Raw genomic sequence first — 115343 nt, forward strand, 5'->3', positions numbered from 1 at the left:
AACACTTGGTGCAATGGGACTGCCGCTTGAAGGACTTGCCTTCATCGTTGGGATCGACCGTATACTTGACATGGTTCGTACAACTGTTAACGTATTTGGTAACTCACTTGCCGCCATTGTCATGTCTAAGTGGGAAAAAGTTTTTGATCAAGAGAAATCGAAGAAGTATATTGAGGAATTAAAACAACAAACAAAAGCAGCGTAAAAGGAGATCTTTTCAAATGACGAAGCTACAGGACAAGCAAGTTCGAATCGAACGAGACTTTCTAGGTGAAAAGGAAGTAGACACTCAAGCGTATTATGGAATTCAAACATTACGTGCAGTAGAGAACTTTCCAATTACTGGCTACCATGTTCATGAGGAACTCATCAAAGCATTAGGGATTGTCAAAAAGGCAGCCGCACTTGCAAATATGGATACACAACGACTATATTCTGGTCTTGGAGAAAAAATTGTTCAAGCCGCAGATGAGGTTATTGAAGGAAAATGGAACAATCAATTTATTGTCGATCCAATTCAAGGCGGGGCTGGCACTTCAATGAATATGAATGCCAATGAAGTCATTGCAAATAGAGCGCTTGAACTACTAGGAAAGGAAAAAGGCGCTTATACTGAGCTAAGTCCAAACACGCATGTGAACATGTCGCAGTCAACAAACGACGTTTTCCCAACAGCGATTCATATTTCAACATTGAATATGATTGAAAAACTACTTTATACGATGGAAAACATGCATCAAGTCATGACGGAAAAAGCGCAGGAATTCGATCATGTGATCAAAATGGGACGTACGCATCTTCAGGACGCTGTTCCAATCAGACTTGGTCAGGAGTTTAGTGCTTATGCAAAGGTTCTTGCTCGTGATATTAAACGTATCAAGCAGTCTAGACAGCATTTATATGAAGTCAATATGGGAGCAACAGCAGTCGGAACTGGATTGAATGCTGATCCTAAATATATTCGTCAGGTGGTAGGCTATCTATCTGACATTAGCGGATTACCGTTAGTTGGAGCTGAAGACTTAGTCGATGCCACGCAAAATACGGATGCTTATACAGAAGTATCTGCTGCACTTAAAGTATGTATGATGAATATGTCCAAAATGGCGAACGATATTCGTTTGATGGCTTCAGGGCCAAGAGCAGGTTTTGGTGAGCTTCACTTGCCGCCGAGACAGCCAGGTTCATCCATCATGCCAGGGAAAGTCAACCCAGTGATGCCTGAGGTCATGAACCAAGTGGCATTCCAAGTCATCGGAAATGATCATACGATCTGTCTTGCATCAGAGGCTGGTCAGCTTGAACTGAACGTTATGGAACCAGTTTTAATATTCAACTTACTACAATCTCTCAGCATGATGAAAAATGTGTTTGAGTCCTTCATGGACAACTGCTTGCGTGATCTAAAAGCAGATGAAACGAGATTAAAAGAATATGTAGAAAAAAGTGCTGGTGTCATGACAGCGGTGAATCCGCATATTGGTTATGAAGCTGCTGCACGAATTGCAAGAGAAGCGATTCTTACAGGCGCATCTGTACGTGAGCTTTGTCTGCAAAATGATGTGTTAACAGAAGAAGAGCTTGACGTCATCTTGAATCCTTTTGAAATGACCAAACCAGGTATTGCTGGCGCATCACTTTTAGAAAAGGATCGTTTAGAAGATTAAGCGGCATCATGAGAAGCGCACACCGACAAAGTTCCGGTGTGCGCTTTTTCATGGATGTTTGTTTTTCTCAAGCTCACATAGTATACTATCGTCAATTATTAGGGATGTGACTGCGTTTGAATCTACTGAAAAAATGGCTGAATACAGAGCCTTATTTAATTGTGATGCTCATTGTACTGACACCGATTGGCGGAGAGTTCAAATTTTATCCATTTGAGGACAGCTTTCGGGTCAGTTTTGGAACCGTTGTCTTTTTCTTTATCCTGCTTCAAATGAAAAAATTCCCGGCATGGGCAAGCGGTATTATTGCAGGGGTATCTGTTTTTGCGTTTCGCGTGCTTCTTGATACAGCCGTCACAGGTCATCTTCCGCTGGAAGAAGCGGTTTCATTAAGATTTCCTTCCCTTCTTTATTATGTCGTCTATGGCACGCTCTTTTATTTATTACAGGTCAGACGTTTCCGCGATCAGCCTTGGCTGATTGGTGCGACAGGCATCATCATGGAACTGTGTGCGAGCGTTGTTGAGATGATTGCACTTCGTGGCACCATTGATGAAATTTTAACGATGCGGACGCTGTTTCAACTTTTTGTTTTAGCGATTTTCAGAAGCTTTTTCGTGTTGGCTTGTTATACAATGATTCGATTATATGAAGAGCAGGCGAGAGAGCGTCAAATGAAAAAGGAAAAGGAACATCTGCTGATGCTTCTGTCTAACCTTTACACGGAATCTACATACTTTCATAAAACACTTGCACATGCTGAGCACATTACAGCGACATCCTATCAATTGTATCAATCCCTGCACCACGCAAAGGATACAGAATCATTGGATTTGAAAAAGCTCGGAAAAACAGCCCTGCAAATTGCAGGAGAGGTACATGAGATCAAAAAGGATAACCAGCGGATTTTTTCTGCATTATCAAAGCTGATTCATGAAGAAAATTTCCAGGCTTATGCAAGTCCTGCCCATATTGCTGGGCTTGTGATTCGTATCCATGAAAATTACGCAGAATCTCTTAAAAAAAACATTGTCTTTCATTATGATGAAGATGGGCAGCATCCCGCCTATCACGTGTATACCATTCTATCTTTGTTAAATAATATTGTTTCCAATGCTGTCGAAGCCATTCCAGTGGATGGAGAGGTGTCACTCTCTATTTCACAGAAAGAGAACCAGGTGATCTTTCAAATCAGTGACAACGGGCCTGGCATTAAAGAGCGTAATCATCATGTTATTTTTAAACCCGGTTTTACTTTAAAATACGACCAGGCTGGGAATCCATCAAGCGGTATCGGGCTTTCCTATGTGAAGGATACAGCGGAGAAGCTTGGCGGAAGTGTTGAGATGAAGAGTATCCCAAATAAACAAACGATTTTCACGTTAACGATACCAGTGGATCAAGTCAGTAGAAAAGAGGGGATTGGGAGATGAGATTTTTTATTGTTGATGATGATGAAGCCGTGCGTTCTTCACTGGCTCAGCTCATTGAAGATGAAGAGCTTGGCATTGTCGCAGGGGAAGCAGAGGATGGCGCAGAGTTAACGGCAAGCTACTTAAATGATTTGCACATTGATATCTTATGTATTGATCTATTGATGCCGGAAAGAGACGGTCTTGAAACGATTCGAGCCATTAAGGATGAGTTTCATGGGAAATACTTAATGCTGTCGCAGGTAGAAACAAAGGAATTAATCGGCCAGGCGTATACGCTTGGTGTTGAGTATTATGTGACAAAGCCAATCAATCGTGTAGAGGTCTTAAGTGTGCTCCATCTCATGATTGAACGTCTTCATTTAGAGCATTCAATTGAAAACATTCAGCACTCACTCAAATCCGTCATGCAGTTTCAGCAGCGCGGTCAGACGAAAACGAAGCAGCGGGGGAAAAGTCTTGCAGAGGCAGGTCAGTTCTTGCTGGCGGAGCTTGGGATTGTCGGTGAGAAGGGGTCTAAAGATTTATTAGATATGATTCTCTTCACAGATCAGTATGTAGCGCTGCATACCGATCATCACGATTCCTTTCCTTCTTTAAAGATCATTTTTACCGGAATCACGGAGGATAAATTAAATGAGCCGTACACATCAGCAGACATTGCAAGAGAAGCGAAGGCAGCGGAACAGCGGGTAAGACGTGCGATCAACCAATCTTTGAAACACATCGCATCACTTGGGTTAACTGATTTTTCTCATCCAACGTTTGAAAATTACGCATCTAAATTCTTTGATTTCACCATCGTGCGAAAGAAAATGAGTGAATTAACAAAAGAGACGAGCGGTAGAGAAGAACATACTCGTATCAATGTGAAGAAATTTGTGCAGGTGCTCTACTATGAAGCAAAACGTATTTTTATGGAAGATTAAAAAAAGACATGCTCCCTCATGAGGGAGACATGTCTTTTTTGGTGATGGATTGCAGATGCATCTGCAGCACGGAGCGTAAGAGCTCAGGCGGTAAACGATGAGGCTGCAAGATTCCATTCAATGCAAGCCCGTTGATGACCGCATAAAGCCGCTCAGTTTCGACTAAAAGATCGATATGATCAAGCAAAAGCCCATCCTCTTTTAATTTCATTAAACAATATTGGGTCATTTGGAGAAGCTCGTCATACATCTTTGCATTGAGCGGCTGTAAATCTGGTTCAGTCAGCGACTTGACTGTAAAAGCTTGCCACACCTCCATTTCAAATCTTCGTTCTTCATCAAGTGGAAGAACCTGCTCCAATAACGCGAGGACATTTTCTTCCGTTGAACCATTAAGCTGAAGTCCTGTCATACGCTCTTTGACTCTTTCCTGAATCAATGTCATAGAGAAAAGAAATAACTCTTGCTGTGTGGAAAAATAATGACGCATAGAGCCCGCTGAAATACCAGCTTCTACCGCTACTTTTCGTACAGAAGCGTTTTCCAATCCATCCTGTTTAATCACTCTCATGGCAGCTTGAGCGACTTTTTGTTTTTGTTTATGGTGATCGACGATTTTTGGCATACATTGATTTTAGCACAGCCATTGTTTTTTTAACACAGTTGTGTTATTTTTTATTTAATACAATTGTGTTAAAAAAGGATGTGGTGAAAATTGGTCGGGTTATTGATTGTGGCATGTGAAATTGGTTTTTGGCTGTTTATTCTGGTGGGTTTAACACTGCGTTATGTATTTAGACAGAAAAAGTGGGGCGCCTTCTTTCTGGTCTGTACGCCGATTTTGGATCTAATCCTTCTTGCGGCTACTTATATGGATTTAAGGCAAGGGGCTGTGGCGAGTGTCATCCACGGGCTTGCGGCTGTTTATATTGGGGTGAGTCTCGCCTTTGGACATCAAATGGTGAAATGGGCAGATGCTCGGTTTGCTTATCGATTTGCAGGAGGCCCTAAGCCGAAGGGAAGACCTAAGTACGGGAAGGAACGGTCAGTGTATGAAATGGTCAGCTGGACGCGGCATTTCGTCTCTTATGTCATCGGAGCTGGTCTGCTATTTGGTTTATCCTATCTCATACAAGCACCAGAACGAACGGAATCACTGATGCAGCTCGCCGGTGTGTGGGGGATGGTCTTAGCCATTGATTTCGTCATTAGCATTAGCTATGTGATCTGGCCGAAAAAGCATCCTCAAAATATAGCCAGCTAACAAAAAAGACAGGCGGATTTACTCCGCCTGTCTCAGCGTGTAGACAAACCCTCGCATTCGTTGTCAGTCCTGCGCGCTGGTGCTCACGAATGTCAAATTCGTTCCGCAAAAGTAGCTGTCCTTCCTAGACTGCAAAGGTTTTCTATCACGCTGAAAAGAAGACAAAGGGCTAAAATAAACATCATTTTAGCCCTTTGTCAACAATCTAAGACAGGCGGAATCACTCCGCCTGTCTTTTCTTATGATGAAAGCCCTTTGTAAATGGTGTCAATATTCCATTTCATCATCTTATAGTAGCTGTCTCCGTCTTCACCTTTCTTTCCAATAGAGTCAGTGAATACTTTTCCTTTAATCGGAACCCCGGTTTCCTCAGATAAGCTTTCAAGGATGCGTTGATCGACACTTGTTTCAAGAAAGAGCGCAGGAACTTGATGATCTTTGACAAAATGAATGATGCGCTTCATTTGTCCAGGTGTTCCTTCACTTTCTGTGTTGATCTCCCAAATGTAGCCTGCTTTCAGTCCATAGGCATCTGCAAAATACTTGAAGGCTCCCTCACTTGTCACAAGGAGCTTTTTGTCTTTTGGCAGCTGATCGAACTTGTCTTTTGCTTCATCGTGAAGCGCTTGAAGCTTTTTGATATAGGCTTCTGTATTTTTTTCGTAATCCTCTTGATGCTCAGGGTCTGCTTCAATAAGCGCATCCCGGGCATTTTGAGCATAAAGAATCCCATTTTCGACATTCAGCCAGGCGTGGGGGTCCTGCTGGCTTTCGAGTCCTTTTGAAGATAAATGCTTTACTTTGACGCCTTTACTTAATTCAGCTACAGGTGCATCATCCCCGTCCTTGCCACTCGATTCGAGCAGCTTTTGAAACCAGCCGTTCCCTGTCTCAAGGTTTAAGCCATTATATAGAACAAGGTCTGCATCCGTTGTATGCTGAACATCCTTTGGCAGTGGGTCGAATTCATGTGGGTCTGTACCAATGGGAACAATGCTGTGAATAGAGACGTGCTCTCCGCCTACTTCCTTCACAATGTCATAAAGAATGGAGTAGGTCGTGACGACTTTTAATGTGCCGTCATCTTTGCCGGAATTATTTTGTTTAGTAGAACAGCCTGCGATGACCACAAGGGCAATGAATACTGCGATCAAACGGATTGCAAATACCTTCTTCATATATGTCCTCCTTTTACATAGACGCTTCCTTTTTTAGCTGCGTTCGTTTTCGTTTAGATTTTAATGATCTCCATAGAATTCCTTGCTTTGGTGAAAAGATAAAGGCACTCCCGAATAAAATGGTCGCGACCAGCACGATAGAAGCGCCAGACGACAAGTTATACGTAAAACTAAGCCCAAGTCCCACGACGGCAGAAACTGCACCGAAAAAAGCAGATAAATAAATCATGATCCATAGCCGGTCTGTTAAGAGATAAGCAGTGGCTGCCGGCGTAATAAGCATGGCAACGACAAGAATAATCCCAACAGTTTGCAGTGACGCAACGGTCACAAGGGTCAACAAGGTCATGAGAAAATAATGGATCATTCGATTCGGTAAACCGTAAACCGAAGAAATGACCGGATCAAATGAACTAATGAGCAGTTCTTTGTAGAAAACGATAACAGCCAGCAGGATAAAAATGCCGATGCCAAGCGTAATCCACATATCAGATGACCGAACAGCTAGGACGTTTCCAAACAAGATATGATATAAATCACTGGAACTTTTCAAAAATGTGATTAAAATGATCCCGATTGAGAAAAAGGCGGTGAAGACAATGCCGATGGCAGAGTCATTTTTAATGCGGCTGTTTTGACTCACGTATCCGATCCCAATTGCTGTTAACACTCCAGTTAAAACGGCTCCGAAGAAAAAGTTAATTCCCAGCATATAAGAAATGGCGACACCTGGCAGCACTGCATGCGAAATGGCGTCTCCCATCAGGGCCATGCCCCGTAAAATGATAAAGCAGCCAATGACCCCGCAAATAATGCCTACCATGACGGATGTAAATAATGCTTTTTGTAAAAACGAATATTCAAAGAGTCCGGTTAAAAATTCCATTACACGTCTCCTCCTGCTGATTTTAAGAATGGTAGCTGCGTTTCATATGCCTCCAGCATGACCTCTGGGCGAAGGATGTCGTGTACAGGTCCAGCTTTGATGAGTTTTTTATTTAACAGAACGAGGTGGCTGAAGTAATCATCGGCTTTACTTAAATCATGATGGACAACCAAAATGGTTTTTCCTTCATCCCGTAATTCTTGCAAAATGCGAACCATCGTTTCTTCACTGGCCATATCAATCCCAACAAACGGTTCATCCAAACAGAAGAGCTGTGCGTTTTGCGCAAGTGCTCTTGCAAGGAAGACACGCTGCTGCTGACCGCCGGATAACTCACCAATCTGTCTTTTGGCAAAGTCCTGCATGCCGACCTTTTCTAAACAGTGGTACGCATATGCCCGGTCTTCTTTTTTCGGACGTTTCATCAGGCCAAGCTTCGGATATGTTCCAAGTAGCACGGTATCCAGCACATGAATAGGAAACGTCCAGTCTAGATCATTTCTCTGTGGTACATAGGCGATCTGTTTTCTGACTTGTTTAAAGGGCTGTTCAAAAAAGCGAATATCCCCTTGGTCTTTTTCAATTAAATCCAAACATGCCTTGAGTAAAGTCGATTTACCGGCACCATTTGGACCTATGATTCCTGTCATCGTTCCTTCCTGTATGGAAAGAGAGATGTTCTCTAATGCATCCTGCCCGTGATATGAGACATGAAGACGGTCGATTGTTAAAGCATTTGGCATCTCTTGCGGCCCCTTTCAATCATCATTGCTCTTCCTAAAGATATATGCATACATTAAATAATTTTGACTAAAGGATGAAATGATTCTCTAATGCTAATTTGTTTCCTTAGGGAAACTTTTATTTTATTCTAAGTGTATGTCCTTCTTTTGTAAAGAGAAAAGCTGCACTTATTTCGTCAGAGGTCAAACGATCGTTTTTATGTTATGCGGGGAGCGGGGGACATGAGCTTGGTTTATTGAAAATCCGTTGGCAGGATTGGGCATAAAAAAACCAAACATTTGCTTATAAATGATTGACAGCTGATCAGAACTCCTCATATAATAAAGATAATTCAATATATGAATATGTGCTCATATATAATATCCACAGCAGCTGATAGGTTTGATTGAATCAGGGAAGGCTACTTATATAGAAAAAGGTGAGAACATGAAAAAGATGAAGGATGAATACGTATTAAGCGGTCTTGATTGCGGCAACTGTGCACGTAAAATAGAAACAGGTGTCAGCAAAATGGATGGTGTTGAAGCTTGCTCTGTTAATTTTGCGACAGGCACATTGACTGTTACGCATGCAGATAAGCAAGAAACGATGTCAAGGCGCATTGAAAAAACCGTTCAATCCATTGAACCTCATGTGAGTGTATCACCGAAAGAAGAAGGACATCATCACGATCATGAGCATGGGACGAAAAATTTAAAAACGATTGTGCTGAAATTAATTGGCGGTGCAGTCATTGGAACAGCAGCTTTCTTTATACCTGAAGATGGTGTATTAAAGTTCATTATGTTCTTCGCAGCATATTTACTAGTCGGCGGTGATGTGGTTTTTAAAGCGCTGAAAAATATCGTGCGCGGCCAAGTATTTGATGAGAACTTCTTAATGACGATTGCAACGGTTGGTGCTTTTGTCATTCAGCAATATCCAGAAGCGCTTGCTGTCATGCTGTTTTACCAAATTGGAGAGCTCTTCCAAGGGGCGGCAGTGAACCGTTCAAGACGATCAATTAGTGAATTAATGAATATACGTCCAGAATACGCGAATCTAAAAGTAGGAAATGAAACGAAAAAAGTGAATCCGGAAGAAGTAAAAGCCGGTGACCGTATTGTTGTGAAGCCGGGTGAAAAAATTCCGCTGGATGGGCTCATTGTTGAAGGTTTCTCGCTCGTAGATACATCTGCATTAACAGGGGAGTCGGTGCCGCGGGATGTAGAAGCGGGAAAAGAAGTTCTTGCAGGATTTTTGAATCAAAACGGTATACTTGAAATTGAAGTGCAAAAAGAGCTAAGTGAATCGGCAGTGACAAAGATTTTAGATTTGGTTGAGAATGCGAGCAGCCGAAAAGCACAGACAGAAAATTTCATCACAAAGTTTGCAAAATATTATACACCGGCTGTCGTCTTGCTTGCCTTATTGCTTGCCTTTATGCCGCCGCTTCTCATTCCATCGGCACAATTGTCTGACTGGGTGTACCGGGCACTTGTCTTTCTCGTGATCTCTTGTCCTTGTGCTCTTGTTGTGTCCATTCCATTAGGATTTTTCGGGGGAATTGGGGCAGCTTCTAAACGAGGCATCCTTGTGAAAGGCAGTAATTATCTAGAAGCATTGAATTCTGTGAGATATGCTGTATTTGATAAGACGGGCACACTCACAAAAGGAAACTTTACGGTGACCAATATCGTCACAGCCAGTGACAAGTGGTCAGAAGAGGAGCTGCTTTCTTTTGCAGCACTGGCAGAAGCCCATTCCTCACACCCTATTGCAGAATCGATTAAAGCGGCATACAGCTCGCCGCTTGATGAAAGCCAGATTGAAGCATATGAGGATATCGCGGGACATGGAATTAAAGCGACCATCAGCGGTTCCCATATCTTAGCGGGAAATCATCGCTTGATGGAGCGAGAAGGCATTGCGTATGAAAAAGAAAAAAGAAGCGGAACCGTTGTGTACATGGCGATTAACGGTGAGTTTGCTGGATCGATCTTGATCGCAGATGAATTGAAGGACGATGCAATCGAAGCCGTCTCTGCTCTAAAAGCGTCTGGGATTCAAACTGTTATGCTCACTGGTGATGCTAAGCAAGTCGGAAATGCGGTCGCCAAGCAAATTGGCATCGACGAAGTACATGCAGAATTATTGCCGCAGGATAAAGTAACGAAAATAGAAGAAATTGATCAGAAAAAAGCGCCTCAAGAAAAGCTGTTATTTGTTGGGGACGGCATTAATGATACACCTGTATTAGCAAGAGCAGACATAGGAATTGCAATGGGCGGGCTTGGATCAGATGCAGCTGTCGAAGCGGCTGATATCGTCATCATGACGGACCAGCCATCAAAGGTAGCAGAAGCCATCGCTGTCGCGAAACGAACAAGAAGGATTGTATGGCAGAATATCGCATTTGCCCTTGGTGTCAAAGGCATTTTCCTATTACTCGGTGCATTCGGTATTGCGACCATGTGGGAAGCCGTCTTCTCGGATGTCGGTGTCACCGTACTCGCTGTTTTAAATGCCATGAGGGTCATGAAATAAAATTGTAAGGAAAATTTCATGAATACCATCTTTCATAATGGACCCCCTCTTGTTAAAATAGAAGAAGTTGGATAATGGCATTTTTCTAAGCTATTATCCTTTTTCTTTTTTAAGGAATGAAAAAGATAAGGTAGGTGCTTATGTGAGTAAGAAAAATAATCAATCTTCATCCATTAAATTTGCTGTTATTTTAACCATCATCGCAGCTCTTCTCATCGGTCTATTTGTTGTGATTGGGAACAAGAACAGCCAAGAAGCACAAACAGTTGACAGTAAGCCTTCGATTAAAGGACAGCCTGTCATAGGGGACAAAAACGCAGCGGTGCAAGTCGTTGAGTTTGGGGACTACAAATGTCCGTCATGTAAATCATTTGAAACAGACATTTTCCCAAAACTGAAAGCAGACTACATAGATAAAGGCGATGTATCCTTTTCATTTATTAATTTACCACTGCCTGTTCATGGAGATGGCGCAGTATTAGCAGCACTAGCTTCTGAAGAAGTGTGGAAAGAAGATCCAAAAAACTTCTGGGCATTCCATGAAGCTGTCTATCAAGCACAGCCAGATAGTGAAGCAGAATGGGTTACGCCTGCTAAGCTGACTGAACTAGCGAAAAAGACAACAAAAATTGATACGGACAAACTCAAAGATAACTTATCAAAGAAAACGTATCAGCCGCAGCTGAACACAGACGATCAGCTTGTGAACAAATATAAAGTGAATTCAACACCAACGATTTTGATTAACAATAAACAAGTTCAAAACTTTTATGACTATGATGAAATCAAAGAATTAATTGATCAAGAGCTCAAAGGGAAAAAATCATGAAGAATAAGCTCATTTACTTATACAGTGCTTGGATTGTCTCTATCGTTGCGACGATGAGCAGCCTGTATTTAAGTGAAATAAAGAAGTTTATCCCATGCGATATGTGCTGGTTTCAGCGCATTTTCATGTACCCGCTCGTGCTCTTACTTGGAATTGCTACGTTCCGGGGCGATGTCAAAGTGAAGTATTACGTACTGCCTTTGGCTGTGATCGGTGCTGGCTTTTCCATCTATCATTATATGGAACAAAAGATCCCGGGCTTTGCGTCGATTCGCCCTTGCTTAAGCGGCATTCCTTGTTCCGTTGATTATCTGAACTGGTTTGGTTTTATTACCATTCCACTATTGGCTCTCATTGCATTTATTCTTATCATCATCAGTATGCTGCTGTTAAATGCAAAAGAAGATTGAGAGATAGCCTGCTTTTAAGCGGGCTATTTTTTATTTTTGCAAAAAGATAAAATTTAAAGAAAATTTGTATTGCTTTTCGCTTATGTCAGATATACATTAAGGGAGTAGTGTTAGATGATCAGATCATGTAAGGAGATAAGCGGAAAATGGCATGGGAAGTCTTAAGTATCATTGGTATTATCGCATTCGCCATTAGTGGTGCGATAGTAGCAATGGAGGAAGAGTACGATATTCTTGGTGTGTACATTTTAGGGATTGTGACAGCATTTGGCGGTGGAGCGATTCGAAATCTATTAATCGGTCTTCCGGTGTCTGCTTTATGGTCACAGGGCAAAATGTTTACCATTGCTCTTGTATCCATTACGATTGTGTTTCTTTTTCCAAAGCTTTTGCTCAAGCACTGGAGCACATGGGGGAATTTCTCGGATGCGATTGGTTTAGCAGCGTTTGCGATTCAAGGTGCATTATTTGCTGTGCAAAGAGAGCTTCCGCTCAGTGCGGTCATTGTGGCAGCCATTTTGACTGGAAGCGGAGGCGGAATTGTGCGTGATTTATTGGCAGGGCGAAAGCCGCTTGTGCTAAAAGCGGAGATTTACGCAGTTTGGGCAGCACTTGGCGGCTTACTCGTAGGACTCGGTTTAGCACAAGGAGAGATTGCTTTGTATTTGCTGTTTCTCATCCTTGTCGTATGCAGGGTTTGTTCCTACCTATTCAAATGGCGGCTTCCCGCTAGGTCTTATTTTTTAAATAAAGGGTAAAACGAGAAAAGAGCGGTTTCGCTCTTTTTTTGTGTTTGATACGAGCTGGATGTCAGCAGGTAATGGAGTTTTCGTGTAAAATAAAAGCAGGGTCTTTTTGTTCATCATTAGAACAATACATGTGATGAAAATTTTGTCAGCTGGCTGAATATCTGGATTCAGCCTTTTTTTGCCTAGATGGATTGTTATGTGTTGGTTTCACATTTTGCGGAATACTAAAGAAGCACCTATGATCGGACGGATGAATCAACATGGAATGAACACATCTTTGCATGTAAGCAAAACTTGACGAAAAAATTGAAATAGGAGGGACACGTACTAGTGGAGATTTTTTTGGCAGTGCTCGTATTACTAGCACTCATCGCATCATCTAATATTATCAATCGTTTTGTCCCCTTTATTCCAGTCCCGTTAATTCAAGTGGGCTTAGGAATATTGGTGGCGGCTTTTCCTTCAGGTTTACATATTTCTTTAAATCCCGAACTATTCTTCGTTTTATTCATTGCGCCGCTGTTATTTAATGACGGGAAGCGTACCCCAAGGGACGAGCTGTGGAAATTAAGAGCGCCGATTCTTCTGTTAGCCCTAGGGTTAGTATTTGCGACAGTCATTGTAGCAGGATATACCATCCATTGGATGATCCCAAGCATTCCGCTTCCAGCCGCATTTGCGCTTGCAGCGATTTTATCACCGACAGATGTGGTAGCAGTCAGTGCTCTTTCCAGCCGTGTGAACATGCCAAAGGGTATCATGAGACTGCTGGAAGGCGAGGGATTGATGAACGATGCATCAGGACTTGTCGCCTTTAAATTTGCCATTGCTGCAACAGTGACTGGCGCTTTTTCGATTGCTGAGGCATCCTTTAGCTTTGTTCTGATTGCCGCAGGTGGTCTATTGACTGGATTTATTCTATCCTTTTTTATCATTCGTTTTCGCTATTTCCTCCGCCGTCTAGGAATGGACGATGTCACGATGCACATCATCCTGCAAATTCTTACACCATTTGTCATCTATTTAGCAGCGGAAGAAATCGGTGTGTCCGGTATTTTAGCGGTTGTTGCTGGCGGTGTGACACACGCTATTGAGCAGGATCGAATGGAAGCAAATTTAGCCAAACTGCAAATTGCTTCGTCAAACACATGGAATATTATTTTATTTATTTTAAACGGACTTGTTTTCGTTATCCTTGGATTGCAGATTCCTGATGTATCGACGGTCATTTTCCAGGATGAAGCCTTTAATAATATGCAGGTCATCAGTTACATCTTAATCATCACACTGTGTCTTATGATCCTGAGGTTCTTATGGGTATGGCTGTTCTGGGCAGGGAATTGGAGTGCAACGAAAAAGCAAAACGTGAAAAAACCGAAGCTTCGCGCCTCGATGCTCATGACATTCTCTGGTGTTCGTGGGGCTGTGACATTAGCCGGTGCCTTCTCCATCCCATTTACACTTGCGGACGGATCACCGTTTCCTGAACGGCATTTGATTATTTTCCTCGCAGCAGGCGTCATCTTATGTACACTCATTTTAGCTAGTGTGTTACTGCCTCTTTTATCTGAGAAAAAAGACAAGCAAATCGCCGTGGACTTGGATACAAAGATTCAGCATGCGAAACGGAAGCTGCTAAGAAGTGCCATTAAAACCTTAAGAGAAGGGATGAATGAAGACAACAGGGAAGTGTCTCTTGCACTCATCAATGATTACCGAATGAAGCTGCGTAATATCCAGCGTGAACCGTATCAATTCGGGATGAGAAAACAAGAGAGAAAGATCAGGCTGCACGGAATCAAAGCTGAGCAGATGAAGCTGCAACAGCTCATTGAGGAAGAGAAAATCGATAAAGAAGAAGCCTATGAGCTGCAAGAAAGATTTCATGAGCTCGAAATGCTGTATTCAAACTCCTTCAAAATCCGTTTTTCAAAAGTGAAGTTTCTGCGCTTGCTTCAATGGCTCCAATTATGGCGGCCGAATCAGCACGTTTCCAGCGGCATTTTAGAAAACGAGGGCTCGTACAAACAAATCCGTAAGAAAACGGCTGAGGCTGCTGTGGACTCGATCAAACAGCATATGACCGATGAAAATAAACAAACGTGTCATCAAGTGATTGGTTTTTACAACCAAGTCATTTATCGATGTGAACACGGTCCAAGCTTCTTTCAGCAAAAAGACCGTTCATTTGACCGGAAGAAAAAAGAGCTTAACTTCCAAGCTGTACAGACAATACGAAATGAAATTCAAACTCTGTATGAAGATGGTGAAATCAATCGTGATATTGCCCATCATTTAAGGGAGTATATCAATGACATGGAAGCTGTTCTCCTGACCAATACGTAATGTTGTCATCTTTTCCCCTATGTTTTATGATGAAGAAAGAGAACGAGCAGGGGGAGATCAAAGATGGCGTATTATGGAGCAATTGAAGCTGGCGGTACAAAGTTTTGTTGTGCAATAGGCAATGAGCATGGGGACATTCTCGAGGAAATGACGATTCCAACAGAGCACCCAGAAAAAACATTACAAAAGCTCATTCCGTTTTTCGAGCAGCATGACATTGAAGCATTAGGGGTCGGCTCCTTTGGACCAATCTGTGTTCAAAAAGACGATCCTTCTTACGGTTATATCATGAACACGCCGAAAGTAGAGTGGAAGCATTACCCGTTCATTCCAGAGCTAGAGAAGCAATTACGGGTCCCAGTATCCTTTACAACAGATGTTAATGCGGCAGCCTTAGGTGAATTAACAAAAGGAGCAGCCAAAGGGCTGAATAGCTGTATGTATATCACGGTCGGTACGGGTATCGGTGCCGGAGCTGTTGTGAAAAATGAGCTTCTTCACGGTCATTCGCACCCAGAGATGGGGCACATCCTTGTCAGGCAGCATGAATCAGACCCGTTTGAAGGAGTCTGCCCAGCGCATGGGACGTGTTTAGAAGGACTGGCAGCTGGCCCAGCGATTGAGAAAAGGTGGGGGAAATCTGCCAAAGAGCTCACGGAGGAAGAATCAGTTTGGGCACTTGAAGCTGATTATTTGGCGCAGGCGCTGATGCAGTACTCGCTCATTTTAAGCCCAGAGCGTATCATGATGGGCGGGGGCGTCATGAAGCAAAAACAGCTGTTTCCACTGATTCGAGAGAAGCTTGCTGCTTATCTCAATGATTATGTAGACCTGCCGCCGCTTGATACATACATTGTCTCTCCTGGACTTGAGGACAAGGCTGGCATGACAGGTGCTTTGCTGTTAGCCATCAAAGCGAAGAAAAATGCCTGATAATAGAGTTTTAATGGACAACGTGAGATAATGAAAAAGATGGAATCTATGAAAAAGGTGGTTGTTAAAATGGTCAAAAGCTTGAATGATACCGTAACACTGAATAACGGAGTGGAAATGCCTTGGTTTGGTTTAGGTGTATTCAAAGTGGAGGACGGCAATCAAGTGGTAGATGCCGTAAAAGCAGCCATACGAAACGGATACCGCAGTATTGATACAGCTGCCGTTTATAAAAATGAGACAGGCGTAGGCAAAGCGATTAAAGAATCTGGCGTGAAACGAGAAGACTTGTTCATTACGTCTAAAGTATGGAACACGGATCAAGGCTATGACAAAGCGCTGGCTGCGTTTGACGCAAGCTTGAATCGATTAGGTCTTGATTACTTAGACCTCTATTTGATTCATTGGCCTGGCCCAAATGCAGATACATTTAAAGACACATGGCGTGCGCTTGAGACGCTTTACAAGGATGGGAAAGTGAGAGCCATAGGCGTCAGCAACTTCTACATTCAGCATTTAGAAGAGCTGTTAAAAGATGCTGAGGTTGTTCCAGCCGTGAACCAAGTTGAATTTCATCCGAAACTGACACTTGTCGAACTGCGTCAATACGCAAAAGAAAAAGGCATTCAAATTGAAGCGTGGTCTCCGCTGATGCAAGGAAAGCTATTAGATCATGACGTATTGAAAGACATTGCTGCACGCTACAACAAATCTGTTGCGCAAGTCATCTTGCGCTGGGATCTGCAAAGCGGCGTCGTGACGATTCCTAAATCAATCAACGAAGAACGCATTAAACAAAATGCAGATATTTTTGATTTCGAACTATCCAAAGAAGACATGGAAAAAATCGATGCATTAAACAACAACGAGCGCGTCGGCTCGAATCCAGAGACGATGATAGTTGGGTTTGAATAAATGAAAAAATCCTCTTTCTCATATGAGAAAGGGGATTTTTTATGTACTGCTTCTTCGCACAGCCAAAAGCATAATAAAAGATAAGATCACAATACAAATCGTCCAGGACCAAGCAAGTTCCATTCGTCCTGAATCAATCGCCACATAGATAGCGGTTGGGAGTGTTTGAGTTTTTCCTGGGATGTTGCCGGCAAACATTAAGGTCGCTCCGAATTCTCCAAGGGCTCTTGCAAAGCTGAGGACGCTGCCAGACAGCAGGGAAGGCAGGGCAAGAGGTACCGTAATATAGGCAAAGACTTGGAATGAATGTGCACCATCTACTTTTGAAGCCCCTTCTATATCTGACTCAATCGTAGAAAAGCCAGCCTTTGCTGATTGATACATGAGCGGGAATGCCACAACTGTCGATGCAATGACCGCCGCCCACCATGTGAAAATGACCGGCTGATGGAAGATCCATTCAATCGCGCCCCCTATTACACTATGCTTTCCGAATACGACGAGCAATAAAAAGCCAACGACTGTTGGTGGGAGAACGAGTGGCATCATCAGGAACGTTTCCACAATCATTTTCCCCTTAAAAGTTGTTCGCGCCATCCAAAAGCCGACCGTTGTGCCAAAAACAGTGGCCAACAGCCCGCTGACGATGGCAACTTGAACGGACAGCCAAATGGGAGATAGAAATTCTTCAGTCAGCATAAGCATTATGACACTTGAAAGCCGTATTTCTTAAAAATCGATGTGGCTGTATCTGATTGAAGAAATTGAAAAAAGGTCTTGGCTTCCGTTAGATGTTCTGTCCCTTTTACAATCCCTACTGGATACATAATCGGGGAGTGCATGTCCGGATTTGCCTCAGCTGCAATCTTTACTTTTTTGGAAACAAGGGCGTCTGTTTTATACACAACACCTGCTTCTACATTTCCTGTTTCGACGTAGCTTAGGACTTGCCGCACATCCTTGCCGTAGACAGCATTCTTTTTCACTTGGTCCCATATGTTCAGTTGTGTGAAGATCTCTTTGCCATATGTACCAGCAGGAACCGATTCAGGTGTGCCAAGAGCAATCTTTCCTTTTACGTGCCGGACGTCTTGAAAGCTTTTAATAGAGGAAGAGCCATCTTTTGGCACAATAAGGACTAGCTCATTTTGTATGATGTCCTTGATATCATCTTGATCGATGTCTCCAGATTGAACAAGTTCATCGAAGGGCTCCTCAGCTGCTGAGAAAAAAAGATCCGCTTTTGCTCCTTGAGCGATTTGCTGCTTCAATGCGCCGGATGACCCGAAGTTATTCGTTAATGACACATTCGGATGTTGCTTGTGAAAGGAGGCTTCAATTTCCTTTAGTGCATCCTGAAGACTTGCCGCTGCTGAAATCACAAGCTCTGTTTTTTTATTCGAATTAGATGGCATCATCTCTGTTTGGCATCCACTCAGGAGCAAACATATGGAGATGAAGGCTAAGAATGTATACTTCATGTTCACACCTCTTATCATTCAATATCATGTGGTTCCCTTTATTATAAGCAAACTTATTTGAGCATTCATAGGCTTTCAGTAAAAAGAGAAAAGAAAAAGCCGCCAAATGGCGACTTTCAGCGTGAAGATAAAAGGGATCGTTTTATCCTGTTTACTTCTGATAAAAACGCAGCAAATTCCCATTGATCAACTTGTCTGATAAGGAGAGCTCTTTATTGGCTTTTTCTATATAAGGTTGACATACCTCATCCTGCTTCACGGGTTCTTTTGTTTTTTGATCATAGCAGGTGTTCTTTGTATAGAGATAATCATCTGTAATAAAGTTCCCGTTTCTCAGTACAGCGAAAGGAGTCCGTTCATTTGAAAATAAATCATTGCCGAATTGAATGGCATCCTTCGTTTCAATCCCAAGTAAGTGAAGAAGTGTCGGCTTTACGTCCATTTGACCAGCTGTTTCAGAGATGGTCTGCGGCGCTTGATCCGTGATACCAGGAATGTAAATCAAAAAGGGAACCCGCTGCAGTTTGACCGCATCAAACGGCGTAATTTCCTCTTTATTGAGCAGCTGTGCCATTGCCTCATGATGTGCCTCAGAGATGCCATAGTGGTCACCCATAAGGACAAACATCGTATTGTCATACAATCCTTCTTCTTTCATACGGTCAAAAAACATTTTAACCGCTTCATCTTGATAGCGGACGGTCGTCACATAGCGGTTTAAAATGGTACTGGACGAATCATATTCATCAATAAACTGATCCTTCGGGTCAATTTCAAATGGAAAATGATTGGTCAGTGTAATGAATGTGCTGTAATAAGGCTGCTTCAACTTTTTTAAATGATCAATGGATTGATCAAAGAAGTCGATATCTTTTAAGCCCCAGCCAGTTGAATTCCGTTCATTGACATGATATGAATCGACATCATAAAAACGATCAATTCCAAGCGATTCATACATCACATCACGATTCCAAAACGTTTTATTATTCGCATGAAATTGGACGGATTGATAGTTTTCCTTTTTCAACTGCTTGTATAACGTGTCATATTCGTTGTCACTCGCTGTGAAAAAGACAGCGCCGCTGCTAGAAGGGTAGAGGGAATTAGCGACAATAAACTCTGAATCCGACGTCTTCCCCTGCTCTGTCTGCTGATAAAATTCATCAAAATAAAAACTCTTTTTAGCCAGTTGATTTAAAAAGGGAGTGATGGATTGTCCATTCACCTTTTGATTCATGACAAATTGCTGCGTCGATTCAAGTGAAATGAACACAACGTTCTTGCCTTTAGCAAGTCCAAAATACTCTTCGTTTGGTGCGCTGTAATCAGCCTTTGTGTAGTTTGCTACAGTAGAAAGCGTATCTTCATCTGCAAAGGCCTTTTGTCCAATGCGTGCCGTTTGGGCAGCACCGTCATACAGATGAAATTGGAAAAGCCCGAGGTTTCTGACAATGACTTCACGATCATAAGAGCTTGTCAGAAATCGAGGGTGATCCATCATAGCTGAGCTGACATGAAACAATAAGAAGCTGCAGCAGACCGCATAATACGTTTTGATCGTCTTGAATGACGCTTTTGGGGCTAATGGTTTGCGCTTGAGCAGCCATGCCAGTACCACAAAATCAATGAGCATCAGCACAAAGAGCGGGTGGAATAATTCCGTCATACTGCTGCCCATATCTCCCATGTTCTTCGCTTGGAATAACACGGGAATGGTAATGAAATCAATATAAAAACCATAAAAGATCGTATTCGAGATGAGAATCGCCGTTAGAATAAAATTTGCGGTCAATAAAAAAAACTTTTGGTTGGTTTCATTTAAAAAAAGAGCAATCCCAAACAAAGGGAGCAAAAAGCTAAGTGGATTGATCAAAAGCAGCCATTCATGAAACAGATTGGCCGTTCGTATGTGAAATCCGAATTGATAAATGATGTATGTTTTCATCCACATGAAAAGGATGGAATACACTAAAAACCAGTGATTTTTGAAAAACGCTTTCATTTATGTATCTCCTCACCATTCTGTATTCAGCTGCAAGGCAAAAACACTTATCTTAAACCTACTAAAAAAATGAGGAATGATCAATTCATATCCTGTCTTTTTCGCAAAACTCTTTTTTTATTCTGTTAGAACTGGATTGGGATAGATATGCCGCAGATGACGGCGATGTAATAGCAGGTGACGACGGTGAGAGCAGCTAGTACGACTTGTTCTCCTGTGCTGCCTGTTTTGACATAGAAGGGGAGACGCACTTTAATGGAAGCTGGAAATAAAAATTTAATGCCGTTCACTGTTCCTGCATCAAGGATAAGGTGGCTCGCCATTCCAACGAGTAAACCGGTACTTAAGCTGTCATTTGGAATGTATGTTGTCGCGAGAAAATAAATGATCAGCAGAAATAATAAACTGTGTGTAAACGTGCGATGACCGAACACGCTGCTGATTAGTGTCGAGAGCAGCGGAAATTTTCTGCCGATTTTACTTTTTGTATGGCAAAGATCGGGGATCAGAGCACCTGCTGATCCAGCTGCAGCCATGATGACTGGGTCGAGTCCGTAGTAGTAGGCGACGGCCGCTGAGGCGGCGATTCCGCCCATAATGTGTGTTTTTCCTGTCATGATGCGTACTCCTGTTCTATCTTTTGTTCAAGTACTCACTATATCAAGGGTGAATTCATTCAGCAAGGCTTATTTCTAAAGAAAAAGAGGACAAAAGGGTTGGCTGATTGGAAAAACATTCTATAATAAGGGGGAAGTCATGTTGATACTAACGATAAGGATGCGATTCGGATGAGTAATGCAGACATTTTAAAAGAAATTGTTCTCGTACATTATGAAGTCAGCCGTAAATTAAACCGCAAGTTACTTGAGTTAGAAAAAGACATCACGCCACCGCAGATATATGCTCTTTCTATTTTGATACAAGGCAAAGTATCACATGCCGAAGAGCTGAAACAAAGACTCTCCTTAAACCCAGGTGCAGCCTCCATTGCACTCAATAAATTATGTGAGCAGGGCTATATTCAGAGAGAACGTGACAAAGACGACCCCACGCTAGTCCGGTTAGAAGCTACGGAAAAAGGGGTAGCGATTTATGAAAAGCATACACGTCTTTTCGGAAAGGTGATTCAGCATATGATGTCAGACTTCACAAAGGAAGACTTAAAGACCTTTTTGACGTATTTGCAAAAAATGAGACAGACCTTTCATGATGATTGAGCCTTTCCACCTTGTATAATGAGGCGCACTGTAGCACAAATTAAACAGGCAACCGCATTTTATGAAAAGGGAGGAAACAGCGATGTCATTTTTCCAAAAGGATAAAAAGGCGAAAAGCGAGCAAGACCACAAGCAGGTTGATCAGCTGTTAGAAGAAGCAAGCAAAGAGCTAGCAGGCGATCCGCTTCAGGAAGCTGTACAAAAGAAGAAAAACAACGATCAATAAGCAGGTAATAGGCAGAGAAATGATCCTCTGCCTTTTTTCTATGTTTTTCCCTTTGACAGATGTGAGAATGTTTGATAACCTTCGTGTAGTAAAAATGAATAGAAATCCTCACGCTATGTCTCAGTGAGGTAGAGGTTGCGCGGATGATGAGTCACTCATGGGAGAGATGGAATCGAAGATCATGAGAAAAAAGGCATCAGCGCCGAAGTGTAGAGAGAGCTCCAACTTTCTTTATGCTGGGTCTGCATTGAATAAATGCAGGACTGCCACGTCTTTGAAGCGTGGAGGGCTATCCGGAGATCAAGGTGTATGTTTTGAAAAGCATGGACTGTTGTTCAGGCTTTTTTTTATGTTCTGAGTATCTAAGATAAGGGTATGCTGTTAAGAAAGTGACCCATGATGAACATAAAGAATACAAGTCATTGCTTCACGAATATATCAATGAAGATACTGCCGGGTCTGGTCCGAAGTGAATATAACGGAGGTACGGAAATGGAACAGACAAAAAAATGGGGTTTTTGGTTATTGACGGCTTTTGTCGTCGGAAATATGGTAGGGTCAGGCATCTTTATGCTGCCAAGTACACTTGCCCAGCATGCCAGTCCTTTAGGTGTGACGATGGCATGGCTTGTTACAGGTGGCGGTGTGCTGATGATTGCACTTGTTTTTGGGCATTTGTCCATTCATAAGCCGCAGCTGACGGCTGGACCACAAAGTTATGCAAGAGCGCTTTTTAACGATCCGAAAAAAGGGAAAGCGGCCGGTTTTACAATGGTTTGGGGATATTGGGTGGCAAGCTGGATTAGTAATGTCGCAATTATTACGAGTCTTGCCGGTTATTTAACGACATTTTTCCCTATTCTCACCGTGAAGACGGAGATTTTCACCTTTGGAAAAGAAGCGATCACACTTGGTCAGCTGACAACGTTTATTGTATGTACCATTCTTCTTTGGGGCACACATACGATCTTAATTACAAGCTTAAGCGCTGCAAGTAAATTAAACTTTATTACGACCTTTTCAAAGGTACTTGGATTCGTCCTTTTTATTGTTGCGGGATTATTTGCATTCCAAACGGCATTATTTGAACATTATTACTTCCCAGTTGCAGCAGAAGGCGAAGGAGTGCTCGGACTTGGAGGCCAAATTCATCATGCGGCCATTTCCACACTATGGGCATTTATTGGCATCGAATCAGCTGTGATTTTATCAGGGAGAGCATCCTCGCAGCGCGATGTGAAACGTGCAACGATTACAGGTCTTTTAATCGCACTTTCCATCTACATGATTATTACATTGATTACAATGGGCGTCCTGCCGCATGATCAGTTGCAAGGCTCAGATAAACCATTCGTTGACGTGCTTCAGCTCATTATTGGACCGGCTGGCGGAATAGTCATGGCACTGCTTGCGATCATTTGTTTATTTGGCTCGATGCTTGGCTGGATCTTACTTGGTTCAGAAGTACCGTATCAAGCAGCAAAGGCTGGCGATTTCCCAGCAGTATTTGCAAAAACAAACAAAAAAGGCAGTCCTGTTTTTGCTTTGACAGTTACAAATATCATGTCACAACTGTTTATTTTCTCAGTGATGTCCCGTACGATTAATGAAGCTTTTACCTTTTTAACGACATCAGCGACACTTGCGTATCTCATTCCGTATATTGTGTCTTCGATCTATAGCTTTAAGGTCATCATGCAAGGTGACACGTATGATCTTCAAAAAGGGAAGCGAACAAGAGACGGAATCATTGCGCTTGTTGCGATGGGGTATTCCGCTTGGGTCATTATTTCAGGCACAGCTGATTTGAAAACATTTGGACTTGGCATCGGTCTGTTCTTAGTAGGTATTTTGCTTTATCCATTCATGTCAAAAGGATTCGCCAAAGGAACAGAATAATTTTAACGTTTCTCCAGAAATGGAGAAACGTTTTTTTATGATGCGGATGTTAATCGGTCCACAATAAACTCAAGCTGTCCTTCTAGTGACACTGGGTCATTAAAGAAGTACCCGACAGGATCGATTTCAAATACGTGTTTATTTTGTACAGCAGGCAGTGATGTCCAAATGCTGCTTTCATACACTTGGTCTCCTTTACTTTTTGAACCACTCCATGGACTAGTGAAAATATAGTCACCTGCGTATTCTGGCAGCTTTTCAAGGGAAATGTTTGCATAGCCGACACCGCTGTCGATAGCGTCTTTTTTAACTGCCTTTGGCGCACGTAATTTCAGCTCGTCATAAATAATTTCGCCTCCGCGCGCAAAGGTGTTTCCAAAGATATAAATACCTTTATCAAAAGGCGACACGATTGAAACGGTTTTGCTGCCGACCGCTTTTGTTACTTTAGGCTTTACCTCAGCTATTTTTGTATCCCATTTTGTGATCCATTCTGCTGCTTTTTTCGGTGTACCTGTCATTTTACCGAATTCTTTTAGCTGATCTTTAAAGGAATATTGATTGTATTTAATTGCAACGGTTGGAGCAATTTTTTTGTATTGATCAAATTTCTCGTCTTCTCCCCAAGCGATAATCATATCTGGCTTCAAAGCCGCTACCTTTTCGACAGAAGGGGTTGGTCCAAGGTTTTTGACACCATCCGTTTTTCCCTTATAGAAAGGGTTTTTAAAGATGGGTGCAGTTGCAGCAATTGGCGTCTTGCCAAGTGTCACGAGGTCTCCATAGTAGCTTTCCGCCAGAAGCACAATTCGTTTCGGATCTTTAGGGAGTTTGACCTCACCTTTGACATCCTGATAGGTGATTGTGTCATTCTGGTTGGCGCCAGATTTTTTATTTGAAGTGCTGCCGCAAGCAGCTGTAAAAAGCATAAGAACGGCTAAGAAAATCAAAAGAAATCCCGATCGTTTTTTCACAAAGATTCTCTCCTATTCACTTTCTTTTGATAATGATTCTCAATTTCAATTATATCGTAACATGATGGGATGAAAAATGCATCGGCTATTTTAGGACCTAAAGAAAAATGGTAAGTTTCTCCCGGTTTTTTGATGAAAATAAAGAAAATGTTCAGAACAATGATTTCAAAAAGAAAAGAAAATGATATACTAGACTTCGAGATTGATAATCATTATCACTAATGAGGAATAGATATGAACGGAAAGGAAGAGACTGGTTTTGGGCTCACAATCGAATAAACTGCTGCCAGCCAAGGACGATGCAATGGATATTGTCACGAAACCCTTTGGAACAGCAGCTGTTGTCATCATAGGAATTATCGCTTTAGCATTTGGTCTTTTTTTATCGGTATCATTAGGAGCAGCAAATATTCATCTTCACACGGTATGGGAAGCCATTTTTCAATTTGATCCACAACAAACTTCACATCAAATCATTCGGGAATTGAGGCTGCCGCGTACAGTTGGGGCTGCACTCGTCGGTGCCTTTTTAGCTGTATCTGGTGCCATCATGCAAGGGATGACAAGAAATGCGCTTGCGTCTCCTGAAATTATGGGTGTGACAAATGGCTCTGCATTTGCGATTGCGATAGCATTTGCATTTTTCCCAGGTCAATCTTCTTTCACATTAATTCTTTGGTCATTTGCTGGAGCCGCACTCGGTGCATCTATTGTGTTTGGTGTCGGTACTCTGTCTAAGGGAGGACTGACCCCAGTGAAGCTCGCACTAGCAGGTACGGCGGTTGGGGCACTTTTAAGCTCCATCTCTTCAGCAATTGCCATCCGGTTTGATGTCGCTCAGGACATGAGCTTTTGGTATGCGGGCGGCGTGGCAGGTGTGAATTGGAGCAACATTCAGGTCATTATTCCAGTCGCTATTGCAGGACTTTTGATTGCGATGATCCTTGCTCGCTCGATCACTGTACTGAGCTTAGGTGATGAATTGGCTAAAGGGCTCGGGCAGTATACGAAAACGGTCAAGGTGCTAGGAATATTGGTCGTAATTCTTTTAACCGGTGCTGCTGTGTCGGTGGCAGGCTCAATTGGTTTTATCGGGCTTGTCATTCCCCATGTCACTAGATTCTTGGTCGGAGTGGACTATCGATGGATTATCCCTTGCTCAGCTATTTTAGGTGCCATTTTGTTAATTTATGCAGACATTGCTGCAAGGCTGGTCAATGCTCCATTTGAAACGCCAGTCGGTGCCATTACTGCGATTATAGGCGTTCCTTTCTTCTTATATTTAGCTAGACGTGAAAGGAGCGGAATTTAAATGGAAATGGTGCAGCAGGCAAAGAAAAAGAAATATAAACGAACGATGCTGATGATCTTTTTAGCCATCGTCGCTGTATTTTTGATTAGTTTAAATACCGGAGAAATTCGTATTTCTCCGATAGATACATTGAAAACATTTTTTGGATTCGGAAGTGAAATGGATGAGCTTGTGCTGTTCGAATTCAGACTTCCAAGAATGATCATCGCTTTACTTGTTGGTGCTTCCATTGCTGTATCAGGAGCTATCTGGCAAGGTGTTTCTCAAAACGGCTTGGCTGATCCCGGTATTCTTGGTGTGAATGCGGGCGCAGGATTTGCCGTTGTGCTCTTTATCTTTGCATTCCAAGGCACGATGTCGAACTTAGGTAATTTGACGATTTTTGTACTGCCGCTTTTCGCATTTGCAGGTGCAGGCTTTGCTGCATTTCTCATCTATGTGTTAGCGTGGAAAAAAGGCATCACACCTGTTCGATTGATTTTAACGGGAATTGGCGTTAATGCTGCGTTTTCAGCAGCAATTGTGGTCATTCAATTAAAAATGAGCCCAAATGATTTTAACCAAGCCATCGTGTGGTTATCAGGAAGCATTTGGGGCTCAAGCTGGACGTATGTCCTGTCTGTTCTTCCATGGATGCTCATTTTCCTTGTGTTAGCGCTTGTGAGAGCACGCTACTTAAATATCATGAATTTAGGTGACCAGCTGTCCTATGGCTTAGGGATTTCGGTTCATAAAGAAAGAAGCTTTCTGATGCTGATTGCCGTTGCATTAGCAGGTGCAAGTGTCGCTGTTGCAGGTAGTATCTCGTTCCTAGGGTTAGCCGCACCGCACTTGGCGAGAAAGCTTGTTGGGCCAAAGCATCAAGGAATGATACCGGCCTCCGCGTTGATTGGCGCACTGTTATTATTACTGGCAGATACACTTGGCCGCGTCATACTTGCACCATCAGAGGTGCCAGTTGGCCTTGTCGTTTCTGCTTTAGGCGCACCTTACTTCATTTACTTATTGATGAAAACGAACTAATGAGGAAGGAGAAAAACATATGAAATCACTCGAAACAGAAAAGCTTTGTATCGGTTATCAGGACCGTTTGATTGTAGATGATTTAAATATCAGTATCCCAAAAGGCAAGGTGACAACACTGATCGGACCGAATGGATGCGGGAAATCAACAATTTTAAAAACAATGTCCCGAATCATGAAGTCCCATCAAGGCGCTGTTTACTTAAATGGCCAGGCTATTCATCAAACGCCTACAAAAGAAATTTCAAAACAAATGGCGATCTTACCGCAAACGCCCGAAGCACCAAGCGGACTGACGGTGTATGAGCTTGTGTCATATGGACGTTTCCCGCATCAAAATGGATTTGGTCGCTTATCAAATGAAGATAAACGAATCATCAGATGGGCACTTGAGGAAACGGGCATGATCGCTTTTCATGACCGGCCAATTGAAGCACTTTCCGGTGGACAGCGTCAGCGTGTATGGATTGCGATGGCACTTGCCCAGGAAACAGAACTGCTTCTTTTAGATGAGCCAACGACGTATTTGGATCTTGCACATCAGCTCGAGATTCTTCAGCTGTTAGAACGGTTAAACAGAGAGCAGGGACGAACTGTGTTGATGGTCATTCATGATTTGAATCATGCGGCACGTTTTTCTCATTACATGATTGCCCTCAATCAAGGAAAAGTCATCAAAGATGGGACGCCTCATGAGGTCATGACCAAAGAGGTGCTTGGTCAGGTATTCCACATTGATGCAGAAATTGTACTTGATCCTAGAACAAATAAGCCGATCTGTTTAACATATGACTTAATGAATCATGAAAGAAAGCTAGAAGCTGTGAATGGATAATAAAAGTAAAAGGAACTCGGTGGAATAGCCGAGTTTTTTTGCGTCTCTGAAACTTCCTAGTACTGCCATTTTCTCCAGTTGATATTTTTTCGCTTTTATGCAGAAAAGAGGTACTTTTTTACTTTAGACAATGGTAATATACGGTTAGAGATCATAGCTAGAAAGGAAAGAGATGCGTGGAAACAGCAAAAATATTGATTGCAGATGACGAAGAAGCAATTGTAAAAATGGTTGAACGCGTATTAAAAAAAGAAGGATTCAAGCATATTTATAAAGCCTACCATGCAGATGAAGCATTAGATGTTGTCAAAAACGAGGACATCCACCTCTTACTTCTAGATGTGATGATGCCCGGTAAGTCTGGCTTTGATGTTCTTCCTGAAATGAGAAAATATACGAAAGCACCCATTTTCTATTTAACTGCAAGAACGTCTGATGTAGATAAACTGACCGGCTTTGCGCAGGGGGCAGATGATTACATTACAAAGCCATTTAATCCGCTAGAGCTTGTGGCTAGAATTAAGGCTCACTTAAACCGAACATATATCTCCTTACAGGAAGAGCAAGAAGAGGCTCAAAACCAATATGAATATGCCCATTTCTCATATCATCCTCATTCAGCCGAACTGAAAGTGAGAGGAGAGATGACGGCATGCTCAGCTCAGCTTCTATCCTTGCTGAAGTACTTTTGTGATCATCCGAATGTGGTTCTTTCAAAAGATCAAATCTATGAGAAAGTATGGGGCGTCCCGTCGTATGGTGATAACAACACCGTCATGGTTCATATTCGAAAGCTGAGAGAAAAGATTGAATTAGATCCAAGTCAGCCTGAATATATTGTGACCATCCGTGGTATGGGATATAAATTTATTCCGCACCCTGTGAAGGTTCTTAATTAATTCATGAATTTACGAACAAAACTTTTCTTTCACTTTGTCGGACAGATGTTTATCGTCATTGCGATTCTGCTGATCGGGAATACGTTTACTGAGAATCTATATTATAAAAAATACTATGAGAATATGACCGAAACTGGTTTAACAAAGGCTGATGGGGACACACTCATGAGCTGGCTCTATTTTAACGAGGATGGCAAAATGGAAGCCGAAGATCAACTCAAGCAAGCAGTGAAAAAACGTGACGGCTGGCTGCAAGTGATTGATTCAAAAAAACATAACGTATATAGCTATCACCTTCCTAAAAATATTCCAACATCCTATCAAAAGGATGAAATGATCAAGATCTTTGAAAAAAGACAATTTAAAGATTACAAGATGTACTTCTGGCCAATTGAGATTGATCAAGAAAGCTTTATCGTGTTATATGGGTTCAAAACGAACAGCACAAAGGTAGCCAATTATCTTAAGCAGCATGAGAAAAATCTGGCTGCACTTTCTCAATATTCGCTTGAAACGATAGAGTTCTTGAAAAGAATGAATGGATCGGTACACCTGTTTAATGAAGAAGGAAAATACTTAAAAGGCATTCGAGCCAAAAACGATTTGAAACATAACGTAACAGATGTTGAATTGCTTAAGTACCAATCGAAGCCTTGGGAGTTTAGAAGTGACCTATCTTATATCAGAGTGAATAAAAGTCTATATTTGATCGTTTCGGTACCAAACAAAGTATATAGCCCAGACGAATTGTATGATAAAGAGACAGATGCTTTAAATCAATATAGAACCATCTTGATTGCAGGTCTTGCACTCACTATTATTATCGTCATGACATTATGGTACTCGTATCGCTATGGTCTGCCGATCTATCACATTATCCGCTGGCTGATTTTCTTATCTAGAAATAAATTGCAGGAACCAACAAATAGAAAAGGAATTCCAATCAGTAAAAATAAAAAAGGTCGTATTAAGCGGGAATACCGATTATTTGAGGATATCCTAAAAACAATGGATCAGCTCACGCTTACATTAAAAGAGAATGAAGCAAACCGAAGAAAAATTCAAACCACAAGGGAAGAATGGATTGCAGGATTGTCTCATGATTTGAAAACACCTCTTAGTACGATTTACGGCTATGGGCTCATGCTTGAATCTGATCAATATCAATGGTCCAAGGAAGAAGTCATGGAAATGGGACAGGTGATTCGTGAGAAATCAGAATACATGTCGACCTTGATTGAGGATTTAAACCTCACGTACCGATTGAAAAATGGGGCCTTGCCTATTAATCGAAAGCCGGTCGAGCTGGGTGAATTTTTAGCCTCTATTATGGACGAGTTTTCAAGAAGCTCCTTTTCTGAGGATTTTTCATCCTCTTTTGAAGATCAAACAAACGGTGTCATGTTTGAGATCGACAAAGCCTGGTTCAGACGAGTGATTGAGAACCTGCTGGCGAATGCAGTCAAGCATAACCAAAAAGGCACTCATATTACAGCTGTTTTATCTGAAACAAATGAAGAAGTTCGGATCGAAATGAAAGACAACGGATGCGGAATGGCACAAGAAACGGTAGATCACTTATTTAACCGCTACTACAGAGGGACAAATACAAATGACCCAACGAATGGAACAGGACTTGGGCTGGCAATAGCAAAAGAGCTTGTCTTGCTGCATGACGGTGATATTCAAGTGGAAAGCGAACTAGGTGCTGGAACAACTATTGCGATTATCCTAAAAAAATCACCTTCTGTAAAATAGGCAAAAAACGATTTTCCTTTCTTAAGGAGATCGTTTTTTCCTGTTTTAGGATTGAAATCAACTTTGTAAACGATTACAATTAAATTGTTAACGTGAACAAATTATTTTTCATACGATAAGAGGGATGGGGGAATTTGATGAGAGCCTTTTTAGATGAGCAGTTTTTACTAAACAGTCCAACGGCGGAAAAGCTATACCATGAGTTTGCAAAGGACCTTCCAATTATAGATTACCATTGTCATTTAAGTCCTAAAGACATCTATGAAAATAAAACCTTCCAAAATATCACCGAAGCATGGCTTTATGGAGATCATTACAAATGGCGTGCCATGAGAACAAATGGCATCCCTGAAACGCACATTACGGGGGATGCATCAGATCATGAGAAATTTTTGGCGTGGGCGAAGACCGTACCCATGACCATTGGAAATCCACTCTATCACTGGACTCATCTAGAGCTGAGACGATATTTTGAAGTCGAAGACCTATTAAACGAAAAAAACGCAGACATTATTTGGAAGAAAGTCAATGGAAAGCTGCAAGGAGAGGGATTTGGTGCGAGGGACTTCATTGTGAAATCAAACGTTGAAACCGTTGTGACAACAGATGATCCGGTCGATTCGCTTCACTATCATCAAAAACTGCGGGAAGAGGAATTCTCTGTACAAGTGCTCCCAGGGTTTCGACCTGATAAAGCACTCGATATAGCGAATGATCTGTTTGCAAAATATGTTCACGAGCTGGCAGAGGTTTCAGCTACTCCAATACAATCCTACCAAGACTTCTTAAAAGCACTCCGTGCAAGAATTGATTTCTTCCATGAACACGGCTGTTTGATCTCAGATCATGCTATAAATGAAATGACATATGAAGAAACGACAGAAGAAGAAGTGGAGACCATCTTTCATAAAAGAATGTCTGGTCATCCATTGACGGAAGAAGAGAAGATCAAGTTTAAAACAGAGACGTTCATTATGCTAGGTCAGGCATACTGTGAGCGTGGCTGGGCGATGCAGCTTCATATCAATGCGCTTAGAAACAACAATACGAAAATGTTTGAGCGGCTCGGACCAGATACGGGGTATGATGCGATGAATGATGAGGACATTGCAAAGCCGCTTTGCCGAATATTAGATCGTTTAGAACAAGAAGATGCTTTGCCAAACACCATTCTCTATTCCTTGAATCCTAGGGACAATGTGGTGATATCAACATTGGCTGGAAGCTTTCAAGACGGGAAGACACCGGGGAAGATGCAGCACGGCACAGCCTGGTGGTTTAATGATACGAAGCAAGGAATGACAGAGCAGATGATGGCTCTTTCCAGTATTGGACTGATCAGCCGTTTCATCGGGATGCTGACTGATTCACGAAGCTTTTTGTCGTATACAAGGCATGAATATTTCCGAAGACTGCTTTGTGATATCATCGGAGATTGGGTAGAAAAAGGAGAAGTCCCCTATGACCTTGAGCTGTTAGGGGGGATCGTGAAAGGAATCAGCTATGAAAATGCCAAGCAATATTTTCAATTTGACCGGGCAAAGCAGCTCCAGCATCAAAGTAAAATCACATGAGGAAAAAGGTAAGAAAATGAAAGCGGTTTTATGATAAGATGGAAAAAAATCATAAAAGGCGGAATAGCATGACAGTCACAATTAAAGACATAGCAAAATTGGCAAACGTTTCTCATACTACGGTATCAAGGGCTTTGAATAATAGTCCTTTTATTAAAGAGAAGACAAAACAAAAGATTTTGTCGATTGCAAAACAGCTGAATTATTCACCGAATGTCCATGCCAGAGGCCTTGTATCACAAAAATCGTTTACAATCGGTCTGTTTTTTACGAGTTTAACAGAAGGCACATCTTCAAGCTTCTTTGTAGATGCGTTAAAGGGCGTCAATAGCGTGATGACTGAGCATTATAATCTGTTTGTAAGGGGAATTGACGACTTTCACGATTACACAACCATTCATAAACAGCGCTACGATGGCATTTTGCTTATGAGTCAAAGCGAGCACGATGAAGCGTTTATCCATCATGTCAAGAAACAGGGCATTCCAATCATTGTGCTGAATCGCCGTGTAGAAAGTAATGAAGTGATGAATATATTAGCAGATGATAGTCAAGGAGCATATCAGGCAGCGCACTATTTCATTCAGCAAGGCCATCATCAAATCGCCATCATTGAAGGAAAAGAAGGCTTTAAATCGACTCAGGAGAGAAAAGCTGGCTTTCTCCAAGCGTTAATTGATCACCATATTCCTATGAAGAAAGAATATATGATCACAGGTGACTACCACATGAAAAGCGGCTATGAATCAATGGAATCCCTGCTGACCCTTGATCATCCGCCAACAGCGCTTTTTTGCTCTAACGATGACATGGCCATTGGTGCGATGAATGCTTTATATGCAAAAGGCAAGACATGTCCAGGTGATATCTCTATTATCGGTTTTGATGACATAGCATTCTCATCCTACACCACGCCTGCACTGACAACGGTAAAAAAGCCTATCGAAAAAATGTGTGCACTTGGAGCAGAAGCCATCCTATCCGTCATAAACGGTGAGGAACAGGAAGAAGATCATATGGAAAAAGTGTATGTCCACACAGAGCTGATGATCAGAGATTCAGTTAAAAAGGTGCAGTAATCAGCATCTTTTAAATAAAAATGTTCACGTGTGCATAAAGCGCAGAGAGGGGAATCTATTTGAAACGTTTATCAAAAACCATATGCCCGGTGCCTGAGTTTCCGGAAACCATTTTGCAGATCGGTGAAGGGAATTTTATGCGAGGATTTATTAATTGGCACATCCAGAAGCTGAACGACTGCACAGATTTTAAAGGAAGAGCTGTTGTTGTTCCTCCGCGAAAAGGATCCGTTGCGGCTTTAAATGAACAAGATGGCTTATATACTTTATGTATACAGGGCTATCATGACCAGCAAGAAATGAATGAGCGCATGATCATTCAATCGATCAGCAGAGGAATCAGTACGTATACGGATTACGATGGTTTTTTATACGTAGCTGAAAACCCCGATCTCCGCTTTGTCTTCTCAAACACGACAGAGGCAGGACTTATGCTCAGAAAGGAGGATCGCTTGGACGATCGACCGCAAGCCAGTTTTCCAGGAAAGCTGACGGCGTTCTTATATCACCGGTTTAAAGCATTTACTGGAGATGAACAAAAAGGGCTGATCATCCTTCCATGTGAACTGGTCGAACATAACGGTGACCGTTTGAAGGAATATGTGATAGACATGGCAGCTGAGTGGGACCTGCCGCCTGCGTTTATCACATGGATCAAGGAAGCCAACACGTTTTGTAATACGCTTGTGGATCGGATTGTTCCTGGGTTTTCTAAGGAAGCAGCTGAAATTGTCCAAAAGGAAGATGGGTATATCGACGAGTTGCTTGTCACGGCAGAATATTATCACCTCTTTGTTATTGAAGCACCTGCCTTCGTACAAAAAGAGCTTCCCTTTCAAAAAGCAGGGTTAAATGTCCTTTTTGTAGAAGATATTGCGCCTTATCGCATGAGCAAGGTACGAATTTTAAATGGTGCACATACAGCAATGGTGCCAATCGCTTACTCATGTGGTATAGAAACTGTAAAAGAAGCTGTGGATGACAAGCATGTTGGTCCGTTCATCCGGCGTATGCTGGAGGAGGAAGTACTGCCAGGGCTTGAGCTCTCTCAAGATGAGCTTCTTCTTTATACACAATCGGTTTGGGATCGTTTTTGCAATCCATTTGTGAAGCATCAATTGCTCGATATTGCGCTCAATGGTATATCCAAGTTCCGAACCCGAGTTCTTCCATCATTGCTTGATTATGTTGAGCAAAAGAAACAGCTGCCAATGAAACTCGTGTTTTCACTCAGCAGTCTCATTTATTTTTACAGAGCATATGCAGAAAGGATAAAGGATGATGAGACTGTAATGGCATTTATGAAGGAAGCCTGGGAAGGGGAGAACCAATCCAATGAAGCGATCGCAGCCAGGATTCTATCATGTGAGCCATTATGGGGGAAAAATTTAACGGATGTAGATGATTTGAGTCACGCTGTAGCTGATCAGCTTACCTTCATACAGGAGCAAGGGATGAGAGCGGCTGTTCAACGAATGCTGCATCATCAATATGAAAGTCAGGGGGAGAAGGCATGAAAGATTTTATTGTGATTCACCCTTCAGATAATGTCGGTATTGCTTTAAAAGTGCTTGAGCAAGGGGATGAGCTGCACCATCAAGGACACTCTGTTGTCTTAAAAGAGAACGTTCCCAAAGGTCATAAGTTTGCTTTGGCTGATATCAAGCAAAGAGAGAATATCATGAAATATGGCTACCCCATTGGGCATGCAACGACTGCCATTTCTGCTGGAGAATGGGTGCATACGCATAATATCAAAACCAATCTATCAGGAAAGCTCGATTACGAATACGAGCCTTCATTCACAGACAACCCCTATGAAAAAACGAATCTTACATTTAAAGGATATAAACGAAAAAATGGGGAAAGCGGGATTCGCAATGAGCTTTGGATTGTCCCAACCGTTGGATGCGTGAATGGCATTGCCGATCAAATCATCCAAATATTCACCGCTGAAATGGGCGGAAACATCCATCCGTTTGAAACAGCTCTCGTATTAAAGCACAATTATGGATGCTCCCAGCTTGGGGACGATCATGAAAATACAAAAACCATTTTACAAAATGCCGTGAAGCATCCTAACGCTGGAGGGGTGCTCGTCCTTGGACTTGGTTGTGAAAATAATGATATTGAAGATTTTCAGTCCACATTAGGTGAATATGACCGTGAGAGAGTGAAATTTTTAAGAAGCCAAGAAGTAGGAGATGAGATTGAGACGGGAGTCGCTTTACTCAAGGAAATTTATGATGCGGCGAAAGAAGATCACCGTGAAGAGATCCCGTTATCTGAGCTGAAAATCGGCTTGAAGTGCGGAGGATCAGATGGATTCTCCGGCATTACCGCAAATCCGCTTTTAGGAAGGCTGTCCGATTTTATTGTTGCTCAAGGCGGCACGACAGTGTTAACAGAAGTGCCCGAAATGTTTGGAGCTGAAACGATTTTAATGGAGAGAGCGGAATCAGAAGCGACTTTCGACAATATTGTGCAAATGATCAATGACTTTAAACAATACTTCATGGATCATCGACAGCCAGTATATGAAAATCCTTCCCCGGGAAATAAAGCTGGTGGAATTTCGACATTAGAGGATAAATCTCTCGGCTGTACACAAAAAGCAGGGACTTCTGAAATTCAAGATGTATTGAGATACGGGGAATTGCTGAAGCGAAAGGGCCTGAATTTATTAAGTGCGCCAGGTAATGATTTGGTTGCTTCATCCGCACTTGCTGCTTCCGGCTGTCAGTTGGTCCTTTTTACAACAGGCAGAGGGACACCATTTGGTACGTTTGTCCCTACAATGAAAGTCTCGACGAATACAGCCTTATATGAAACAAAAAAGCACTGGATTGACTTTAATGCGGGAGAACTGCTTGAAGATGTACCAGAAGATGTTGTATTAGAAAAATTCATTTCAACTGTCATTGATGTGGCGAGCGGAAAGCTATTAAATCATGAAAAAAACAATTTTAGAGAGCTGGCTATTTTCAAAACAGGTGTCACACTTTAAGGCGACTGGGGGATGAGAACGTGTTTAAAATGCGGGATTTGATGTATATCACAGCAGGAACGGTACTCACAGGAATCGGACTCACGCGTTTAGCAAGGCAAGAGAAGAAAGACAAAAAAGCAAACGGAATCGATCAAGTGTTAAAGCAGATAAAAGCGCCGCTGTTCCCTGATCGTGAATTTAATGTGGTTCATTATGGTGCAGATGGGAAAGGGATAGAGCTTTCAACAGATGCTATCCAGTCTGCGATTGATGATGCGCACCGTTTGAAAGGGGGACGTGTGCTGATTCCAGAAGGGACGTTTGTGACAGGTGCTCTAGAATTGAAGAGTCATGTAGAGCTGCATTTGCATGAGAAAGCCTATGTGGCATTCAGCCAAGATCCAAAGGATTATCTGCCGATTGTACTGACAAGATATGAAGGGATTGAGCTTTATAATTATTCACCTCTCATTTATGCACACCATGCAGAAAATATCGCCATCACAGGAGCTGGAACGCTTGATGGCAGAGGGGATGAACATCATTGGTGGCCTTGGAAGTATGGCACGAATGGCCAGCCGTCTCAGGACCGGGATCGGCAGCTGCTATTTGAAATGGCTGAAAAGAGGATACCAGTAGAAGAAAGAGTGTTTGGAGAAGGCCATTATTTAAGGTCAAGCTTTATCCAGCCCTATCAATGCCAGCAAGTTCTCATTGAAGGAGTGACAGTGAAGGATTCACCGATGTGGCAAATTCATCCTGTGCTAAGTGAAAATGTCATCGTCCGTGGAGTCCATATCATCGGGCATGGACCAAATACAGATGGTGTTAATCCGGAGTCTTGCCGGAATGTGCTCATTGAAGATTGTTATTTTGATAATGGAGACGATTGTATTGCCATCAAATCTGGCAGAAACGAGGACGGGCGGAGAATAGGGGTTTCATCTGAAAACATTGTCATTCGTAGAAATGAGATGCGTGATGGACACGGCGGCGTGACGATCGGGAGTGAAATCTCTGGCGGGGTCAGGTATGTATATGCAGAGAATAATGTAATGGATAGTCCGAACCTTGACCGGGCACTGCGTATTAAAACCAACTCTGTCAGAGGCGGTACCATTGAACATATTTACTTTAAAAACAACACAGTCAAAAGCTTAAAGCATGAAGTGGTCTGTATCGACATGATGTATGAGGAAGGGGATGCGGGTCCACATCGTCCTGTTGTGCGTCATATTGAAGTAGAAGGACTGAAAAGCAGCGGCGGACGATATGGTGTGAAAATAGCCGCCTACTCACATTCCCCCGTTACACACTTCAACATGAAAAATTGTGTCATAGATCATGTGACGTATCCACTTTCTTTGGAGCATGCAGTATCTCCTTCTTTTCAGAAAGTCGTCATCAATGGGGAACAAATCAATTGATAGATGAGTGAAAAACAGTCTTTTCGGAGGCTGTTTTTCTTTTAGTAAGAACGAAAAAGACGCTTTTAGAAATCACATATACAACCTATCTGCACTGTAGTATAATATTCCCGAAATTAGAAAAGAATTGACGGAAGAGATGACGTCAAGCAGTACATAAACCAGGGGGTTCATTCATGAAAAAGTTAACGGCCATTTGGCTATCGCTATTGCTTGTGATGGGTGTTTTAGCAGGATGTGCAGGTGCTGAGACAGATCATAAAGCAAAGAGTTCACAAAATAACGAAACAGCGGCTGCGGCATTTCCTGTCTCGATTAAAGATGCAGCTGGTAAAACAGTCGAAATCAAAGAGCAGCCTAAGCGTATTGTTTCATTAATTCCAAGTAATACAGAGGTTGCCTATGCGCTTGGTCTTGGCGATAAAATGGTTGGACGATCAGATTTTGACAATTATCCAAAGGAAGTTGAAAAGGTAGAGAAGATTGGCGGACTTGAATTCAATGTCGAGAAGGTCATTTCCTTAAAGCCTGATCTAGTATTAGCTCATGCATCGCAGATGGGATCAAAAGATGGATTTAAACAGCTTGAAGATGCAGGAATTCAAGTACTGACTGTAAATGATGCCACCTCCTTTAAGGATGTGTACAAATCGATCAATATGATCGGTGAAGCAACAGGTGTAAAAGAAGCATCAACAAAGCTTGTAGATGAGATGAAAACAAAATTGAATGACATCAAGAAACAAGCAGAGGCGATCTCCAAAGACGAACAAAAAACAGTCTTTGTCGAAGTATCAGGTGCGCCTGAAATCTATACAACAGGTACAAATACATTTATGGACGAAATGCTTTCTGTTATCCATGCGAAAAATGCTGCTGGCGATCAAACTGGCTGGGTGCAAATGACAGAAGAAGCGATTATCAAACGAAATCCTGATGTGATCGTCACAATTGATGGTTCCAGCTTAGCTGATCTGAAAAAGAGAGACGGCTGGAATGCGATCAAAGCAGTGAAGGAAAAACAAGTCTTTCAATTGAATACGGATCTCGCATCAAGACCGGGACCGCGATTGGTTGAAGGAGTCGAGGCTCTTGCGAAAAGCATCTATCCTGACACGTTCAAATAAATTCATCATCGCATACACACTAAGTGTTTTACTTCTTGTGGTGAGCATTGGAATGGGAATCTCCTTTGGAAGCTTAGGGATTCCCATTCCTTCTATTCTCCGTATATTTGTTCATGAACTATTCGGGGTGCAGATTGGCACAATAGATTCAATTGATCGCAATATTATGATGAATATCCGGCTGCCGAGAGTGATATTAGCGGCACTAGTCGGAGCAGCGCTGGCGTTATCAGGTGCAGCCTTTCAAGGTTTATTAAAAAATCCCCTTGCTGACCCATATACGCTGGGTGTATCTCAAGGGGCATCAGTTGGAGCCGTCGCCACAATATTTTTCAGCTTGCAGCTCCCTTTACTCGGCAGTTTCACACTGCCTTTTTTGAGTATGACAACAGCGCTTGTGACCCTATGTCTCGTCCTCTTTTTTGCGCGTCTTGTTCATCGGGGGATGAGCATCTCTTCTTTAATTTTAACAGGGGTGATTTTCAGCTCTTTTTTGGGTGCGCTTATATCATTGATGATTGCTTTAACAGGTGATGATCTAAAAGAGATTATTCATTGGCTTCTCGGCAGTGTGTCCATGAGGGGCTGGCGCTATATTGCGCTTTTCCTTCCTTTCTTTCTTGTCGGGACCTTTGCATTAATGCTGATGGGACGAGATTTGAATGTCATGACGTATGGCGAGGAGAAGGCAAAGCTATTAGGTGTTCATGTGAGAAGGAGCAAATATATAGTGCTGCTTGCTGGATCAATTCTTACAGGTAGTGCGGTAGCGGTGTCAGGGACGATCGGATTTGTGGGACTTGTGATTCCGCATTTTATTCGCCTCTTAGCCATCACAGACCACCGGCACCTCCTGCCTTTGTCTATGCTGAACGGCGCTTCCTTTCTCGTTTTAGCAGATGTGTTATCCCGTACGATCATTGAACCGACTGAATTACCGATTGGCATCATTACTGCGTTAATTGGTGCCCCTGTATTCGGCATCATCCTCATCCGTAAATATAGAGGAGGGACGCATCTATGATTCAAGTGAAGGAAATCAGAGGTGGATATGGAGAGAAAGAGGTCATACGTGGCATCAGCCTTGAGGTAAAGCAAGGAGAATTTCTCGGTATACTTGGTCCAAATGGGAGCGGTAAGTCGACCTTGCTTAAAATGATTTCTGGGATGCTGGCACCTGAGAGTGGCGAGGTACGCCTGAGCGGTCAACTGGTTCAATCCTACCGTCCAAAGGCGCTTGCGCAAAAAATGGCTGTTCTACCGCAGAAAACGGACCAAGCCTTCTCATTTACAGTGGAAGAAACGGTTCAATTCGGTCGTTACCCATATCAAAAAGGATGGCTGCAATCTGTTACGCGAGAAGATATGCAGGTCGTAAACAAAGTAATGGAACAAACGGATGTTGCACAATTTAAGGATCAATCCATTCATGAGTTGAGCGGGGGAGAACAGCAGCGTGTGTATTTGGCACAGGCATTAGCCCAGCAGCCTGAATATTTATTGCTGGATGAACCAACCAGTTTTCTTGATTTGGCCTATCAAAAAGACTTGCTTGATTTAATTAAAGAAGAGACCACTTCCTCTAGGCTGACGGTGATCGGCGTGTTTCATGATGTGAACATCGCTAGTTTATATTGTGACCGGCTGCTGCTGCTTGATGAAGGGAAGACTGAAATGATAGGACTGCCGCATCATGTCTTGACGCCTGAGCGAATCAACCGTGTGTATGAAACAGATGTAACTCCGCTCCAGCATCCACTAAGGGCAAACCCTCAGCTGATCATTGAGCCTGCGGGGGCTTCTATAGCATCAAATGCAAAGTTAGCGGATGGCTGGAAAACGTATGGCTCAGAAGGAATGACGTTTTCCCTCAAACAGCCGCTCCGCGTCCTTTCCTCACATCAGAAAAGGGGCGGCTTCTTTTGGAAAAGATCTCTCGGAACAGGAACTGAGATACTTCGTGACGAGCTGGATGATCGTGAAGGAATATTGTTTTACGACCAACCGAGTGGACCAAACCAATTTGCTGCTGAAGACACAGAAAACGACATGGTGCTTTACGGCATGCGTCATCAAGAAGAGCTGACCATTTGGCTTGTACTGAAAGAATCTTTATCAGACGGATCGTCTGTTCAGCTCATGGGGCAGCTTGTCCACATGATTCAACAGGAGACGAGCATGTCCATTCATCATCTTTGTATCGCTGCTGCGGGTATGCAGGAAACGGAAGATGATGAGCATTTACACGAAAGATTAAGGCAGAAAGTGCACCGTCTTCTTTATACACTGAATGCCATTCAAAAGTGAACCAAGGGGTTCGCTTTTTTTGTTTATATCACAGTGCTTTAGTTAAACAAATACATCCTTTCCACTTCAGGTTATACTAAAAGGACAAAGCAATAGACAAGGAGGGACACCGATGAAACTTTATACAAAAACAGGGGATCAAGGCCAAACAGGCTTGATCGGCGGGAGAGCCGATAAAGATGATGTAAGAGTCGAGGCGTACGGCACGTTAGATGAGGCGAATAGCTTCATTGGACTCGCACATGCAAATTTACGTCAGCATGGAGAATTGTTTCAAGACATTTTGCCAGAGCTGATTGTGATACAGCACGAGCTCTTTGACTGCGGCGGTGATTTGGCAGCAGTCAAACCACGGAAAGAAGGCAAATTAACTGATGCTTCTGTAGCAGTCCTTGAACAAAGAATGGATGTCTATGTAGAAGAAGCCACGCCTCTCACAAAGTTTATTTTGCCGGGCGGCCAGGAAGGCGCTGCTCTCTTACATGTGGCGCGGACAGTCGTCAGAAGAGCAGAGAGGCATATTGTGACGCTTGCGAAGCAGGAGGAGATTCCAGCGGTTACACTCACCTATGTGAACCGTCTATCCGACTATTTATTTGCAGCCGCACGAGTCGTGAATCATCGGCTCGGTGAAGCTGATGTTGAATATGAACGAAGCGCAGACGTGTTTCGGTCTAAATAAGGAAAAGCACTCTTCGAATGAGAAGAGTGCTTTTTTATTGGGTTCTATCGCTTAGTCTGAGTGAAGTTACGACTCTGGTCGCAATGAAAGATCAATCTGTGACACGTTTTGCCAGCTTTCTTTTTTGACTATAGTAAAAGCAAGGAGCAAGAAAGGAGGCATGAAGATGAAAATAACAAGTAAAACCATCATCGGTTCGATTTTAATGTTTGTCGGTCTATCCATCTTCTTCGGTGGTTCACTAGGAGGGCTGATCCCGATTCTGATTGGGGCGTGGCTCATCTATGTAGGTGTAAAGAAATATGAGAAAGGCAGTAAAACGTTCGGTGTCATTCTAGCGGTCATTGGTGTACTGCTCGTTGTGCAATCTTTGCCATTTATCCTTGGAATCGCATTGGCTGGGGGGCTTCTCTACTTCGGCTGGACGATGATCAATGGTGAACAGGCAAAAGAATCATCAACCAGATCATATATGGAGCCAAACACGGCACCGAAAATGGAAGAACCTATTCACACGTCATTTGATCAAGAATGGGAAGACTTTTTAAAGAAAAAATAAGAGGAGGAATATCAAATGGTATTCAGAAGAGTAAGAGATATGTTTGTTGCAACGGTCAATGAAGGCTTAGATAAATTGGAGAATCCGCGTGTCATGCTGAATCAGTACGTTCGTGATATGGAGGACGATATTGCCAAAGCGAAACATGCGATCATCAAACAGCAAACGATTCAACAAGGCTTCCTGCACAAAGCAGAAGAGACAGAAGCATTTGCTGATAAAAGAAAGAAGCAGGCTGAGCTGGCATTTCATGCAGGAGAAGAGGAACTTGCACGAAAAGCGCTCACAGAAATGAAGTATTTTGAAGAAAAGCATCAGGAATATCAGGAAGCTTATCAGCAATCTGTGAAACAATTGAAAGAGCTGAAAGAGCAATTGCAGCAGTTAGAAACGAAGCTGCGTGATATTAAAGATAAGAAGCAGGCACTGATTGCAAGAGCAAATGCTGCACAGGCAAAGCAGCATATGAACGAATCCATGAACAAAGTAGACAGTGAAAGTGCATATAAGGAATTTCTTCGAATGGAGAACCGTATCGAAGAAATGGAGACAAAAGCGGGCAGCTATGCACAATTTGCCGATCAAGGAGCATATGCTCATCTAGACTATGCGGATGAGGTTGAAAAAGAATGGCAGAAGCTCAAGCTGGAGAAGAAGCCTGAGCAGCAAGCAAACTAAGGAATCGATGTCAGATCGGAAGAAAAGCAGGATTTTTCTTCCGATATTTGATTTCTTTCTGTTTCGCTTTTCCTTATAATGAAAAGGTCAGAAGATAAAAGGATGGTACGAATGAAGCGGTTAATCGGTCTAATTTGTATACTTGTAGGTGTCTTTTTAATGATTGGGATGCTTTTCAAAAATGAAGATCTCTTTCATTTGAGTTTCTCCCGTGAAAAAGCAGTCACAACAGCTTCAGCGAAAAAAGATGAAATTGATCAATTAGATATCTCTCTTTCTGGGTTTCGCGTGAAGGTAAAGCCTGAAAATCGTTCCGATATTTCCGTGATTGTCGTTAATGGGAAAGGGAAAATGTATGCGGAGCAAACAGGCAGTACATTCAACGTCCGTGCTGAAAATAAAGGATTCTTATTTTTCTCCTCATTTGAAAAAGGAGAGCTCTTAGTCAAAATTCCAACAGATTATCATAAAAATGTGAAGATTACGGGTGGAAGCGGGGTCAGCGAGATGGATGGCGAAGGGAAGCTGTCTCTTCAAGATGTGACGCTCAAATCAACAAGCGGAAACCTCAAAGCTGAGAATTTCTCAGCAAAAAATGTAGAAATCAAAGCGACATCGGGCAGACTCTCCGTGTCTCACATCGATGCGAAAAATAGTGATATTGGGGCAACCTCTGGACGTGCCGATATTAAAGATGTCAAAGGGGAGCTGCAACTAGGCATGACAAGCGGTAGATTAACGGCAAGCTTTGATACCATTGCGTCACCTGTCTCCTTTCATATGACATCAGGCAGTGCAAAACTTAACCTGCCGGATGAAGGAGACTTTAACGTCCAAGTGAAAAAAACAAGTGGAAGTGTCGATCACTCCTATCACTTTGATCAAGCGGATAGTGAAGGACGAGGCTTTACAGGCACGCGGGGAAAAGGAACACACTTAGTCGATATTGAAATGACAAGTGGAAACTTAAAGCTGCGGTAATGAATGGAAGAAAGGAAGGAGGCGAGTCAACTGCGTTTTTCAAGGAATCAAATTTTAGGCATCATTGTCGTGATTTTTGGTATTAATCTATTTCTCAAAATTATTGGGATCGGAGCCGATTTGTTTTGGCCTGTGTTTTTTGCGCTGGCTGGCTATTGGCTGCACTCAAGATCCAAACGTTGGCTCGGTTCAGTTTCCTATATTTTTGCCGGCTTTCTCTTTTTAAAATTTCTGCTCAATATTACATTTAGTCTCACAGGATATTTATTTGCGGCCTTTTTGATATATGCCGGCTATCGTTTATTGAAAAACAAACCCGTTTTTGATGTCGATAAAAAGGAAGCATCGGACGATAGAAAGCCTTCACTGAAAGTCAATCTTGAAAAAGAGGGCGACCAAAAGAAAACAAAGAGCCAGACAAAGCCGCGCAAAGAGCATGACTTTTTTATCGGTGAAGTCAGGCTGATGAAAAAGCCGTTTCAATTAAGTGATTTGACGATTTCAGGGTTTATCGGGGATGTCAAAATCGACTTATCAAAGGCCATTATCGCAGAAGAAGAGAGCACGATCGTGATTAGCGGGCTCATCGGAGATGTGGATATTTACGTACCGCAGGATATTGAAGTATGTGTGAGTGCTTCAGCTGCAATTGGTGATATGAAAATTATCGATGAAAAAAGAAGCGGATTCGGCAGTAAAGTGTATGTGATGACCAACAATTACGATGAGAGCAAACGAAAAGTGAAAATCTCCATCTCTTTACTGATCGGAGATGTGGATGTGAGATACTTATGAGGAAACTCCATCTAGGTATCCAGTGGCAATCTATTCGTCTTGGAGTAGGGATCTCGCTTGGTGTTGTCATCATGACGATGCTGCCTATGTTTTTTTATTATCAGCTTGATCCGATGATTCTCCTCTCTACCCGCTGGTTCGGCATCCCGTTTTTTTGTATTTTACTGATCATTAGTATTGCCATTGGGGTTTCTGCATCGCATGTATTTGGCTATCAGCATAAGAAGCGTCTTGATCAGCTTGTAGAGTCGATTTTAAAGTTTGAAAATGGGAACTTTGCATACAGACTGCCATCTCTTGGCGACGATGAAATTGGCTTAGCGGCAGATCAATTAAATGAAATGGCGAAACGAGTTGAAGGACAAGTAGCCTCTTTGCAAAAGCTCTCGAATGAGCGGGCTGAATGGCAGGTGCAAATGAAGAAATCGGTCGTCTCAGAAGAACGTCAGCGTTTAGCACGAGAACTGCATGATGCGGTCAGCCAGCAGTTGTTTGCGATTTCGATGATGACCTCTGCGATTCTTGAAGGCATGAAGGAAAGGGATGAAAAGATTTTTAAGCAAATGCGCCTAGTCGAACGAATGGCTGGCGATGCACAAAATGAAATGCGTGCGCTTTTGCTTCATCTAAGACCGATCACCCTTGAAGGAAAAGACTTGAAAAAAGGCTTGATTGAACTCCTAAATGAATTTCAAGCAAAGCAGCCGATTGATATTGATTGGGAAATAGAAGATGATGTTCCGCTGTCTAAAGGAGTAGAGGATCACCTCTTCCGAATTGTACAGGAAGCCCTATCAAATGTGTTCAGGCATGCAAAGGCGACAAAGGTGACGGTACGTCTGCTCATTCGAAATCGGCAGGTGCAGCTGAAGATTATCGACAATGGGATCGGTTTTCAAACAGATCATGTGAAGACAGCTTCCTACGGACTTGAATCGATTCGTGAAAGAACAAGTGAAGTAGGCGGTGTCGCAGAGATTATGTCATTTGAGGGAAAAGGAACACAAATCGATGTGAAGGTCCCCATTTTTGATGAAGGAAAAGGAGAGAACGTTCGATGATTCGAGTACTTTTAATCGACGATCACGAAATGGTGAGAATGGGGCTTGCTGCCTTTTTAGAGGCGCAGGCTGATATTGAAGTCATTGGTGAAGCGTCAGATGGACAAAAAGGTGTAGAGCTTGCGGTTGAATTAAAGCCAGATGTGATTTTAATGGATCTTGTCATGGAAGGAATGGATGGCATCGAAGCAACGAAAAGAATTTGTCAGGAAATTGAAGATGCTCGAATTATTGTTCTGACGAGCTTTATTGACGATGATAAAGTCTATCCAGTGATTGAGGCAGGTGCTTTAAGCTATTTATTAAAAACATCCAAGGCAGGAGAAATTGCGGATGCCATTCGGTCTGCAAGTATCGGCGAACCAAGACTTGAATCAAAAGTGGCTGGAAAGGTGATGAATAAACTCCGTCATTCCTCAAATGGATCGATCCTTCATGATGCATTAACAGCAAGAGAAATGGAAATCTTGAAGCTGATTGCGGATGGAAAATCGAATAAGGTCATTGCCGAGGAACTATTTATTACAATTAAAACAGTGAAGACACACATTACCAACATTCTTTCCAAACTCGATGTAGAAGATCGAACACAAGCGGCTGTGTATGCGCATCGTCATAAGCTGATTCAATAAAATAAAAAAACAGCTTTCAAATGAAAGCTGCTAGAACATGCGTAAAATTAGCCCTTCTGTCCTGTGATCGGACGTTCGGATAGTTGATGGAGCTCAGGAACTGGAAAAGCCTCCTGCTCCTCGGCCGATTTGTCTTCTAGGGCTTTCTTCATCTCGGATAATAGCTGTACGCTCTCCTTTGCCACTGCTGCTTTTTTCTCCTGCAAACCAATGATCTGTGAAAGTCCGACGAATAAACCGCCTCCAATAAGAAGGAGCGCAGGGGTTTGTCCATAATAAATCACGATCAAAAATGTGCTCGAAAAGCTGTCGGCTTCAATGAAGAAATCTTCTTTTGATTGCATGAATACAACGACTAACAGGAGTATTCCTAGAATCAAAAATAGAATGCCGGCCGAAAGTAAAGCTCGTTTCATGATTGACACCCTTTTTTTCTTACCATTTTAACATACTCTATCAGGATTGTGTTGCGCCCTTAGTCCCGAAGTCACGGATTTTCACATTTGCTTTGTAACGAATATCTGATTCACTAAAAATCTCATCCCAATGTTTTGCTTCTTTTCGAAAGTCCTTTGGGAAGGCAATACTCGCCTTTTGATAGAACCCGCAAATATCTGCTTTAATCTCATGCTGTAATTCTCCGATGAAATCCTTTACGCTTTTCTCTAATCGACGCTTGACAGCGCCTTCGATTTCTCTGAGATACTTTTCATTAAAAGCGTTTTCGCGTTCATTCCAATCCTCAGACAATCGCCCATCAAGCTCCACTGACACATCAAATTGATATTTTCCACTGGCTGATTTATGCGTTTTGATACGGTGCTTGATTTTGAAAATCTCAAAAGAGTAGAGGCTGTGATCATATTCAAATTGTATGACTCCGCCTTCTCCGTCCCCTGTTAACAAATTATATGACTCCACTGCTGACGGAGAGATATTGGTGAGAAATCGTCTATTCTTAATAATAGAGGCACCGTCGATCATTAATTTTCCTTGATCGACGCTGACTTTCGGAAGAGCAAAGGATACATTGTTTTGCATGGCAGAAGAAATATCTCCTAATGAGACAGTCTTGAACATGGAAATGGTCGTTTTTCTGTTTTCTGAAAGATCGTATAAGGTCGAAGAGGCTGGCTGTCCGTCGTCATTGATTTTCAGCATGTCCCCAGGTTTCTCAGAGGTCATAAAGACGAGGCTGCCTCTCCGCGTTTCATTGTCTCGAATGAATTGATTAATGACGAGGTCGAAATTATTCTCATTGATGAGCTCCTCAGAAAATAAATACACCCTTAGCTGCTGGGCGAAAATGCGGTGGCTTTTCAGCGCCGTTGTGCGGAAAATTTGATGCATAGAATCCCCGCTTGTTTCAATGATTTTCGTAGGGTCTTTGACGCTTGCTTCCTGATCAATCTTTTGAGGAACGAGGACTTGCATAGACACCTTTAATTTATGTCCTTGGTCCCCTTTATCTACTGCAAACCCAATCGCCATGTTGAGCTCCTCAATATTTGTACTATCCCAGCAACCACTTAATAGAACCAGCATCAAAAGAGCAAAAGCTGCCTTCTTTTTCATGCTGTTTTCCGCCTCCTTTTGAAAAAAACGATTATAAATAAGAGAAACGGGAGAATGCCGAACAGCAGGAAAAAGAGGTTGTTCACATAGGTTAAATAATCTCGCACTGTATCGACATCCTTTGGGAAAATCGCTGCAAAGTAAATGACAATTCCCATTAGAGCGACGACTACCTTTTTAGGAAACTTGGTCAGTCTGGATACCCCGATTGCGGCAAAAAATGTATATCCGACAAAGCTTGTATACAGCTGAACCAGCCAAACGATAAGCAAAAATGATTCAATTCGTTCAATAAAAATCCCCTGAATATCAAACGATTGGAATAAGGCAATGGTCGGCCAAGTCAAAGCCGCCGTTTCTTTGACCGTCAGCGCACCTATCACAAGAATATAAGTGAAAATATAAATAATCGCAGGAATCAAAAAGCCGACTGTTCCATAAGCAAAAGTGTGTTTTTGCGTGTTCATATAAGCAGGCATAAACAGCATCATTTCAATGCCAACAAACGATATTGCTGATGCATTAAAGGAATTGAAGACAGGGGAGAACCCCTCTCCTAAAACGGGCCGGAGGTTATCTAACTTAAATTCTTGCAAGCTAAGTCCGTAAGCGACAAATAAGATGATGAGCGTCACAATCAAAATAAAAGGAAAAAGCCTGGCTAAATCACCAATCCCGCCAATCACAAGATAAAAACCAACTATAATAAAGCTGATCATTGTCACCGCTACAGGCGTGTTTTGAAGCAGAAAGAATTTCACCATTTCCGACATCGCTCGTACTTCATAGCTGGCGACGCCAAGAAAATAAATAATAATCAAGAGGTTGGCAAGAGCGCCAATCCATTTTCCAAGCCCCTCGTTCGTATAATCATAATAAGAGGAGAAGGGGACTTTTTTCATCATGAGGACATTTGCAAAAATAAACACAATGTAAATGACACTCACGAGTAAGAGTGCAATCCAGCCGTCAGGTGTAGCCGCAGCCTGAGCCATTGATCTTGGTAGAATCATCATACTTGCGCCTAGTGTTGTATTGGCAATAATGGCACTTGCCTGATAGCTGGTAATCGACTCTTTATGATTGACCATGTCGTTCTCCTTTCTGTTGATTTTTTAAAGGCAATCGAATAATGGAATTGTCTTCGTTTTTATAGCTGAACACAAAATCTGGTGAGAAATAAGGCGTGCCAAAACTTTTTTGCCGCGTGAGATGAGTAAGGAGTACAAGCATAAACAGCACAATCCCATATAAACCAAAGGTAGCCGCAGTAAACATGGACACAAAGCGGAGCACACGAAAGGACATGCCCATCCCATATTGAGGAACAGTAAAGGATGCAAGTGCAATGACACTAACGATAATCACCATGATTGAGCTGACAATATGTGCCTGAACGGCAGCCTGTCCAATGACAACCCCGCCAACAAGTCCGATCGTTTGACCGAGCGGGTTTGGCAGCCTTAAGCCAGCTTCCCGCAGCAGCTCAATGGTTATCTCCATGATGAGTGCCTCGACAATGGGTGAAAACGGGACATTTTCCCTTGTGCTCGAGATTGTAATAGCCAAAGTGGTTGGCAAAAGACCTTGATGGAACGACACAAGCGCAATATAAATGGCTGATAAAAATAACGTCAGAAAGATCGAGGTAAACCGCAGCAAACGAATAAGAGAGGCGGCGATCCATCTTTCATAATAATCATCGGGTGATTGCATAATCGTCGCAAGGGATGCAGGTACAATTAACACAAAAGGTGAATGATCGACAAAGATGGCGACCCGGCCATTATTTAAAGCAGACGCCACTTTATCCGGCCGTTCTGTGTTTTGAATTTGCGGGAAAGGAGAATACACATTGTCTTCAATCAGCTCCTCAAGAACACCAGAGTCTTGTATATCATCAATGGTGACTTGCTTGAGCCGTTTTTTGACTTCCTTTAAAACAGGCACTTGAACGATACCGTCGATGTACATGATGGTCACCTGAGTGTATTTCTGTAGACCAATCTTCATATCGACGGTTTTAAGATCGGGGTTTTTCAAGCGCTGTCTTACAAGCGCTAAATTCGTATTTAAATCTTCAATAAAGCCAATTTTTGGTCCTCTTACGACTGTTTCAGAGGTAGCATCCCCTAAACTGCGTTTCTTCGTTCCATGCGTTTCTAAAATATACGCATGCTGAAATCCATTAATGAGCACCACGCAATGCCCTTCAAAAATCGCATCGACCAATTGTTCAGAGGTCTTCACCGAACGTGTGGTCATCATCGATAAATTGGATTCCAGCTTCTCTTTTGTGAGAGACGTATGATCTTGGAGAAGCAGCTTTAAAAAGGTTTGAATCTCCATCTTTTCGTTCATTTCTTTTATGTATAAATAGTAAACGACTTGCCCGTGAGGCAGCGTTTTTTTCTCATGAACCAAATCGTCCATTTCCTTTAATTGCGGGAGAATGACGGAGAGATTATCGTATAAGTGCTCTTTCAATGGAGTCTGATTCAAAAGGATCACCCGCCTCAATAACTTTTTCTTAGCATTACCTGCTTGAAAAAACAATATTCTGTGTTACATTATTTTGTGGTAAAAGAAAGAATGAGGGTTTTGGAGGAAACAAGATGGCGCAAATTCGTTTAGCAGGAACAAAAGAGGAGATTGACCGTATTCTACAGTCGTTTGACAAGCATTATGAAGTGACATATACATCAAAGGATTACGGAAAAACGAACCCAAAATACAAATATTCGAAAGATGTCCGCGTTTATATTGAACTAAAATTAAAATAAAGATAAAATTTTAATTGAAAACGCTTAAAGGATTTTGGTTTTTTGTATAGAATAGAGTTGAGTGATGAGAAGCTATGGAGGGATACATAATGACGGAATTTAGAATCGAAAAAGATACAATGGGCGAAATCAAGGTGCCAAAGGACAAGTTCTGGGGTGCACAAACACAACGAAGCAAAGAAAATTTCAAAATCGGTTCTGAGAAAATGCCAAAGGAAGTTGTGAATGCGTTTGCAATTTTGAAACGTAGCACAGCGATTGCCAACGAACGTCTTGGCAACCTTGAAAGCGAAAAAGCAGAAGCAATTGCTGCTGTATGTGATGACATCATCAGTGGAAAGTATGACGAGCATTTCCCGCTTGTTGTATGGCAGACAGGCAGTGGAACGCAAAGTAACATGAATATGAACGAAGTTGTTGCAAATAGAGCAACTGCTTACTTGAAAGATAAAAATAGTGAGTTCAGCATTCATCCGAATGATGACGTCAACCGCAGCCAAAGCTCAAACGACACATTCCCAACTGCTATGCACGTGGCAGCTGTTTTAGCTGTGTACAAAAAATTATTGCCGGCGATTGATCAATTAAGAGCCACTCTTGATGAGAAAGCAAAAGCGTATCAAGAGATTGTTAAAATCGGCCGTACGCACTTACAAGACGCAACACCACTGACAGTAGGTCAAGAGATTAGCGGCTGGGTGTACATGCTGGATCGTTCAAAAGAAATGATCCTAGAATCAACTGAAAAAATGAGAGAGCTTGCGATTGGCGGAACAGCTGTTGGTACAGGGATTAACGCACATCCTGAGTTCGGACAATATGTCGCTGAGGAAATCAGCCAACTGACAGGTCAAACATTCAATTCTTCACCAAACAAATTCCATGCGCTGACAAGCCATGATGAAATTACGTATGCACACGGTGCCCTAAAAGCACTTGCAGCTGATTTAATGAAAATTGCCAATGATGTGAGATGGCTGGCAAGCGGTCCGCGCTGCGGAATTGGTGAATTGATCATTCCTGAAAATGAACCAGGAAGCTCCATTATGCCAGGTAAAGTCAACCCAACTCAAAGTGAAGCTTTAACAATGATTGCAGCACAAATCATGGGGAATGATGCAACAATCGGTTTTGCCGCCAGCCAAGGAAACTTTGAGCTGAACGTATTTAAGCCGGTCATCATTTATAACTTCTTACAATCAGTTGAATTACTTGCTGACGGCATGAACTCATTCCATGACAAGTGTGCAGTTGGAATCGAACCAAACCTAGAAACAATCGAGAAAAACTTGAACAATTCATTGATGCTTGTGACGGCACTCAACCCGCACATCGGATATGAAAATGCAGCGAAAATTGCAAAGCTTGCTCACAAAGAAGGTTTAACATTAAAAGAAGCAGCACTTCAATTAGAGCTCTTAACAGAAGAGCAGTTTGAAGAGTTTGTGAAACCAGAAGAAATGGTGACACCGAAAGCAAAATAAGAAACCAGGGGCAGCAGCCCCTGGTTTTTATATGGGAGAATAATTGTGAGAACGTTAAAGACAAGGTTTATTAGATGGTTGCGGACACGTGATGTAGAATTTTTTCAAGTAATGTCGCAGGGGACGGAGGAGTCAGCCTTTTTGTTATATATTGATCAAAGACGACCTGAAGGTGGGAATCATATTGATATATTGTTGATTTCTCATTTTGAGCTATCAGAAGAGTCGTATGAAGATGTTTTAAGTTTCAATGACGATATGCTTGGCTTTAAACCAACCTGTTCGTATTGTATGGTCACACTGTCGGTAGAGGAAGAATTTGAATTTGATTTTCCTTGTGACATGCTTGCTGTTCAAAGATATGTAGATGACTTGCTAAAAAGAGTCCAAGCTAACAAACTTCCTGAACTGACATATAAAGATTTTGATTTTTTATCACAACAATAAACCCAGGGACTGCCCTGGGTTCTACAAATGATCCTCTTTCAAAATACGCATAAGTGATTCAGAGTTGGTTTGGAGCGGTGCGTATAATTTTAATTGATACAGCATGCCTTTTACGATGACTTGTCTTGGTTTTTGTTTGTTTAATTCAATTTCTAAAATGCCAAGCGCTTCAAATAAATCTGGCTCGTCTTTCACTTCATAGTGTGCTTCAGCCTGCTCTCTTAATTCTTTTAAAAGGGATTCTGTCAGCGGGTCGAATGACCGTTCGTAAATAGGACCAAACCAATCGCTCGCTTGATCTACAGAGATGAGCGGGATATCATTTCGCTCCATCATACCGCCCATCAAATCATCGATACGGTGAATCATCGTTGCGGCTAGCTCCTCAGCCTCCAGCTGAAAATCATATAAAATCGCAAGCTCGAAATAAACGTGGCTCATGCCTTCAATCGTCAAACAAAGATCAGCCATATAAGGAATCGCTGCATCTCCATATACCTGCTTAATGTTATCAATGTGAAGCTGAATGGTGGCAAGTCTGATTTGTTTTGCGAGCAGCTGCGTTTCTTCATTCATTGGCAGTGCTCGATCGCTCAGCTGCATTTTAATAAAATCCTTTTGCTGCAAAATATTATCGTAGTAGACAGTGAGCTGCTTTCGGTAGGCTTCCTTTGGTGTGCCGCCCTCTGTTTGAACCTCGTGAATCCGGGTAAATACCTTATCATAATAGTAATGCAAGATTGAAATGAGCAGTGCTTCCTTTGATTTAAAATAAAGATAAAAAGCACCCTTTGACATGTGGCATTCATCCGCAATTTCCTGAACAGACGTTGTATTGTAGCCTTTGCTGGCAAACAATTTCATGCCGGCCTCAATGATCATTTTTTCTTTCTTTTTCAATATGAATGTCATCCTTTCTTACCGAGAGACAAATGTCTTAGGAAACGTGCGCAAAGAGATGTGACTTATCGGTCATAAACGACGAAAGTTTTCAAAAATTAATCAGATTGTAACTTGTTTTTTACAGTGTAATTCTTTATATTATAAAGTAAGGTGACCAACTGGTCAAAAAATGTGAAAGGATGATGTTCCATGAGAGAAATCGATGATATGATGAGACGCTTGCGAACAAAAGGAATACAAGTAGAAAAAGTCAAAATGCCGAAAGAGACAACCATTGAAAAGAAATGGATGTATCAAGCTGGCAAGAAAATCAAAGCCACATACCGTGATTTCAATGGGTATTCATTCATCTAAAAAAGACTGCGGTCAAAAACCTACAGTCTCTTCTTTGGAACCGTGATCGTATATCGTACACCTAGATCATCATTTTCAATTGATATAGACGCTTGATGCATGGAGAGAATTTTTTTGACAATGCTTAATCCAATACCGAATTCGCCCTTTTTTCCCTTACTAAAAGGTTCGTATAGGCTGGATAGCATATGTTCTTCAATGGGAGGACCGTCGTTACGAATGACAATGCGTATTTGATCCTCTTCCTGTTTCATTTGGATATCAATTTTACTTTTTGCGTAGCGGAGTTGATTTTCTAGTACATTCTCAAATAATTTGCTCCATTGTTCTGGATCGCCTTCAAGAGCAGCCTCATCATCTAAGTCCACGTTCCACTGCAATTCATTTTTCGACCAGCGTATTCGGTCGACCACTTCCAGCATCGTATTACTGAGTAGGAAGGAAGCATGTGCGGGGTGTTGTTTTGATAAATAATCAAGCTTTGTTAAGTACAGCAAATCCTTGATTTTCTTCTCAAGTTTTTCCGCTTCACCTTCAATGACTTCCACCGTTTGTTCAAGATCTCCCTTAGGAAAAATACCATCTTTAATCGACTGCGTATAGCCGCGGATGACCATGACAGGCGTCTTTAAGTCATGTGATATATTTTGCAAAAGAGTCCGTTCTGTTTCATCCTTTTGAATGAGCTTTTGTCTCATTTCTTCAATGGTATGACCAAGCTTCCCGATCTCATCTTGCCGGTCAACGATGACAGGGTCGTCCCAGTCCTCTTGCGCAATCCGCTTCACGTGCTTTTCAAACGCAACGATTGGACGGGATAAGTAGCGGGCAAGCCAAATCGATGGAATCCAGCTTAATAAAATAACGGTGCCCAGGATAAATATCAGCTGTTTAAACAGCGTAAAGGACAGGTCGTCTCGATAAGAGTCTGGTGCATAGGACAGAAGAATATATTGTGTATTGTCTGTTGATACTTTTTTGATGACAAAAAAGATGTGCTGGCCATTCACCTCTTCAGAATAGCGTTTCGTTGCACTTTTTTGTTTTTTCACAAAGGCTTGGATTTTCTCAATAAAGGCGTGCGGGAAAAACTGCGTCATTTGGTTTAATTCATCTGACGGAATCAGAATGTGCTGCACCGAGCGGTTTTCCGGTGTCGACTTTGGCGAGCCGTCTCGGTTCAACGGATATTCTGTGAGCACCTGCTGTTCATTTTCGATATTTTTATAAATTTCATTCGTGAAAAAGTTTCGTAATGTATTGGAAAATAGGATGATCAGGACAATCGAGATCGTGAGCAAAATACCAGAGATGACGACCCAAATTTGAAAAGCGAGCGGTTTGTTCTTCATCCTTTTAGCATCCTGTAGCCAAATCCATAGATGGTCTCGACCTTTAAGTCGGGCATTTTTTTGCGTAGCCGTCTGACAAGGTCATCGACCACACGATCTGTTCCGAAGTAATCGTGTCCCCAAATTTTGACGAGGATATCTTCACGAGAAAAAGCATGGCCCTGATGATGTGTAAATAAAAGCAGCAAGTCAAATTCCTTAGAAGTTAAGTTAATCAGCTGATCTCCTTCATACACCTCTCTTACATCCTCATGAATGACATAGGAGGAGACGGGTGTGACGCTTTTCTGCTGTGGAGTATCGCTATTTTTGTACACAAGCTCAAGCAGCTTTTGCACCCGAATGATCAGCTCGCGCGGAAGAAATGGCTTCGCAATATAATCACTGCTTCCCAGCTCTAAGCCGAGGACACGGTCGATATCTGCATCGCGTGCCGAAATGAAAATGACCGGTACGTCAGGTGATGCGGCTTTGATTTCTTTAATGAGTGTGTAGCCATCTGTATCAGGCAGCATGATATCTAAAATCCATAGATGCGGCGGCTTGTTCATTGCCCGGCGTGCCGCTTCTCCGGTTAAAAAAGAGGAGACATTCCAATTTTCACTTTCTAAATATTTGGTTAAAAGTTCGTTTAAGTTTTGTTCATCTTCCACTAAATAAATGGTGTACGACAAAGTCTTCCACATCCTCTCAACGTCATTATAACGGGATACAAAGGCGGCATGTCAACAATCACATGCTTTTTTCACAATTTCACATATTCTTCTCATCATTATCCCATAATGTTTGTTTATGATAAGCTCAAGGGAAAAAAGGGCATAGACAAAAGGTAGATCAATAGGTGCTTTTCACGAATGTGCGCACCTTGCTTTTTTTCTATCAATAAGTATTATATAATTTGACATATTGTCATGAAGTATCTTCAATGATATTACCATTAAGAGGACATGAGTCCTATCTAAACATATGAATCAAGCAAGTCATGAACACGATGTAAAGGAGTGCAAGCGATGGATTTCCGAAGAGAAGATGAAGAGAAGAAGATGAATCATCAAGAAGATGTGCATCAAGAGAATGAGAAACAAATAGACGAACCAGAAAAAGAAAAGGAACTCGTTTATCAACCTCATGAAAACGAAGCATCTGCCACTCAGGAGAGTGTGACAAACCATTCTCCTCAAATGGAGGATGACCGTGCGTCGAAAAAGGAGAAAAAGCGGAAAGCGGCATGGCTCAGTCCGATCCTTGGAGGGATTATTGGCGGAGGCCTTGTGCTTGGCATTACACCGCTTTTGCCGCAGTCACAGGACACAGCTGCAAACACACAAACGCAAACAGCTTCAAGTGAGCCGGCAGCTTCTGATAATTTCTCAACAAAACAAATCACCAATGCCACGAATGTCGCTGATATGGTAGAAGATTTAGAGCCAACCATTGTAGGAGTCTCAAACTATCAATCTACACAAAATTCGTTTGGCCTTAGCGGTGACTCAACAGAAGCTGAAGCTGGAACGGGTTCTGGTGTCGTCTTTAAAAAAGATGGCAAAAAAGCGTACATTATTACAAATAACCACGTAGTCGAGGGTGCCAATAAACTGAAGGTCACTCTTTATGATGGGAAAACAAAAGACGCAAAGCTGGTCGGCAATGATGTGATGACAGATTTAGCTGTTGTTGAAATCAATGCAGACGGCATTGATAAAGTGGCGAGCTTTGGTGATTCTTCTAAGCTCCGTGCTGGAGACAAAGTGATCGCAATTGGGAACCCGCTCGGTGCACAGTTCTCTGGTACTGTGACAGAAGGGATTATTAGTGGTCTTGATCGTACAGTTGAAGCGAACACATCATCTGGTACGGTGGAAATGAATGTACTGCAAACAGATGCAGCGATTAACCCCGGGAACAGCGGGGGACCGCTTATCAATACAGATGGTCAAGTCATTGGCATCAACAGTTTAAAAATTAGCGAAAGCGGTGTGGAATCACTTGGCTTTGCGATTCCAAGTAACGATGTCAAACCGATTGTAGATGAGCTGTTGAAAAATGGAAAGGTTGAACGTCCTTACCTTGGCGTACAAATGATTGACCTTGAGCAAGTGCCTGAAACGTATCAAGAAAATACGCTCGGCTTATTTGATAAACAAATCGGCAAAGGGATTTATGTAAAAGATGTATCAAAAGGATCACCTGCACAAAAAGCAGGCTTGAAATCTGGAGATGTCATCATCAAATTCAAAGGGAAAAACGTGGCAAACAGCTCTCAGCTGAAAGAAATTTTGTACAAAGAAACAAAAGTCGGCGATAAAACGACAATGACTGTCATTCGTGAAGGGAAAAATAAAAATCTAGACATTACCCTTGGACAGTCTGAAACCGAATAAATGAAAAAACAGGTGGACGTTAAAGGTCTACCTGTTTTTTTATGCTTATTTTTTTGAAGAGAGTGTACGTAATATGATCTTTTCCCACATGCTCCAAGGCAAGAGCTGCTTTGCTGTGAATGAAAGTCGCACCCCTTTCCCAATCGGATATCTCAACTTTTTCAGCCGTTTCTTCTCGGCTAATCGAATCACAAGCTCTGCGACTTCACGCGGGTCACCGTAGTTGGTTTTCTGGGCATTGATATAAACCATCATCTTTTGATAGATGCTTGTGTATTTCGATCCTTCCCCTGGCTGCAACATGTGCTCGTTCATAGACGTGTTCCAAATATTTGTTTGGAAAGAGCCTGGCTCGATCAAGGCTGCCTGTATACCGAACGAGGCCAGTTCAATGCGCAAGCTCTCTGTATAGCCCTCCAAAGCAAACTTGGAGGATACATATGGAGAAAGTGCGGGCATTCCCATTAATCCGCTGATGCTGCTCATATTGAATATCTTTGCACCATTTGTCATAAACGGAAGGACGGCTTGTGTCATTTCCATGACTCCGAAGACGTTTACATCAAATTGCTGGCGGTACGTGTCAACAGGAACCTCTTCAGCAAAACCCGCATAGGCTGTTCCCGCATTGTTGACAAGCAGGGTAATGGGGGCGTAAGCATGTAGCTTTTTCTGAAATGCTTGAATCGACTGCGTATCTGTCACATCTAATGCTTCAATATGTATCGCTTCGGATAAAGAGGCTTGCTTGATCTCTTCGGCAAGCTTTTTTGCATTGGCTTCCTGCCTGACCCCTGCAATCACTGTATAGCCTTGCTTGGCGAGACCTATCGTGATGAGCTTGCCAAAGCCGCTATTGGCACCAGTTACAATGGCTGTTCTTTTCATCATCTCGTTCTCCTTTTTGTTTCAATCTACCATAGTCCGCTGTTTTATTGAATAACGAAAAGCAGGATGGAGAAGAATAAAAAGCGATGATAAGAAATAGGAGGAAGCACATGATGTGTTGGAAGAAGGCGGGACAAATAGGAGTGCTGCTTTTTATGCTGTCTGGCTGCCAATCAATCGAACCGTTGCAGCAAACAAAGGAAGCAGAAGCAGAGAGTCTCTCAGCGGTTCAAATGAAGGAACTTCCATTTGAGCATCTCCACCTGCATGTTCAATACGGGCAGAAAAGCGAATTATACGAAGCCACCTATCGTCAGGCGAAAGGCAAAGAAGAAGCACTTATCCGTGATCATATGAACGGTGTCCGCTATGAAGGTGAAGAAGCATTACGCGAGATGAAGATGAAGCTAAATGATATGTCTATTCCTAGTGAGAAGATCAATGATGCGTATGTAAATGAGCTATTAGCCGCTTTTAATCTAGACGATGATTATCAGCGGATTCAGGTCGATATTAAGCTTGAAGATGGGGCCAAACGTACATTCCAAAAGAAGAAGTAAAACGAGACTTTCTCATTTTTTAATTGAAAATGATTTTCAAGATCACTTAAATCTGATACACTAAATTGAGATAAGTGATCTTTTCCGTCTATACATAGACGATATTTCATATAAAAAATTTGCATGAGAAAAGGAGCGTTTGAGCGGAATGAGTGCCATTTCTACTGAAGGTTTAAGCTTAGGCTACGGAGAAACAATGATCATAGATGAACTAAATGTATCAATCCCTAAGGGTGAAATCACAGTATTTATTGGCAGCAATGGATGCGGTAAATCCACGCTACTTCGCTCTTTGGCCCGTCTCATGAAGCCAATGGGTGGTTCTGTCCTGCTTGAAGGTCATTCCATTGCCAAATTACCAACAAAGGAAGTAGCGAAACAGCTCGCCATTCTTCCGCAAGGACCAGAAGCGCCAGAAGGATTAACCGTGCATCAATTAGTGAAACAAGGCAGATATCCTTATCAAAATTGGCTGAAGCAGTGGTCGAAGCAAGACGAGGAAGCGGTGAATCGCGCACTGAAGTCAACAAAGATGGAAGACCTCGCTGATCGAACAGTCGATTCATTATCAGGTGGACAAAGGCAGCGTGCATGGATTGCGATGACGTTAGCACAGGAGACGGATATTATCTTGTTAGATGAGCCGACGACGTATTTAGACATGACGCATCAAATTGAAATTCTAGACCTTCTGTTTGACTTAAATGAAAAAGAGCAACGCACGATTGTCATGGTTCTTCATGACCTGAATCTCGCATGCAGATATGCTCATCACCTTGTGGCGATTAAAGACAAGACGATTTATGCAGAAGGAAGACCAGAAACAGTCATTAATTGTGATCTTGTGAAAAATGTCTTTGATATGAACTGCCAAGTGACGACAGATCCTTTATTTGGAACACCATTATGCATTCCGCACGGTAGAGGACGCTGTATTGTACAGCAAGCGCAAGCGGAGACATTTCTTGCTGCAAGATAATCGTATGTCAAAAGCCTGACATCTGTTACGCACAGAGTCAGGCTTTTTTCTTAAAAAGGGAGCGGAAACTCAATGGGAAATGAATTAGATGAAAAGCTTGAGGGCTTGCTTGATAAATATACAGAGCTGCTGCTTGGTGAATCAACAGACGCACTGAAACAAGATGTGAAACAGTGGGTGATCTATTCTCATATTGCAAAAAGCATGCCGCCTCTAGCAAAGCACTTTAATGAAACGTATCCAGAGGCGAAGGAAGAAATCAAAGAAACAATTCAGCGGATCAAACAAATGAACGAAGCTCATCGAGCCAATCAAGACCGTTAAAAAACTGCCAGCACTACACTGGCAGTTTTTCTTTATGACATCTGTGATGGTCCGTATGGAGATTGATCTGTCAGTGTTTGCTGGAATTTCTGGTGTGCCTGCTGGAGCTTTTGCTGTTCAGCGGCTTCAACAGAATACCAGCCATATCGGAACATGACATCATATAAATGTCTTTGTGTTTTCTGAGTTTCTAGCGCAATTCGCTGAATATCCTGGTAAAGAGATTCATGACTGAATTCATTGAGCGCTGTGTTGTAACCGCTTGTCATATATTTTTCAGTCGACAAAAGGTCTGTGACAAAATCACGATCATTCATGTTTGTTGTCGTAGGAACCGGAGTTTGTGGATTCCCGATTTTTTGTTGGTTTTGCTGTTCCATGTTTTTTCCTCCTATTGCATAAAGCCAGTAGACTGGCCTTGCCCTGAGCTGCCTAAATGCTGAAGAATTTGTGTGTAATGCTGATGATGCATTTGGCCCACTTGATTTAATTCTTGTTTCAAAGTCTGGTCTTGGCAGTGCTCGGCCATAAAGTGAGCCTTTTTCATAGCGATCAAGTTCCAATTCAGCATATCCTCTAAGTACAAGGAATCTTTCACTGAAATGACTTGCGGGGGCATATTCATTTGCTGATTGTTCAAGATGTGTTCCTCCTTACGATTTTGTTTCCTTACTGATTCTTTTTATATTGCTGATTTTGACTGGTCTTTTTACCGCCTAGGTCTGCTTCCTGTGATGGACCTGCGTTTCCTTTTACACTTGCAGCACTTACGCCTGCTTTCGATGGGTTTTTCTTCAAACGAGACATGTGGACATCACCTCCATTCTTACAATGCCCTCTCATCTTTAATTCATACGCCGCAAAGTAAGGCACATCAGAATGTGTAAATTTTTGAAATCCGCTCTTGAACTGTTTCGGAAAATCTTTTAAGATAAAGAAAGAGGCATTGCTTTTTTTTGGACAAAAAATGAATGACTGTTCATTCAAAATGTTTAGGGGGATATTTATGGGCAAACATATTCGCAAGGCGGCTGTCATTGGTTCAGGTGTCATGGGCTCAGGCATTGCTGCGCATCTAGCCAATATCGGGATACCAGTAACATTGCTAGATATTGTGCCAAACGAACTGACAAAGGAAGAAACGGCGAAAAAGAGAACGCTTGATCACCCTAGTGTTCGGAATAGATTAAGTCAAGAAGCGATGAAAAAATTGTTAAAGCAAAAGCCAGCACCTCTTACATCAGCAAAAAACCTATCATACATCACACCGGGAAATCTCACAGATCACCTTTCCTTATTACATGATGCTGACTGGATCATTGAAGTCGTCACTGAAAAACTCAGCATCAAACAACACGTATTCTCTCTCATCGACGAACACCGCAAAGAAGGCAGCATCGTATCAAGTAACACATCCGGTATTTCGGTTGAAAAAATGGCAGAAGGCCGATCAGATGATTTTAAACGCCACTTTTTAGGCACACACTTTTTTAACCCAGCCCGTTATTTAAAGCTTTTAGAAATCATTCCTATTCAAGAAACAGATCCAGAAGTACTCCAATTTATGAAAACGTTTGGCGAGGATGTACTTGGTAAAGGCGTCGTTGAAGCGAAAGATACGCCGAACTTTATTGCCAATCGTATTGGTACTTATGGACTCCTTGTGACAGTGCGTGAAATGCTTGAAAACAAATACACCATTGGAGAGGTGGATTCGGTCACAGGACCCCTCATTGGAAGACCGAAAAGTGCGACCTTCCGTACACTTGATGTCGTAGGGCTCGACACGTTTTCCCATGTAGCTCGCAACGTATATGACCAAGTAGAAGGAAAGGAAAAAGATATTTTCCAGCTGCCTGAGTTTATTGAAACAATGCTTGAAAAAGGATGGATTGGCAGCAAGGCAGGGCAAGGATTTTATCAAAAAAATGGAAAGGCCATTTTAGAACTTGATCCTGTGACGCTCACGTATGGAGAACGAACGAAGCTTAAAGATCCAGGCATTGAGATGGCGAAGCAGCAAAAAGGGACGAAAGCGAAATTGAAAGCGCTTATTTATCAAGATGGCCGTGCAGGACAATTGCTTTGGAACATGACGGCACCTGTGCTCCTTTATTCAGCTCAGTTAAAAGGCGAAATTGCGGATGATATTCAGTCCGTCGATAACGCAATGAAATGGGGATTTGGCTGGCAGCACGGTCCATTTGAGCTGTGGGATGCAATCGGTGTGAAAAAAGCAGCCGAGCGCATGGAAGCAGAAGGTCACAGCATCCCGCAGTGGGTGCAAGACATGCTGTCAGAAGGACACGACACATTCTATCAAGTGAATGCTGATGGAGAGCGTGCGTTTTATCACAATGGGGCTTATGAACAGGAAAAAGGAAACGAAAAGAATATTTCTTTAGCGAAATTGAAAAAGAAGCAGGGCGTGATTTTTAAAAATTCTGGTGCGAGCTTAATTGATATCGGTGATGATGTCGCCTTGCTCGAATTTCACTCCAAAAGCAATGCCATTGGACTAGATGTCATTGACATGATCAATCGCGCTGTCGATGAGGTGGAACAGAATTATAGAGGGCTTGTCATCGGAAACCAAGGGAAGAACTTCTGTGTTGGTGCCAATCTTGCTCTGATTTTAATGGAAGCTCAGGACGATAATTTCTTTGAAATTGACTTTGTGATCCGCCGCTTCCAGCAGGCAATGATGAAGGTGAAATATAGCGATCGTCCAGTCGTTGCTGCACCGTTTGGCATGACACTCGGAGGCGGAACAGAGGTTTGTCTGCCGGCAGCAGCTATTCAAGCGTCCAGTGAAGCATACATGGGTCTTGTCGAGGCTGGAGTGGGGCTGATTCCAGGCGGCGGTGGAAACAAAGAATTATACCTTCGCCATCTGCAAGGATCAGCTAAGCCGACACAGACCGCTATACAAGATGCCACGCTGAAAACATTTGAAACGATAGCAATGGCTAAAGTATCTACTTCGGCTGAGGAAGCGCGGGATATGAACATGCTCCGCGTGAGTGACCGAATCAGTATGAACGGGGACCACCTGATCTATGATGCGAAACAACTCGTGCTCTCTCTTGATGAAGCGGGTTATCGTGCACCGCTCAAGCAGAAGGTGCCCGTCATGGGAGAAACAGGCTATGCAGCAATGATATTGGCTGCTGAAAATATGAGACTGTCTGGATACATTTCAGAGCATGACATGACCATTGTCAAAAAATTAGCTCATGTCATTTCCGGCGGGAAACTGCCATTTGGAACAGAGGTAGAGGAGCAATACTTATTAGAGCTTGAAAGGGAAGCCTTTTTAAGTCTTGTAGGAGAAGTGAAATCACAGGCACGCATGCAGCACATGCTCGTCAAAGGAAAACCTTTACGTAACTAAGGGGGAGTCAAAATGAGAGAAGCAGTCATTGTCGCTGGCGCGAGAACACCAGTAGGGAAGGCGAAAAAAGGATCGTTAAAACATGTTCGGCCTGATGATATGGGCGCATTGTGTGTAAAAGAAACACTAAAGCGTGCCGGTGATTACGACGGACAGATAGACGATTTGATCATTGGGTGTGCAACACCAGAAGCAGAGCAGGGGTTAAATGTGGCTCGGAATATTGGGGCGTTAGCAGGACTTCCATATACAGTACCTGCCATCACTATCAACCGTTACTGCTCATCTGGTCTTCAGTCAATCGCTTATGCGGGTGAGCGGATTATGCTCGGTCAGGCAGAAACGATCTTAGCTGGAGGAGTCGAATCGATGTCACAGGTACCGATGATGGGTCATTCCATTCGTCCGAATGCTCAATTGGCAGAGCAAGCGCCTGAATATTATATGAGCATGGGCCACACGGCAGAGCAAGTGGCGCAAAAGTATCAGGTCACACGTCAAGATCAGGACGCCTTTGCGGTAAGAAGTCATCAAAAGGCAGCCAAAGCATTGCAGGAAGGGAAATTTTCAGATGAAATCGTATCCGTTGATGTAACAGAGCGGCGGATAGGGGAGCAATATCAATTAGAAGAACATCAATTCACGTTCTCACAGGATGAAGGCGTGAGAGCGGGGACAACGGAAGAGATTCTTTCCACTTTGCGTCCGGCTTTCTCAACAAAAGGCACGGTGACCGCAGGAAACTCTTCACAAACAAGTGACGGCGCTGCGTGTGTGATGATGATGGACCGTGAGAAAGCATCCTCACTCTCCCTTCAGCCGCTCGCCAAGTTCCGGGCGTTTGCTGTTGGCGGCGTACCGCCTGAGGTGATGGGAATCGGTCCGATTGAAGCCATTCCGCGTGCGCTGAAAATCGCTGGACTTGAGCTGAGGGATATCGGGCTGTTTGAATTAAACGAAGCGTTTGCCTCTCAGGCAATTCAAGTCATTCGTCATTTAGGGATCGATGAAGAGAAAGTGAATGTCAATGGCGGGGCAATCGCGCTAGGGCATCCGCTCGGCTGTACAGGAACGAAACTTACACTGTCACTCATTCATGAAATGAAACGGCGAAACGAGCAATTTGGCATCGTCACAATGTGTATCGGCGGGGGCATGGGAGCAGCAGGAATTTTTGAATTGATCTAAAGGGGGAAATCAGGATGAAAGCAATGGAAGATGTAAAAAAGGGTGGAAGCTTCTTAATTGATGAGACGAATTATGAGCATATCTTTACACCAGAGGATTTCTCTGATGAGCATCAAATGATTGGAAAGACAACAGAGGATTATATTTTACAAGACGTTGTTCCGTATATAGATCAAATTGAACATCATGAATTCGAGCATTCCGTCAGGCTTCTCAAAAAGGCTGGAGAGCTTGGACTTCTAGGAGCTGATGTGCCTGAAGAATTCGGCGGACTCGGATTAGATAAAATCAGTTCAGCCATCATTACCGAGAAATTCTCCAGAGCAGGGAGTTTCTCACTTTCCTATGGCGCCCATGTCGGCATTGGATCTCTGCCAATCGTGCTGTTCGGAAATCAAGCGCAAAAGGAAGCATACCTGCCTGGACTTGCTTCTGGAGAAACGATTGCGGCGTACGCCCTAACTGAGCCAGGATCAGGCTCTGACGCTCTTGGAGCAAAAACGACTGCAGTCCTGAATGAAGCTGGAACCCATTATGTGCTTAATGGGGAAAAACAATGGATTACAAACTCCGCATTTGCCGACGTCTTTGTCGTATATGCGAAGATTGATGGTGAACACTTCTCTGCTTTTATCGTAGAAAAGGATTTTCCAGGTGTCAAAACTGGACCTGAAGAGAAAAAGATGGGCATTAAAGGGTCCTCGACGAGAACGTTAATTCTTGAAGATGCTCAAGTGCCGAAGGAGAATTTACTAGGTGAAGCTGGCAGAGGTCATGTCATTGCCTTTAACATTTTGAATATCGGACGCTACAAGCTGGCTGTCGGGACAATTGGTGCGTCAAAACGTGTCATTCAATTATCGGCAGAATATGCAAACCAGCGTAAGCAGTTCCAAACACCAATTTCTCGATTCAGCTTAATTGGTGAAAAAGCAGCCAACATGTCGGCAAAGCTCTATGCGATGGAAAGTGCTGTTTACCGCACAGTCGGATTATTTGAACAGCGCATGGGTCTATTAAGTGAAGAAGAGCAAAAGGACGGCAAACAAATTGCCCAGTCCATTGCAGAATATGCGATTGAATGCTCTCTTTGTAAAGTGCTTGGCTCTGAAACTTTAGATTATATTGCAGATGAAGGCGTGCAGATTCACGGCGGATATGGATTCATGCAAGAATACGAGGTCGAAAGAGCCTATCGTGACTCGCGGATTAACCGTATTTTTGAAGGGACAAACGAAATCAACCGTCTGCTTGTGCCAGGCACATTCCTGAAGAAAGCGATGAAAGGGGAGCTTCCGCTGCTTCAAAAAGCGCAAACCTTACAGGAAGAGCTCATGATGATGATGCCGGAAGAGCCGGGTGATCAGCCGCTTGATCAAGAAAAATATTTACTCGCCCATGCGAAAAAGATCGCCCTTATGGTATCTGGTATGGCAGCGATGAAGTATGGAAAAGCTTTAGACAAAGAGCAAGAAATCCTTGTGAACATAGCGGATATCGTCAATGAAATTTTTGCTGCTGAATCGGCGATTCTGCGTACCGAAAAGGCAATCGCTTCATCAGGGCTAGAAAAGAACGCTCAAAAGCTTGCCTACACACAAATTTTCACGCAGGAAGCCTTCTTAAAAATTGAAGCCCATGCAAAAGAATCCTTGATCGCGATGGAAGAAGGAGATTCACTCCGCATGAGTCTGTCAGCTCTTCGCAAACTGACAAGATTCACCCCGATCAATGTCATCGCCAAAAAGCGCGAAGTGGCGAAACGAATCTTTGAAGCAGAGAAATATATCGTATAAGGACAGCTTAAAAGGTGCGGAGTGATATCCGCACCTTTTTGTAAGCATACATTTAGGTTTTTAAAATATTTTGTGATAAAATGTTCTCACAATTTGCAGGAGGTGAAAATGGTGGCTTTAGATTTTTATGAATACCCATCTTGCGGTACATGCCGAAAAGCAAAAAAATGGCTGGAAGAACACAATAAAGACATCAACAGCATACATATCGTCGAAGAGACGCCTGATAAAGAAACATTAAAAGCCCTTTACGAAAAAAGCGGCTTAGAGCTGAAGAAGTTCTTTAATACAAGCGGACAGAAATACCGGGAGCTACAGCTGAAAGATCAACTTCCTGCAATGTCAGAGGACGAGCAGCTAGAATTACTCGCGTCTAACGGAATGCTGATCAAGCGTCCGATTACAACAGACGGTAAACGAGTCACAGTTGGATTTAATGAAGATACATTTAAAAGCGTCTGGAAATGATGTAACTTTCATTCAGATTGTGGTATCTTCAATATAGATTGAAAGAAAAGACTGGAGGGGTATTGAATGAGCACACCAAAAGATTTACGTTATTCAGAAGAACATGAATGGGTCAAAGTAGAAGGGGATAAGGTGCGTATCGGTATTACGCATTTTGCTCAATCTGAGCTAGGCGATATCGTGTTCGTTGAGCTTCCTGAAGTAGGAGACAAAATCACAGCGGACGAGCCTTTCGGAAGTGTAGAATCAGTGAAAACCGTTTCTGAGCTTTACGCACCGATCAACGGCACAATCGTCGAAGTGAACGATGAGCTGGATGACAGCCCTGAATTCGTCAACGACTCTCCATACGAAAAAGCATGGATGATCGTGGTAGAGCCAGCTGATGCATCTGAAATCGAGAACTTGATGACTGCTGAGCAATATGAAGAAATGACAAAAGAAGACTAATTCACGTGAAATTGGACACTCTACCTTTATGGGGGTGTCCAATTTGTCTTTTCAAAAAGAACAGGTGGATATAACAGATCATGTCACTGGACGATTCAAAGAAAGCGGCATGGTGCTGTATCATCAAAATGAAGAGATTGGCACGATGATTAGTGAAAACCAATATGAGTTAAAATCAGGTTATTCCTATGATCAAAATCGTTTTTATCGTCTGACGGATACATTGACCCACGGGACAGAAAAATATGTAGACTGTGATGATGAAAATGGCTGGTGCTAATCACAGATGAGGCTGCAGTGAGCATAAGCTGCAGTCTTTTTAGTGCAAGCGCCCAATCTTTACAACCTGAATGAAAGATTGTAATCTAAGGGAGAAGTGAACAATGTCAAAAGGGCCGGGTGATCGTGATGAATGTAGAGGTAGAAAAGGTCATCATTGTAGAAGGTAAAACAGACAAACAAAAGCTAAAAGAAGTCATAAGTGAACCTGTTACCATCATTTGCACCAATGGCACGATCAGTACATCGAAGCTGGATCAGCTTGTAGACGAATTATTAGGGAAAGACGTTTACATATTAGCAGACAGTGACGAGGCAGGCGACAAACTGCGGAAGCAATTTCGAAAAGAATTCCCTGAAGCACTTCATCTTTTTGTCGACAGAACGTACCGCGAAGTGGCCGCTTCACCGTCAGCCCACATTGCATCTATCCTATTAGCTGCAAACATTGATGTTCATTCGAAATATTTATGAGGGTGGACGTATATGAAAGAGATTGAAGAACACGAATTCAAGGAAATAGAGGACGATTTATTTCTTTTATACTTATATACACCGTTTTGCGGGACATGCCAGCTGGCAAAGAAAATGCTGACAGTCGTAGACACCATGCAGCCGGATGTACCATTTTATGAAAACAACTTAAACTACTCACCAGGCTTTGCAAAAGCTTTTGAGATCGAAAGCGTTCCTTGCTTTCTACTGTTTAAAAAAGGTGAGCTGGTGCAAAAAGGCTATGCCTTTTACTCCGTTCCATATCTTCATGAAATGATTGAAACCGCTAAATAAAGCGGTTTTTTGTCATATTTCAAGCAATTCGTCTGAAAATTTGTCGAGTTATTTATAAAGGACAAGCCAATGTTTGTAGAGAAATGTTATGTATAACCAAATGACAGGGAGGTTATACATGTGGAAAATGTGAAAACCCATGGGAACACAGGGCAGCGTTTATTATTAAAACCGCTGCTCTCATCATCATCCTTGAAGATTACATTTGAGGCGGAAACTGACTCTTGTACATTGATTGTGGATGAGCGTGGTGAAGTGAAGAAACTACCTGCAATTGAGTTATCGGATCTCATCTTTTATGGTGAGAGAAAAGAAATACTTCAATTATTAGATGGAGATATGTCCTTACAGCAGTTAATTAGCAGGGGACAAGTAAAAGTAAAAGGATCATTCCGTGCGCTCCTAAGACTAGAGGCGGTGCTTTGGCTGACGAACGGTTTTTTTCGAAAAATGATAACGTAGTCGTTTACTTGGAAATTAGCGATTTACAGCGTTGACATATCTCGGGTAGCATGATATTCTACGTTAGTAAAAACATGAACATCACATAAAACAACATATTTTCTCTTATTAAGAGAGGTGGAGGGACGTGCCCTATGAAACCCGGCAACCGTCAGCATAGCTGAAATTGGTGCCAATTCACTCAAAGCCGCAATGCTTTGAAAGATGAGAGAAAGGCGTATTGAACATAAAGGCCTTTCTGCTTGCGTTGCAGTTAGGTCTTTTTTACTGACCTGGTGTCAGGCTAGAGGCATGACAGCAGGAAGAATAAATAACGTATGTGATGGCAACCTATAGATTCAGCAAGAAAGCAGGTGAACAGACTGTGATCCATTTACAGAATGTATCAAAAACGTACCACTCAAAAAGCGGAAATGTTGATGCCGTGAAAGACGTTAACTTGGATATCGATAAAGGTGAAATATTCGGAATTATCGGGTATAGCGGTGCCGGAAAAAGCTCGCTTATTCGCCTATTAAACGGTCTGGAGCTGCCAACAGCAGGAATTGTTGAAGTGGCAGGCAACCGGATCAATGAAGTATCGAATGCGAAACTTCGGAAAGCAAGACAAGAAATCAGTATGATCTTCCAGCACTTCAACCTACTTTGGTCAAGAACGGTGAGACAAAATATTATGTTCCCGCTTGAGATCGCAGGTGTAAAGGCATCAAAACGGAGAGAACGTGCGAATGAACTGATTAAATTAGTCGGTTTAGAAGGAAAAGAAAATGCGTATCCGTCTCAGTTAAGCGGCGGACAAAAGCAGCGTGTGGGGATTGCGAGAGCATTAGCAAATGATCCAAAGGTTCTTCTTTGTGACGAAGCGACGTCTGCGCTTGATCCGCAAACAACCGATTCCATCCTTGAGCTTTTGGCGGATATCAATAAACGACTAGGGCTCACGATTGTGCTGATTACACACGAAATGCACGTCATTCGCAAAATTTGTCATCGCGTGGCGGTCATGGAGAATGGACGTATTGTCGAAGAAGGCGAAGTATTACGCGTGTTCAGACAGCCGAAGGAAGAAATGACGAAGCGATTTGTAAAGCAGCTTGCTGAACCAGAGGAAGCGAAAGAAACAATCGAGCACGTCTTAGAGCGCGTAAAAGAAGGTCAGGTCGTACGGTTGTCCTTTATTGGCGATTCTGCCGAGCAGCCGCTGATCACTGAAATCATTCGATCCTTCAAGGTCGATGTGAACATCCTTCAAGGGAAGATTTCTCAAACGCAGGAAGGCGCGTTTGGAACACTCTTTATCCATATTAATGGAGAAGAGACCGAGGTAGAAAAAGCAATCGCCTATATCCAAAGCAAACAGGTTGAAATCGAGGTGATGACACATGTTTGAGAAATGGTTTCCGAACGTTGATTTAGATGTCATTTGGAATGCAACGGGTGAAACGGTGTACATGACACTCATTTCACTAGCATTTGCTTTTATTATTGGTATCATCCTTGGGCTATTGCTCTTTCTGACTAGTAAAGGCGGTCTTTGGGAAAATAAACCGATTAACACCGTTATCGGGGCAGTCGTCAACATTTTTAGATCGATTCCTTTTATCATTTTAATCATTCTATTATTAGGGTTTACAAAACTTATTATGGGCACAATTCTAGGTCCCAATGCAGCCCTCCCTGCCCTTGTCATAGGGTCAGCTCCATTCTATGCACGCCTTGTCGAAATTGCACTGCGTGAAGTAGACAAAGGAGTCATTGAAGCAGCACGATCAATGGGAGCGAAAACGTCGACCATCATTTTCAAAGTATTGCTGCCAGAATCATTGCCAGCCCTCATTTCAGGTATTACCGTAACAGCGATTGCTCTAATTGGCTCAACTGCGATTGCAGGTGCAATTGGAGCAGGCGGACTTGGTGACCTTGCTTATGTAGAGGGATACCAATCTGGTAATACAGATGTCACTCTTGTTGCCACTGTGTTTATTCTCATCATCGTCTTTATTATTCAAATAATCGGTGATTTGATTACAAATAAAATTGATAAACGTTAAGGGAGGATTTATTCATGAAGAAATTGATTTTAAGTGCACTATTTCTAGCATTTGCAGGCATTTTAGCTGCATGCGGTTCATCTAATAACGCAAGTGATAGCAAAACCATTACGGTTGCGGCTTCAAAAACACCACATGCCGAGATTCTTGAAGAAGCAAAACCACTTCTAAAAGAAAAAGGCTACGATCTCAAAGTGAAAGTACTTAGTGATTATAAAATGTACAACAAAGCGTTAGCTGAAAAAGAAGTGGATGCAAACTTTTTCCAACATATCCCTTACTTGAACGAAGAGAACAAATCAAACAAAGATTATAACCTAGTAAGTGCTGGTGCGGTTCACCTTGAGCCTTTCGGTATCTACTCTAAGAAATACAAATCAGTAAAAGATATTCCAAATGGCGGCACCATCATCATGACAAACAACGTAGCTGAGCAAGGACGTATGCTTGCTCTATTACAAAATGCCGGTGTCATTAAGCTTGATCCAAAGGTTGATACAATCAACTCAACGGTCAAGAACATCAAAGAAAACCCAAAGAACCTAAAGTTCAAAAAAATCGCTCCTGAACTAACAGCGAAAGCTTATGAAAACAGTGAAGGTGATGCTGTGTTTATCAACGTCAACTATGCGATTCAAAATAAATTGAATCCGAAAAAAGATTCAATTGAACTTGAGCAAACAAAGAACAACCCGTATGCAAACATCGTGGCTGTTCGCAAAGGTGAAGAAAAATCAGAGAAGATCAAGACATTAATGGAAGTTCTTCACTCTGATAAAATTAAAGAATTCATCGACAAAAAATACGACGGTGCAGTTCTACCGGTATCTGAATAACAACGATTCAACCTCGCTTTCATCAAAGCGAGGTTTTTTGTGTATTTTTTCAAATCTCGCTCATAATAAAAACGAACAAATGACCTGAAGGGATGGAATAAAGATGAATGAACAGCATATGAGCGGATCTATGCAGCAATCACTGACGGATTATAAAACGGCAATGGGTGAATTTCAGAAGAAAATGCCGGTGTTTGGGAAGAAATTCAATGAATTTACGGAGCAATGCTTTCAGAGCGATTCATTAACGCAAAAGGAAAAGCAAATGATTGCCCTTGGCATCAGTATTCATGCACAGGATGAATACTGCATGATTTATCATACAAAGGGAGCGCTCGATCAAGGCGCGACAGAAGAGAATTTGCTGGAGGTTGTCAGCGTGGCGGCAGCATTTGGCGGCGGGGCAGCACTGAGCCAAGGAATTACTGTCGTTCAGCAATGTATTGATGAATTTGGAGGACAGACGCATTAAGGGAAGGATAAGACGGTATTTTTCCATATCAGGGAGTTGAGTCGTTCTCAGCCGATTGTGTGAGAAAATATGCCAGCATAGAACGTCATATCCCTTTTGAGTGAAGCCGCATGTCTTTGATATAATAAAGCTACACTCAAAGAAGGGAATGGTTTATTATTTGTTCGGACCATAGTACACTGGGATTGGATTATACCGCCGAGATGGAAAAGGCCATGCATAAAGCTCATGGCATGAGCTATGCAGAGTACGAAAGAGACCATGACTTACGGATGAAAGTGGAATATAAACGAGAGCAGTCCTATCGAGATGAGAAAAGACAGCTCGCAAAAATGAATATACGAGGCTATTAAATAGCTCAGGGACGGGGAGAACAGTTTCCCGTCCTTTCTTTATGAAAACAGTCTTTTCGACATAAATCCTTTTATCTACCGGCTTTTTTTGTTAGAATTTTGAGAGCATCCTCTCACGTATATCGTGAATGTGTTGTATTCACTTTTAATTTGTTATAAAATTAGAATGAGAATAAATTGAGAATAATGATTATTTTGGAGGTATCAATATATGACTGCTTCGACATTAACAATTAAGGACTTGCACGTTGAGATTGAAGGGAAAGAAATCTTAAAGGGTGTAAACCTCGAGATAAAAGGTGGAGAATTCCACGCAGTAATGGGACCAAACGGTACAGGTAAATCAACTTTATCTGCTGCAATTATGGGACACCCTAAATATGAAGTAACAAAAGGCAGCATTTTGCTAGATGGCGAAGATGTACTTGAAATGGAAGTAGATGAGCGCGCTCAAGCAGGTCTTTTCCTTGCGATGCAATACCCATCTGAAATTAGTGGTGTCACAAATGCGGACTTCCTTCGTTCTGCTATTAACGCTCGCAGAGAAGAAGGCGATGAAATCTCTCTGATGAAATTCATCCGCAAAATGGACGAAAACATGGAGTTCCTTGAAATGGACCCAGACATGGCGCAGCGCTACCTAAACGAAGGTTTTTCAGGCGGGGAGAAAAAACGCAATGAAATTCTTCAATTAATGATGATTGAACCAAAAATTGCGATTCTTGACGAAATCGATTCTGGTCTTGATATCGATGCGTTGAAAGTGGTTTCTAAAGGAATTAACAGAATGCGCGGCGAAAGCTTCGGCTGCTTAATGATCACTCACTATCAGCGTCTACTGAACTACATCACACCAGATCACGTTCATGTCATGATGCAAGGACGTATCGTGAAATCTGGCGGACCAGAGCTCGCGCAGCGTTTAGAAGCAGAAGGCTATGACTGGATTAAAAAAGAGTTAGGGATTGAAGACGAAACTGTTGGTCAAGAAGCGTAAGCGTTAGGAGGATTATTGATGACATTAGAAACGAAATTATCAGTAGATCAAGATTATGTCAAAAGCTTCTCCGAGAAGCATCAGGAACCGGCATGGATGAGCTCCCTTCGCTTACAGGCTCTTGAAAAAGCAGAAGACCTTCCAATGCCAAAGCCTGACAAAACGAATATTTCTAAATGGAATTTAACCAATTTCAAACAGCATACAGTCGAAAGTGCGCCATTTGAATCATTAGAAGAGCTTCCTGAAGAAGTGAAATCTCTCATTGATTTAGAGGACACGGATAAGACAGTCTACATTCAGCGTGATCAAACGCCAGCATACTTGTCTCTTTCAACGGAAGCGAAAGACAAAGGCGTGATCTTCACTGACCTTCATACAGCGATCCGCGAACATGGAGATCTAGTGCAGAAATACTTCATGACTGATGCAGTAAAAGTAGATGAGCATAAACTAACAGCTTTACATGCTGCTTTAGTCAATGGTGGAGCTTTCCTCTATGTACCGAAAAATGTAGAGCTTGAAGCACCAATTCAAGCCGTCTACCTGCATGAAAATGACGACACGACTTTGTTCAACCATGTCATCGTCGTAGCAGACGACCATAGTGCTGTGACATATGTAGAAAACTACATCAGTACGGCAAAGCCGGAAGAAGCGATCTTCAATATCGTGTCTGAAGTGTTTACAGGAGCTAATGCCCGGGTCACTTACGGTGCAGTAGATAACCTTGCAGAAGGTGTCACAGTCTATGTGAACAGACGCGGTATGGCAAATGGCCGTGACAGTAAAATCGAATGGGCGCTTGGCCTGATGAATGATGGAGATGTCGTGTCTGAAAACATCACAAAGCTCATGGGCGACGGGACATTCGGTGATACAAAATCAGTTGTTGTCGGCCGGGGCAATCAAACAGAAAACTTTACAACAAGCATCATCCACTTCGGTAAAAACTCTGAAGGGTATATCTTGAAGCATGGTGTGATGAAGGATCAAGCATCCTCTATCTTTAACGGAATTGGTAAAATCGAGCATGGCGCAACGAAGTCAAATGCAGAGCAGGAATCACGTGTTCTCATGCTAAGTGAGAAAGCACGCGGTGACGCAAACCCAATTCTATTAATTGATGAAGATGATGTCACAGCAGGGCATGCTGCTTCTGTTGGACGTGTCGATCCAATTCAATTGTATTACCTCATGAGCCGCGGGATATCCAAAGAAGATGCAGAAAGACTTGTGATTTATGGCTTCTTAAATCCAGTCGTCAAAGAACTGCCGATTGAAGGAGTTAAAAAGCAGCTCGTTTCTGTGATTGAAAGGAAAGTAAAATAATGAATATCAAAGACGTTCGTGAGCAGTTTCCAATCCTTCATCAGCAAGTGAACGGACATGATTTGGTGTATTTGGACAGTGCAGCGACTTCTCAAAAACCAAGAGTGGTCATTGATGCAATGAATGAGTATTACCGGTCTTACAACTCGAACGTCCACAGGGGTGTTCATACCCTTGGCACAAAAGCAACGGACGCATACGAGGGTGCGAGAGAGAAAGTTCGTGCATTCATCCGTGCTTCATCTGTCCAGGAGATTATTTTTACTAGAGGCACAACAACTGCACTAAACACAGTGGCGATCAGCTATGCAAGAGCAAACCTCAAAGAAGGCGATGAGATTGTCATTACGCACATGGAGCATCATGCGAATATCATCCCTTGGCAGCAAGCAGCAAAAGCAACTGGCGCCACATTGAAATACATTCCGTTACAGGAAGACGGCACGCTATCGCTTGAAGATGTGAAGCAAACGGTCACACATCAAACGAAAATCGTCGCTGTCACACATGTCTCAAACGTATTAGGAACCATCAACCCGATTAAAGAGATCGCTAAAATTGCCCATGATCATGGGGCAATCATTGTCGTCGATGGTGCGCAAAGCACGCCGCACATGCAAATTGATGTTCAGGATCTAGATTGTGACTTTTTCGCATTCTCTGGGCATAAAATGTGTGGACCGACTGGCATCGGTGTACTTTACGGGAAGAAGGACCTTTTGAATAATATGGAGCCTGCTGAGTTTGGCGGTGAAATGATCGACTTTGTGGATCTGTATGATTCTACTTGGAAAGAGCTGCCGTGGAAATTTGAAGCGGGAACACCGATTATTGCCGGAGCAGTTGGACTAGGAAAAGCGATTGATTTCTTAAATGACATTGGTATGGAAGAAGTCAGCCGTTACGAGCATCAGCTTGCCACTTATGCGCTTGAGCGCTTTAAGGAGTTTGATGGTGCGACTGTTTATGGACCGCAGCACCGAGCTGGACTTGTGACGTTTAACTTAGACGACGTCCATCCACATGATGCGTCAACTGTTCTGGATACGGAAGGTGTCGCCATTCGTGCTGGACACCACTGTGCACAGCCGCTCATGAAATGGCTTGGTGTATCAGCAACTGCAAGAGCAAGCTTCTATCTGTACAATACAGAAGAAGAGATTGACGAGCTCATCGCAGCGCTCCGTAAGACAAAGGAGTATTTTACGAATGTCTTTTAATGTAAACTTAGACACACTGTACAGACAAGTGATTATGGATCATTATAAAAATCCGAGAAACAAAGGTGTGTTAAACGACAGCATTGTCGTCGATATGAACAACCCAACGTGTGGTGACCGCATTCGTCTCACGATGAAAATCGAAGACGAAAAAGTCATTGATGCGAAATTTGAAGGAGAAGGATGCTCTATTTCGATGGCATCTGCCTCTATGATGACGCAGGCAATTAAAGGGAAAGATATTGAAACAGCTTTGAAAATGTCTCAGATTTTCTCCGATATGATGCTAGGAAAAGAATACGACGATTCCATTGATCTTGGTGACATTGAGGCGCTGCAGGGAGTGGCAAAATTCCCAGCCCGCATCAAATGTGCAACATTATCCTGGAAGGCGCTTGAAAAAGGCGCATCTGCCGAAGATAACGGCAAATCATAAGATTGGAGTGAAAATGGATGGCTAAAAAAATGCCAGATGTTGGTGAATATAAATACGGCTTTTCTGATAAAGACGTTTCCATTTTCCGTTCAGAGCGCGGACTGACAAAAGAGATCGTTGAAGAAATTTCTCGTATGAAAGAAGAGCCTCAGTGGATGCTCGACTTCCGTTTGAAATCTCTTGAGCACTTTTACAACATGCCGATGCCACAATGGGGCGGAGATTTAAATGCATTAAACTTTGATGAAATTACGTACTACGTAAAGCCATCAGAGCGCTCTGAGCGTTCTTGGGATGAAGTACCAGAAGAAATCAAACAAACCTTTGATAAGCTTGGTATCCCAGAAGCAGAGCAAAAGTACTTAGCAGGTGTATCTGCTCAGTATGAATCTGAGGTTGTGTATCACAACATGAAGCAGGACCTTGAAGATCTAGGCATTGTGTTTAAAGATACAGACAGCGCATTAAAAGAGAACGAAGACATCTTCCGTGAGCACTGGGCAAAAGTCATTCCTCCGACTGACAACAAATTTGCTGCGCTTAACTCGGCTGTATGGTCTGGTGGTTCATTTATCTACGTACCAAAGGGCGTCAAAGTAGATACACCACTTCAAGCATACTTCCGTATCAACTCTGAGAACATGGGTCAGTTCGAGCGTACACTGATCATTGTTGATGAAGGCGCACATGTGCATTACGTAGAAGGCTGTACAGCACCAGTTTACACAACAAACTCTCTTCACAGTGCGGTTGTTGAAATCGTCGTTAAAAAGGGCGGCTACTGCCGTTATACAACGATTCAAAACTGGGCAAACAACGTCTTCAACCTTGTGACGAAACGTACAGTATGTGAAGAGAATGCAACAATGGAATGGATTGATGGAAACATCGGTTCTAAGCTGACAATGAAATACCCAGCGGTCATCCTAAAAGGAGAAGGCGCTCGTGGTATGACATTAAGTATTGCCCTAGCAGGTAAAGGTCAGCACCAAGATGCAGGTGCGAAAATGATTCACCTTGCACCAAACACATCTTCAACGATCGTATCGAAATCGATTTCCAAACAAGGCGGTAAAGTCACATACCGCGGAATCGTTCACTTCGGACGTAAAGCAGAGGGTGCACGCTCAAACATCGAGTGTGACACACTCATCATGGATAACAAATCAACATCTGATACGATCCCTTACAATGAAATCTTAAACGACAACATTTCATTAGAGCACGAAGCGAAGGTATCAAAAGTATCAGAAGAACAGCTATTCTACTTGATGAGCCGCGGAATTTCTGAAGAAGAAGCAACAGAAATGATCGTCATGGGCTTCATCGAGCCATTCACAAAAGAACTACCAATGGAATACGCCGTTGAAATGAACCGCTTGATTAAATTCGAAATGGAAGGTTCTATCGGTTAATAATAAAAGACCAAAAACGTGATATCAAACGTTTTTGGTCTTTTTGTTTTTGAAAAAACAGAACTTACATCCCGCTAGGTGAGTAAAACGCATCAAAGGCTTTAGACAAATCGTCAGCTGCAGATGTCAAGATCGTTTCTTCTTCTAAAATCGCTGTTCCTTGTGCCCGGACAATATGAAATTGATGAAACCCCATCAAGTTTTGAAATATTTCTTTTAGGTAATGATGTGAAAATTCCAGAGGTGTATATCGATCGTTATTTGTGAAAATTGAGCCGCTTGCTTGAAGCAAAAGTACACGATAATCGTCAGTCATCAGACCAACTGAACCAGCTTCTGTATATTTGAACGTTTCTCTAGCAATCAAGATATTATCTATATAATCTTTCATACGTGAAGTCACATTGAAATTATGAACAGGTGACACAATCACAATTCGATGATGTGCTTTGAATTGAGCCAATAAAGCAGAAGAAGCAGCAGCAATTTTTTCTTCCGTAGCTGTTAATGTTTGTTCAGATGCTTGCTTATCCCAAATACGTAGCAGCTGTTCTTTTTCGATACGAGGAATTTCAGTTCCATATAAATGTAAAATCGTTGGTTCCTCATGAGGAAACCTTTCTTTAAACTGTTCTAAAAATAGTGTTTGCAGTTTGTTTGAATAACTTTCTCGATGAGTGAAATCAGGGTGCGCGTTAATGATTAATGTTTGCATATACATGCTCCTTTTCTTTTGATAAACTGAGTATAAAATATAAAGGTGACAAAACATGTCACCTTTTTCAAAAGGAAAGTCAAAATGAAAAAATCAGAACGATTAAACCAAGAGCTTATTTTTTTAAGTGATAAATACTCATTTCAGCTAAAGGATTTAGAAACTGAATTTGGCATATCTAAACGCACGGCTTTGAGAGATATGGAAGAGCTAGAGTCGATGGGCTTAGCTTTTTATGTTGAAAATGGAAGACATGGGGGATATAGACTGGTGAATCAATCTCCATTGGTTCCTATTTATTTCAATATCGATGAAGTTCAAGCTATTTTTTTCGCGCTTAAAGCTTTAGACTTGGTGTCAGCAACACCATTTAAAAAATCCTACTCACAAATTCGGCAAAAGCTGTTTGCCACAATGTCTGATGAGAGAAAACAAATGATCACGGAGACTTTGGATGTGATTCATTACTATAATGTCGCACCAGTTAGTGAACAAAATCAATTGGAATTGATTTTACAGGCGATGATGGAAGATCAAATCGTGAAGATGACTTATACTCAAAATGAAAATAAAAGGATCAGGCTGCAATTTCTTGAGTTGTTTTATCGAAATGGGATTTGGTTCACCAAAGCATATGATGTTCGAAATAAAAAGTGGGGCATCTATAGATGTGACTTTATGAAGGACGTGATGATTGAAGAAGAAATCAGAGACACCTTTACGAAGGAAGAATTAAAAGAATTGCAGCTCGAGTACGAAAAAATTTATCATGATATCTCATTTAAATGTCGATTAACGGAACAAGGAAAAGAAAAGTTTTTGAAGAATCATTACCCGAATATGAGATTGGAGATCATTGAGAATACTCCTTATATTGTGGGTGGATACAACCAAGAAGAATTATCGTATATGACTCACTATTTGATCTCATTTGGGAAACATGTGAAAATTGAATACCCTGATGAATTAAAAGAGAGTTATTTGACTCAGTTGCAAGAAATGATTGATCAGTATTGAAAGTGAACGGATTGTCTCTGAATCACAAAAAACTTCACATATTAAAAAAGACGAACTGTAGCAATTCGCCTTTTTTCTTTTACTTCGCCGCAGTGAATGTATTTGTTTTCGGTTTATCATGTACCTTTCCATACGTCAGCTGACGCCAGATAAACTCCATCGGTCCGTATTTAAACCGTTTTAACCATAATGTACTGAAGAGCACAAGGCAGGCATACACTCCAATGCCAATGAAGAACGTACCAGCCGGCTGAAGATGATCGACAAGCCCAGCTCCATATTTCAGAAACAGCATTGTCCCAATGATGGAGTGAAGCAAATAACAGGTCAGTGACATCCGTCCGACTTTGGTAAAGATCATCAAAGCACCTCGCAGCTGAGGAACATGCAGAAACAGCATCGCAAGTGTACTCATATAGAACATACTGCCCGTTAATCCACCGTTTTGTTCAAGGGCAGAGGCCATGTCCATCCACAGTGTATTTTCAACAGGATTGACCGCCGTAATGATCGTACTGCTCTGTGTAATCATAAACGCGATTGTGAAAATGACCCAAATGCGATTCCAAATCGCTTTTTTCGCCTCCATGTTCTTGAAAAACTCCATTTTCACAAAATACACACCAAGCAAAAACATGAGGAACATAGAATAGATGATAGAAAATGAACCAGAAGCCATTGTGGCCAAATCTGCCCACCGGTCACCAATAGATGCTAGATAAGTCAGGCTGTTGTGGCTGGCCAGCTCGAAGTCAGCAAAATCTGGCTTGCCTGATGATACTGTGTTAATGGTATTGAACAGCATCGCGAAAAAAGGAGTGAGCAATTGTATGACAAAGAGTGTGATCAGCCAGTATAGGATGGTTTTAGCTGTTCGTTTGTAAAAGAAAAGTAACAAAAAGCCAGCGGCAGCATAATAGGTCAAAATATCACCAATCCAAACAAAGGTGACATGCAGAAGGCCAATTCCTAAGAGAATGGTTAACCTGCGTGCAAACAGCTTGTTTGGGCTGTCCACCTTCTGAGCAGCTCGATCCATAAAAATCATAAAACCAACGCCGAATAGGAAGGAGAACAACGTAATGAATTTCCCTGAGGCGAACCAATTCACCAAGTTGTGAAAAACATCATTTGCTTCCATATCGAACCCCTTCGCCGAATCCACGATCAAAAAGTAATTGACCAGAATAATCCCCATTAAGGCAAATCCCCGTACGATGTCTAAGAAATGAACCCGATCCCGCAGACTCATCGGTTGTCCGTGTGCTACTTTGTTTGCATTCATATCCATGCTCCTTTTCTTGTTATGATAAATGTCATTCGGATCAATTCATCGATCCTTACAATGAATCAATATACGTCCCAATTCTTAACAATTTATGAAGATCCAATTTTTTGAAAATAAATGTGACGAATTGATGACAGAGGGTCAAATTCATAAACTGTTAAGATTTATGCTGTATCTTTTCACATAGCTAGATGATATATAGTAAAGACATAAAAGAAAGTACATCACGTATCATGAGGTGAGAGAGATATGAACCATCGAATATTAGTCGTAGAAGATGATCAGGATATTGGAGACCTTTTGCAGGAATCCCTTACACGCGCAGGATATGAGGTGCTGAGAGCGATGAATGGCGAGCAAGCATTGAAGCTTGTGAACGATTCGCTCGATTTGGTGATTTTGGATGTGATGATGCCAGGCATTTCAGGCATCGAAACGTGCCAGCAGATGAGAGCCTCCTCTAATGTTCCGATTCTATTTCTGACAGCCAAATCAAGTACATTCGATAAAACCGAAGGCTTACTTGCCGGCGGGGATGATTATATGACAAAACCTTTTTCAGAAGAGGAGCTTCATGCTAGAGTGATTGCACAATTACGCAGGTACACCGTCTATCAGGAAAAGAAGGAACAGGAAGAGACCTTTCTTGTTGGGGGCAAGCTGAGGGTGAGCGAAGAATTTAATGAAGTGTGGAAAGAAAGTCAGCAAATCAAGCTGTCTGATTTAGAATATCGAATGTTGAAGCTGCTCATGAGCAGGCGAAACAAAATATTTTCAGCCCAAAATATTTATGAGAGCGTGTGGGGACAGCCTTATTTCTATTGTTCCAACAATACGGTGATGGTGCATATTCGAAAGCTGCGTGCCAAAATTGAAGATGATCCAGCTCGCCCTGTATATATTAAAACGGAATGGGGAAGAGGATACCGATTTGGCACATCGTAAATATACACTAGCCAAAAAGCTGGCACTGCTGATTTTGACAGCTGCGGTCGTGAGCGGACTTGTCTTTTTGACGCTGCAAAAGATCACCAATGACCTGATTGATGGATACTTGAGTTCGGACGAGTATTACGAGGAGGAGTCAGCCAGGTATATTCAAAAATTCAGCCGCTATGTGTCTGAGAATGAGCTGTCTTCAACAGATCGAAAAGCGTTTGGTGAGTGGGTGAAAAAAGAGGATTACATTAATTTGACCATCTTCAAGGATGAAGTGCTGCAATATGACTCCATCTATTCCGCTGCTGATGAATCGGCGTACGGAAAAGAAAAGGTGACCCAGTACGCTGAGCATCATTCGTATCCGGTTCAGTTTAGCGACGGTAAAGGCCGGGTCATGGTGGATGGTTTCTATTCATTTCGTTATCACGACCTTGCCTTTACACTCGAGCTCCTCGGGGCGACGCTTATTTTTCTCCTCATTGTTCTTCTTGGCATCCGCAAAAGTTTATGCTATCTGCAAACGATTCACCAAGAGATTCATATTCTTGAAGGCGGTGAGCTGGACCATGAGATGACGGTGAAAGGGCACGATGAATTAGCCATGATTGCCAAAAGTATTGAGGATCTGCGAAAAGCTTTTCTGGACAAGCTTCAAGCCATCGACGAGCTGCAAGAAGAGAGCCGCAGTCTGGTTACTGAAATGTCACACGATATGAGGACACCGCTGACGTCGCTGATGATGAATTTGGAGTTTGCGAAAAAAGAGGAGGCTGGAGCGGATACCCGTAAAGATCAATATATAGCCAATGCTTATGGGAAAGCACTGCAATTGAAAAATCTGTCTGATAATCTGTTTGCCTATTGTCTACTTGATAAAGAACATGAACCTGAGCTTGAGACCGTTGCAGTCAAAGAGGTCATTTACGATCTCTTATCAGATCAGGTGGCGATCTTGCATCAAGAGAAATTCAAAGTACACCTGTTAGGAGAGCTGCCCGACAGCTATATCAACGTGAATGTCGAGGAGCTTGGCCGAGTGTTTGATAATTTGATGTCCAACTTACTTAAATACGCCGATCCCAAAAAAGACATCAATCTCACGTTTTTATCCGATCAAGAAATCTTTGAGATTCACGTCAGCAATGCGATAAAAGAGACAGATGACACGCAGGAAAGCACTAGACTTGGTGAACGAAGCATAAAACGAATGATGTCCCGCATGCACGGGCAGTTTGAAAGGATGGAAAGGAACGCTGTATACTACATCGTGCTGCGATTCTGGCACATCAAAATATAGACCACAAATGAATAATATGGAATGGAGAGACTACCCAATGAAACGATTCAACAACTTCCAAAAGGTACCCGATCTCTTGCAAGGCCTTCTGAATATCTGTCTGTTCTTTCTAGCCATTGCTTTGAGCGTCCTCTTAATTAGTGAAACTTGGTATATTGTCCAATTCGTCTACAAGACTTTGTTTAACAAAGGAGAAAGCTATTATGGGATGCTTGGAGAACTGCTGATCTTCTTTATGTATTTTGAGTTTATAGCCTTAATTATTAAATACTTTAAATCAAACTTTCATTTTCCGCTTCGCTACTTTATTTATATCGGCATCACAGCTGTCATCCGATTGATTATCATCGATCATGAAGAGGCTGTATCGACGTTCTGGTGGGCGCTGGCCATTCTTGCGATGACTAGTGCACTCTTTATCGCCAATAAACGACATACCGCGCAGGAGCATGAAGAAGTGAAGTGAGGGAAGAAGACGAACGATTGCTGTTCGTCTTTTTTAGGTTGATAGAGAAAGTCTGATTATGAACAATAAGTCGTCATTAATGGAGTAGAGTACGAAAAAGGAATTCAATGTAAATGATTATCCAGAGGAACGAAGAGAGGCCAATCATTCCAATAATGAGAACAACTAGTCAACACTCTCCCTTTTTCTTAAAAATTTACATTGACACCATCCCTTTCTATGATAAAATCATAGTGTGATAATGAGAATCGTTATCAAACGATATGACTACATATAGAATGGATAGGTGAGGTACATGTTCAAAAAATCTTTTTGGTCGTTGCTAGTTGTGCTCTCCATCGTTTTACTTGCAGCTTGCGGGAACAATAACAGTGAAGGCAAGTCAGCTAATAAAGAAAAAACAAGAACCGTTGAAAGCGCTATCGGTTCAACTGAAATAAAAGGATCGCCTAAACGTGTGGTGACGCTGTACCAAGGAGCAACCGATGCAGCAGTCGCTATGGACATTAAACCAGTGGGTGTTGTTGAATCATGGCTTGAAGCACCTACGTATAAATATTTAAGAGATGACCTAAAGGATGTCAAAATTGTTGGGCAGGAAACACAGCCAAACTTAGAGGAAATTGAAAAGCTCAAGCCTGATTTGATCATTGCATCAAAAGTCCGCCACGAGCAAATTTTTGATCAGCTGCAAGAAATCGCTCCAACTGTTTCAACAGAAACAGTGTTCACATTTAAAGATACAGTGAAATTAATGGGTGAAGCGTTAAACCAGCAAGACAAATCAAAAGAATTGCTGACGAAGTGGGATGACCGCGTCGCCGACTTCAAAGAAAAAGCGAAAAAAGACATCAAAAACTGGCCAATGAGTGTGTCTGTGGTGAACTTCCGTGCAGATCATGCTAGAATCTATCAAACTGGATTCGCAGGGTCGATTTTAACAGAGCTAGGCTTTGAAGGACCTAAGAATGTCAAAGATAAAAAGCAAGACATCATTACACTTACAGACAAAGAGAGCATTCCGCAAATGGATGCAGATGTGATCTATTACTTCATGGATGATCAGGATAAAGCGGTTGAAAAAGCATATAAAGAGTGGACAAGTCATCCTTTATGGAAGCAGCTTGACGCAGTGAAAGCGAAACAAGTGCATAAAGTTGATGAAATCACTTGGAACATGGGTGGCGGTATGATCGCTGCAAACATGATGCTTGATGATATTTATGATCGTCTCGGCATTGATAAATAAGGATAACAGAGGAGAAAATGTGAAAAACCATTTTCTCCTTTTTCCATAACAGATTGAAAGCGGGAATCAGATGAGAAGTTTACTAAAAAAGGATTCGAGCAAGGCGCTGCTGTTTGCTGGATTCGTCGTATTGATGTTGGTCTTTTTTATGCTCAGCATTTCTCTTGGGCAAACCTCGATTTCCCTCAAAGCCACCATCCATGCGTTTCTTCATTTTGATGAATCGGATCCAAACAGTGTCATTGTCATGACATCCAGATTATCAAGAGCTTTAATCGCAGCGGTTGTTGGATCAAGTCTAGCCATTTCAGGTGCACTCATGCAGGCATTAACGAGAAACCCGCTTGCGGCACCAGATTTGTTAGGCATTAATGCAGGTGGACTATTTTTTATCGTCATTTCGATTGTTTTCTTTTCAACAGAGTCATTAACAGGCTATATGTGGACAGCCTTTTTAGGTGCTGCGATTGCAGGGATGCTCGTTTTTCTCTTGGGCTCCATTGGAAGAGATGGATTGACACCGGTCAAAATTGTCCTTGCAGGTGCGGCGATATCTGCACTGTTTGCGTCCTTTACACAAGGTCTTTTAATCGTGAATGAACAGTCGATTCAAAGCATCCTGTTCTGGATGGCGGGTTCAGTGTCTGGAAGAAGCATTGATATGCTGCTGCCTGTTTTGCCTTATATTTTAGGTGCAACAGTTGTGGCGCTGCTTCTTGGACGCTCCATCAATGTCCTTTTGTCAGGAGATGATATTGCGAAGGGACTTGGCCAGCGTACGCTGGTGCTGAAAATCACGATGGGAGTTCTCGTCGTCTTTTTAGCGGGTGGTTCCGTCGCTGTCGCAGGATCGATTGGGTTTGTTGGTTTTCTAGTGCCGCATATTGTGAAAAAGCTTGTTGGACCTGACCACCGCTGGGTACTGCCGTATTGTGCCGTTGTGGGGGCGTCGCTTTTACTTGTCGCAGACCTTGCGGCTCGTTTTCTGATCATGCCGCAGGAAGTGCCGATTGGTGTCATGACGGCGGTAGCAGGAGCGCCTCTATTTGTTTATCTCGTGCGCAAGGGGTTGAAGACAGGTGGCTAAAACATATACAGTGCGTTCAAAGGGCGGACGCATTTCATTTCAATTTTCAAAGCGGACGTTTTTGATTTTACTTTTATTGACGGCCGTTGCTTTTGGATTATTTATTCTCAGTCTCTGTATGGGCAGCCGGTTTATTCAGCCGATGGATGTGCTGCTTCATTTAATCGGTCAGGGAGAGGGAAACACCTTTGTGCTCAATACGCTGAGGATTCCAAGAACACTGCTGGCTGTCTTAGTGGGGGCCGCGCTTGCGGTATCAGGGCTTATTTTGCAAGGATTAATCCGCAATCCGCTTGCATCGCCTGACATCATTGGGATTACGAGTGGTGCTTCGTTTGGGGCGATTATGTTTATTGTCTTTTGGATGGGCACTGTGCCTATTGCGTACCAATCCTTATGGGCGATTGCAGGGGCTTTTGCCGTATCGTGCCTCATTTATTTGCTTTCATGGAAAAAAGGGGTTAAGCCGATCACACTTGTCTTAATGGGAATTGGGATTTCTGCCATTATGAAGGCGTGTGTGACGTTTACTCTTGTTCTTAGTGATACGATGACGACGACAAAGTCATATATTTGGCTGACGGGCAGTTTATATGGTTCTACGATGAAGGACGTCACGTCGATGCTTCCTTGGGTCATGATCATTTTACCGATTGTCATGGTGTTAGCAAGAACGATGAATGTGAAGGAGCTTGGAGATGATCTCGCAACAGGTCTCGGGGTAAAAGTGCAGGCAAAACGGTTATTCTTTCTGCTGATGAGTGTGACATTGGCGGGGATTGCTGTTGCCTTTGCAGGCGGCATTGAATTTGTTGGACTGATGGCGCCGCATGTCGCACGGATGATCATCGGCCGCTCCTTCATTGCGCTGGTCCCGGCATCTGCGCTTGTTGGGAGTATTCTCGTGATGCTGGCAGATTTAGTCGCTAGAACGGCTTTTCTACCGTTAGATGTACCAGCAGGTGTATTCACGGCTGCAATTGGTGCACCGTTCTTTATTTATTTGTTATACCAGCAGCGAAATCGATAAACGAAAGATGGAGGTTTTGATATGAGGCCAGAGTGGGTTGAGAGAGAATTACTTGATTTCGGGGTACACATCACAAATGGACCAATGACATCTGACCGCACACTTGCTGCGCTTTTTTCAGAAGCATCTGTCCTGCGTTTATTAGAGGCTGAAAAGGAAGCCATGCATGCACCGAATGTGGCGGTAGCAGCGTCGATGTTTTCAAAGCGTTATGCCTACTTAGCCGTCAGTTCCTCTTTGTACATGATGACGCTGTATGACGGTGTCTATCAGTTTCCACCGGAGGCATGTGCCTTTAGAGGGGATCGGAAAATTGAAATTGATGAGACGTTATGTTCGTTTGTTCCACTAGAAGGAGATCGGCATGAATGGAGAGAGCAGGCTGTGCATGCGCTGTTTACGGAGTGTGTTACACCTCTTTTAGACGTGCTGAAGCGCACTTCAAGACTTCCGTACTCCATTTTGTGGGAAAATGTAGCGGTTCGTATCAATTCTCTTTATCGCAGCATGATGCGGGAAGCCGAAGAGTCTGCGGTGAAGCAGCGCGTGCGGGAGGATTATCTGTATCTGAAGCAAGCGGCTGGTGATGTATTCGGAGCAAAACAAAATCCATTTCATCACAGCTTAAACTTAGATGACAGTTTACTAGAAACATCCGACCGAAAGACCTGCTGTATGTATTATAAGCTCGAGAAAAAATCGGAGAGTCTCGATTATTGTCTTGTCTGTCCGCTTGAAAAAAAGAAGGGCACTGCTTGCTCATAGCAGTGCCCTTCTTTTTTATTCCCAAATCGCGCTTGCCCATTCTGGGTGATCGATAAAGGGATTGCGGTTGTTCTGATACGTTTCATAAATGATCTCGTTGCGGTTCCGTTCGATTTGATCGACTGGATCTTGTTTGTGCCACTTGAGAAGTACGGACATTTTGCCATGGAGAGGGGCGCTTCCATTATTCACTTTGTCGTTTAATTCTAAATCTGGAAAGCGGTCATCGCCCTCGTACCGCACCGCCATATAAAAGAGCATTCTTGCCACATCCCCTTTCACCCGGCTATGAGGTTCGAATGAGTCGCTATCGTAGAAATTACCCGGTGCCCCCTTGTATTCATTTCCGCCCAGATCAAAATCTAAATTTCCACGTGTACTATTCGTTTGTACGTCTGTTGCCCGCAGATGATGGAGATCTGTACCGGGGCCCTGGCTTGTCCCGAAGTTGCCGTGTGACTTAGCCCAGACATGCTCCCGGTTCCACTGGCCAACATTTCCGCCATTCGCTTGCTTTGAGCGAGAGACACCGCTATAGAGCAAGAGCACATTGCTTGGATTTTTTGGATCTTCATCTGTTTTCTTTAAGGCATCCCAAACCTGGCTGTAGGATAGCTGCTTATGATCATCAATAATATCGTGTAAAGCTTTCTTTAGAGCGGGTCCTGATTTGCCATTAGCAGTTTGATAATAGGAATCGATTTGACTTGTAGCGGCTGTTTTCGCTTGTTGTGCAGATGTTTCGTTTTGAAGCTGTAACGGGGAAAATGTGATGGTTTGGCTCGGTTCATTCAGAGTAAAGCTTTGAGCATTCGCAGATTGCGGCAGCGGGGCGGCTAACGTGCCGAATATCATGATTCCGGCAGCCACAGTTCCAAATAAGGTTCTCTTCATTCGATTTCCTCCTTAATAGGGAATGTATTCTCTTTATTTCTATCATATTGCCAGAAAGAAATAAATGGATTTATCGTAAATTTTATGTAATGAATTCGTAGGAAAAGAGATTGCTATTTTAACAGCATTGCTGTATAAGTGGGCATATAGGATGGCAGCAAGGGAGAGGATGGATAACGTGAAAGAACTGCAAATACCTTCAAGAACGATTATGACACCAGGACCTGTTGAAGTAGACCCGAGAGTGCTCCGTGTGATGAGTACCCCAATTCTTGGTCAATTTGATCCAGCATTTACACATATCATGAATGAAACGATGACCTTATTGCGGTCGCTTTTCCAAACAGAAAATGAATGGGCTTTTCCGATTGACGGCACGTCTCGTTCAGGGCTTGAAGCTGTGCTTGCCAGTGTCATTGAGCCGGGAGATTCGATGCTTGTGCCTGTCTTTGGCCGCTTCGGTCATCTGCTCATTGAAATAGGACAGCGCTATGGTGCTGAGGTACATACAATGGAATGTGAATGGGGAACGGTTTTTGATCCTAGCGATATCATTCAGGAAATGAAGCAGGTCAAGCCTAGAATCGTTGCGATGGTCCATGGTGAAACATCCACGGGGCGGTTGCAGCCGCTTGAGCAAATTGGTGAAGCGTGCCGAGAACTCGATGCACTGTTCATTGTAGACGCTGTAGCAACCATTGGCGGGGCCCAGGTGAAAGTGGACGAATGGAAGATTGATGCGGCGATTGGCGGTACGCAGAAGTGCTTGTCTGTTCCATCAGGCATGTCACCTATCACGTATAATGACCGGGTTGCAGCTGTCGTTGAATCGAGAAAGAAAGTGGAAAAGGGAATTGCGACACAGGATGAATTGCAGGAGCAAATGGATATTTATCCAATTAAAAGCAATTACTTTGATCTCAGCCAGCTCCAGGATTATTGGAGCCCTAGACGATTAAATCATCATACAGAAGCGACAACGATGCTCTATGCACTTCGTGAAGGGGTTCGTGTTGTGCTGGAAGAAGGACTGTCTGAGCGTTTTCAAAGGCACGCATATCACGAGAAAGCCTTGATGAAAGGTCTTGAAGCGATGGGACTTGAATTGTTCGGTGATCCACATTGTAAAATGCCAGTTGTGACATGTATTGAGATTCCAAGTGGTATTGATGGAGAAGCGGTACGTGCCGATCTGCTTAAGCATTTTGGCATTGAAATCGCAAGCTCCTTTGGACCGCTAGCCGGACGTATATGGAGAATTGGCACAATGGGCTATAGCTGCAGAAAAGAAAACGTGCTGTTTGTGTTAGCAGGACTGGAAGCGATTCTAATCAAACACGGTGCATCCATCCATTGCGGAGCAGGGCTTCAGGCGGCTCTTTCTATCTATGAACAAGGTGAATAAAGTCATACGGATACTCGCTATTTGCGGGTATTTTTTATTTGGAAAAGAAAACTAATTTTTGAAAAACTAGACTTATAGACAGTGATATCGCTATACTGAAGAAGTTCTGAGTTTTTGACATCATTTTCATTTATTTTGCAGAAAGAGGTTTTTTGATATGAAGAAAATGGGCAGATTATACATTTTGATGCTCAATATTTTTATTGCCATGCTTGGCTTTGGCCTCATTGTCCCTGTCATGCCAAGTTATATTGAAGCCTTTGGCGCAACAGGAAAAACACTCGGTTTTCTTGTCGCTGCAACAGGTCTTACACAATTTGCTTTATCGCCGGTTGCAGGCGCACTGACCGATCGATTTGGACGTAGAAAATTGATCATTGCCGGGATTGCCGGCTTTACCATTGCCCAGTTTATTTTTGCATTTGCTGATCAGCTGTGGATGCTGTTTGTATCACGTTTTTTAGGCGGTGCGGCCGGAGCTTTACTCATGCCAGCCATGTTTGCATACATTGCTGATATCACAAGTGAGAAGGACCGAGGGAAAGGAATGGGGCTATTTAGTGCAGCAATGACGTTAGGCTTTGTTATTGGACCAGGCGTAGGCGGCTATTTGGTCGAGTATGGGATCGCTTTTCCTTTTCTCATCGCAGGTTCCTTTGCAGCTCTTTCTACCCTATTATCCATCCTGTTTTTACCTGAAACTTTAACAAAGGAAAAGCAGGAAGAAGCGCGGTTAAACAAAGACATTCATTTCAACCCTTTTGTACAAATGATGCAAGCTTTAAAGACATCCTACGGTTTTTTGTTTATATTGGCGTTTGTCCTCAATTTTGGCATCATTCACTTTGAATCGATTTTCGGCTTATATGTAGACCAAAAACATGGATTTACACCGAAGGATATTGCGTTTGTGATTACGGTTGCGGGTCTTGCTGGCGTGCTTGTCCAAGGTGCGTTGGTGAATGCCTGTGTGAAACGATTTGGTGAAATGCGCGTCGTGCGTTATGCACTGCTAGGAGCGGCTTTGATGCTCATCGTCTGCCGTGTTGCACCGTCCTTTTGGCTGATCTTTACAGGCTCTATTTTATTTTTGTCGGCTACATCATTTGTTCGTCCAGCCCTCAATACATTGTTGTCCAAAATGGCAGGTAATCAGCAAGGAGTAGCTGGCGGCCTTAATACATCCTTTATGAGCCTTGCCAATATTGTCGGACCGAGCCTTGCTGGGATTTTATTTGATGTGAATATTGAGTTTCCTTTTATGCTCGGAACATTGGTGCTTTGCATAAGCTTCATTGCATCCATCGTGTGGGGGAAAAAAGTGCAGCATACTTCTGCAATTTCTTAAAATTTGTTTATAAAAAAACCGATCAGCACAGATTGATCGGTTTTATTATAATGGTCATCACCTTTTATATGTAACGACAGGTGATTTTTCTTTATGAAGCGCACGAATCATGGCATCATCTACATGTAAATGCTCTTTCACTAATTGAGGAGGGGATAAGGCCATCCACTGATTCAACGAAATATCTGCAAAGCGATTTTTGCCTCCTCGTGTATCACTTTTCTCCTCCAAACTATATGAAGCTTCGGAAGAAAACATTCAATCAGGATGGGGTGAGAGAAGCATCTGAATACGTAATGCTAAGCGCAGCCTTAATGTGGCTTCAGGGTCTTTTAAGCTGATCCGAAGCAGCTCCTCACACTTCTCCAATCGATAAATGACCGTGTTGCGATGAATAGACAAACGTTTCGCTGTTTCTGAAATGTGGCAATGCGTTTCTAAATAGACAGATAAGGTGTGGAGGAGGTTTTGATCAGCTTCATATACCGGGTGAAGGTGCATCTGGTGAAACGTGACTAAATCCTTTCTTGGAATAAGCTTCAATAAATCTGGCACATCCTTTGCCTGATAGAACTGAATATATTCCGCCTGCGACGAGAGATGTCCGGCTTGAAGAGCCTCTAATGCTTCACTGTAGCCCTCAGACAGATGGGTGGTGCGACAACTAGTCAAGCTCACGCCAAAGGAAATGGTGTGATTCGCTTGTATGCTAACGAGCATCTGCAACTGTTTCAAAAAAGAGAGGAGTCTGCCACTCATCTTTGACCAACTGCCTGTCTCTTCCATTAATACAATGCCCATATCACCTTTGACAAACAGAAAGGAAGGAAAAGGAGAGCTTGGAAGTGCGCTGTCAAGTAGATCAACGACTTGATCTAACATCAGCTGCTGGTTCAAAAAATGAGTGGTCTCATGACAATGATCAAGCTGACAGATCATACATAGATAGCTGTTTTCTATGTTTAATCCAAACGTCTTCGCAATGTATGCAGCGTCTTGCTGAGAATACGATGCACCCTCTATCCATCTGCGAAACCCTTCATTTCTTGCACGCTTGGCCGTTTGCTGGGCAGTATATTGTCTCATTCGCGCAATTGAGATTTCGTTTACTGCTTGTGCAATGAAGACTTGCAGTGTTTCATCCAGCGGAGGGATGAAGGAAGGGATGACCACATACTCACATGTTTGTTCGGTTAGATCAATCGGAAAGACGGAAAAGGTTTGCTTCGCATATATCATCGAAAAATAATGGGGTGTCCTTCTTTGGAAAAAGGGGAGAATGCGAATCCAATCTGGGCTCGTGATCATGGTGTGCGAGTTGCAGAGAATACGTCCATGCTGGTTACACAAATAGACAGGCTTGTGAATCCTTTCGGCGATTTTTTGCAATGCTTCAAACTGGTTATCGTCTATTTTCATATCCACTAAGTCTCCTTTATTGAGAACTAAAGCTCTTGGTGAAGATGAATAAATAAATGGACAATCACTGTTAACTTCTCTGATATGCAATTTATGTTATCAGCTCAAATCATTTTAGATAGAAAGTTGTCAACTAATATCACAAACAAACAGAGCGTCAGGACAAAATCACGTACCGTCAGTCATCTTCATTCAGAATTACGGGCAAATATGATATGTTGTAGACAGAAGAATTTCTTTCAGAAATATGGGTATCACAAGAGAAAAAGGCTTTCATGTGAGGAAGCCGTCTATACATGAGAGTGGCAAGAGGTGAGAAACATGATTTATATCGGATTAACTGGCTGGGGAGACCATGACAGTCTTTATCCGCCGAAAATCGGCAGCGCTCAAAAGCTGTTTCACTATTCGTCAACGTTTCCCATTGTGGAGCTGGATGCCAGCTTTTATGCGGTTCAGCCTGAGCGTAATCATGAAAAGTGGATCAAGGATACGCCAGATACCTTTCAATTTGTCGTGAAAGCATATCAAGGAATGACCGGGCATCAGAGGGGCGAAATTCCGTTTGCTTCGAAGGAAGAGATGTTTGACGCATTTATTCTTTCATTAACTCCGCTCATTCGAGAAGGGAAACTTGCCATGGTTTTGTTTCAATTTCCACCATGGTTTGATTGCAAAAAAGAGCACGTCCACTATTTAAGATGGTGTAAAGAGAAGATGGGTGACATTCCATGTGCCCTCGAATTCCGTAACCGCACATGGTTCTCAGATGAATTTTATGAGCAGACCTTGTCCTTTATGGAAAAAGAAGGATGGATTCATTCTGTTTGTGATGAGCCGCAAGTTGGAGAAGGCTCCATTCCGCCAGTCATACAAGCTACGCACCGTGATAAAACATTGGTCCGTTTTCACGGAAGAAATAAACAAGGCTGGCTTCACCCAGCAGACCATGAGAATTGGCGTGAAGTGCGATACTTATATTTATATAATGAAGCTGAATTAAAAGAGTGGAAAAAGAATCTCGACATTCTGCATCAGCAATCAAAAGATGTCTATGTCGTGTTTAATAATAACTCCGGCGGAGATGCAGCGGCGAATGGCCAGCAGATGATTGATTTACTGGATATTACGTATTCAAGCCTTTCTCCGAAGCAGTTAGATTTATTTAGTTAATTGAGAGCTGCGGCTTTCAACCTGAATGACGGTTCAGTGACAACTTGAGGGAGAGATCAACATGCTGCAGAAGCTATGGTTATATCATACAAACGACTTGCACAGCCACTTTGAGAACTGGCCAAAAATCGCAGCTTATATTGAGGAAAAGCGTCAAGTTCACGATCAGATGCTCTTGTTTGATATTGGCGACCATATGGACCGAGTGAACCTTGTGTCAGAAGCTGATTATGGAAAGGTAAACGTCAAGCTTCTCAATCAACTTGGCTATGATGGGGTCACGATTGGAAATAATGAAGGCATTACGCTGCCTCATGATCAACTCGATCAATTGTACGAGCATGCACAATTTCCAGTGGTTCTGTCTAATTTATTTGAGAAAGGCAAAAGGCCATCGTGGGCAAAGCCCTATCATATGATCCAAATGGAAAACGGACTGAAAATATGTCTCTTAGGCGTGACCATTGCGTATACACCCGTCTATGAAAAGCTGGGCTGGGACATTACAGATCCGTTTGACAGCATACGGGACATACTGCAGGAAGTGAAGGGACAGGCAGATGTCATTGTACTCTTATCCCATCTTGGTATCATCCATGATCGGGAGGTCGCCCGTGATTTTCCTGACATCGACATCATCCTAGGCTCACACACGCATCATTTGTTAGAGCAGGGTGAAATGGACAATGGGGTGCTGCTTGCATGCGCTGAAAAGTATGGGCATTATATTGGCTGTGTCGAGCTGACAATTGACATAGCGCGCAAAGAGCTGATCGAGAAAAAAGCAACGGTGCAGTCAGTGGATCAGCTGATCAGTGAATCAGATGAAGCCATCACTACCTTACAGCAAGCAGAAAGAAGAGCCAAAGCCCTCATGCAGGAAAAAGTAACAGCGATTGAGTCAAGGTTAGAAACGAAGTGGTTTGATGAATCCCCGCTTCCGCAGCTCTTAACAGATGCCATTAAAGATTGGTGCGGGGCAGATATCGGCATGATGAATGCAGGTATGGTGCTTGATTCATTAGAGGCAGGAATCGTGACAAGAGAAGAAGTCCACCGAATCTGCCCGCATCCCATTAATCCCATTCGGGTGACGCTTACCGGTCAACAGCTCATCGAAACCGTTCGGCGTGCCTGTGAAGAAAAAATGGAACAGCTGCGCATCAAGGGCTTCGGCTTTAGAGGTGAGCTGATGGGGAAAATGCTGTATAGCGGCCTCACCTATACAGTAGAAGAAGGCGAAACCAAACGGGTAAAGGATGTCTTTGTACATGATCAATTGATCAAAAAGGACGCTTCCTATACGGTTGGCACAGTCGATATGTATACATTAGGCTCTCTATTTCCTCATATCCGTGACCATGAACACATTGAATATTTCATGCCGGAATTTCTACGTGATGTGCTTACTTGGCGCCTGAAGGAAACCACATGAAATCCGCTTTAGCCTAACAACACTCGCCCTTTTGTCACATAGATTGTGATGAGAGGAGTGAAGGGATTTGGTGAATTTAACACCTATTAAAATTGATGGACATTCCTTTACAGCCGTCACCGTCAAACTGCCGAAGACGAATTTTATGGCGGTAACAAATGAACATGGGTATATTATGTGCGGTGCACTGGATGTCGGGCTCTTAAATGAAAAGCTTGCAGATAGAGGAATTATCGCAGGGAGAGCAGTTGGTGTGAGAACCATTGAGCAATTGCTTGATGCCCCTTTAGAATCTGTGACATACGCCGCAGAAGCGCTAGGCATTACAGCTGGAACCAATGGAAGAGACGCATTATTAAAAATGGTGAAATAAAATGGATAGATGATTCCTATCCCCCCGCCTGTCTGCATACACTTGTAGTGGAGAAGGGGGGATTTTTTATTGAGAATGAACCGCCGTTATCGCCCCTATAAAAAGGGCCCTTTGCCATTTCGATACGTCATGCTGCTTGCAATCTTATTCTTTGTACTCTCAACCGTCATTAGTCTATTTTTTATTAACCGTTCAATTAAACCAACCCTTATTCACATTGCGGAACTAGAAACAGAGCGTATCGCCAATCATCTGATCCAATATTCTGTTCAAGACTTTGCAGACGATCAGGAGAATATGAAGGATATGGTGGTCATGAATACAAGTGAGAACGGAAAAGTAACGACCATCGATTTTAATGCGCAGGCAACATCGAAAGCAATGGCTGACCTGTCACGTCATCTTCAAAAAAATTTAGAGGACATTGAAAAGGGGAACTTTCAAAAAGAGGCAAAAGAAGCGTTAAAGGATCAAACAGATGGACATGACGGCATTATATATAACATTCCGCTTGGGCAAGCGTCCGGAAATGCACTCATCGCCAATCTAGGGCCAAAAGTGCCTGTACGCTTTAGTGTCATTGGTGATCCACATACGGACGTTGAAAAAAACATTAAGCCTTATGGCATCAACAATGCCTTGATTGATATTAGTGTTCTGATCGAGGTCAAGGTGAGAGTCATCATCCCGTTTGCATCTGAAACAATCGTGGTCAAGAATTCAGTTCCCGTCTCCATACAAGCCGTTCAAGGGGACGTACCAGATTATTACAATGGCAGCGGAACAAACTCAGGCGCTCCATCGATTGTTCTCCCAGAGAAAAAGGAGAAGAAAGAATAATGAAAAACAGCCCAAGGAATGATTGGGCTGTTTTCTAATTGCGTTTCCGCTCAGCTCTTTCCCACGCCCTTAAATGAGGGTATGGATCAAATGACCATTCAGTTCTGCCGTTGTCTTTATACATGCCATAGTGAAGATGCGGCGGAAATTTTCCTGCTGTGCCTGGGGGGCCATAACCGGAGCTTCCGACAGATCCAATGACCTGTCCGGGTTCAACAATTTGACCTGTTTTGAGTCCTTTTGCAAAGCCATTTAAATGAGCGAAGTAATGATAATGATTATGAATATCTCGAATACCAATCCGCCAGCCGCCAAAGCGGTTCCAGCCTTTCATTTCAATCACGCCATACGATGTCGCACGAACGGGAAGTCCATAATGGGCAAATAAATCCGTGCCCTCATGAATTCTTCTGCCGCCAAACCCTCTCGCATCTCCCCATGTACCCCGGTAGCTGTAGTCAGCTCCGACCGGAAGAGGGAAGGCATGCTTTCCGAGGTCAAGATGGCCGTAGTGCTGAAATAGCTTCATAAAAGATGAAATAATTCCAACGGTTTGATCTCGTCCATAATAGTCCCATAAAGCAATTTTTAATTGATCAATGCTGCTGCCGTAGTGAAGCAAGTATTGAGCAAACGTGAATAATACATCCTCATCGTCATCGCTGTTCGCTTTTCCATCCCCGTTTCCATCAAGTCCAATTCCGTCAAACACTTTAATGCTTAAAGGAGAGGTATCCTGCTTATTCGGGTTTTCAGGGCCGATCCACATTTCCCGGGGAATGTAGATACTAATGACGCCTTTTTGTTTCGGTAAATCTCTTCTGCTTTTTCGAATATTGTGCTCATACTGATCAACCGCAGCAAGTACATACCATGGAACCTGTGTCGTGATGGCGACTTTTTCGTATAGTGCCATTCGCTGCTTCAGTTCGTCTGGCTGCTTGCCTTCCCCTTGTGCATGAACAGGTAAAGGGAGCATTGAAAGAGCGATCATGATGGCTAAAACCACTTTCACAAACGTCCATCTCCTTTCATCAAGCATCGTCTTCTACCGTTTAGTGTGGTTAGATCACCCTATTTCATAAGAAGAAAATGTTAGTAATTTTCTTCTGATTTTTTTAGGAGGCTTTTGGGTATTTTTGCAGCTCATTCCCTTGTTGTTCAATCTGTACTATGTTAAAGTGTCTAAAGAAAAGGCTTTAGGCCAAAGATTCAATTTTTTGCAGCTTCTTAGCTGCATCCATCGTATATAGCAGGAAGATTTTTGTAGATGCACCTTTAACGAATTCATATGGAGATGATGGAATTGGCAAAGAAGGAAGAGCACGTAAGAAAACCGGACTGGCTTAAAATTAAGCTGAATACGAATGAAAACTATACCGGTTTGAAAAAAATGATGCGGGAAAACAACCTGAATACCGTTTGTGAGGAAGCAAAATGTCCGAATATTCATGAATGCTGGGCGGTGAGAAGAACTGCTACATTTATGATCCTTGGATCTGTTTGTACGCGCGCATGCCGTTTCTGTGCGGTGAAAACTGGACTTCCAACTGAGCTTGACCTGCAAGAGCCAGAACGCGTGGCAGATTCAGTGGCTTTGATGAACTTAAAGCATGCTGTGATAACAGCGGTTGCAAGGGATGATCAAAAGGATGGCGGAGCAGGTGTGTTTGCTGAAACCGTTCGTGCCATTAGAAGAAAAAGTCCATTCACGACAATTGAAGTTCTCCCTTCAGACATGGGCGGCAATTACGATAATTTGAAGACGTTAATGGACACACGTCCTGATATTTTAAATCACAATATTGAAACAGTTCGCAGATTAACGCCAAGGGTTCGTGCACGTGCTACATATGATCGTTCATTAGAATTCTTGCGCCGCGCAAAAGAAATGCAGCCCGACATTCCAACGAAATCAAGCATTATGATTGGACTAGGTGAAACGAAGGAAGAAATCATTGAAGTCATGGATGATCTTCTTGCGAGCAACGTGGATATTATGGCGATTGGTCAGTATTTACAACCTTCGAAAAAGCATTTGAAAGTTCAAAAATACTACCATCCGGATGAGTTTGCAGAGCTGAAAGAAATTGCGATGTCAAAAGGCTTTAGCCATTGTGAAGCTGGACCGCTTGTGCGCTCTTCCTACCATGCAGATGAACAAGTAAACGAAGCGTCTAAAAAGCGTCAGGCGCAAGCATAACAAAGAAAACGCCAGAGCTCTCTGGCGTTTTTTCTCATATTAATTTTGGCCGTAAGGGGCGTTTCTTCTCATGGTACGGTCGGAATTCGTCATACCATTTGCATCTTCTTTCGTAGAAATATCTCCACCTTGAGGGGAATATTTCATTTGTTGAATCGTTTTGGTTAAAATTTGATCAAAATCACGTGAATTGGTTTGAAGACGTGAAAAATTGGCAATGGATTGAAAGTGCTCTGGATTATCAGAGACGTATACATGATAATAACGAGGGAGTACAGAAACCGCCGTTTTCTTTACTTGATCGGCAGATTCATCCCGGTTTTTGTTTCCTGTTCGATATACAATCAGTGCATCCTCATCTGTCACAAGTGTGGCTGCATCTTTGATGTTTGGCAGCTGCACACTTAAACTTGTAATGACGTGGGCAAGATGCTCGCGATTTAAAGCAGGTGTTCTTTCTTTCTGATCCGTTACTTGCTGGCGCTGATAACGAACATATCCTGCTCTGTTTGTGTCTGCTTCTGGCATGTTGGAATTATTTCCTTCATGACGATCCGATAGACGGATGGTTTTACTTGAAGAATCTTCATCCACTTGCCGGTTCATACCTGATTGAAAGCCGCACCCGCCCAAAAGCATGCTGAGGAGAATCGCGGCTGTCAGTTGTTTCTTCATAAATGTGACCTCCTTTTTTCTTTAGCTTCGGCTAAAACGGAAAAAACATGCTTTAGCAATTGATGGAGTTCTTCCAATGAATTATCATTAAAGATGGATCGTTTAAAAAGAGGTGAGAAGATGATCGTCATTCAGAATGCTACTTTTGATCTTGTAAGAGATATCAAAGACGGTTTTGATGAAGAAGCGTTTAAAGCAAGGTACTCAGATATTTTAAATAAGTATGATTATATTGTGGGGGACTGGGGCTACAATCAGCTGAGACTGAAGGGGTTCTTTGATGACCAAAACCAAAAGGCCACATTTGATACAAAAATCAGCACACTCGATGAATACATTTATGAATACTGTAATTTTGGCTGTGCCTATTTTGTCTTAAAACGAATCAGAAAATAACGCAAAGGGGAGCGTCATGATGTATTTCGTAGACAGAAAAAAAATTGAAGAGACATTGCGTTTTTTCGAGGAGCAATATGAGTTGATGCGCAGCCATCAAACATGGACAAGTCCACTAGAGAAAAAAGCGCTGGAACGAATTGTTCATTTGCTCGTCGAATGTATTCTTGATACGGGAAATGATATGATTGATGGTTTTATTATGCGTGATCCAGGAAGCTATGATGACATCATGGATATTCTTGTTGATGAAAAGGTTGTACCCGAAGAGGAAGGCAGTCAGCTGAAAAAGCTTGTCTCGTGCCGCAAAACACTTGTGCAGCAATACCAGGAAGTGGTTCATCACGACTTGCTGCAGGTGATCAGCGAGGTTGAGCATGCGCTAGAGGTTTTCCCAAGCCGCATCCGTACCTACTTGGAGCAGGAGCTTGGCCCAGTATCAGCGTTTAAATAATCCATTGGAGTTGTGAGCATCATGAAATACAAAGGCTACTTAATTGATTTAGACGGAACAATGTATAAAGGAACAGAAAAGATCGAAGAAGCAGGTCAATTTGTTCAAAAGTTAAATGAATTGAACATTCCTTACTTGTTTGTCACGAATAACTCGTCACGCACGCCAAAGCAGGTAGCGGAAAAACTTGTTTCATTCGATATCCCAGCAACAGAAGAACAAGTCTTTACAACAAGTATGGCGACGGCCAATTATATTGCCGAACAAAAGAAAGACGCGTCTGTTTACGTCATCGGTGAAGAAGGAATCAAGCAGGCCATTGAAGAAAAAGGGCTAATGTTCGGTCAGGAAGACGCTGATTTCGTTGTTGTTGGAATTGACCGAGACATTACATATGAAAAATTCGCAGTAGGTGCGATTGCCATCCGTCAAGGCGCACAATTTGTCTCAACAAATGGAGACATCGCCATTCCAACAGAAAGAGGGCTTCTGCCAGGGAACGGCTCATTAACATCTGTGCTGACCGTCACCACTACGGTCCAGCCAACGTTTATCGGGAAGCCAGAATCCATCATCATGGAACAAGCGATGAGGGTGCTCGGGACCGATCTGTCTGAGACGCTTATGGTGGGTGATAACTATGATACGGATATTATGGCAGGGATGAATGCAGGAATGGACACATTACTCGTTCATACAGGCGTGACAACAAAAGAACTGCTTCAGAAGTATGACAAACAGCCAACCTATGTCATTGATTCATTATCCGAGTGGATTGAGCGATTATCATAAAAAAAAGAGGACAAGCGTTACGCGCGCGTCCTCTTTTTTGCTTTATTCCGCATTTCTCGTACTATGTGCAAGCCTGCTTGATGCTGCAGCAGCAATGGCGCCGACAATGTCATCTAAAAAGGTGTGGCACTCGCCTGTGGATTTATCATTGAGTTTCCCGAGAATCCCTGGTTTTTCTTTATCGATATATCCGTAATTCGTAAAGCCGATCGAACCATAAATATTGACGATAGCAAAGGATAGAATTTCATCAACACCATACAGGCTTTCGTCTGTTTCTAAAATGGACTGAAGCGGCTCGGTTAGCTTTTTTTGCTCGGCTAGTACGTCTAGTTCGACGCCTGTTAATATCGCATTTTGGACTTCTCGTTTTGCGATGACACGCTCCACATTGTGGATGCATTCTGACATGTCTAAGCCAGGATGATATTTTTCCTGTAAAAAGTAGACAAGGTCTGCTATATCTTGAATGGATACGCCTCGTTCTTGTAAACGGCGTCTTGCTGTTTTTTCTACTTCGTTCATCTCATGATGATGCGGCATATATTCCTCACCCAATCCTCGTAATTTGGTCCACAACGTGTAAAAAGCTTCGGATAGTAAATAGTATTCATAAATCCCTCAACCTGCGACTACGATATGATAAGAGACGATCATATGAACGCAGGTGAAAACATGAAAGAAACCATTTATCACACATTTGGTATTGATGTGCGTCAATTTATGCCATATGGCAGTTATCAGAGCTTTCAAACGTCGGAGGCTCTCTTTATCATTGTTCCTGTGTCTCATTTGCGAGAAGAAGAACTCACAGAGCTGTATCATATCAGTCAGTATTTACTGAATGCCGGAGACCCATACGTCGCTGTGTTTGAATTAACAAATGAAGAGAAGCCCACCTTTACTCATGGAAAGGAGCTGTATGCTTTATTAAAGACAGCACCGCCGATCTCAAGCAGATCGTTTCAGCAGGCATCAGAGCTGGCGGCCTTTCATGTCAGGGGAAGAGGATTTCCATATGAGGTATCTGAAACAAAACGTGTGGGAGCCTGGAAGGAATTGTGGGCAAAACGGTTAGATCAGCTTGAAGGCTTTTGGATGCAGCAAATGCACCAAAAACCACTGGAACAGTTTGAAAAAAAATTCATCGAATCCTTTCCGTATTATCTTGGATTAACGGAAAATGCCATTCAATATTTAGTGGATACTGAGCTTGATGATGAACCGAAGGAATGTGACTCAGGCACTGTCTGCCACCAGCGTTTTTCGCGGAGGACTTGGCCGCATGAGCAGCCGCTTCGTTTACCTGTAGATTGGGTCTTTGATCATCCAACCCGGGATATAGCCGAATACTTAAGAGAAACCTTTGTCCAGCATAAGGAAGATTTAATTGAAGAAGGCTTCTCCTTTCTTCAGCAATATGAGCAGGTGACACCTCTTTCTTCCTTTTCTAAGCGTTTGTTATACAGCCGCTTGTTGTTCCCGCTTCATTATTTTGAAATTGTGGAAGGCTACTACATGTCAGGAGAAAATGAAAAATCATATTATGAAGAGCGGTTAGATTACGTCCTAAATGATGCCAATCGCTATGAATACTTTCTGAAGGTCTTTCAAGAAATGAGTGCCATGCGAAGCGGCGAGAGCCCGATACCGGCAGTTGGCTGGATCACAGGTCCACGGATTTGAAGTTTCAGTGAACAGATGAAACGTCTCTTTTCTCTTGAGGCGTTTTTCGTTATGCTTAAAGAAATCAATCAAAGGAGTGTTCTTCTTGACGAAACCATATGTCTATATCACAAGAAAGCTGGATGAAGCATCACTTACACCATTAAAAGAAGTCGCTCATATTGAGATGTGGCCGAGCGAGGATGAGCCATGTCCAAGAGAAGAATTAGAAAAACAAGCAGCTCAAGCGGATGCGCTTCTCACCATGCTGTCAGATCAAGTAGATGAAGCCCTTTTATCAAAGGCTCCACAAGTTAAGGTGATCGCAAACCTTGCTGTTGGCTATGACAATATTGATCTTGAGGCCGCTGAAAAGCGCAATATCACTATTTGTCATACACCGGATGTATTAACAGAATCCACGGCTGATTTAGCCTTTGCCCTTCTGATGGCGTCAGCTAGACGGATTGTCGAGGCGAGTGATTGGATTAAGGAAGGAAATTGGACAGGCTGGGGGCCTCTTCTTCTTGCCGGCGCTGATATTCATCACAAAACCCTTGGGATTGTTGGCATGGGAAGTATCGGAACAGCGCTTGCCAAGCGGGCAGCAGGCTTTGACATGAAGGTGCTGTACCATAACCGGTCAAGAAAGCCAGAGGCAGAAGCGCAGCTCGGCGTGACTTATGCGCTATTTGAGGAACTGCTTACGCAGTCTGATTTCATCGTCTGTCTTACCCCTTTAACCCCGGAAACAAAAGACATGTTTAATGAAAAAGCATTTGATCTGATGAAGAACTCAGCCTATTTTATTAATGTATCAAGAGGACAGACTGTGGATGAGGATGCTTTATATGAGGCGGTCACGACAGGAAAAATTGCCGGAGCCGGTCTGGATGTATTTAGACAGGAACCTGTCAGCCCGTCTCATCCGTTAACAACATTACCTAACGTCACGGTTCTCCCTCATATTGGAAGTGCAAGTGTCGAAACGAGAAAAACGATGATGCGTTTGTGTGCTGAAAATATTGCGCTTGTCTTACAAGGTCAGCAAGCCAAAACGCCGGTTCATTCATCATATAAGGCTCCCTGAGTTTCGGGAGCTTTTCTGACAAAAATATTTTGAAAATATAGAATCTTGATATAAATAGCTGTTAAGCGGTTTCATTCTGACAATCTCTTATTTTATTACCTTGTCAAAATGAGGATACCCCTTTATAATGTGTGTACATTGAATGTCTGTGTTAGGTTAACAAATGTCTTTTTAGAGAGGACATTGACGGAGAAAGGTGGAATTTCAGGTGAAGGCAATTCGAGTTGGACTATTAGGATTAGGAACAGTGGGGAGCGGTGTCGTCAAGATTATCCAAGATCACCAGGATAAATTAATGCACCAGATCGGCTGTCCGGTATTAATACAAAAAGTGCTTGTGAGCAATCCCGATAAAAAGAGAGATGTGGATGTGGCAAGAGAGGTCTTCACAACTGAAGTATACGATGTGATTAGAGATCCAGAGGTCGACGTCATTATTGAAGTGATGGGCGGCATTGAAGAGACAAAACAATATTTAATAGATGCGTTAAATGAGAAGAAGCATGTCATTACAGCCAATAAAGATTTAATGGCGCTTTACGGAACAGAGCTTTTACATGTTGCGAAAGAAAATGGCTGTGATCTTTATTATGAAGCAAGTGTCGCCGGAGGAATTCCGATTCTGCGTACGCTGGAAGAAGGATTGGCCTCTGACCGAATTACGAAGATGATGGGAATTGTGAACGGCACAACGAATTTTATTTTAACGAAAATGAACGTCGATAAAAGCGCATATGAAGATGTCTTAAAAGAAGCGCAGGATCTTGGCTTTGCAGAAGCAGACCCGACAGCTGATGTAGAAGGACTTGATGCAGCAAGGAAAATGGCGATTCTTGCAAGACTCGGTTTTTCCATGAATGTGGAATTAGAGGATGTGAAGGTCAGAGGCATCTCTGACGTTTCTGATGAAGACATTAATTTCAGTAAACGATTTGGCTACACAATGAAGCTGATCGGAATTGCCCAGCGGGACGGAGAGAAAGTGGAAGTCAGTGTCCAGCCAACCTTACTCCCTGATCACCATCCGCTATCATCGGTCAACAATGAATTCAATGCGGTGTATGTCTATGGAAGTGCTGTAGGAGAAACGATGTTTTACGGCCCTGGAGCAGGAAGTCTCCCAACGGCAACAGCTGTTGTATCAGACTTAGTCGCAGTGATGAAAAACATGCGCCTTGGCGTGAACGGAAGCGGATTTATCGCACCGCAGTTTGAGAAAAAGATCAAATCGCCATCGGAAGTATTTGCTCAGCAATTCTTAAGAATTCATGTCAGAGATCAAGTCGGGGCATTCTCCCGCATTACATCTATTTTTTCTGAAAGAGGCATCAGCTTTGAAAAGATCCTTCAGCTTCCTGTGAAAGGGCATGATGAGCTGGCTGAAATTGTGATTATTACACACCGGACCTCAGAAGAAGATTTCTCAAATATCCTGCAAAAATTAAACGATCTCGACGTGGTGGTTCAAGTGAAGAGCACGTACCGAGTAGAAGGGAACGGTTTAAGCTGATGAAGTGGAATGGACTTATTGAGGAATTCCAAGAATTCTTACCAGTAAACGAATCAACACCAAAACTAACATTAAATGAAGGGAATACACCGCTGATCCACCTTGCCAAACTTTCGGAAAAGCTGGGGGTTGAGCTTCATGTGAAAACAGAAGGCGTCAATCCAACAGGCTCTTTCAAGGATCGTGGAATGGTCATGGCTGTTGCAAAGGCAAAAGAAGAAGGCAATGATACGATCATGTGTGCTTCGACAGGGAATACCTCTGCGGCGGCAGCGGCTTATGCAGCCCGTGCTGATATGAAATGTATCGTCATCATTCCAGACGGGAAAATTGCCTTCGGGAAGCTTGCACAGGCTGTGATGTACGGAGCAGAGATCATTGCGATTGACGGCAACTTTGATGATGCGCTGAAAATCGTCCGCAGCATCTGTGAAAAAGCGCCGATTGCTCTTGTTAACTCTGTCAATCCGTACCGAATTGAAGGACAAAAAACTGCGGCATTTGAAATCTGTGAGCAGCTAGGCTCGGCCCCGGACGTACTGGCGATTCCTGTTGGAAATGCAGGGAACATCACCGCCTACTGGAAAGGCTTCAAGGAATACCATGAGAAAAAAGGAACTGGACTGCCAGTCATGCGCGGCTTTGAAGCAGAAGGTGCAGCAGCAATCGTACGAAATGAAGTGATTGAACAGCCAGAAACAGTGGCAACTGCCATCCGTATCGGAAATCCAGCGAGCTGGAAGCAAGCTGTGGCAGCCGCAGATGAATCAAACGGAAAGATTGATGAAGTGACTGACGAGGAAATTCTTCATGCATATCAATTGATTGCACGTGAAGAAGGCGTGTTTGCAGAACCGGGCTCTTGTGCGTCTATCGCAGGTGTGCTAAAGCAGGTGAAATCCGGAGAAATCAAGCCAGGCAGTAAAGTTGTTGCGGTATTAACAGGCAACGGATTGAAAGATCCGAATACGGCAATTGATATTTCACAAATCAAGCCGGTCACACTCGATGCAGATGAAGATCAAATTCTTGAACACTTAGAAAAGGCCGCGCGCGTATGAGTAAAGCCTCCATGCTTTTTACAATCACAGTACCGGGAAGCACTGCCAATTTAGGACCAGGCTTTGATTCAGTTGGAATGGCGCTCAGCCGCTATTTAAAGCTATCGGTCTATGACCATGATAGCTGGCTGTTTGAAGCAGAAACAGATGTCGTGTCCGGGATTCCATCAGGCACCGACAACCTAATTTATCAAACAGCCAAAAAGGTCGCAGATCACTTTGGAAAAACACTCCCGCCTGTTTATGTCAAAGTGTGGAGTGATATTCCATTGGCACGGGGGCTGGGAAGCAGTGCTGCTGCAATTGTGGCAGCCATTGAGCTGGCCAATCAGCTTCTCGAATTAAATATGACAGATGATCAAAAGCTCTTTTTTGCAAGTGAGGTAGAAGGTCATCCAGATAATGCGGGTGCTTCTTTATTCGGCGGTTTACTGATTGGTCTTCATGAAGAAGACCAGACACATGCCGTCAAAGTGCAGCATGTGGATATAGATGTTGTCGTCGTGATTCCTTTTTATGAAGTGCTGACAAAGGATGCCCGTGATGTCCTGCCAGAGGATCTTTCCTATAAACATGCTGTCAGTGCGAGTGCTGTGAGCAACGTGCTTGTAGCGGCATTAATGACGCAAAACTGGCCGCTTGTTGGAGAAATGATGAATAAGGATTTATTTCATCAGCCTTACCGCACAATGCTCGTCCCAGAGCTGTCGAAGGTAGAGCATGTCGCTTCGCTAAAAGGAGCGTATGGAACGGCATTAAGCGGTGCTGGACCGACGATCTTAACCTTAGTTGAAAAAGGGAAGGGAGAAGCGCTGAAAAAGCAGCTTGCCCAAAACTTCCCGCATTGCGAAGTAGATTTGCTGACGGTACCGGTAGAAGGTGTTGTCGTGGAGCATGATCCTGTCAATCAAGTAAAGAACGTGCTGTAAAAATGCACGTTACCAGCGTGTAGACAAACCCTCGCATTCGGTGTCAGTCCTGCGTGCTGGTGCTCACGAATGTCAAATTCGCTCCGTGCCAGTACTCGTCCTTCCTAGACTGCAAAGGTTTTCTATCACGCTGAAAAGAAGAAAAAGAGCTAAAATAAAGATCATTTTAGCCCTTTTTCAATAATCTGAGAACGTGCTGTAAATCTGCACGTTCTTTTTTTATCCTTGTTTTTATAGGAAGAAGCAGGGATTATTATTTAGAGGATCGAACTATTTTTTATGCGTAAAAGGGGGAGATACATTCATGAAGAAATTGATGACGGCAGAAGATTTAACGAAGATTGTTTCTGTTTCTCATCCGGTTTATTCACCAGATGGAAAAAAGGCGGTTTTTACAAAAGTCACGGTGAATGAGAAAAAAGATGATTACAACATCCATTTATGGGTTCGAGATGAAGAGACAGAGGAGCTGTCACAATGGACATTTGAGGATGGAAAGCATCATCAGCCAGTGTGGTCAAAAGACAGCAGGCAGCTTGCTTTTATTTTGCAAAAGCCAAAGGAAGTTCCTCAGCTGGCACTGATTCAGAGTCAGGGAGGCGGTGTGCGCACCTTAACGGCGATTCCATACGGGGTATCTCATCCTGTCTTTTCACCAGATGGAGCTTTCATTTATGCGGCTGTGTCACTGAAACAATCAGAATCTGTTCATGATGAAAAAAAGGAAGAGCGAGATGATTTCGCTCCTGCGGTATATGATGATTTGACCTATAAAGCAGATGGCAGAGGTTATTTAGATGGGCGTTTCACGCAGATCATTCAAGTGGATACCCACTCAGGAGAGGTAGAGGCTGTCACGAGCGGGCAGCATCATCATGTGAGTCACACGGTCTCTCCGTGCGGGAAATGGCTTGCCTATATTCAATCAAATCCTCAGATACCTTACATAAGTGACGTGTGCCTCCTGTCATTAGAGGACAGTACGACAAAGAAAATCACACAATCAGCTGGCGCTTATTCCACCGTGTCTTTTTCTCCAAATGGAGAGAGCCTCGTGTATATCGGACATGAGCGCGAATTTCAAAATGCTACCTTCCCAGCATTATGGCTGTATGATCTGAAGGAAGAAAAAGTAGTTCAGCTGTCAGAAATGCTCGATATGTATGTGGGCAACTGTATGGCAGGAGATAGCGTCATGGGCGAAGCCAATCAGCTTCCGCAGTGGACAAAGGATAGCCAGGGGTTTTATGCGCTTGTTTCTGATCAAGGCAGTACAGGGATTTATTATTTCTCCGTTGAAGGCTTAGCCTATCCAGTTCGATTAGAGGCAGAACATATTACAAACTTCAGCCTTCATCCAGATGAATCCAAATTGCTGCTCAGCCGGCTTACGCACGTTTCACCAAGTGAGCTGTATGAGCTGACATTAGGGGAGGCGGATCTAAAGCAAATCACGTTCGAGCATGACACCTTTCTTAAGGAGCATGTCCTATCGGTACCAGAGCCATTTTCGTTTCAGTCAAAAGAAGGTGATGAGGTGCATGGCTGGTTTATGAAGCCTTCCCAAATGGAAGACGGGAAGAAATATCCTCTCATTTTAGAGATTCATGGTGGACCGCATGCGATGTATGGTTATACGTATTTTCATGAATTTCAAATGCTCGCTGCTGAAGGCTATGCCATCGTATATATCAATCCTCATGGCAGTCATGGATACGGACAGATGTTTAGCGACCGTGTGAGAGGAAGCTATGGTGGCGTTGATTATAAGGATGTCATGCAGGCTGTTGATCATGTGCTCAAAGCCTATGATTTACTTGATGAAACGAGGCTCGGAGTAACAGGCGGCAGCTATGGAGGTTTTATGACAAACTGGATTGTCGGGCAAACCGACCGCTTTCGCGCAGCCGTCACACAGCGGTCCATTTCAAACTGGATTAGCTTTTATGGCATTAGTGACATCGGTTATTACTTCACAAGATGGCAGATTGATGGGGATATTTATGATTCGGCCGATAAGCTATGGGATCGTTCGCCGCTAAAGTATGTGAAGCAGGTGAAGACGCCGCTTCTCATCTTGCACAGCGATGAAGACTATCGCTGTCCAGTTGATCAAGCAGAACAGCTTTTTGTAGCACTGAAGGAGCTTGGGAAAGACACAAGGCTCGTCAAATTCCCGAAGGCATCTCATGATTTATCCAGAAGCGGCCATCCGGGGCAGCGTATTCAAAGACTGACCTTTATGAAGGACTGGTTTAGAGAGAAGTTAAGTTAATAATGAAAAAAACGACCCGAATTCGGGTCGTTTTCATGTCATATATGAATTAGAAAACCTGTTCAACTTCTACAACGCCAGGCACTTCTTCTAATAATGCGCGTTCAATACCGGCTTTCAATGTAATGGTTGAACTTGGGCAGCTGCCGCATGCACCAAGAAGACGTAATTTCACAATGCCATCTTCAATGTCTACAAGCTCACAGTCTCCACCATCACGTAATAGAAATGGACGAAGTTTGTCCAGTACTTCCTGTACTTGGTCTTTCATTTCGACTTCAGTCATTAGATATAATCGCTCCTTTCACAACATATCACCATTATATTCATCTGGACGATAAAAATCTATTGATTGGTTTCAAAGTTTCCTTCTCATTATAGCACAATCTCATCTTGAAACAAAAAGTGATTTTGACTTTTTTCATACAGAAAATTCAGCTAAAATAAAGAAAGAATAGGGGGCTTGCCAAATGAATCAAACCGTTGATCTTTATGTATATGGAAGAGATGTACTGTGCGCTAGCTGCGTGAATCTGCCTTCTTCAAAAGACACATTTGAGTGGTTAGATGCAGCGTTAAAACGAAAATATCCGAATCAGCCGTTTCGCATCACATATATTGATATTGAGCACCCGCCAGAAAACGAACGCCAAAAAGATTTGTCTGAACGAATTCTTGATGATGAATTCTTTTATCCGCTTGTCTTAGTGGAGGATCAAATTGTTGGAGAGGGCAATCCAAAATTAAAAGACATTTATCAAGAAATGGAGAAATACGGTTACACGGAGAGCAGTGAATAAACTGTTCTTTTTTTGAGAAAACAAACAGAACAAATGTTCCTTTTTAGGTTGAAAAAGAACGTTTGTTCGATTATAATCAAATGAAAGGAGCGTGAGCATCATGAATTATTTACTGAAACAATCTCTTCATCAGCAAATACCAATTGAGATGATTTATATGAAGAAAAACGGAGAGTGCACGAAGCGTAAAATCATTGTCCACCGTCAAACAGACCAGCTTATCCAAGCGTATTGTTTATCGAAAAAGACGATGAGAACTTTTCGTAAAGACAGCATCCTTGCCCTTGCTCCGATCAAATTGACCCGTTCATCGGCACATGCCGTTTCATAGAAAAAAAGCTCCCTCGTCATGAAGGAGCTTTGAGAAAAAATTCACATGATGTTAGCCATTGTGATGCTTGTACATCCAAAGGAGTCCGGATTTTAGAAGTCTTGGTACACGGCCAATAAGTGGACGATCTGCTACTAAGCCAAAGCCGGCTTTTTTCCCTAAAGATCCTAAGACACCTTTTAGCTTAAACTGAGGATAAGCCTCAGGAAGCGGCTCGTTTTTCCAGCGTTTTTGCAGAGATTGGACAATTTGTTCTGCCTGCGCCTCGGCAAGCTGTGCACTTGGGGCATGCGGCAAGCTTGCGCAATCACCCACGACATAGACATGCTCATTTTCAGGGAGATTGTGATGAGGTGTTAATACGACGCGGCCTTGTGCGTCTTTTTCAACATCCATCTCCCGTACCACTTTGCTTGGCTGAATGCCTGCTGTCCATACGATGACCTCTGCTTCAATGGCGTCATCATGGTTGTAAACAACACCTTCTTCAACCTTCGTAATATTGGCACAGTTAATGATCTTTACGTCATTTTCTTCAAACCACTTTTGCACATATAAACTTAATCTTTTTGGGAAGCTTGATAGAATCAGCTCTCCGCGGTCAAAAAGAATAATGTTTAAATCAGCACGGCTTTCTCTTAATTCACTGGCTAGCTCTACCCCGCTAAGTCCAGCACCGACGATACCAACCGTTGCACCTGCACCCAAATTGTTTAATTTGTTATACGTATGTCTTGACTGATCAATGGTTTGAATACTGTATGTATGTTCTTTCGCACCAGGGACATTATGATACTTGTCCTCACAGCCGAGTCCAATCACCGTGTCGTCATAAGGAATGGGTTCACGGTCGCTGAATAAGATCTGTTTGTTTTCAATATCAATTTTTTCTACTTCCCCATATTGAATATCCAGCTTCGGATGCTCTGGAAAAGATACTCGGATGTGATGATCAGAGATTGTTCCAGCAGCGAGTGCATAATATTCTGTTTTTAAACAGTGGTAAGGATTTCGATCAACTAATGTGATAGTAACATCATCAGGTAATTGATTTGGCAATAAGCGGTGGAGAACCCGCATATTCCCGTAACCTCCGCCGATCAAGACTAAATTTTTCATGACGATTCTCCTTTTCCCCGTAGACATTGAAAAACACTTATACTAAAAAACTTTAAGTTAAAATACCAAATAAAATTATATCGAATTTACTGTGAAACCACAATAATTGTTTCAAAATAACCTACATATTCATTAGTTAGTCCTAAATAGTAAAACATTTTACGAGGAATAGGCGTAACGATACAGATGAAGCTCATGTTTTGACTAATAGAAGGAATTTCGGTAGGATGGTAAAGCAATGTGAGGTGAAGCAAAGTGTTCCCACTGATCGAATTTTGTGTAAGTAATCTTGCACAAGGGTCTCAAGAAGCAAAAGAGAAGCTTGATAAAGACCCAAACCTAGACGTTATGGAATACGGCTGTTTAAGCTATTGCGGCAAATGTATGGACTCCCCATTTGCACTTGTGAATGGAGAATTTGTTTCAGGAGAAAATGCAGAGCAGCTAGTCGAGCGTATTTATGCTTTTATAGAGGAAAATGAGATGTTTTAAATGCACCACATGGGTCATGAGGTGCATTTTTTTCTTACTTCAATCTTCCATTTTTAAGGAGAATTCATAGAAAGCGCATCCAATATGTTATGCTAATAAAATATCATCAAAATGAAGCATCACACGAGAAAAAAAGAGGCATATGCATAATAAAAGCCCTTTGCCATGGCAGCAAAGAGCTTCTATGTATGAAAAACGGGGGATGATAAGATTGTCTCCTGAATCGACTCCTTTTATACTATAAAGAAACAACATTTTTGGAGGAAGCTCATGACATCATTTCAATTCACGAAAATGCACGGATTAGGAAATAATTATATATACGTCAATCAGATGAAGGAACAGCTTCCAGAAGAGCAGCTATCAGAGATAGCGATCCGCGTTTCTTCTGTTTATACAGGAATCGGTTCAGACGGAATGATCCTTATTTGCCCATCAGATGTTGCACCTGTGAAAATGCGCATTTTCAACAATGATGGATCAGAGGGTAAAAACTGCGGCAACGGTCTACGCTGCGTCGCAAAATATGTGTATGAGCATCAAATCGTAACAGACACAACGTTCCAGATTGAGACATTGTCAGGACTCGTTGAAGCTACCGTTCACGTGCAGGATGGTCACGTTCATTTAGTGACAGTAGATATGGGGAAACCTCGTTTTGAAAAAAAAGCGATGCCGATGCTTGGTGAACCGGCCAGCACAACGATTCATGAAGCACTTGATTTTGGCACTGTGACTTTAAATGGAACGGCTGTTTCAATGGGAAATCCGCACATCGTTTTTTATTTAGAGGACATTGAAAAGGCACCGCTTGATACAATTGGGCCAATCATCGAAAAACACGACATGTTCCCAGAAGGCGTCAATGTAGAATTTGTAGAAGTGGTCAGTGAAACAGAACTGCATTTTCGTGTGTGGGAAAGAGGGTCTGGCATTACTCAAGCCTGCGGAACGGGAGCTTGTGCTGCGGCTGTATCCACGATTGTGAATGGACAGGCGAAAAAAGAAACGGACATGACGGTTCACTTAGCAGGCGGAGATCTCATCATTCGCTGGAAAGACAACGACCATGTGCTCATGACAGGGCCTGCTGAAACGATTTGTGACGGCACATTTTATCTGTAAACCATTTATTTGAGAAAAGGCACCATCACGTTTATAATTGAAAAGAAACATCCAGTCAAAAGGAGGGATGATCATGAGTACACCAGTAACCATTACAGAAGCTGCTGCACTGCAGATTAAAGATATGATGAAAGAACATGAAGAAGAAAATGCGTTCCTGCGAGTGGGCGTAAAAGGCGGCGGATGCAGTGGTCTTTCATACGGCATGGGCTTTGACCATGAAGTTTCAGAGAAAGACACGCAGTTCGAACAGCAAGGCATCCAGGTCCTTGTCGACTCCGAAAGCCTTGATATCATGAACGGCACCATTATTGATTTCAAACAATCACTAATGGGCGGCGGTTTCACCATCGACAATCCGAATGCGATTGCTTCATGCGGATGCGGTTCTTCTTTTAGAACAGCGACGAATACCGGTACGCCGGAAGAGTGTTAACAACTGATCGTGGATTAAGATAAGCCTTCTTGTTCGTTTGTTTTTATAAACAACACGATCGAGGAGGCTTTTTTATTGAGTTGAGAGTCAACAAAAAAAGACACTTAAGCAGCGTCTCTTTCTCATATTTTTTCTTCGATATTTAAAAGTTCTTTATCGAGGATATAAACCAATTCTTGTGTACTAAATAAATAGATGCCGACTTCTTTATTGATATCTTCCACATGTACTTCAACCTCAACTCGAATCTTTGCTGGTTCTCCGCGATACATAACTTCAAACGTACCGATTTCTTTCGTTTCATTGTCTTTTTGTATTTTCTTTATTTCAGACTGTATCTGTTTGATGTCTTGATGATTCAAACCAGAATCCAAAATCGAAGAGGAGACATGCTTTAAAAAAGGTTCTAGTTGATCAACATCAATATTTAACCCTGCTGCGAACTCAGCATCACGTTTGTTAAAGTCTTTTGCAAACAGTTCTACTGAGCCACCAATCATCAGTAATAAGCACAAACTGATCATTAAACGCTTTAACATCTTTCCACCTATCCTTCATTATGAACTTCTTCATTTCCTATATCGGTTGATCAGATGAAACCTTCATTGATTCCATTATCTCTTCAACAATTTATAAATCGCTCAATTTTGTTACAGCTTGCCCTCACAACTGGCTATTTCCACCCAAAAAGAGTATCATGATAACCAAACATAAACTGTAGGTAGAGAAAAGAGGTTGCTGAGGTTTGAGTGAACAAATCAATTGCAGGAACTGTCATGAACTGATTCCGTATCGTTCCAAAACGTGTCCAGCTTGCGGGATTGAGAAGCCGCTTCCGAAAAAGGAACGTGTGAAGGATCGGGTGATTTTGGTTGTGGCAGGGATTGTTGTGGTGCTGCTTGCTGCAATGGTACTTGGAATGGCGAATGCCTATATTGGGGTTTTTAAATAAA

Annotated in this window: 121 protein-coding genes, 2 pseudogenes and 2 riboswitches (1 of these 125 cut by a window edge); of the genes and pseudogenes, 92 read left to right on the plus strand and 31 right to left on the minus strand. The window is 42.6% G+C overall.

What is annotated here, in order from left to right; genetic code table 11:
* The 4 genes from C6348_RS14345 to C6348_RS14360 form a co-directional block, all read left to right on the plus strand.
* On the plus strand, nt 1-205 hold the 3' portion of the coding sequence (locus tag C6348_RS14345) for a cation:dicarboxylate symporter family transporter (RefSeq protein ID WP_003213370.1). 1073 nt of this gene lie to the left of the window's left edge; the window shows 205 of its 1278 coding nt (coding positions 1074-1278); the start codon falls outside the window, past its left edge; it ends in the stop codon at nt 203-205.
* A gap of 16 nt (nt 206-221) precedes the next feature.
* The gene (gene aspA, locus C6348_RS14350) at nt 222-1667 is read left to right on the plus strand and encodes an aspartate ammonia-lyase (protein ID WP_034659994.1); all 1446 of its coding nucleotides are present in this window, start codon (nt 222-224) and stop codon (nt 1665-1667) included.
* Nucleotides 1668-1783: 116 nt separating this feature from the next.
* The gene (locus C6348_RS14355) at nt 1784-3100 is read left to right on the plus strand and encodes a sensor histidine kinase (RefSeq protein ID WP_060597303.1); all 1317 of its coding nucleotides are present in this window, start codon (nt 1784-1786) and stop codon (nt 3098-3100) included.
* Nucleotides 3097-4029 carry a response regulator gene (locus C6348_RS14360; RefSeq protein ID WP_066030411.1) on the plus strand — a complete coding sequence of 311 codons (933 nt, stop codon included), beginning with the start codon at nt 3097-3099 and terminating at the stop codon, nt 4027-4029. Before C6348_RS14355 ends, C6348_RS14360 begins: the two co-directional genes overlap by 4 nt.
* Nucleotides 4030-4045: 16 nt before the next feature.
* On the opposite strand, the gene C6348_RS14365 is transcribed toward C6348_RS14360, so the two are convergent.
* Nucleotides 4046-4654 carry a TetR/AcrR family transcriptional regulator gene (locus C6348_RS14365; protein ID WP_106043578.1) on the minus strand — a complete coding sequence of 203 codons (609 nt, stop codon included), beginning with the start codon at nt 4652-4654 and terminating at the stop codon, nt 4046-4048.
* Nucleotides 4655-4744: 90 nt separating this feature from the next.
* Here C6348_RS14365 and C6348_RS14370 point away from each other — a divergent pair, with 90 nt between their 5' ends.
* Nucleotides 4745-5293 carry a hypothetical protein gene (locus C6348_RS14370; protein WP_034659988.1) on the plus strand — a complete coding sequence of 183 codons (549 nt, stop codon included), beginning with the start codon at nt 4745-4747 and terminating at the stop codon, nt 5291-5293.
* Between the two features lie 239 nt (nt 5294-5532).
* Here C6348_RS14370 and C6348_RS14375 read toward each other — a convergent pair whose 3' ends face one another.
* The 3 genes from C6348_RS14375 to C6348_RS14385 are packed head-to-tail and all read right to left on the minus strand — an operon-like array spanning nt 5533 to nt 8100.
* Nucleotides 5533-6471, minus strand: a complete 939-nt coding sequence (locus tag C6348_RS14375) for a metal ABC transporter substrate-binding protein (RefSeq protein ID WP_106043579.1) — start codon at nt 6469-6471, stop codon at nt 5533-5535.
* 13 nt (nt 6472-6484) lie between these two features.
* The gene (locus C6348_RS14380) at nt 6485-7357 is read right to left on the minus strand and encodes a metal ABC transporter permease (RefSeq protein ID WP_106043580.1); all 873 of its coding nucleotides are present in this window, start codon (nt 7355-7357) and stop codon (nt 6485-6487) included.
* Nucleotides 7357-8100 (minus strand): metal ABC transporter ATP-binding protein, encoded by a 744-nt coding sequence (locus C6348_RS14385; RefSeq protein ID WP_060597298.1) that lies wholly within the window; start codon nt 8098-8100, stop codon nt 7357-7359. The genes C6348_RS14380 and C6348_RS14385 overlap by 1 nt, the downstream gene beginning before the upstream one ends.
* Before the next feature lie 427 nt (nt 8101-8527).
* Here C6348_RS14385 and C6348_RS14390 point away from each other — a divergent pair, with 427 nt between their 5' ends.
* From C6348_RS14390 to C6348_RS14420, 7 genes are all read left to right on the plus strand, one after another.
* On the plus strand, nt 8528-10627 hold the full coding sequence (locus C6348_RS14390) for a heavy metal translocating P-type ATPase (protein WP_106043684.1): 2100 nt from the start codon (nt 8528-8530) through the stop codon (nt 10625-10627).
* Nucleotides 10628-10769: 142 nt separating this feature from the next.
* Nucleotides 10770-11456, plus strand: a complete 687-nt coding sequence (locus C6348_RS14395) for a DsbA family protein (protein WP_060597713.1) — start codon at nt 10770-10772, stop codon at nt 11454-11456.
* Nucleotides 11453-11866 carry a disulfide oxidoreductase gene (locus C6348_RS14400; RefSeq protein ID WP_003212957.1) on the plus strand — a complete coding sequence of 138 codons (414 nt, stop codon included), beginning with the start codon at nt 11453-11455 and terminating at the stop codon, nt 11864-11866. Before C6348_RS14395 ends, C6348_RS14400 begins: the two co-directional genes overlap by 4 nt.
* Nucleotides 11867-12012: 146 nt before the next feature.
* The gene (locus C6348_RS14405; RefSeq protein ID WP_003212961.1) at nt 12013-12624 is read left to right on the plus strand and encodes a trimeric intracellular cation channel family protein; all 612 of its coding nucleotides are present in this window, start codon (nt 12013-12015) and stop codon (nt 12622-12624) included.
* A 321-nt stretch (nt 12625-12945) separates the two neighbouring features.
* Nucleotides 12946-14961 carry a Na+/H+ antiporter gene (locus C6348_RS14410; RefSeq protein ID WP_034659982.1) on the plus strand — a complete coding sequence of 672 codons (2016 nt, stop codon included), beginning with the start codon at nt 12946-12948 and terminating at the stop codon, nt 14959-14961.
* A 63-nt stretch (nt 14962-15024) separates the two neighbouring features.
* The gene (locus tag C6348_RS14415) at nt 15025-15894 is read left to right on the plus strand and encodes an ROK family protein (RefSeq protein WP_106043581.1); all 870 of its coding nucleotides are present in this window, start codon (nt 15025-15027) and stop codon (nt 15892-15894) included.
* Between the two features lie 69 nt (nt 15895-15963).
* A complete protein-coding gene (locus C6348_RS14420; protein WP_106043582.1) occupies nt 15964-16809 on the plus strand; it encodes an aldo/keto reductase in 846 nt (281 codons plus the stop codon).
* Nucleotides 16810-16848: 39 nt separating this feature from the next.
* Here C6348_RS14420 and modB read toward each other — a convergent pair whose 3' ends face one another.
* The 4 genes from modB to C6348_RS14440 all read right to left on the minus strand — a co-directional run bounded on the left by modB (nt 16849) and on the right by C6348_RS14440 (nt 20909).
* The gene (gene modB / locus C6348_RS14425; protein WP_106043583.1) at nt 16849-17514 is read right to left on the minus strand and encodes a molybdate ABC transporter permease subunit; all 666 of its coding nucleotides are present in this window, start codon (nt 17512-17514) and stop codon (nt 16849-16851) included.
* On the minus strand, nt 17514-18290 hold the full coding sequence (gene modA, locus C6348_RS14430) for a molybdate ABC transporter substrate-binding protein (protein ID WP_106043584.1): 777 nt from the start codon (nt 18288-18290) through the stop codon (nt 17514-17516). Before modA ends, modB begins: the two co-directional genes overlap by 1 nt.
* Before the next feature lie 151 nt (nt 18291-18441).
* On the minus strand, nt 18442-20292 hold the full coding sequence (locus C6348_RS14435) for an LTA synthase family protein (protein WP_106043585.1): 1851 nt from the start codon (nt 20290-20292) through the stop codon (nt 18442-18444).
* Nucleotides 20293-20417: 125 nt separating this feature from the next.
* Nucleotides 20418-20909, minus strand: a complete 492-nt coding sequence (locus C6348_RS14440; protein ID WP_106039082.1) for a metal-dependent hydrolase — start codon at nt 20907-20909, stop codon at nt 20418-20420.
* Nucleotides 20910-21080: 171 nt separating this feature from the next.
* Between C6348_RS14440 and C6348_RS14445 the strand changes: the two genes are divergently transcribed.
* The 3 genes from C6348_RS14445 (at nt 21081) to C6348_RS14460 (ending at nt 23634) form a co-directional block, all read left to right on the plus strand.
* Complete coding sequence (locus C6348_RS14445; protein WP_034659971.1) at nt 21081-21509, plus strand: MarR family winged helix-turn-helix transcriptional regulator; 429 nt, start codon at nt 21081-21083, stop codon at nt 21507-21509.
* An 82-nt stretch (nt 21510-21591) separates the two neighbouring features.
* Nucleotides 21592-21735, plus strand: coding sequence for a small acid-soluble spore protein SspJ (sspJ, locus tag C6348_RS14450; protein WP_034659969.1), 144 nt, complete (start codon nt 21592-21594; stop codon nt 21733-21735).
* Nucleotides 21736-21856: 121 nt separating this feature from the next.
* Nucleotides 21857-22035, plus strand: a riboswitch (Lysine riboswitch).
* Nucleotides 22036-22227: 192 nt separating this feature from the next.
* Complete coding sequence (locus C6348_RS14460) at nt 22228-23634, plus strand: amino acid permease (RefSeq protein ID WP_060597291.1); 1407 nt, start codon at nt 22228-22230, stop codon at nt 23632-23634.
* A 35-nt stretch (nt 23635-23669) separates the two neighbouring features.
* Here C6348_RS14460 and C6348_RS14465 read toward each other — a convergent pair whose 3' ends face one another.
* On the minus strand, nt 23670-24608 hold the full coding sequence (locus C6348_RS14465) for an iron-hydroxamate ABC transporter substrate-binding protein (RefSeq protein ID WP_060597290.1): 939 nt from the start codon (nt 24606-24608) through the stop codon (nt 23670-23672).
* 259 nt (nt 24609-24867) lie between these two features.
* On the opposite strand from C6348_RS14465, the gene C6348_RS14470 reads away from it, so the two are divergent.
* From C6348_RS14470 to liaR, 20 genes are all read left to right on the plus strand, one after another.
* The gene (locus C6348_RS14470) at nt 24868-25920 is read left to right on the plus strand and encodes a FecCD family ABC transporter permease (protein WP_106043586.1); all 1053 of its coding nucleotides are present in this window, start codon (nt 24868-24870) and stop codon (nt 25918-25920) included.
* Nucleotides 25921-26943, plus strand: coding sequence for a FecCD family ABC transporter permease (locus C6348_RS14475; protein ID WP_034659961.1), 1023 nt, complete (start codon nt 25921-25923; stop codon nt 26941-26943). It abuts the gene before it with no gap.
* A 19-nt stretch (nt 26944-26962) separates the two neighbouring features.
* Nucleotides 26963-27778 carry an ABC transporter ATP-binding protein gene (locus tag C6348_RS14480; RefSeq protein WP_060597288.1) on the plus strand — a complete coding sequence of 272 codons (816 nt, stop codon included), beginning with the start codon at nt 26963-26965 and terminating at the stop codon, nt 27776-27778.
* 176 nt (nt 27779-27954) lie between these two features.
* Entirely contained in the window at nt 27955-28677 is a 723-nt protein-coding gene (locus tag C6348_RS14485) for a response regulator transcription factor (RefSeq protein WP_034659958.1), read from the plus strand.
* A gap of 3 nt (nt 28678-28680) precedes the next feature.
* On the plus strand, nt 28681-30435 hold the full coding sequence (locus tag C6348_RS14490) for a HAMP domain-containing sensor histidine kinase (RefSeq protein WP_066030418.1): 1755 nt from the start codon (nt 28681-28683) through the stop codon (nt 30433-30435).
* A gap of 137 nt (nt 30436-30572) precedes the next feature.
* On the plus strand, nt 30573-32009 hold the full coding sequence (gene uxaC / locus C6348_RS14495) for a glucuronate isomerase (protein WP_106043587.1): 1437 nt from the start codon (nt 30573-30575) through the stop codon (nt 32007-32009).
* Between the two features lie 68 nt (nt 32010-32077).
* Entirely contained in the window at nt 32078-33088 is a 1011-nt protein-coding gene (locus C6348_RS14500; protein WP_106043588.1) for a LacI family DNA-binding transcriptional regulator, read from the plus strand.
* 59 nt (nt 33089-33147) lie between these two features.
* Nucleotides 33148-34605 carry a tagaturonate reductase gene (locus tag C6348_RS14505; protein ID WP_106043589.1) on the plus strand — a complete coding sequence of 486 codons (1458 nt, stop codon included), beginning with the start codon at nt 33148-33150 and terminating at the stop codon, nt 34603-34605.
* Nucleotides 34602-36095 carry a UxaA family hydrolase gene (locus C6348_RS14510; protein ID WP_034659949.1) on the plus strand — a complete coding sequence of 498 codons (1494 nt, stop codon included), beginning with the start codon at nt 34602-34604 and terminating at the stop codon, nt 36093-36095. The genes C6348_RS14505 and C6348_RS14510 overlap by 4 nt, the downstream gene beginning before the upstream one ends.
* Nucleotides 36096-36115: 20 nt before the next feature.
* Nucleotides 36116-37504 carry a glycoside hydrolase family 28 protein gene (locus C6348_RS14515; protein ID WP_034660694.1) on the plus strand — a complete coding sequence of 463 codons (1389 nt, stop codon included), beginning with the start codon at nt 36116-36118 and terminating at the stop codon, nt 37502-37504.
* A 176-nt stretch (nt 37505-37680) separates the two neighbouring features.
* Entirely contained in the window at nt 37681-38631 is a 951-nt protein-coding gene (locus C6348_RS14520; RefSeq protein WP_034659948.1) for an ABC transporter substrate-binding protein, read from the plus strand.
* Nucleotides 38597-39655: a FecCD family ABC transporter permease gene (locus C6348_RS14525; RefSeq protein WP_106043590.1), complete on the plus strand. Its 1059-nt coding sequence runs from the start codon at nt 38597-38599 to the stop codon at nt 39653-39655. The genes C6348_RS14520 and C6348_RS14525 overlap by 35 nt, the downstream gene beginning before the upstream one ends.
* Nucleotides 39652-40938: a heme ABC transporter ATP-binding protein gene (locus C6348_RS14530; protein ID WP_106043591.1), complete on the plus strand. Its 1287-nt coding sequence runs from the start codon at nt 39652-39654 to the stop codon at nt 40936-40938. The genes C6348_RS14525 and C6348_RS14530 overlap by 4 nt, the downstream gene beginning before the upstream one ends.
* A 112-nt stretch (nt 40939-41050) precedes the next feature.
* A complete protein-coding gene (locus tag C6348_RS14535) occupies nt 41051-41620 on the plus strand; it encodes a cob(I)yrinic acid a,c-diamide adenosyltransferase (RefSeq protein WP_106043592.1) in 570 nt (189 codons plus the stop codon).
* A 166-nt stretch (nt 41621-41786) separates the two neighbouring features.
* Nucleotides 41787-42179 (plus strand): hypothetical protein, encoded by a 393-nt coding sequence (locus C6348_RS14540; protein ID WP_106043593.1) that lies wholly within the window; start codon nt 41787-41789, stop codon nt 42177-42179.
* A 15-nt stretch (nt 42180-42194) separates the two neighbouring features.
* The gene (liaH, locus tag C6348_RS14545; RefSeq protein ID WP_106043594.1) at nt 42195-42857 is read left to right on the plus strand and encodes a stress responsive protein LiaH; all 663 of its coding nucleotides are present in this window, start codon (nt 42195-42197) and stop codon (nt 42855-42857) included.
* Between the two features lie 111 nt (nt 42858-42968).
* On the plus strand, nt 42969-43838 hold the full coding sequence (gene liaG, locus C6348_RS14550; RefSeq protein ID WP_106043595.1) for a LiaG family protein: 870 nt from the start codon (nt 42969-42971) through the stop codon (nt 43836-43838).
* A 3-nt stretch (nt 43839-43841) separates the two neighbouring features.
* Entirely contained in the window at nt 43842-44633 is a 792-nt protein-coding gene (gene liaF / locus C6348_RS14555) for a cell wall-active antibiotics response protein LiaF (RefSeq protein ID WP_189293921.1), read from the plus strand.
* A complete protein-coding gene (gene liaS, locus C6348_RS14560; protein WP_106043596.1) occupies nt 44630-45694 on the plus strand; it encodes a two-component system sensor histidine kinase LiaS in 1065 nt (354 codons plus the stop codon). The genes liaF and liaS overlap by 4 nt, the downstream gene beginning before the upstream one ends.
* A complete protein-coding gene (gene liaR / locus C6348_RS14565; protein WP_034659937.1) occupies nt 45691-46326 on the plus strand; it encodes a two-component system response regulator LiaR in 636 nt (211 codons plus the stop codon). The genes liaS and liaR overlap by 4 nt, the downstream gene beginning before the upstream one ends.
* Before the next feature lie 47 nt (nt 46327-46373).
* Here the strand turns inward: liaR and C6348_RS14570 are convergent, their stop codons facing one another.
* Genes C6348_RS14570 through C6348_RS14585 form a run of 4 tightly spaced genes read right to left on the minus strand, consistent with a single transcriptional unit; the run spans nt 46374 to nt 50403 of the window.
* Nucleotides 46374-46742: a hypothetical protein gene (locus tag C6348_RS14570; RefSeq protein ID WP_106043597.1), complete on the minus strand. Its 369-nt coding sequence runs from the start codon at nt 46740-46742 to the stop codon at nt 46374-46376.
* 40 nt (nt 46743-46782) lie between these two features.
* The gene (locus tag C6348_RS14575) at nt 46783-47901 is read right to left on the minus strand and encodes a Ger(x)C family spore germination protein (protein ID WP_106043598.1); all 1119 of its coding nucleotides are present in this window, start codon (nt 47899-47901) and stop codon (nt 46783-46785) included.
* Complete coding sequence (locus C6348_RS14580; RefSeq protein ID WP_034659933.1) at nt 47898-48992, minus strand: GerAB/ArcD/ProY family transporter; 1095 nt, start codon at nt 48990-48992, stop codon at nt 47898-47900. The genes C6348_RS14575 and C6348_RS14580 overlap by 4 nt, the downstream gene beginning before the upstream one ends.
* Nucleotides 48979-50403 (minus strand): spore germination protein, encoded by a 1425-nt coding sequence (locus C6348_RS14585; RefSeq protein WP_060597274.1) that lies wholly within the window; start codon nt 50401-50403, stop codon nt 48979-48981. Before C6348_RS14585 ends, C6348_RS14580 begins: the two co-directional genes overlap by 14 nt.
* Nucleotides 50404-50516: 113 nt before the next feature.
* Here C6348_RS14585 and C6348_RS14590 point away from each other — a divergent pair, with 113 nt between their 5' ends.
* From C6348_RS14590 to C6348_RS14600, 3 genes are all read left to right on the plus strand, one after another.
* On the plus strand, nt 50517-50684 hold the full coding sequence (locus C6348_RS14590; RefSeq protein WP_003213147.1) for a YvzF family protein: 168 nt from the start codon (nt 50517-50519) through the stop codon (nt 50682-50684).
* 89 nt (nt 50685-50773) lie between these two features.
* Nucleotides 50774-52168: a class II fumarate hydratase gene (gene fumC, locus C6348_RS14595; RefSeq protein WP_034659931.1), complete on the plus strand. Its 1395-nt coding sequence runs from the start codon at nt 50774-50776 to the stop codon at nt 52166-52168.
* A 141-nt stretch (nt 52169-52309) separates the two neighbouring features.
* On the plus strand, nt 52310-52615 hold the full coding sequence (locus C6348_RS14600) for a hypothetical protein (protein ID WP_223251427.1): 306 nt from the start codon (nt 52310-52312) through the stop codon (nt 52613-52615).
* 21 nt (nt 52616-52636) lie between these two features.
* Here the strand turns inward: C6348_RS14600 and C6348_RS14605 are convergent, their stop codons facing one another.
* Nucleotides 52637-53515, minus strand: coding sequence for a TetR/AcrR family transcriptional regulator (locus C6348_RS14605; RefSeq protein WP_106043599.1), 879 nt, complete (start codon nt 53513-53515; stop codon nt 52637-52639).
* Nucleotides 53516-53707: 192 nt separating this feature from the next.
* On the opposite strand from C6348_RS14605, the gene spxO reads away from it, so the two are divergent.
* A complete protein-coding gene (spxO, locus tag C6348_RS18920; protein WP_095285802.1) occupies nt 53708-53872 on the plus strand; it encodes an anti-adapter protein SpxO in 165 nt (54 codons plus the stop codon).
* 20 nt (nt 53873-53892) lie between these two features.
* Here spxO and C6348_RS14610 read toward each other — a convergent pair whose 3' ends face one another.
* A complete protein-coding gene (locus C6348_RS14610; RefSeq protein ID WP_106043600.1) occupies nt 53893-55224 on the minus strand; it encodes a sensor histidine kinase in 1332 nt (443 codons plus the stop codon).
* Complete coding sequence (locus tag C6348_RS14615) at nt 55221-55898, minus strand: response regulator transcription factor (protein ID WP_066030424.1); 678 nt, start codon at nt 55896-55898, stop codon at nt 55221-55223. The genes C6348_RS14610 and C6348_RS14615 overlap by 4 nt, the downstream gene beginning before the upstream one ends.
* A 336-nt stretch (nt 55899-56234) precedes the next feature.
* Here C6348_RS14615 and C6348_RS14620 point away from each other — a divergent pair, with 336 nt between their 5' ends.
* Nucleotides 56235-57605 (plus strand): S1C family serine protease, encoded by a 1371-nt coding sequence (locus C6348_RS14620; protein ID WP_034659926.1) that lies wholly within the window; start codon nt 56235-56237, stop codon nt 57603-57605.
* Nucleotides 57606-57650: 45 nt separating this feature from the next.
* Here C6348_RS14620 and C6348_RS14625 read toward each other — a convergent pair whose 3' ends face one another.
* A complete protein-coding gene (locus C6348_RS14625) occupies nt 57651-58493 on the minus strand; it encodes an oxidoreductase (RefSeq protein ID WP_106043601.1) in 843 nt (280 codons plus the stop codon).
* 113 nt (nt 58494-58606) lie between these two features.
* Here C6348_RS14625 and C6348_RS14630 point away from each other — a divergent pair, with 113 nt between their 5' ends.
* The 3 genes from C6348_RS14630 to C6348_RS14640 all read left to right on the plus strand — a co-directional run bounded on the left by C6348_RS14630 (nt 58607) and on the right by C6348_RS14640 (nt 60356).
* Complete coding sequence (locus tag C6348_RS14630; protein ID WP_189293922.1) at nt 58607-59053, plus strand: YusW family protein; 447 nt, start codon at nt 58607-58609, stop codon at nt 59051-59053.
* Nucleotides 59054-59201: 148 nt separating this feature from the next.
* Nucleotides 59202-60032, plus strand: a complete 831-nt coding sequence (locus C6348_RS14635; RefSeq protein ID WP_003213584.1) for an ABC transporter ATP-binding protein — start codon at nt 59202-59204, stop codon at nt 60030-60032.
* 72 nt (nt 60033-60104) lie between these two features.
* Nucleotides 60105-60356, plus strand: coding sequence for a YusU family protein (locus C6348_RS14640; RefSeq protein WP_066030425.1), 252 nt, complete (start codon nt 60105-60107; stop codon nt 60354-60356).
* A 32-nt stretch (nt 60357-60388) separates the two neighbouring features.
* On the opposite strand, the gene C6348_RS14645 is transcribed toward C6348_RS14640, so the two are convergent.
* Genes C6348_RS14645 through C6348_RS14655 form a run of 3 tightly spaced genes read right to left on the minus strand, consistent with a single transcriptional unit; the run spans nt 60389 to nt 61163 of the window.
* Entirely contained in the window at nt 60389-60736 is a 348-nt protein-coding gene (locus tag C6348_RS14645) for a spore coat protein (RefSeq protein ID WP_034659918.1), read from the minus strand.
* 11 nt (nt 60737-60747) lie between these two features.
* Nucleotides 60748-60999: a hypothetical protein gene (locus C6348_RS14650; protein WP_223249598.1), complete on the minus strand. Its 252-nt coding sequence runs from the start codon at nt 60997-60999 to the stop codon at nt 60748-60750.
* Nucleotides 61000-61025: 26 nt separating this feature from the next.
* On the minus strand, nt 61026-61163 hold the full coding sequence (locus C6348_RS14655) for a YuzL family protein (RefSeq protein WP_003212904.1): 138 nt from the start codon (nt 61161-61163) through the stop codon (nt 61026-61028).
* Nucleotides 61164-61362: 199 nt separating this feature from the next.
* Between C6348_RS14655 and C6348_RS14660 the strand changes: the two genes are divergently transcribed.
* The 19 genes from C6348_RS14660 to sufB all read left to right on the plus strand — a co-directional run bounded on the left by C6348_RS14660 (nt 61363) and on the right by sufB (nt 78294).
* On the plus strand, nt 61363-63750 hold the full coding sequence (locus tag C6348_RS14660; RefSeq protein ID WP_106043603.1) for a 3-hydroxyacyl-CoA dehydrogenase/enoyl-CoA hydratase family protein: 2388 nt from the start codon (nt 61363-61365) through the stop codon (nt 63748-63750).
* Nucleotides 63751-63762: 12 nt separating this feature from the next.
* Nucleotides 63763-64938 carry an acetyl-CoA C-acetyltransferase gene (locus C6348_RS14665; RefSeq protein ID WP_106043604.1) on the plus strand — a complete coding sequence of 392 codons (1176 nt, stop codon included), beginning with the start codon at nt 63763-63765 and terminating at the stop codon, nt 64936-64938.
* A gap of 14 nt (nt 64939-64952) precedes the next feature.
* Nucleotides 64953-66734 (plus strand): acyl-CoA dehydrogenase family protein, encoded by a 1782-nt coding sequence (locus C6348_RS14670; RefSeq protein ID WP_106043605.1) that lies wholly within the window; start codon nt 64953-64955, stop codon nt 66732-66734.
* A gap of 111 nt (nt 66735-66845) precedes the next feature.
* The gene (locus tag C6348_RS14675; RefSeq protein ID WP_034317446.1) at nt 66846-67202 is read left to right on the plus strand and encodes an arsenate reductase family protein; all 357 of its coding nucleotides are present in this window, start codon (nt 66846-66848) and stop codon (nt 67200-67202) included.
* Between the two features lie 66 nt (nt 67203-67268).
* Complete coding sequence (gcvH, locus tag C6348_RS14680) at nt 67269-67652, plus strand: glycine cleavage system protein GcvH (protein ID WP_008347039.1); 384 nt, start codon at nt 67269-67271, stop codon at nt 67650-67652.
* A gap of 43 nt (nt 67653-67695) precedes the next feature.
* A complete protein-coding gene (locus C6348_RS14685; RefSeq protein ID WP_034659913.1) occupies nt 67696-67932 on the plus strand; it encodes a YusG family protein in 237 nt (78 codons plus the stop codon).
* A gap of 128 nt (nt 67933-68060) precedes the next feature.
* On the plus strand, nt 68061-68405 hold the full coding sequence (locus tag C6348_RS14690) for a ribonuclease M5 (RefSeq protein ID WP_106043685.1): 345 nt from the start codon (nt 68061-68063) through the stop codon (nt 68403-68405).
* A gap of 12 nt (nt 68406-68417) precedes the next feature.
* Nucleotides 68418-68720 carry a thioredoxin family protein gene (locus C6348_RS14695; protein ID WP_106043606.1) on the plus strand — a complete coding sequence of 101 codons (303 nt, stop codon included), beginning with the start codon at nt 68418-68420 and terminating at the stop codon, nt 68718-68720.
* A gap of 120 nt (nt 68721-68840) precedes the next feature.
* Complete coding sequence (locus C6348_RS14700; RefSeq protein WP_034659911.1) at nt 68841-69182, plus strand: SCP2 sterol-binding domain-containing protein; 342 nt, start codon at nt 68841-68843, stop codon at nt 69180-69182.
* A 102-nt stretch (nt 69183-69284) separates the two neighbouring features.
* A riboswitch (SAM riboswitch) is annotated at nt 69285-69393 on the plus strand.
* 153 nt (nt 69394-69546) lie between these two features.
* Nucleotides 69547-70572: a methionine ABC transporter ATP-binding protein gene (locus C6348_RS14705; RefSeq protein WP_106039162.1), complete on the plus strand. Its 1026-nt coding sequence runs from the start codon at nt 69547-69549 to the stop codon at nt 70570-70572.
* Nucleotides 70565-71233: a methionine ABC transporter permease gene (locus C6348_RS14710; protein ID WP_099727008.1), complete on the plus strand. Its 669-nt coding sequence runs from the start codon at nt 70565-70567 to the stop codon at nt 71231-71233. The genes C6348_RS14705 and C6348_RS14710 overlap by 8 nt, the downstream gene beginning before the upstream one ends.
* A 14-nt stretch (nt 71234-71247) precedes the next feature.
* Entirely contained in the window at nt 71248-72069 is an 822-nt protein-coding gene (gene metQ / locus C6348_RS14715) for a methionine ABC transporter substrate-binding lipoprotein MetQ (RefSeq protein ID WP_106038201.1), read from the plus strand.
* A 103-nt stretch (nt 72070-72172) separates the two neighbouring features.
* Entirely contained in the window at nt 72173-72541 is a 369-nt protein-coding gene (locus tag C6348_RS14720; protein ID WP_003212803.1) for a carboxymuconolactone decarboxylase family protein, read from the plus strand.
* 215 nt (nt 72542-72756) lie between these two features.
* Nucleotides 72757-72894, plus strand: coding sequence for a YuzK family famiily protein (locus C6348_RS18925; RefSeq protein WP_162839378.1), 138 nt, complete (start codon nt 72757-72759; stop codon nt 72892-72894).
* Between the two features lie 211 nt (nt 72895-73105).
* Nucleotides 73106-73891: a Fe-S cluster assembly ATPase SufC gene (gene sufC, locus C6348_RS14725; protein ID WP_003213654.1), complete on the plus strand. Its 786-nt coding sequence runs from the start codon at nt 73106-73108 to the stop codon at nt 73889-73891.
* Nucleotides 73892-73909: 18 nt separating this feature from the next.
* Nucleotides 73910-75223 carry a Fe-S cluster assembly protein SufD gene (gene sufD / locus C6348_RS14730; RefSeq protein WP_106043607.1) on the plus strand — a complete coding sequence of 438 codons (1314 nt, stop codon included), beginning with the start codon at nt 73910-73912 and terminating at the stop codon, nt 75221-75223.
* Nucleotides 75223-76443 carry a cysteine desulfurase gene (locus C6348_RS14735; protein ID WP_095285806.1) on the plus strand — a complete coding sequence of 407 codons (1221 nt, stop codon included), beginning with the start codon at nt 75223-75225 and terminating at the stop codon, nt 76441-76443. Before sufD ends, C6348_RS14735 begins: the two co-directional genes overlap by 1 nt.
* Nucleotides 76433-76879 (plus strand): Fe-S cluster assembly sulfur transfer protein SufU, encoded by a 447-nt coding sequence (gene sufU, locus C6348_RS14740; RefSeq protein ID WP_008347017.1) that lies wholly within the window; start codon nt 76433-76435, stop codon nt 76877-76879. The genes C6348_RS14735 and sufU overlap by 11 nt, the downstream gene beginning before the upstream one ends.
* Before the next feature lie 17 nt (nt 76880-76896).
* Complete coding sequence (sufB, locus tag C6348_RS14745) at nt 76897-78294, plus strand: Fe-S cluster assembly protein SufB (protein WP_034659904.1); 1398 nt, start codon at nt 76897-76899, stop codon at nt 78292-78294.
* Nucleotides 78295-78358: 64 nt separating this feature from the next.
* Here sufB and C6348_RS14750 read toward each other — a convergent pair whose 3' ends face one another.
* Nucleotides 78359-79009 (minus strand): FMN-dependent NADH-azoreductase, encoded by a 651-nt coding sequence (locus C6348_RS14750; protein ID WP_066030432.1) that lies wholly within the window; start codon nt 79007-79009, stop codon nt 78359-78361.
* Between the two features lie 84 nt (nt 79010-79093).
* Between C6348_RS14750 and C6348_RS14755 the strand changes: the two genes are divergently transcribed.
* The gene (locus C6348_RS14755) at nt 79094-80026 is read left to right on the plus strand and encodes a helix-turn-helix transcriptional regulator (protein ID WP_106043608.1); all 933 of its coding nucleotides are present in this window, start codon (nt 79094-79096) and stop codon (nt 80024-80026) included.
* A 79-nt stretch (nt 80027-80105) separates the two neighbouring features.
* On the opposite strand, the gene C6348_RS14760 is transcribed toward C6348_RS14755, so the two are convergent.
* Entirely contained in the window at nt 80106-81311 is a 1206-nt protein-coding gene (locus C6348_RS14760; RefSeq protein ID WP_106043609.1) for a DUF418 domain-containing protein, read from the minus strand.
* Between the two features lie 252 nt (nt 81312-81563).
* Between C6348_RS14760 and C6348_RS14765 the strand changes: the two genes are divergently transcribed.
* From C6348_RS14765 to C6348_RS14795, 7 genes are all read left to right on the plus strand, one after another.
* A complete protein-coding gene (locus C6348_RS14765; RefSeq protein ID WP_034659899.1) occupies nt 81564-82259 on the plus strand; it encodes a response regulator transcription factor in 696 nt (231 codons plus the stop codon).
* On the plus strand, nt 82246-83553 hold the full coding sequence (locus tag C6348_RS14770) for a HAMP domain-containing sensor histidine kinase (protein WP_106043610.1): 1308 nt from the start codon (nt 82246-82248) through the stop codon (nt 83551-83553). Before C6348_RS14765 ends, C6348_RS14770 begins: the two co-directional genes overlap by 14 nt.
* A gap of 37 nt (nt 83554-83590) precedes the next feature.
* A complete protein-coding gene (psiE, locus tag C6348_RS14775; RefSeq protein WP_106043611.1) occupies nt 83591-84019 on the plus strand; it encodes a phosphate-starvation-inducible protein PsiE in 429 nt (142 codons plus the stop codon).
* 295 nt (nt 84020-84314) lie between these two features.
* Complete coding sequence (locus C6348_RS14780; RefSeq protein ID WP_106043612.1) at nt 84315-85268, plus strand: ABC transporter substrate-binding protein; 954 nt, start codon at nt 84315-84317, stop codon at nt 85266-85268.
* 70 nt (nt 85269-85338) lie between these two features.
* Nucleotides 85339-86355 (plus strand): FecCD family ABC transporter permease, encoded by a 1017-nt coding sequence (locus C6348_RS14785; protein WP_034659893.1) that lies wholly within the window; start codon nt 85339-85341, stop codon nt 86353-86355.
* Entirely contained in the window at nt 86348-87385 is a 1038-nt protein-coding gene (locus C6348_RS14790) for a FecCD family ABC transporter permease (RefSeq protein ID WP_034659892.1), read from the plus strand. Before C6348_RS14785 ends, C6348_RS14790 begins: the two co-directional genes overlap by 8 nt.
* Nucleotides 87386-87406: 21 nt before the next feature.
* On the plus strand, nt 87407-88150 hold the full coding sequence (locus C6348_RS14795; RefSeq protein WP_106043613.1) for an IucA/IucC family C-terminal-domain containing protein: 744 nt from the start codon (nt 87407-87409) through the stop codon (nt 88148-88150).
* Nucleotides 88151-88165: 15 nt separating this feature from the next.
* Here the strand turns inward: C6348_RS14795 and C6348_RS14800 are convergent, their stop codons facing one another.
* Nucleotides 88166-89044, minus strand: a complete 879-nt coding sequence (locus C6348_RS14800; protein ID WP_106043614.1) for an endonuclease I family protein — start codon at nt 89042-89044, stop codon at nt 88166-88168.
* 169 nt (nt 89045-89213) lie between these two features.
* On the opposite strand from C6348_RS14800, the gene C6348_RS14805 reads away from it, so the two are divergent.
* Nucleotides 89214-90449: a pyridoxal-phosphate-dependent aminotransferase family protein gene (locus C6348_RS14805; RefSeq protein ID WP_106043686.1), complete on the plus strand. Its 1236-nt coding sequence runs from the start codon at nt 89214-89216 to the stop codon at nt 90447-90449.
* A 157-nt stretch (nt 90450-90606) separates the two neighbouring features.
* Complete coding sequence (locus C6348_RS14810) at nt 90607-91797, plus strand: tetracycline resistance MFS efflux pump (protein ID WP_034659885.1); 1191 nt, start codon at nt 90607-90609, stop codon at nt 91795-91797.
* Between the two features lie 57 nt (nt 91798-91854).
* Here C6348_RS14810 and C6348_RS19090 read toward each other — a convergent pair.
* Nucleotides 91855-91995, minus strand: a pseudogene (locus C6348_RS19090) (oxalate decarboxylase); the annotation flags it as partial.
* A 60-nt stretch (nt 91996-92055) separates the two neighbouring features.
* On the minus strand, nt 92056-93216 hold the full coding sequence (locus tag C6348_RS14820; protein WP_106030456.1) for a PucR family transcriptional regulator: 1161 nt from the start codon (nt 93214-93216) through the stop codon (nt 92056-92058).
* A 321-nt stretch (nt 93217-93537) separates the two neighbouring features.
* Between C6348_RS14820 and C6348_RS14825 the strand changes: the two genes are divergently transcribed.
* The 4 genes from C6348_RS14825 to yunB all read left to right on the plus strand — a co-directional run bounded on the left by C6348_RS14825 (nt 93538) and on the right by yunB (nt 97037).
* On the plus strand, nt 93538-94389 hold the full coding sequence (locus C6348_RS14825) for a DUF72 domain-containing protein (protein WP_034659883.1): 852 nt from the start codon (nt 93538-93540) through the stop codon (nt 94387-94389).
* Between the two features lie 61 nt (nt 94390-94450).
* Nucleotides 94451-95824 (plus strand): bifunctional metallophosphatase/5'-nucleotidase, encoded by a 1374-nt coding sequence (locus tag C6348_RS14830; RefSeq protein ID WP_034659882.1) that lies wholly within the window; start codon nt 94451-94453, stop codon nt 95822-95824.
* A gap of 67 nt (nt 95825-95891) precedes the next feature.
* On the plus strand, nt 95892-96197 hold the full coding sequence (locus tag C6348_RS14835; RefSeq protein WP_034659881.1) for a YunC family protein: 306 nt from the start codon (nt 95892-95894) through the stop codon (nt 96195-96197).
* A 75-nt stretch (nt 96198-96272) separates the two neighbouring features.
* Nucleotides 96273-97037, plus strand: a complete 765-nt coding sequence (gene yunB, locus C6348_RS14840; protein WP_034282711.1) for a sporulation protein YunB — start codon at nt 96273-96275, stop codon at nt 97035-97037.
* Nucleotides 97038-97071: 34 nt separating this feature from the next.
* Here yunB and C6348_RS14845 read toward each other — a convergent pair whose 3' ends face one another.
* The gene (locus C6348_RS14845) at nt 97072-98016 is read right to left on the minus strand and encodes a M23 family metallopeptidase (protein ID WP_223251586.1); all 945 of its coding nucleotides are present in this window, start codon (nt 98014-98016) and stop codon (nt 97072-97074) included.
* A 327-nt stretch (nt 98017-98343) separates the two neighbouring features.
* Here C6348_RS14845 and lipA point away from each other — a divergent pair, with 327 nt between their 5' ends.
* Nucleotides 98344-99240 (plus strand): lipoyl synthase, encoded by an 897-nt coding sequence (gene lipA / locus C6348_RS14850; protein ID WP_034660686.1) that lies wholly within the window; start codon nt 98344-98346, stop codon nt 99238-99240.
* Nucleotides 99241-99279: 39 nt separating this feature from the next.
* On the opposite strand, the gene C6348_RS14855 is transcribed toward lipA, so the two are convergent.
* On the minus strand, nt 99280-99915 hold the full coding sequence (locus C6348_RS14855) for a YhcN/YlaJ family sporulation lipoprotein (protein ID WP_106043616.1): 636 nt from the start codon (nt 99913-99915) through the stop codon (nt 99280-99282).
* Nucleotides 99916-100035: 120 nt separating this feature from the next.
* On the opposite strand from C6348_RS14855, the gene C6348_RS14860 reads away from it, so the two are divergent.
* Genes C6348_RS14860 through C6348_RS14870 form a run of 3 tightly spaced genes read left to right on the plus strand, consistent with a single transcriptional unit; the run spans nt 100036 to nt 101557 of the window.
* Nucleotides 100036-100311 (plus strand): YutD family protein, encoded by a 276-nt coding sequence (locus C6348_RS14860; RefSeq protein WP_003213192.1) that lies wholly within the window; start codon nt 100036-100038, stop codon nt 100309-100311.
* Nucleotides 100312-100330: 19 nt separating this feature from the next.
* Nucleotides 100331-100765 carry a DUF86 domain-containing protein gene (locus tag C6348_RS14865; RefSeq protein WP_034659878.1) on the plus strand — a complete coding sequence of 145 codons (435 nt, stop codon included), beginning with the start codon at nt 100331-100333 and terminating at the stop codon, nt 100763-100765.
* Between the two features lie 18 nt (nt 100766-100783).
* On the plus strand, nt 100784-101557 hold the full coding sequence (locus tag C6348_RS14870; RefSeq protein WP_106039163.1) for a TIGR01457 family HAD-type hydrolase: 774 nt from the start codon (nt 100784-100786) through the stop codon (nt 101555-101557).
* A gap of 42 nt (nt 101558-101599) precedes the next feature.
* Here the strand turns inward: C6348_RS14870 and C6348_RS14875 are convergent, their stop codons facing one another.
* Nucleotides 101600-102100, minus strand: coding sequence for a phosphatidylglycerophosphatase A family protein (locus C6348_RS14875; RefSeq protein WP_034659876.1), 501 nt, complete (start codon nt 102098-102100; stop codon nt 101600-101602).
* Nucleotides 102101-102214: 114 nt separating this feature from the next.
* Here C6348_RS14875 and yutH point away from each other — a divergent pair, with 114 nt between their 5' ends.
* From yutH to C6348_RS14910, 6 genes are all read left to right on the plus strand, one after another.
* Nucleotides 102215-103243: a spore coat putative kinase YutH gene (gene yutH, locus C6348_RS14880; protein ID WP_106043617.1), complete on the plus strand. Its 1029-nt coding sequence runs from the start codon at nt 102215-102217 to the stop codon at nt 103241-103243.
* 85 nt (nt 103244-103328) lie between these two features.
* Nucleotides 103329-104312 (plus strand): 2-hydroxyacid dehydrogenase, encoded by a 984-nt coding sequence (locus C6348_RS14885; protein ID WP_106043618.1) that lies wholly within the window; start codon nt 103329-103331, stop codon nt 104310-104312.
* Between the two features lie 208 nt (nt 104313-104520).
* Entirely contained in the window at nt 104521-105822 is a 1302-nt protein-coding gene (locus tag C6348_RS14895) for a homoserine dehydrogenase (protein ID WP_034659873.1), read from the plus strand.
* On the plus strand, nt 105822-106883 hold the full coding sequence (thrC, locus tag C6348_RS14900; protein WP_066030449.1) for a threonine synthase: 1062 nt from the start codon (nt 105822-105824) through the stop codon (nt 106881-106883). The genes C6348_RS14895 and thrC overlap by 1 nt, the downstream gene beginning before the upstream one ends.
* The gene (thrB, locus tag C6348_RS14905) at nt 106880-107812 is read left to right on the plus strand and encodes a homoserine kinase (RefSeq protein ID WP_106039114.1); all 933 of its coding nucleotides are present in this window, start codon (nt 106880-106882) and stop codon (nt 107810-107812) included. Before thrC ends, thrB begins: the two co-directional genes overlap by 4 nt.
* A gap of 304 nt (nt 107813-108116) precedes the next feature.
* Complete coding sequence (locus C6348_RS14910; RefSeq protein ID WP_066030451.1) at nt 108117-110087, plus strand: alpha/beta hydrolase family protein; 1971 nt, start codon at nt 108117-108119, stop codon at nt 110085-110087.
* Nucleotides 110088-110136: 49 nt separating this feature from the next.
* On the opposite strand, the pseudogene C6348_RS14915 reads toward C6348_RS14910, so the two are convergent.
* Nucleotides 110137-110436, minus strand: a pseudogene (locus C6348_RS14915) (NifU family protein).
* 121 nt (nt 110437-110557) lie between these two features.
* Here C6348_RS14915 and C6348_RS14920 point away from each other — a divergent pair.
* Nucleotides 110558-110887 (plus strand): YuzD family protein, encoded by a 330-nt coding sequence (locus C6348_RS14920; protein WP_106043619.1) that lies wholly within the window; start codon nt 110558-110560, stop codon nt 110885-110887.
* A gap of 100 nt (nt 110888-110987) precedes the next feature.
* Entirely contained in the window at nt 110988-111218 is a 231-nt protein-coding gene (locus C6348_RS14925) for a WYL domain-containing protein (RefSeq protein ID WP_106030449.1), read from the plus strand.
* A 51-nt stretch (nt 111219-111269) separates the two neighbouring features.
* Here the strand turns inward: C6348_RS14925 and C6348_RS14930 are convergent, their stop codons facing one another.
* Nucleotides 111270-112337 carry an NAD(P)/FAD-dependent oxidoreductase gene (locus C6348_RS14930; protein ID WP_106038216.1) on the minus strand — a complete coding sequence of 356 codons (1068 nt, stop codon included), beginning with the start codon at nt 112335-112337 and terminating at the stop codon, nt 111270-111272.
* Between the two features lie 255 nt (nt 112338-112592).
* On the opposite strand from C6348_RS14930, the gene C6348_RS14935 reads away from it, so the two are divergent.
* The 3 genes from C6348_RS14935 to erpA all read left to right on the plus strand — a co-directional run bounded on the left by C6348_RS14935 (nt 112593) and on the right by erpA (nt 114390).
* A complete protein-coding gene (locus tag C6348_RS14935; protein ID WP_003213414.1) occupies nt 112593-112829 on the plus strand; it encodes a YuzB family protein in 237 nt (78 codons plus the stop codon).
* Nucleotides 112830-113099: 270 nt separating this feature from the next.
* Complete coding sequence (gene dapF, locus C6348_RS14940) at nt 113100-113954, plus strand: diaminopimelate epimerase (protein WP_060597233.1); 855 nt, start codon at nt 113100-113102, stop codon at nt 113952-113954.
* A gap of 73 nt (nt 113955-114027) precedes the next feature.
* Entirely contained in the window at nt 114028-114390 is a 363-nt protein-coding gene (gene erpA, locus C6348_RS14945) for an iron-sulfur cluster insertion protein ErpA (protein ID WP_012011138.1), read from the plus strand.
* A 122-nt stretch (nt 114391-114512) separates the two neighbouring features.
* Here erpA and C6348_RS14950 read toward each other — a convergent pair whose 3' ends face one another.
* On the minus strand, nt 114513-114929 hold the full coding sequence (locus C6348_RS14950; RefSeq protein WP_106043620.1) for a hypothetical protein: 417 nt from the start codon (nt 114927-114929) through the stop codon (nt 114513-114515).
* Between the two features lie 206 nt (nt 114930-115135).
* On the opposite strand from C6348_RS14950, the gene C6348_RS14955 reads away from it, so the two are divergent.
* A complete protein-coding gene (locus tag C6348_RS14955; RefSeq protein WP_012011136.1) occupies nt 115136-115342 on the plus strand; it encodes a hypothetical protein in 207 nt (68 codons plus the stop codon).
* Nucleotide 115343: the final 1 nt, after the last annotated feature.

This window comes from Bacillus sp. YBWC18, from assembly GCF_002998775.1.
Taxonomy (GTDB): Bacteria; Bacillota; Bacilli; order Bacillales; family Bacillaceae; genus Bacillus.

Coding starts and splice junctions, on each gene's coding strand:
- sufB (WP_034659904.1), top strand. CDS start 76,897: ATGGCTAAAAAAATGCCAGATGTTGGTGAATATAAATACGGCTTTTCT.
- C6348_RS14540 (WP_106043593.1), top strand. CDS start 41,787: ATGAAAATAACAAGTAAAACCATCATCGGTTCGATTTTAATGTTTGTC.
- C6348_RS14660 (WP_106043603.1), top strand. CDS start 61,363: ATGGGCAAACATATTCGCAAGGCGGCTGTCATTGGTTCAGGTGTCATG.
- gcvH (WP_008347039.1), top strand. CDS start 67,269: ATGAGCACACCAAAAGATTTACGTTATTCAGAAGAACATGAATGGGTC.
- C6348_RS14925 (WP_106030449.1), top strand. CDS start 110,988: ATGAATTATTTACTGAAACAATCTCTTCATCAGCAAATACCAATTGAG.
- C6348_RS14475 (WP_034659961.1), top strand. CDS start 25,921: ATGGAAATGGTGCAGCAGGCAAAGAAAAAGAAATATAAACGAACGATG.
- C6348_RS14445 (WP_034659971.1), top strand. CDS start 21,081: ATGAGTAATGCAGACATTTTAAAAGAAATTGTTCTCGTACATTATGAA.
- C6348_RS14420 (WP_106043582.1), top strand. CDS start 15,964: ATGGTCAAAAGCTTGAATGATACCGTAACACTGAATAACGGAGTGGAA.
- C6348_RS14625 (WP_106043601.1), bottom strand. CDS start 58,493: ATGAAAAGAACAGCCATTGTAACTGGTGCCAATAGCGGCTTTGGCAAG.
- C6348_RS14630 (WP_189293922.1), top strand. CDS start 58,607: ATGTGTTGGAAGAAGGCGGGACAAATAGGAGTGCTGCTTTTTATGCTG.
- C6348_RS14360 (WP_066030411.1), top strand. CDS start 3,097: ATGAGATTTTTTATTGTTGATGATGATGAAGCCGTGCGTTCTTCACTG.
- C6348_RS14620 (WP_034659926.1), top strand. CDS start 56,235: ATGGATTTCCGAAGAGAAGATGAAGAGAAGAAGATGAATCATCAAGAA.
- C6348_RS14385 (WP_060597298.1), bottom strand. CDS start 8,100: ATGCCAAATGCTTTAACAATCGACCGTCTTCATGTCTCATATCACGGG.
- C6348_RS14860 (WP_003213192.1), top strand. CDS start 100,036: ATGATCGTCATTCAGAATGCTACTTTTGATCTTGTAAGAGATATCAAA.
- psiE (WP_106043611.1), top strand. CDS start 83,591: ATGAAACGATTCAACAACTTCCAAAAGGTACCCGATCTCTTGCAAGGC.
- C6348_RS14845 (WP_223251586.1), bottom strand. CDS start 98,016: ATGCTCCCTTTACCTGTTCATGCACAAGGGGAAGGCAAGCAGCCAGAC.
- sufD (WP_106043607.1), top strand. CDS start 73,910: ATGACATTAGAAACGAAATTATCAGTAGATCAAGATTATGTCAAAAGC.
- C6348_RS14805 (WP_106043686.1), top strand. CDS start 89,214: ATGGATAACGTGAAAGAACTGCAAATACCTTCAAGAACGATTATGACA.
- C6348_RS14535 (WP_106043592.1), top strand. CDS start 41,051: ATGAAACTTTATACAAAAACAGGGGATCAAGGCCAAACAGGCTTGATC.
- C6348_RS14580 (WP_034659933.1), bottom strand. CDS start 48,992: ATGGTCAATCATAAAGAGTCGATTACCAGCTATCAGGCAAGTGCCATT.
- C6348_RS14530 (WP_106043591.1), top strand. CDS start 39,652: ATGATTCAAGTGAAGGAAATCAGAGGTGGATATGGAGAGAAAGAGGTC.
- C6348_RS14610 (WP_106043600.1), bottom strand. CDS start 55,224: ATGAAGAACAAACCGCTCGCTTTTCAAATTTGGGTCGTCATCTCTGGT.
- C6348_RS14875 (WP_034659876.1), bottom strand. CDS start 102,100: ATGCCGCATCATCATGAGATGAACGAAGTAGAAAAAACAGCAAGACGC.
- C6348_RS14440 (WP_106039082.1), bottom strand. CDS start 20,909: ATGACAGGAAAAACACACATTATGGGCGGAATCGCCGCCTCAGCGGCC.
- thrC (WP_066030449.1), top strand. CDS start 105,822: ATGAAGTGGAATGGACTTATTGAGGAATTCCAAGAATTCTTACCAGTA.
- C6348_RS14690 (WP_106043685.1), top strand. CDS start 68,061: ATGAATGTAGAGGTAGAAAAGGTCATCATTGTAGAAGGTAAAACAGAC.
- C6348_RS14830 (WP_034659882.1), top strand. CDS start 94,451: ATGCTGCAGAAGCTATGGTTATATCATACAAACGACTTGCACAGCCAC.
- C6348_RS14405 (WP_003212961.1), top strand. CDS start 12,013: ATGGCATGGGAAGTCTTAAGTATCATTGGTATTATCGCATTCGCCATT.
- C6348_RS14785 (WP_034659893.1), top strand. CDS start 85,339: ATGAGAAGTTTACTAAAAAAGGATTCGAGCAAGGCGCTGCTGTTTGCT.
- C6348_RS14760 (WP_106043609.1), bottom strand. CDS start 81,311: ATGAATGCAAACAAAGTAGCACACGGACAACCGATGAGTCTGCGGGAT.
- C6348_RS14720 (WP_003212803.1), top strand. CDS start 72,173: ATGAATGAACAGCATATGAGCGGATCTATGCAGCAATCACTGACGGAT.
- C6348_RS14665 (WP_106043604.1), top strand. CDS start 63,763: ATGAGAGAAGCAGTCATTGTCGCTGGCGCGAGAACACCAGTAGGGAAG.
- liaS (WP_106043596.1), top strand. CDS start 44,630: ATGAGGAAACTCCATCTAGGTATCCAGTGGCAATCTATTCGTCTTGGA.
- liaG (WP_106043595.1), top strand. CDS start 42,969: ATGAAGCGGTTAATCGGTCTAATTTGTATACTTGTAGGTGTCTTTTTA.
- C6348_RS14820 (WP_106030456.1), bottom strand. CDS start 93,216: ATGAAAATAGACGATAACCAGTTTGAAGCATTGCAAAAAATCGCCGAA.
- yutH (WP_106043617.1), top strand. CDS start 102,215: ATGAACGCAGGTGAAAACATGAAAGAAACCATTTATCACACATTTGGT.
- C6348_RS14590 (WP_003213147.1), top strand. CDS start 50,517: ATGGCGCAAATTCGTTTAGCAGGAACAAAAGAGGAGATTGACCGTATT.
- C6348_RS14795 (WP_106043613.1), top strand. CDS start 87,407: ATGAGGCCAGAGTGGGTTGAGAGAGAATTACTTGATTTCGGGGTACAC.
- metQ (WP_106038201.1), top strand. CDS start 71,248: ATGAAGAAATTGATTTTAAGTGCACTATTTCTAGCATTTGCAGGCATT.
- modB (WP_106043583.1), bottom strand. CDS start 17,514: ATGCTTATGCTGACTGAAGAATTTCTATCTCCCATTTGGCTGTCCGTT.
- C6348_RS14435 (WP_106043585.1), bottom strand. CDS start 20,292: ATGAAAGCGTTTTTCAAAAATCACTGGTTTTTAGTGTATTCCATCCTT.
- C6348_RS14825 (WP_034659883.1), top strand. CDS start 93,538: ATGATTTATATCGGATTAACTGGCTGGGGAGACCATGACAGTCTTTAT.
- C6348_RS14750 (WP_066030432.1), bottom strand. CDS start 79,009: ATGCAAACATTAATCATTAACGCGCACCCTGATTTCACTCATCGAGAA.
- liaH (WP_106043594.1), top strand. CDS start 42,195: ATGGTATTCAGAAGAGTAAGAGATATGTTTGTTGCAACGGTCAATGAA.
- C6348_RS14910 (WP_066030451.1), top strand. CDS start 108,117: ATGAAGAAATTGATGACGGCAGAAGATTTAACGAAGATTGTTTCTGTT.
- uxaC (WP_106043587.1), top strand. CDS start 30,573: ATGAGAGCCTTTTTAGATGAGCAGTTTTTACTAAACAGTCCAACGGCG.
- sufU (WP_008347017.1), top strand. CDS start 76,433: ATGTCTTTTAATGTAAACTTAGACACACTGTACAGACAAGTGATTATG.
- C6348_RS14460 (WP_060597291.1), top strand. CDS start 22,228: ATGGAACAGACAAAAAAATGGGGTTTTTGGTTATTGACGGCTTTTGTC.
- C6348_RS14390 (WP_106043684.1), top strand. CDS start 8,528: ATGAAAAAGATGAAGGATGAATACGTATTAAGCGGTCTTGATTGCGGC.
- C6348_RS14640 (WP_066030425.1), top strand. CDS start 60,105: ATGGGAAATGAATTAGATGAAAAGCTTGAGGGCTTGCTTGATAAATAT.
- liaR (WP_034659937.1), top strand. CDS start 45,691: ATGATTCGAGTACTTTTAATCGACGATCACGAAATGGTGAGAATGGGG.
- dapF (WP_060597233.1), top strand. CDS start 113,100: ATGACATCATTTCAATTCACGAAAATGCACGGATTAGGAAATAATTAT.
- C6348_RS14780 (WP_106043612.1), top strand. CDS start 84,315: ATGTTCAAAAAATCTTTTTGGTCGTTGCTAGTTGTGCTCTCCATCGTT.
- C6348_RS14930 (WP_106038216.1), bottom strand. CDS start 112,337: ATGAAAAATTTAGTCTTGATCGGCGGAGGTTACGGGAATATGCGGGTT.
- C6348_RS14375 (WP_106043579.1), bottom strand. CDS start 6,471: ATGAAGAAGGTATTTGCAATCCGTTTGATCGCAGTATTCATTGCCCTT.
- C6348_RS14645 (WP_034659918.1), bottom strand. CDS start 60,736: ATGGAACAGCAAAACCAACAAAAAATCGGGAATCCACAAACTCCGGTT.
- C6348_RS14575 (WP_106043598.1), bottom strand. CDS start 47,901: ATGAAAAAGAAGGCAGCTTTTGCTCTTTTGATGCTGGTTCTATTAAGT.
- sspJ (WP_034659969.1), top strand. CDS start 21,592: ATGTCATTTTTCCAAAAGGATAAAAAGGCGAAAAGCGAGCAAGACCAC.
- fumC (WP_034659931.1), top strand. CDS start 50,774: ATGACGGAATTTAGAATCGAAAAAGATACAATGGGCGAAATCAAGGTG.
- C6348_RS14510 (WP_034659949.1), top strand. CDS start 34,602: ATGAAAGATTTTATTGTGATTCACCCTTCAGATAATGTCGGTATTGCT.
- C6348_RS14855 (WP_106043616.1), bottom strand. CDS start 99,915: ATGAAGAAACAACTGACAGCCGCGATTCTCCTCAGCATGCTTTTGGGC.
- C6348_RS14480 (WP_060597288.1), top strand. CDS start 26,963: ATGAAATCACTCGAAACAGAAAAGCTTTGTATCGGTTATCAGGACCGT.
- C6348_RS14635 (WP_003213584.1), top strand. CDS start 59,202: ATGAGTGCCATTTCTACTGAAGGTTTAAGCTTAGGCTACGGAGAAACA.
- aspA (WP_034659994.1), top strand. CDS start 222: ATGACGAAGCTACAGGACAAGCAAGTTCGAATCGAACGAGACTTTCTA.
- C6348_RS14765 (WP_034659899.1), top strand. CDS start 81,564: ATGAACCATCGAATATTAGTCGTAGAAGATGATCAGGATATTGGAGAC.
- liaF (WP_189293921.1), top strand. CDS start 43,842: ATGGAAGAAAGGAAGGAGGCGAGTCAACTGCGTTTTTCAAGGAATCAA.
- C6348_RS14755 (WP_106043608.1), top strand. CDS start 79,094: ATGAAAAAATCAGAACGATTAAACCAAGAGCTTATTTTTTTAAGTGAT.
- C6348_RS14365 (WP_106043578.1), bottom strand. CDS start 4,654: ATGCCAAAAATCGTCGATCACCATAAACAAAAACAAAAAGTCGCTCAA.
- C6348_RS14570 (WP_106043597.1), bottom strand. CDS start 46,742: ATGAAACGAGCTTTACTTTCGGCCGGCATTCTATTTTTGATTCTAGGA.
- C6348_RS14800 (WP_106043614.1), bottom strand. CDS start 89,044: ATGAAGAGAACCTTATTTGGAACTGTGGCTGCCGGAATCATGATATTC.
- C6348_RS14655 (WP_003212904.1), bottom strand. CDS start 61,163: ATGTCTCGTTTGAAGAAAAACCCATCGAAAGCAGGCGTAAGTGCTGCA.
- C6348_RS14520 (WP_034659948.1), top strand. CDS start 37,681: ATGAAAAAGTTAACGGCCATTTGGCTATCGCTATTGCTTGTGATGGGT.
- C6348_RS14380 (WP_106043580.1), bottom strand. CDS start 7,357: ATGGAATTTTTAACCGGACTCTTTGAATATTCGTTTTTACAAAAAGCA.
- C6348_RS14490 (WP_066030418.1), top strand. CDS start 28,681: ATGAATTTACGAACAAAACTTTTCTTTCACTTTGTCGGACAGATGTTT.
- C6348_RS14810 (WP_034659885.1), top strand. CDS start 90,607: ATGAAGAAAATGGGCAGATTATACATTTTGATGCTCAATATTTTTATT.
- thrB (WP_106039114.1), top strand. CDS start 106,880: ATGAGTAAAGCCTCCATGCTTTTTACAATCACAGTACCGGGAAGCACT.
- C6348_RS18925 (WP_162839378.1), top strand. CDS start 72,757: ATGCATAAAGCTCATGGCATGAGCTATGCAGAGTACGAAAGAGACCAT.
- C6348_RS14400 (WP_003212957.1), top strand. CDS start 11,453: ATGAAGAATAAGCTCATTTACTTATACAGTGCTTGGATTGTCTCTATC.
- erpA (WP_012011138.1), top strand. CDS start 114,028: ATGAGTACACCAGTAACCATTACAGAAGCTGCTGCACTGCAGATTAAA.
- C6348_RS14670 (WP_106043605.1), top strand. CDS start 64,953: ATGAAAGCAATGGAAGATGTAAAAAAGGGTGGAAGCTTCTTAATTGAT.
- C6348_RS14415 (WP_106043581.1), top strand. CDS start 15,025: ATGGCGTATTATGGAGCAATTGAAGCTGGCGGTACAAAGTTTTGTTGT.
- modA (WP_106043584.1), bottom strand. CDS start 18,290: ATGAAGTATACATTCTTAGCCTTCATCTCCATATGTTTGCTCCTGAGT.
- C6348_RS14695 (WP_106043606.1), top strand. CDS start 68,418: ATGAAAGAGATTGAAGAACACGAATTCAAGGAAATAGAGGACGATTTA.
- C6348_RS14735 (WP_095285806.1), top strand. CDS start 75,223: ATGAATATCAAAGACGTTCGTGAGCAGTTTCCAATCCTTCATCAGCAA.
- C6348_RS14500 (WP_106043588.1), top strand. CDS start 32,078: ATGACAGTCACAATTAAAGACATAGCAAAATTGGCAAACGTTTCTCAT.
- C6348_RS14865 (WP_034659878.1), top strand. CDS start 100,331: ATGTATTTCGTAGACAGAAAAAAAATTGAAGAGACATTGCGTTTTTTC.
- yunB (WP_034282711.1), top strand. CDS start 96,273: ATGAACCGCCGTTATCGCCCCTATAAAAAGGGCCCTTTGCCATTTCGA.
- C6348_RS14710 (WP_099727008.1), top strand. CDS start 70,565: ATGTTTGAGAAATGGTTTCCGAACGTTGATTTAGATGTCATTTGGAAT.
- sufC (WP_003213654.1), top strand. CDS start 73,106: ATGACTGCTTCGACATTAACAATTAAGGACTTGCACGTTGAGATTGAA.
- C6348_RS14950 (WP_106043620.1), bottom strand. CDS start 114,929: ATGTTAAAGCGTTTAATGATCAGTTTGTGCTTATTACTGATGATTGGT.
- spxO (WP_095285802.1), top strand. CDS start 53,708: ATGAGAGAAATCGATGATATGATGAGACGCTTGCGAACAAAAGGAATA.
- C6348_RS14920 (WP_106043619.1), top strand. CDS start 110,558: ATGAATCAAACCGTTGATCTTTATGTATATGGAAGAGATGTACTGTGC.